Source organism: Micromonospora tulbaghiae (genome assembly GCF_900091605.1).
GTDB lineage: Bacteria > Actinomycetota > Actinomycetes > Mycobacteriales > Micromonosporaceae > Micromonospora > Micromonospora tulbaghiae.
The window spans coordinates 166212-276685 of record NZ_FMCQ01000010.1 but is presented as its reverse complement, the minus strand read 5'-3'; the positions used below and the strand labels follow the sequence as shown (position 1 = coordinate 276685).

General features: G+C 73.0%; 112 protein-coding genes (2 of these 112 cut by a window edge). 60 read left to right on the top strand and 52 right to left on the bottom strand.

The window, feature by feature from the left end:
* Window positions 1-901, bottom strand: partial view of a cellulose binding domain-containing protein gene (locus tag GA0070562_RS26590; RefSeq protein WP_091427069.1) — the 5' portion only. It extends 1157 nt beyond the left edge of the window; the window shows 901 of its 2058 coding nt (coding positions 1-901); it begins with the start codon at window positions 899-901; its stop codon lies off the left edge, out of view.
* 246 nt (window positions 902-1147) lie between these two features.
* Between GA0070562_RS26590 and GA0070562_RS26585 the strand changes: the two genes are divergently transcribed.
* From GA0070562_RS26585 to GA0070562_RS26565, 5 genes are all read left to right on the top strand, one after another.
* Window positions 1148-1909, top strand: a complete 762-nt coding sequence (locus GA0070562_RS26585; protein WP_091427068.1) for a lytic polysaccharide monooxygenase — start codon at window positions 1148-1150, stop codon at window positions 1907-1909.
* Entirely contained in the window at window positions 1894-2541 is a 648-nt protein-coding gene (locus tag GA0070562_RS26580) for a DUF305 domain-containing protein (RefSeq protein ID WP_091427067.1), read from the top strand. The genes GA0070562_RS26585 and GA0070562_RS26580 overlap by 16 nt, the downstream gene beginning before the upstream one ends.
* A 321-nt stretch (window positions 2542-2862) precedes the next feature.
* Window positions 2863-4452, top strand: coding sequence for a DHA2 family efflux MFS transporter permease subunit (locus GA0070562_RS26575; RefSeq protein ID WP_091427066.1), 1590 nt, complete (start codon window positions 2863-2865; stop codon window positions 4450-4452).
* Window positions 4453-4580: 128 nt separating this feature from the next.
* Window positions 4581-4805 carry a hypothetical protein gene (locus GA0070562_RS26570; protein ID WP_091427065.1) on the top strand — a complete coding sequence of 75 codons (225 nt, stop codon included), beginning with the start codon at window positions 4581-4583 and terminating at the stop codon, window positions 4803-4805.
* A 35-nt stretch (window positions 4806-4840) separates the two neighbouring features.
* A complete protein-coding gene (locus GA0070562_RS26565; protein ID WP_091427064.1) occupies window positions 4841-5911 on the top strand; it encodes a PIN domain-containing protein in 1071 nt (356 codons plus the stop codon).
* Window positions 5912-6061: 150 nt separating this feature from the next.
* Here the strand turns inward: GA0070562_RS26565 and GA0070562_RS26560 are convergent, their stop codons facing one another.
* Window positions 6062-7303, bottom strand: a complete 1242-nt coding sequence (locus GA0070562_RS26560; protein ID WP_225853178.1) for a hypothetical protein — start codon at window positions 7301-7303, stop codon at window positions 6062-6064.
* A 90-nt stretch (window positions 7304-7393) separates the two neighbouring features.
* Here GA0070562_RS26560 and GA0070562_RS26555 point away from each other — a divergent pair, with 90 nt between their 5' ends.
* Window positions 7394-7867, top strand: coding sequence for a molybdenum cofactor biosysynthesis protein (locus GA0070562_RS26555; protein ID WP_091427063.1), 474 nt, complete (start codon window positions 7394-7396; stop codon window positions 7865-7867).
* 151 nt (window positions 7868-8018) lie between these two features.
* Window positions 8019-8585: a sigma-70 family RNA polymerase sigma factor gene (locus tag GA0070562_RS26550; protein WP_091427062.1), complete on the top strand. Its 567-nt coding sequence runs from the start codon at window positions 8019-8021 to the stop codon at window positions 8583-8585.
* Window positions 8586-8698: 113 nt separating this feature from the next.
* Here GA0070562_RS26550 and GA0070562_RS26545 read toward each other — a convergent pair whose 3' ends face one another.
* Entirely contained in the window at window positions 8699-9436 is a 738-nt protein-coding gene (locus tag GA0070562_RS26545; RefSeq protein WP_091427061.1) for a zf-HC2 domain-containing protein, read from the bottom strand.
* 49 nt (window positions 9437-9485) lie between these two features.
* Complete coding sequence (locus GA0070562_RS26540; RefSeq protein ID WP_175438881.1) at window positions 9486-11312, bottom strand: glycoside hydrolase family 15 protein; 1827 nt, start codon at window positions 11310-11312, stop codon at window positions 9486-9488.
* A 51-nt stretch (window positions 11313-11363) separates the two neighbouring features.
* On the opposite strand from GA0070562_RS26540, the gene GA0070562_RS26535 reads away from it, so the two are divergent.
* Genes GA0070562_RS26535 through GA0070562_RS26525 form a run of 3 tightly spaced genes read left to right on the top strand, consistent with a single transcriptional unit; the run spans window position 11364 to window position 14074 of the window.
* The gene (locus GA0070562_RS26535) at window positions 11364-12566 is read left to right on the top strand and encodes a D-arabinono-1,4-lactone oxidase (protein WP_091427060.1); all 1203 of its coding nucleotides are present in this window, start codon (window positions 11364-11366) and stop codon (window positions 12564-12566) included.
* Window positions 12563-12940 carry a sensory rhodopsin transducer gene (locus GA0070562_RS26530; protein WP_091427059.1) on the top strand — a complete coding sequence of 126 codons (378 nt, stop codon included), beginning with the start codon at window positions 12563-12565 and terminating at the stop codon, window positions 12938-12940. Before GA0070562_RS26535 ends, GA0070562_RS26530 begins: the two co-directional genes overlap by 4 nt.
* Before the next feature lie 33 nt (window positions 12941-12973).
* Complete coding sequence (locus GA0070562_RS26525; protein WP_091427058.1) at window positions 12974-14074, top strand: FUSC family protein; 1101 nt, start codon at window positions 12974-12976, stop codon at window positions 14072-14074.
* A gap of 9 nt (window positions 14075-14083) precedes the next feature.
* Here GA0070562_RS26525 and GA0070562_RS26520 read toward each other — a convergent pair whose 3' ends face one another.
* A complete protein-coding gene (locus GA0070562_RS26520) occupies window positions 14084-15484 on the bottom strand; it encodes an acyl-CoA synthetase (protein ID WP_091427057.1) in 1401 nt (466 codons plus the stop codon).
* Window positions 15485-15616: 132 nt separating this feature from the next.
* Here GA0070562_RS26520 and GA0070562_RS26515 point away from each other — a divergent pair, with 132 nt between their 5' ends.
* On the top strand, window positions 15617-16744 hold the full coding sequence (locus GA0070562_RS26515) for a CaiB/BaiF CoA transferase family protein (protein WP_091427102.1): 1128 nt from the start codon (window positions 15617-15619) through the stop codon (window positions 16742-16744).
* A 25-nt stretch (window positions 16745-16769) separates the two neighbouring features.
* Here the strand turns inward: GA0070562_RS26515 and GA0070562_RS26510 are convergent, their stop codons facing one another.
* Window positions 16770-17186 (bottom strand): ASCH domain-containing protein, encoded by a 417-nt coding sequence (locus GA0070562_RS26510; RefSeq protein ID WP_091427056.1) that lies wholly within the window; start codon window positions 17184-17186, stop codon window positions 16770-16772.
* Between the two features lie 74 nt (window positions 17187-17260).
* The gene (locus GA0070562_RS26505; RefSeq protein ID WP_091427055.1) at window positions 17261-18139 is read right to left on the bottom strand and encodes an alpha/beta hydrolase family protein; all 879 of its coding nucleotides are present in this window, start codon (window positions 18137-18139) and stop codon (window positions 17261-17263) included.
* A 108-nt stretch (window positions 18140-18247) separates the two neighbouring features.
* Between GA0070562_RS26505 and GA0070562_RS26500 the strand changes: the two genes are divergently transcribed.
* The gene (locus GA0070562_RS26500) at window positions 18248-18784 is read left to right on the top strand and encodes a GNAT family N-acetyltransferase (protein ID WP_091427054.1); all 537 of its coding nucleotides are present in this window, start codon (window positions 18248-18250) and stop codon (window positions 18782-18784) included.
* Between the two features lies 1 nt (window position 18785).
* On the opposite strand, the gene GA0070562_RS26495 is transcribed toward GA0070562_RS26500, so the two are convergent.
* On the bottom strand, window positions 18786-19196 hold the full coding sequence (locus GA0070562_RS26495; RefSeq protein WP_091427053.1) for an MmcQ/YjbR family DNA-binding protein: 411 nt from the start codon (window positions 19194-19196) through the stop codon (window positions 18786-18788).
* Between the two features lie 165 nt (window positions 19197-19361).
* On the opposite strand from GA0070562_RS26495, the gene GA0070562_RS26490 reads away from it, so the two are divergent.
* The 3 genes from GA0070562_RS26490 (at window position 19362) to GA0070562_RS26480 (ending at window position 22789) form a co-directional block, all read left to right on the top strand.
* Window positions 19362-20477: a WD40/YVTN/BNR-like repeat-containing protein gene (locus GA0070562_RS26490; RefSeq protein WP_091427052.1), complete on the top strand. Its 1116-nt coding sequence runs from the start codon at window positions 19362-19364 to the stop codon at window positions 20475-20477.
* Complete coding sequence (locus GA0070562_RS26485) at window positions 20474-20770, top strand: MoaD/ThiS family protein (protein ID WP_018784437.1); 297 nt, start codon at window positions 20474-20476, stop codon at window positions 20768-20770. Before GA0070562_RS26490 ends, GA0070562_RS26485 begins: the two co-directional genes overlap by 4 nt.
* 66 nt (window positions 20771-20836) lie before the next feature.
* Entirely contained in the window at window positions 20837-22789 is a 1953-nt protein-coding gene (locus GA0070562_RS26480; protein ID WP_254663875.1) for a beta-propeller domain-containing protein, read from the top strand.
* A gap of 51 nt (window positions 22790-22840) precedes the next feature.
* Here the strand turns inward: GA0070562_RS26480 and GA0070562_RS26475 are convergent, their stop codons facing one another.
* From GA0070562_RS26475 to GA0070562_RS26435, 9 genes are all read right to left on the bottom strand, one after another.
* A complete protein-coding gene (locus tag GA0070562_RS26475; protein ID WP_091427051.1) occupies window positions 22841-23455 on the bottom strand; it encodes a hypothetical protein in 615 nt (204 codons plus the stop codon).
* Window positions 23452-24801 (bottom strand): hypothetical protein, encoded by a 1350-nt coding sequence (locus GA0070562_RS26470; protein WP_091427050.1) that lies wholly within the window; start codon window positions 24799-24801, stop codon window positions 23452-23454. Before GA0070562_RS26470 ends, GA0070562_RS26475 begins: the two co-directional genes overlap by 4 nt.
* Complete coding sequence (locus GA0070562_RS26465; protein ID WP_091427049.1) at window positions 24801-25595, bottom strand: ABC transporter ATP-binding protein; 795 nt, start codon at window positions 25593-25595, stop codon at window positions 24801-24803. Before GA0070562_RS26465 ends, GA0070562_RS26470 begins: the two co-directional genes overlap by 1 nt.
* Window positions 25596-25669: 74 nt before the next feature.
* Window positions 25670-26482 (bottom strand): cupin domain-containing protein, encoded by an 813-nt coding sequence (locus GA0070562_RS26460; RefSeq protein WP_091427048.1) that lies wholly within the window; start codon window positions 26480-26482, stop codon window positions 25670-25672.
* Window positions 26479-27063, bottom strand: a complete 585-nt coding sequence (locus GA0070562_RS26455; protein ID WP_208577260.1) for an RNA polymerase sigma factor — start codon at window positions 27061-27063, stop codon at window positions 26479-26481. The genes GA0070562_RS26460 and GA0070562_RS26455 overlap by 4 nt, the downstream gene beginning before the upstream one ends.
* Window positions 27064-27127: 64 nt before the next feature.
* Window positions 27128-28294 (bottom strand): SGNH/GDSL hydrolase family protein, encoded by a 1167-nt coding sequence (locus GA0070562_RS26450; RefSeq protein WP_091427046.1) that lies wholly within the window; start codon window positions 28292-28294, stop codon window positions 27128-27130.
* Between the two features lie 74 nt (window positions 28295-28368).
* Complete coding sequence (locus GA0070562_RS26445) at window positions 28369-29208, bottom strand: sugar phosphate isomerase/epimerase family protein (RefSeq protein ID WP_091427045.1); 840 nt, start codon at window positions 29206-29208, stop codon at window positions 28369-28371.
* Window positions 29205-30368: a dihydrodipicolinate synthase family protein gene (locus tag GA0070562_RS26440; RefSeq protein ID WP_091427044.1), complete on the bottom strand. Its 1164-nt coding sequence runs from the start codon at window positions 30366-30368 to the stop codon at window positions 29205-29207. Before GA0070562_RS26440 ends, GA0070562_RS26445 begins: the two co-directional genes overlap by 4 nt.
* Window positions 30365-31516 (bottom strand): Gfo/Idh/MocA family protein, encoded by a 1152-nt coding sequence (locus tag GA0070562_RS26435; RefSeq protein ID WP_091427043.1) that lies wholly within the window; start codon window positions 31514-31516, stop codon window positions 30365-30367. The genes GA0070562_RS26440 and GA0070562_RS26435 overlap by 4 nt, the downstream gene beginning before the upstream one ends.
* 102 nt (window positions 31517-31618) lie before the next feature.
* On the opposite strand from GA0070562_RS26435, the gene GA0070562_RS26430 reads away from it, so the two are divergent.
* Together GA0070562_RS26430 and GA0070562_RS26425 are read left to right on the top strand one after the other, a co-directional pair.
* On the top strand, window positions 31619-32638 hold the full coding sequence (locus tag GA0070562_RS26430; RefSeq protein ID WP_091427042.1) for a LacI family DNA-binding transcriptional regulator: 1020 nt from the start codon (window positions 31619-31621) through the stop codon (window positions 32636-32638).
* Between the two features lie 39 nt (window positions 32639-32677).
* Window positions 32678-33187, top strand: a complete 510-nt coding sequence (locus GA0070562_RS26425; protein ID WP_091427041.1) for a pyridoxamine 5'-phosphate oxidase family protein — start codon at window positions 32678-32680, stop codon at window positions 33185-33187.
* Window positions 33188-33221: 34 nt separating this feature from the next.
* Here GA0070562_RS26425 and GA0070562_RS26420 read toward each other — a convergent pair whose 3' ends face one another.
* A complete protein-coding gene (locus GA0070562_RS26420) occupies window positions 33222-33842 on the bottom strand; it encodes a class I SAM-dependent methyltransferase (protein ID WP_091427040.1) in 621 nt (206 codons plus the stop codon).
* A gap of 73 nt (window positions 33843-33915) precedes the next feature.
* Window positions 33916-34860: a sugar phosphate isomerase/epimerase family protein gene (locus GA0070562_RS26415; RefSeq protein ID WP_091427039.1), complete on the bottom strand. Its 945-nt coding sequence runs from the start codon at window positions 34858-34860 to the stop codon at window positions 33916-33918.
* A gap of 147 nt (window positions 34861-35007) precedes the next feature.
* Here GA0070562_RS26415 and GA0070562_RS26410 point away from each other — a divergent pair, with 147 nt between their 5' ends.
* Complete coding sequence (locus GA0070562_RS26410; RefSeq protein ID WP_091427038.1) at window positions 35008-35421, top strand: NUDIX hydrolase; 414 nt, start codon at window positions 35008-35010, stop codon at window positions 35419-35421.
* Here the strand turns inward: GA0070562_RS26410 and GA0070562_RS26405 are convergent.
* Window positions 35418-36308 carry an arginase family protein gene (locus GA0070562_RS26405; protein ID WP_091427037.1) on the bottom strand — a complete coding sequence of 297 codons (891 nt, stop codon included), beginning with the start codon at window positions 36306-36308 and terminating at the stop codon, window positions 35418-35420. The two genes, GA0070562_RS26410 and GA0070562_RS26405, sit on opposite strands and share 4 nt — an antisense overlap.
* Window positions 36309-36346: 38 nt before the next feature.
* A complete protein-coding gene (locus GA0070562_RS26400) occupies window positions 36347-37078 on the bottom strand; it encodes a class I SAM-dependent methyltransferase (protein ID WP_091427036.1) in 732 nt (243 codons plus the stop codon).
* A gap of 80 nt (window positions 37079-37158) precedes the next feature.
* On the opposite strand from GA0070562_RS26400, the gene GA0070562_RS26395 reads away from it, so the two are divergent.
* Window positions 37159-37626 carry a hypothetical protein gene (locus GA0070562_RS26395; protein ID WP_091427035.1) on the top strand — a complete coding sequence of 156 codons (468 nt, stop codon included), beginning with the start codon at window positions 37159-37161 and terminating at the stop codon, window positions 37624-37626.
* Window positions 37627-37644: 18 nt separating this feature from the next.
* Here the strand turns inward: GA0070562_RS26395 and GA0070562_RS26390 are convergent, their stop codons facing one another.
* The 3 genes from GA0070562_RS26390 to GA0070562_RS26380 form a co-directional block, all read right to left on the bottom strand.
* Window positions 37645-38463 carry a ribonuclease HI gene (locus tag GA0070562_RS26390; RefSeq protein ID WP_091427034.1) on the bottom strand — a complete coding sequence of 273 codons (819 nt, stop codon included), beginning with the start codon at window positions 38461-38463 and terminating at the stop codon, window positions 37645-37647.
* A gap of 33 nt (window positions 38464-38496) precedes the next feature.
* The gene (locus tag GA0070562_RS26385; protein ID WP_091427033.1) at window positions 38497-39342 is read right to left on the bottom strand and encodes a hypothetical protein; all 846 of its coding nucleotides are present in this window, start codon (window positions 39340-39342) and stop codon (window positions 38497-38499) included.
* Between the two features lie 63 nt (window positions 39343-39405).
* Window positions 39406-39978 (bottom strand): DUF4352 domain-containing protein, encoded by a 573-nt coding sequence (locus tag GA0070562_RS26380; protein WP_091427032.1) that lies wholly within the window; start codon window positions 39976-39978, stop codon window positions 39406-39408.
* 99 nt (window positions 39979-40077) lie between these two features.
* Between GA0070562_RS26380 and GA0070562_RS26375 the strand changes: the two genes are divergently transcribed.
* From GA0070562_RS26375 to GA0070562_RS26340, 8 genes are all read left to right on the top strand, one after another.
* Window positions 40078-41979, top strand: a complete 1902-nt coding sequence (locus GA0070562_RS26375) for an N-6 DNA methylase (RefSeq protein WP_175438880.1) — start codon at window positions 40078-40080, stop codon at window positions 41977-41979.
* Between the two features lie 159 nt (window positions 41980-42138).
* Entirely contained in the window at window positions 42139-44163 is a 2025-nt protein-coding gene (locus tag GA0070562_RS26370) for a type I restriction-modification system subunit M (RefSeq protein WP_217493444.1), read from the top strand.
* 580 nt (window positions 44164-44743) lie between these two features.
* Window positions 44744-45424: a restriction endonuclease subunit S gene (locus tag GA0070562_RS26365; RefSeq protein WP_175438879.1), complete on the top strand. Its 681-nt coding sequence runs from the start codon at window positions 44744-44746 to the stop codon at window positions 45422-45424.
* 56 nt (window positions 45425-45480) lie between these two features.
* Window positions 45481-48468, top strand: coding sequence for a type I restriction endonuclease subunit R (locus GA0070562_RS26360; RefSeq protein ID WP_254663874.1), 2988 nt, complete (start codon window positions 45481-45483; stop codon window positions 48466-48468).
* A gap of 29 nt (window positions 48469-48497) precedes the next feature.
* On the top strand, window positions 48498-49280 hold the full coding sequence (locus tag GA0070562_RS26355) for a hypothetical protein (protein ID WP_091427029.1): 783 nt from the start codon (window positions 48498-48500) through the stop codon (window positions 49278-49280).
* A 47-nt stretch (window positions 49281-49327) separates the two neighbouring features.
* Window positions 49328-50950, top strand: a complete 1623-nt coding sequence (locus tag GA0070562_RS26350) for a serine/threonine-protein kinase (protein ID WP_091427028.1) — start codon at window positions 49328-49330, stop codon at window positions 50948-50950.
* A 5-nt stretch (window positions 50951-50955) separates the two neighbouring features.
* Window positions 50956-52107 (top strand): restriction system modified-DNA reader domain-containing protein, encoded by a 1152-nt coding sequence (locus GA0070562_RS26345; protein WP_091427098.1) that lies wholly within the window; start codon window positions 50956-50958, stop codon window positions 52105-52107.
* On the top strand, window positions 52104-52796 hold the full coding sequence (locus GA0070562_RS26340; protein ID WP_091427027.1) for a DUF6308 family protein: 693 nt from the start codon (window positions 52104-52106) through the stop codon (window positions 52794-52796). The genes GA0070562_RS26345 and GA0070562_RS26340 overlap by 4 nt, the downstream gene beginning before the upstream one ends.
* A 45-nt stretch (window positions 52797-52841) precedes the next feature.
* Here GA0070562_RS26340 and GA0070562_RS26335 read toward each other — a convergent pair whose 3' ends face one another.
* Window positions 52842-53042, bottom strand: a complete 201-nt coding sequence (locus GA0070562_RS26335; protein ID WP_091427026.1) for a DUF397 domain-containing protein — start codon at window positions 53040-53042, stop codon at window positions 52842-52844.
* Between the two features lie 26 nt (window positions 53043-53068).
* Between GA0070562_RS26335 and GA0070562_RS30960 the strand changes: the two genes are divergently transcribed.
* The 5 genes from GA0070562_RS30960 to GA0070562_RS26315 all read left to right on the top strand — a co-directional run bounded on the left by GA0070562_RS30960 (window position 53069) and on the right by GA0070562_RS26315 (window position 58658).
* Complete coding sequence (locus GA0070562_RS30960; RefSeq protein WP_276526485.1) at window positions 53069-53194, top strand: hypothetical protein; 126 nt, start codon at window positions 53069-53071, stop codon at window positions 53192-53194.
* 117 nt (window positions 53195-53311) lie between these two features.
* Window positions 53312-53845: a hypothetical protein gene (locus GA0070562_RS26330; RefSeq protein ID WP_254663873.1), complete on the top strand. Its 534-nt coding sequence runs from the start codon at window positions 53312-53314 to the stop codon at window positions 53843-53845.
* A 141-nt stretch (window positions 53846-53986) separates the two neighbouring features.
* Entirely contained in the window at window positions 53987-54577 is a 591-nt protein-coding gene (locus GA0070562_RS26325) for a DUF7019 family protein (protein WP_091427024.1), read from the top strand.
* A 9-nt stretch (window positions 54578-54586) separates the two neighbouring features.
* Complete coding sequence (locus tag GA0070562_RS26320) at window positions 54587-58042, top strand: serine/threonine-protein kinase (RefSeq protein ID WP_091427023.1); 3456 nt, start codon at window positions 54587-54589, stop codon at window positions 58040-58042.
* Window positions 58043-58046: 4 nt separating this feature from the next.
* Complete coding sequence (locus tag GA0070562_RS26315; protein ID WP_091427022.1) at window positions 58047-58658, top strand: hypothetical protein; 612 nt, start codon at window positions 58047-58049, stop codon at window positions 58656-58658.
* Window positions 58659-58728: 70 nt separating this feature from the next.
* On the opposite strand, the gene GA0070562_RS26310 is transcribed toward GA0070562_RS26315, so the two are convergent.
* From GA0070562_RS26310 to GA0070562_RS26300, 3 genes are read right to left on the bottom strand one after another with little or no spacing between them, the layout of a single operon-like run.
* Window positions 58729-59388, bottom strand: a complete 660-nt coding sequence (locus GA0070562_RS26310) for a response regulator (RefSeq protein WP_091427021.1) — start codon at window positions 59386-59388, stop codon at window positions 58729-58731.
* Complete coding sequence (locus GA0070562_RS26305) at window positions 59385-60539, bottom strand: sensor histidine kinase (RefSeq protein ID WP_091427020.1); 1155 nt, start codon at window positions 60537-60539, stop codon at window positions 59385-59387. The genes GA0070562_RS26310 and GA0070562_RS26305 overlap by 4 nt, the downstream gene beginning before the upstream one ends.
* Window positions 60539-61375, bottom strand: a complete 837-nt coding sequence (locus GA0070562_RS26300) for a CPBP family intramembrane glutamic endopeptidase (RefSeq protein ID WP_091427019.1) — start codon at window positions 61373-61375, stop codon at window positions 60539-60541. Before GA0070562_RS26300 ends, GA0070562_RS26305 begins: the two co-directional genes overlap by 1 nt.
* A gap of 203 nt (window positions 61376-61578) precedes the next feature.
* Here GA0070562_RS26300 and GA0070562_RS26295 point away from each other — a divergent pair, with 203 nt between their 5' ends.
* Entirely contained in the window at window positions 61579-62406 is an 828-nt protein-coding gene (locus GA0070562_RS26295; RefSeq protein WP_091427018.1) for a class I SAM-dependent methyltransferase, read from the top strand.
* Here the strand turns inward: GA0070562_RS26295 and GA0070562_RS26290 are convergent.
* Genes GA0070562_RS26290 through GA0070562_RS26265 form a run of 6 tightly spaced genes read right to left on the bottom strand, consistent with a single transcriptional unit; the run spans window position 62388 to window position 65165 of the window.
* Window positions 62388-62672 (bottom strand): hypothetical protein, encoded by a 285-nt coding sequence (locus GA0070562_RS26290; protein WP_091427017.1) that lies wholly within the window; start codon window positions 62670-62672, stop codon window positions 62388-62390. The genes GA0070562_RS26295 and GA0070562_RS26290 overlap by 19 nt on opposite strands.
* 53 nt (window positions 62673-62725) lie before the next feature.
* Window positions 62726-62941 (bottom strand): DUF4926 domain-containing protein, encoded by a 216-nt coding sequence (locus tag GA0070562_RS26285; RefSeq protein WP_091427016.1) that lies wholly within the window; start codon window positions 62939-62941, stop codon window positions 62726-62728.
* Between the two features lie 2 nt (window positions 62942-62943).
* Window positions 62944-63264 (bottom strand): hypothetical protein, encoded by a 321-nt coding sequence (locus GA0070562_RS26280; protein WP_091427015.1) that lies wholly within the window; start codon window positions 63262-63264, stop codon window positions 62944-62946.
* Window positions 63264-64460, bottom strand: coding sequence for a hypothetical protein (locus tag GA0070562_RS26275; RefSeq protein ID WP_091427014.1), 1197 nt, complete (start codon window positions 64458-64460; stop codon window positions 63264-63266). The genes GA0070562_RS26280 and GA0070562_RS26275 overlap by 1 nt, the downstream gene beginning before the upstream one ends.
* On the bottom strand, window positions 64457-64777 hold the full coding sequence (locus GA0070562_RS26270; protein ID WP_091427013.1) for a type VII secretion target: 321 nt from the start codon (window positions 64775-64777) through the stop codon (window positions 64457-64459). Before GA0070562_RS26270 ends, GA0070562_RS26275 begins: the two co-directional genes overlap by 4 nt.
* Window positions 64764-65165: a YbaB/EbfC family nucleoid-associated protein gene (locus GA0070562_RS26265; protein ID WP_091427012.1), complete on the bottom strand. Its 402-nt coding sequence runs from the start codon at window positions 65163-65165 to the stop codon at window positions 64764-64766. The genes GA0070562_RS26270 and GA0070562_RS26265 overlap by 14 nt, the downstream gene beginning before the upstream one ends.
* A 164-nt stretch (window positions 65166-65329) precedes the next feature.
* Here GA0070562_RS26265 and GA0070562_RS26260 point away from each other — a divergent pair, with 164 nt between their 5' ends.
* From GA0070562_RS26260 to GA0070562_RS26240, 5 genes are read left to right on the top strand one after another with little or no spacing between them, the layout of a single operon-like run.
* Window positions 65330-66157: a hypothetical protein gene (locus tag GA0070562_RS26260; protein ID WP_091427011.1), complete on the top strand. Its 828-nt coding sequence runs from the start codon at window positions 65330-65332 to the stop codon at window positions 66155-66157.
* A gap of 19 nt (window positions 66158-66176) precedes the next feature.
* Window positions 66177-66503: a hypothetical protein gene (locus GA0070562_RS26255; protein ID WP_091427010.1), complete on the top strand. Its 327-nt coding sequence runs from the start codon at window positions 66177-66179 to the stop codon at window positions 66501-66503.
* 1 nt (window position 66504) lies between these two features.
* The gene (locus GA0070562_RS26250) at window positions 66505-66999 is read left to right on the top strand and encodes a WXG100-like domain-containing protein (protein ID WP_091427009.1); all 495 of its coding nucleotides are present in this window, start codon (window positions 66505-66507) and stop codon (window positions 66997-66999) included.
* On the top strand, window positions 66992-67477 hold the full coding sequence (locus GA0070562_RS26245; protein WP_194802462.1) for an EndoU domain-containing protein: 486 nt from the start codon (window positions 66992-66994) through the stop codon (window positions 67475-67477). Before GA0070562_RS26250 ends, GA0070562_RS26245 begins: the two co-directional genes overlap by 8 nt.
* 2 nt (window positions 67478-67479) lie before the next feature.
* Window positions 67480-67893 (top strand): hypothetical protein, encoded by a 414-nt coding sequence (locus tag GA0070562_RS26240; protein WP_091427008.1) that lies wholly within the window; start codon window positions 67480-67482, stop codon window positions 67891-67893.
* A 6-nt stretch (window positions 67894-67899) separates the two neighbouring features.
* Here GA0070562_RS26240 and GA0070562_RS26235 read toward each other — a convergent pair whose 3' ends face one another.
* Together GA0070562_RS26235 and GA0070562_RS26230 are read right to left on the bottom strand one after the other, a co-directional pair.
* Window positions 67900-69267 carry a pyridoxal phosphate-dependent decarboxylase family protein gene (locus GA0070562_RS26235; protein ID WP_091427007.1) on the bottom strand — a complete coding sequence of 456 codons (1368 nt, stop codon included), beginning with the start codon at window positions 69265-69267 and terminating at the stop codon, window positions 67900-67902.
* Between the two features lie 41 nt (window positions 69268-69308).
* Window positions 69309-71276, bottom strand: coding sequence for an AfsR/SARP family transcriptional regulator (locus GA0070562_RS26230; protein WP_091427006.1), 1968 nt, complete (start codon window positions 71274-71276; stop codon window positions 69309-69311).
* Between the two features lie 98 nt (window positions 71277-71374).
* Here GA0070562_RS26230 and GA0070562_RS26225 point away from each other — a divergent pair, with 98 nt between their 5' ends.
* The gene (locus tag GA0070562_RS26225) at window positions 71375-72253 is read left to right on the top strand and encodes an alpha/beta fold hydrolase (RefSeq protein ID WP_091427005.1); all 879 of its coding nucleotides are present in this window, start codon (window positions 71375-71377) and stop codon (window positions 72251-72253) included.
* Window positions 72254-72303: 50 nt separating this feature from the next.
* Here the strand turns inward: GA0070562_RS26225 and GA0070562_RS26220 are convergent, their stop codons facing one another.
* Window positions 72304-73275 carry an ABC transporter permease subunit gene (locus GA0070562_RS26220; protein WP_091427004.1) on the bottom strand — a complete coding sequence of 324 codons (972 nt, stop codon included), beginning with the start codon at window positions 73273-73275 and terminating at the stop codon, window positions 72304-72306.
* A complete protein-coding gene (locus GA0070562_RS26215; RefSeq protein WP_091427003.1) occupies window positions 73272-74105 on the bottom strand; it encodes an ABC transporter ATP-binding protein in 834 nt (277 codons plus the stop codon). The genes GA0070562_RS26220 and GA0070562_RS26215 overlap by 4 nt, the downstream gene beginning before the upstream one ends.
* A gap of 118 nt (window positions 74106-74223) precedes the next feature.
* On the opposite strand from GA0070562_RS26215, the gene GA0070562_RS26210 reads away from it, so the two are divergent.
* The 4 genes from GA0070562_RS26210 to GA0070562_RS26195 all read left to right on the top strand — a co-directional run bounded on the left by GA0070562_RS26210 (window position 74224) and on the right by GA0070562_RS26195 (window position 77833).
* Window positions 74224-75345: a sensor histidine kinase gene (locus GA0070562_RS26210; RefSeq protein WP_091427097.1), complete on the top strand. Its 1122-nt coding sequence runs from the start codon at window positions 74224-74226 to the stop codon at window positions 75343-75345.
* Window positions 75345-75992 (top strand): response regulator, encoded by a 648-nt coding sequence (locus GA0070562_RS26205; protein ID WP_091427096.1) that lies wholly within the window; start codon window positions 75345-75347, stop codon window positions 75990-75992. The genes GA0070562_RS26210 and GA0070562_RS26205 overlap by 1 nt, the downstream gene beginning before the upstream one ends.
* 66 nt (window positions 75993-76058) lie before the next feature.
* The gene (locus GA0070562_RS26200) at window positions 76059-77027 is read left to right on the top strand and encodes an ATP-binding cassette domain-containing protein (RefSeq protein WP_091427002.1); all 969 of its coding nucleotides are present in this window, start codon (window positions 76059-76061) and stop codon (window positions 77025-77027) included.
* A complete protein-coding gene (locus GA0070562_RS26195; protein ID WP_091427001.1) occupies window positions 77024-77833 on the top strand; it encodes an ABC transporter permease in 810 nt (269 codons plus the stop codon). The genes GA0070562_RS26200 and GA0070562_RS26195 overlap by 4 nt, the downstream gene beginning before the upstream one ends.
* A gap of 45 nt (window positions 77834-77878) precedes the next feature.
* Here GA0070562_RS26195 and helR read toward each other — a convergent pair whose 3' ends face one another.
* Window positions 77879-80050, bottom strand: a complete 2172-nt coding sequence (gene helR, locus GA0070562_RS26190) for an RNA polymerase recycling motor ATPase HelR (RefSeq protein WP_091427000.1) — start codon at window positions 80048-80050, stop codon at window positions 77879-77881.
* Between the two features lie 224 nt (window positions 80051-80274).
* On the opposite strand from helR, the gene GA0070562_RS26185 reads away from it, so the two are divergent.
* From GA0070562_RS26185 to GA0070562_RS26170, 5 genes are all read left to right on the top strand, one after another.
* On the top strand, window positions 80275-81066 hold the full coding sequence (locus GA0070562_RS26185; protein ID WP_091426999.1) for a TetR/AcrR family transcriptional regulator: 792 nt from the start codon (window positions 80275-80277) through the stop codon (window positions 81064-81066).
* A 107-nt stretch (window positions 81067-81173) separates the two neighbouring features.
* Entirely contained in the window at window positions 81174-81320 is a 147-nt protein-coding gene (locus tag GA0070562_RS30395; protein ID WP_162959099.1) for a hypothetical protein, read from the top strand.
* Window positions 81320-82540 (top strand): YeiH family protein, encoded by a 1221-nt coding sequence (locus tag GA0070562_RS26180; RefSeq protein ID WP_091426998.1) that lies wholly within the window; start codon window positions 81320-81322, stop codon window positions 82538-82540. The genes GA0070562_RS30395 and GA0070562_RS26180 overlap by 1 nt, the downstream gene beginning before the upstream one ends.
* 32 nt (window positions 82541-82572) lie before the next feature.
* Complete coding sequence (locus tag GA0070562_RS26175; RefSeq protein ID WP_091426997.1) at window positions 82573-83106, top strand: flavin reductase family protein; 534 nt, start codon at window positions 82573-82575, stop codon at window positions 83104-83106.
* A gap of 34 nt (window positions 83107-83140) precedes the next feature.
* Window positions 83141-83452: an NIPSNAP family protein gene (locus GA0070562_RS26170; RefSeq protein ID WP_091426996.1), complete on the top strand. Its 312-nt coding sequence runs from the start codon at window positions 83141-83143 to the stop codon at window positions 83450-83452.
* Between the two features lie 32 nt (window positions 83453-83484).
* Here GA0070562_RS26170 and GA0070562_RS26165 read toward each other — a convergent pair whose 3' ends face one another.
* Window positions 83485-84495 carry a helix-turn-helix transcriptional regulator gene (locus GA0070562_RS26165; RefSeq protein WP_091426995.1) on the bottom strand — a complete coding sequence of 337 codons (1011 nt, stop codon included), beginning with the start codon at window positions 84493-84495 and terminating at the stop codon, window positions 83485-83487.
* Between the two features lie 85 nt (window positions 84496-84580).
* Here GA0070562_RS26165 and GA0070562_RS26160 point away from each other — a divergent pair, with 85 nt between their 5' ends.
* Both GA0070562_RS26160 and GA0070562_RS30810 read left to right on the top strand, forming a co-directional pair.
* Window positions 84581-85159, top strand: a complete 579-nt coding sequence (locus GA0070562_RS26160) for a DinB family protein (protein ID WP_091427095.1) — start codon at window positions 84581-84583, stop codon at window positions 85157-85159.
* Between the two features lie 21 nt (window positions 85160-85180).
* On the top strand, window positions 85181-85537 hold the full coding sequence (locus GA0070562_RS30810) for a DNA glycosylase AlkZ-like family protein (RefSeq protein WP_244254788.1): 357 nt from the start codon (window positions 85181-85183) through the stop codon (window positions 85535-85537).
* Here GA0070562_RS30810 and GA0070562_RS26150 read toward each other — a convergent pair.
* Complete coding sequence (locus GA0070562_RS26150) at window positions 85504-86502, bottom strand: quinone oxidoreductase family protein (protein WP_217493443.1); 999 nt, start codon at window positions 86500-86502, stop codon at window positions 85504-85506. The genes GA0070562_RS30810 and GA0070562_RS26150 overlap by 34 nt on opposite strands.
* 86 nt (window positions 86503-86588) lie before the next feature.
* Here GA0070562_RS26150 and GA0070562_RS26145 point away from each other — a divergent pair, with 86 nt between their 5' ends.
* The gene (locus GA0070562_RS26145; protein ID WP_091426993.1) at window positions 86589-87011 is read left to right on the top strand and encodes a MarR family winged helix-turn-helix transcriptional regulator; all 423 of its coding nucleotides are present in this window, start codon (window positions 86589-86591) and stop codon (window positions 87009-87011) included.
* 7 nt (window positions 87012-87018) lie between these two features.
* Here the strand turns inward: GA0070562_RS26145 and GA0070562_RS26140 are convergent, their stop codons facing one another.
* Window positions 87019-88227, bottom strand: a complete 1209-nt coding sequence (locus tag GA0070562_RS26140; RefSeq protein WP_091427094.1) for a MalY/PatB family protein — start codon at window positions 88225-88227, stop codon at window positions 87019-87021.
* A gap of 34 nt (window positions 88228-88261) precedes the next feature.
* Between GA0070562_RS26140 and GA0070562_RS26135 the strand changes: the two genes are divergently transcribed.
* Window positions 88262-88822 (top strand): GNAT family N-acetyltransferase, encoded by a 561-nt coding sequence (locus GA0070562_RS26135; protein ID WP_091427093.1) that lies wholly within the window; start codon window positions 88262-88264, stop codon window positions 88820-88822.
* Between the two features lie 10 nt (window positions 88823-88832).
* Here GA0070562_RS26135 and GA0070562_RS26130 read toward each other — a convergent pair whose 3' ends face one another.
* Together GA0070562_RS26130 and GA0070562_RS26125 are read right to left on the bottom strand one after the other, a co-directional pair.
* On the bottom strand, window positions 88833-89660 hold the full coding sequence (locus tag GA0070562_RS26130) for an MOSC domain-containing protein (protein ID WP_091426992.1): 828 nt from the start codon (window positions 89658-89660) through the stop codon (window positions 88833-88835).
* Between the two features lie 4 nt (window positions 89661-89664).
* Window positions 89665-91293, bottom strand: a complete 1629-nt coding sequence (locus tag GA0070562_RS26125) for an isovaleryl-CoA dehydrogenase (RefSeq protein WP_091426991.1) — start codon at window positions 91291-91293, stop codon at window positions 89665-89667.
* Between the two features lie 179 nt (window positions 91294-91472).
* Between GA0070562_RS26125 and GA0070562_RS26120 the strand changes: the two genes are divergently transcribed.
* From GA0070562_RS26120 to GA0070562_RS26095, 6 genes are read left to right on the top strand one after another with little or no spacing between them, the layout of a single operon-like run.
* Window positions 91473-93011 (top strand): ABC transporter substrate-binding protein, encoded by a 1539-nt coding sequence (locus GA0070562_RS26120; RefSeq protein ID WP_091426990.1) that lies wholly within the window; start codon window positions 91473-91475, stop codon window positions 93009-93011.
* Window positions 93011-93955, top strand: a complete 945-nt coding sequence (locus GA0070562_RS26115; RefSeq protein ID WP_091426989.1) for an ABC transporter permease — start codon at window positions 93011-93013, stop codon at window positions 93953-93955. The genes GA0070562_RS26120 and GA0070562_RS26115 overlap by 1 nt, the downstream gene beginning before the upstream one ends.
* Window positions 93952-94833: an ABC transporter permease gene (locus tag GA0070562_RS26110; protein WP_091426988.1), complete on the top strand. Its 882-nt coding sequence runs from the start codon at window positions 93952-93954 to the stop codon at window positions 94831-94833. The genes GA0070562_RS26115 and GA0070562_RS26110 overlap by 4 nt, the downstream gene beginning before the upstream one ends.
* Window positions 94830-95807: an ABC transporter ATP-binding protein gene (locus GA0070562_RS26105; protein ID WP_091426987.1), complete on the top strand. Its 978-nt coding sequence runs from the start codon at window positions 94830-94832 to the stop codon at window positions 95805-95807. Before GA0070562_RS26110 ends, GA0070562_RS26105 begins: the two co-directional genes overlap by 4 nt.
* A complete protein-coding gene (locus GA0070562_RS26100) occupies window positions 95804-96838 on the top strand; it encodes an ABC transporter ATP-binding protein (RefSeq protein WP_091426986.1) in 1035 nt (344 codons plus the stop codon). The genes GA0070562_RS26105 and GA0070562_RS26100 overlap by 4 nt, the downstream gene beginning before the upstream one ends.
* 11 nt (window positions 96839-96849) lie before the next feature.
* Window positions 96850-98637, top strand: coding sequence for a gamma-glutamyltransferase family protein (locus tag GA0070562_RS26095; protein WP_091426985.1), 1788 nt, complete (start codon window positions 96850-96852; stop codon window positions 98635-98637).
* A 119-nt stretch (window positions 98638-98756) separates the two neighbouring features.
* Here the strand turns inward: GA0070562_RS26095 and sthA are convergent, their stop codons facing one another.
* Complete coding sequence (gene sthA / locus GA0070562_RS26090; protein ID WP_091426984.1) at window positions 98757-100160, bottom strand: Si-specific NAD(P)(+) transhydrogenase; 1404 nt, start codon at window positions 100158-100160, stop codon at window positions 98757-98759.
* Window positions 100161-100242: 82 nt separating this feature from the next.
* Between sthA and GA0070562_RS26085 the strand changes: the two genes are divergently transcribed.
* Window positions 100243-101721, top strand: coding sequence for a M1 family metallopeptidase (locus tag GA0070562_RS26085; protein WP_091426983.1), 1479 nt, complete (start codon window positions 100243-100245; stop codon window positions 101719-101721).
* 45 nt (window positions 101722-101766) lie between these two features.
* Here the strand turns inward: GA0070562_RS26085 and GA0070562_RS26080 are convergent, their stop codons facing one another.
* Entirely contained in the window at window positions 101767-103164 is a 1398-nt protein-coding gene (locus tag GA0070562_RS26080; RefSeq protein ID WP_091426982.1) for a glycosyl hydrolase family 18 protein, read from the bottom strand.
* Window positions 103165-103306: 142 nt separating this feature from the next.
* Here GA0070562_RS26080 and GA0070562_RS26075 point away from each other — a divergent pair, with 142 nt between their 5' ends.
* Window positions 103307-104551 carry an ROK family transcriptional regulator gene (locus tag GA0070562_RS26075; protein WP_091426981.1) on the top strand — a complete coding sequence of 415 codons (1245 nt, stop codon included), beginning with the start codon at window positions 103307-103309 and terminating at the stop codon, window positions 104549-104551.
* Between the two features lie 32 nt (window positions 104552-104583).
* Here the strand turns inward: GA0070562_RS26075 and GA0070562_RS26070 are convergent, their stop codons facing one another.
* The 6 genes from GA0070562_RS26070 to GA0070562_RS26045 form a co-directional block, all read right to left on the bottom strand.
* Window positions 104584-105996: a GH1 family beta-glucosidase gene (locus GA0070562_RS26070; RefSeq protein ID WP_091426980.1), complete on the bottom strand. Its 1413-nt coding sequence runs from the start codon at window positions 105994-105996 to the stop codon at window positions 104584-104586.
* Between the two features lie 39 nt (window positions 105997-106035).
* Window positions 106036-107043, bottom strand: a complete 1008-nt coding sequence (locus tag GA0070562_RS26065; RefSeq protein ID WP_091426979.1) for an ABC transporter ATP-binding protein — start codon at window positions 107041-107043, stop codon at window positions 106036-106038.
* Window positions 107040-108086, bottom strand: coding sequence for an ABC transporter permease (locus GA0070562_RS26060; protein WP_175438878.1), 1047 nt, complete (start codon window positions 108084-108086; stop codon window positions 107040-107042). The genes GA0070562_RS26065 and GA0070562_RS26060 overlap by 4 nt, the downstream gene beginning before the upstream one ends.
* Before the next feature lie 3 nt (window positions 108087-108089).
* Window positions 108090-109067 carry an ABC transporter permease gene (locus tag GA0070562_RS26055; RefSeq protein ID WP_013476848.1) on the bottom strand — a complete coding sequence of 326 codons (978 nt, stop codon included), beginning with the start codon at window positions 109065-109067 and terminating at the stop codon, window positions 108090-108092.
* The gene (locus tag GA0070562_RS26050; RefSeq protein WP_091426978.1) at window positions 109064-110167 is read right to left on the bottom strand and encodes an ABC transporter ATP-binding protein; all 1104 of its coding nucleotides are present in this window, start codon (window positions 110165-110167) and stop codon (window positions 109064-109066) included. The genes GA0070562_RS26055 and GA0070562_RS26050 overlap by 4 nt, the downstream gene beginning before the upstream one ends.
* A gap of 86 nt (window positions 110168-110253) precedes the next feature.
* On the bottom strand, window positions 110254-110474 hold the final stretch of the coding sequence (locus tag GA0070562_RS26045; RefSeq protein WP_091426977.1) for an ABC transporter substrate-binding protein. Its footprint extends 1456 nt past the window's final position; only the last 221 of its 1677 coding nucleotides appear in the window; the start codon falls outside the window, past its right edge — the gene reads right to left on this strand; it ends in the stop codon at window positions 110254-110256.

The following is a 110474-nucleotide window of genomic DNA, read 5'->3' as shown; positions in this document are numbered from 1 at the left end:
GTGCGGTGGTACGGCCGGCGTCGACGTTCAGCTCGGTGAAGCTGATCCCGATCCGGTCCGCGCCGGGGCCGGCGTAGCGGGCGATCTGCTGGCGCAGCAGCCAGGCCGCGTCCGGCAGGTGGCTGGTGCGGGCCAGCGAGTCGGCGGCGCCGCCGCCCGGGTACCAGTGCACGTCCACGAAGTCGATCTTCGGGCCGGCGAGGGAGAGCACGGTCTGGTTCCACGGACCCGGGTCGGACCCGGCGGTGATGCCGTCCGGCCAGTTGCCGGGCATGGTGAGCACCGCGCCGACCTTGATGCTCGGGTCGACCGCCTTCATCGCGTCGGCGTACTCGATCACCAGCCGCGCGTACTGGGCGGCGCTCTTGTCCGGGTGGTCGTCGGCCTCCCAGGCCGAGCCGTAGTGGCCGTTGCCGTAGTTCTCGTTGCCGACTGTCCACCACTTCGCGCCGTAGCGCTTGGTGACGTTGGCGTAGCGGACCCAGGCCGCCGCCTCGGCGGGCGTGCCGGTGCCGTAGTTCGCGATGATCATCGGCTCGGCGCCGACGCGGCGGGCGCCGGCCATGAACGTGTCGAAGTCGGTGTTCGGTGCGACGTAGCCGCCGGGCGCGGTGTGCGTCTCCCAGTGGTAGATGTCGGCGTACGAGCCGCCGGGGTAGCGCAGCATCTTCACGCCCGCGGCCTTGAGCAGGTCGGACGTCTCGGCGCTCCCGAGCTGCGAGTCCCAGATGGCGTGGTTGACGCCGAGCGCGGTGGCCGGGACGGTGGCCAGCCCGGCTCTGGTGTTCACGGTCACGGTGACTGGGTCCGTGGGGTCGGCGGCGGCGACCGGCCCGCCGGCGGTGCCGAGCGCGGTGGCGAGCAGCAGCAGGCCGGCCGCGAACGCAGTGGGTCTTCTCATCCGGGGATGTCCTTCGGGGGGAGTGGGACGACGGGGAGATGCCCGGTTCTGCGTCGTCCTCCCGGACGCCTGGCGGCGGCGGGATGCCCACGAACGACGATCGGCTCCGCGCGGCGAGCCATCGATCAGGATCATACGCCCGGCGCTGGGCGTGCAGGGCTTAATTTATAGACAGGAGTCTTTACTGTTAACAATGTTTAATTTATGTTCGTGACACCTTCCGTTCCCCCCGAAGGAGTTGCCACCATGCGCCGAAGAATCACCCTCCCGCTGCTCACCGCCGGTGCCGTCACCGGCACGCTGGCACTCGCCGCGCCCGCGCAGGCCCACGGCTACGTCTCCTCGCCGCCCAGCCGCCAGGCGCTCTGCGCACAGAACCGGGTGCCCGACTGCGGCCAGATCAAGTACGAGCCGCAGAGCGTCGAGGGCCCCAAGGGCCTGCGGAGCTGCCACGCCGGCATCGCGCAGTTCGCGGTGCTCAACGACGACAGCCGCAACTGGCCGGCCACCTCGGTCGGCAGCACCGTCACGTTCACCTGGGTCAACACCGCCCGGCACGCCACCGCCAACTGGGAGTACTGGATCGGCGGCACCCGGGTCGCGGTCGTCGACGGCGGGGGCCGCCAGCCCGGCGCGACCGTGTCGCACACCGTCAACCTCGGCAGCTTCTCCGGCCGGCAGAAGCTGCTCGCGATCTGGAACATCTCCGACACCGCCAACGCGTTCTACTCCTGCGTCGACCTCCAGATCGGCGGCGGAGGCGGCAACCCGACGCCGACCCCCACCCCGACGGCTGCGCCCACCCCGACCGCGGCGCCCACCACGCCCGCGCCCACGCCGACCCGGACCAGCACCCCGGCGCCGGGCGGCACGTGGACCGCCGGGCGGTCGTACCAGGTCGGTGACACCGTCACCTACGACGGCCGCAGCTACCGCTGCCGCCAGGCGCACACCGCGATCGCCGGCTGGGAGCCGCCGAACGTACCGGCGCTGTGGCAGCAGATCTGAGCCGGCGTACCCGCGCGGCGGAGCCGGCCGGTCCCCGGCTCCGCCGCGCGTCCGCCTCCGCCCGGCCGGTCGCGGCGCTGCTCGGGGTGGTGCTGGCCCTGACCGGGTGCGGCGGGCCGCCCGCCGCCGATCCTTCCCCGCCGGTCCCGTCCGCCACGGCCGCGGTCCCGTCCGGCGCGGACGCCACGACCAGCGGGATCGACGCGCTGTTCCTGGCCATGATGGTGGCGCACACCGAGCAGACGCTGGAGATCGTCGCGCTCGGCCTCGACCGCGCCACCGACCCGCGGATCCGCACGCTGATCGCCGCCGTCCGGGCCACCGAGACCGACGAACTGGCCACCATGCGCCGATGGCTGCGCGAGGCCGGCCCGTCGGCCGCCGCGGCGGCCGCCCGGCACGACCACTCCGGGCACAGCGACGCCGCCGCCGCACTGGCCCGGCTGCGCGCCGCCGCGCCCGCCGACGCCGACCGGGTGCTGCTCGACGTGCTCAGCCGGCACCAGCGCACCGCGGCCGACCTGGCCCGCGCCCAGGTCGCCGCCGGAACGAGCGAGCGGGTACGCGACCTCGCCCGGCGCATCGACCGCTCGCGTACGGCCGAGGTCGACCTGATGGCCGGCCTGGGCTGAGCGGCGGGCCCGCTAGGTGACTGTGTGGGGCATGACCTTCGTCACGGTCGCGCCCGCCGGCCACGCTCCCGGCAAGGCCGGCGAATCGGCGCGTACCAGCCCTTTCCGCGAGCCGCCGGACCACTTGCGAACCCGTGGCGGGGCCCTCTGCCGCGCCGCCGCGGTTCTCCCGTCGGCAAAACCGGCCGCGTCCCGTCCCAGGTCATGGCTACGCTGTCGCCCGGACGCCGCCCCGCCGCGCGTTCCGCCCGCGCTCCGCAGACGGCGCGCGCGGCGCCGCCACCGCCTCCCAAGTGCCGGACCGGATCCAGGAGACCGTCAGTGACCCAGCAACCCGTAGCGACGTCGACGAAACTCGACGCCGCCGTACTCAAGGTGGCCGGCGTCGTCGTGCTCGGTGCGATCATGTCGATCCTCGACGTGACAGTCGTCAGCGTGGCGCTGCCGACGTTCCAGAGCGAGTTCGACGCCACGTACGCCCGCGTCGCGTGGACCATGACCGGCTACACGCTTGCGCTCGCCACGGTGATCCCGCTCAGCGGCTGGGCCGCCGACCGGTTCGGCACGAAACGCCTCTACATGGTGGCGCTGGCGCTGTTCACCATCGGCTCCGGACTGTGCGCCACGGCCGACTCGATCGGCGAGCTGATCGCCTGGCGGGTGATCCAGGGCCTCGGCGGCGGCATGCTCATGCCGCTCGGCATGACGATCATGACCCGGGCCGCCGGCCCGCACCGTATCGGCCGCCTGATGGCCGTGCTCGGCATCCCGATGCTGCTCGGCCCGATCACCGGCCCGATCCTCGGCGGCTGGCTGATCGACGTCGCGAGCTGGCACTGGATCTTCCTGATCAACCTGCCGATCGGCGTGGTCGCCCTGGTCTACGCCCAGCTGGCGCTGCCCAAGGACAACGCCGAGCCGTCCGAGTCGTTCGACTTCCTCGGCATGCTCATGCTCTCGCCGGGTCTCGCGCTGTTCCTCTACGGCATCTCCACGCTGCCCGAGACCGGCACCGTCGCCGACACCAAGGTCTGGCTGCCGATGCTCGTCGGCGGCGCGCTCGTGATCGCCTTCGTGCTCTACTCGTTCCGGCCCCGGCACCCGCTGCTGGACCTGCGGCTGTTCCGCAACCGCAACCTGACCATCGCCACCGTGACCATGTTCGTGTTCATCATCGCGTTCATGGGCGCGGGCCTGCTGTTCCCGAGCTACTTCCTCCAGGTGCGCGGCGAGTCGACGCTCACCGCGGGCCTGCTGATCGCGCCGCAGGGCATCGGCGCGATGCTGACCATGCCGATCGCCGGCATGCTCGCCGACCGCGTGCCGGTCGGCCGGACGGTGCCGTTCGCGCTGGTGCTCATCGCGGCCGGGTTCTTCACCTTCACCCAGCTCGGCACCGACACGTCGTACTGGCTGCTCTGCGGCTCGCTGTTCGTGATGGGCCTCGGCATGGGCGGCACGATGATGCCGATCATGACCTCGGCGCTGAAGACGCTCAGCTCGGCGGAGGTGGCGCGCGGTTCCACGCTCGTCAACATCCTCCAGCAGATCGGCGGTTCGGTCGGCGCCGCGGTCATGTCGGTCATCCTCACCAGCGAGCTGAACGGCTCGCGGCCGATCCCCGGCGTCACCGACCCGGCCACCGGCGCGCCGCTGACCGAGGCCCAGCTCGCCATCGCCTCGCAACAGCAGCCCGAGCTGATCCAGCAGTTCCCGGTGCCGCCGTCGCTGATCGAGCGCGGGCTCGACTTCGCGGCGGACTCCTTCTCCACCACGTTCTGGGTCGCCTTCGGTCTGGTGCTGCTGACCTTCATCCCCGCGGCGTTCCTGCCCCGCCGCCGGGAGCCCTCGCACCTGCTCGACGGCGACACGGGCGACGACAAGCGTCCGGTGCCGGTCCCGATCCACTGACCGCCGCCGAGACCCGGGGCCGGACGCATATGCGTCCGGCCCCGGGCCGTTTATGGCGCCGCGATCCGCCACCCCGGCGACGGCCGGCGCCTAGGATCGGAGACGGAACCGGAGGAAGGCGGGCCAGCGTGAGCGCAGACGACACGCAGCGGTCGGCGCGACGGCGCAACCGGCTGCTGCTGGCGGGCCTGCTCGCCGTCGTCGGTCTGATCCTGCTGCTGCTCGGTCTCACCGTCGCCACCGGCACCGTCGCCGGCGTCGAGGTGGTGCTCGCGCTGTTGCTGCTGGTGACCAGCTACGCGATCCAGCGCGTGGCCCGCCGCGAGACCGTCTACCGCGACGAGCGGCGCTGACCGGTCCGGCGCTCCGGCCGGGCTAGGCTGCCAGTGTGGATCACGAAGACCGGATTGCGCTGTTCCTCGACTACGAGAACCTGGCCCTGGGCGTACGGGACCATCACGGCGGCCGGCCGTTCGACTTCCGGCCGATCGCCGACGCGCTCGCCGAGCGGGGACGCGTGGTGGTGCGCCGGGCGTACGCGGACTGGTCGTACTTCGACGAGGACCGGCGGATGCTCACCCGCTCACATGTCGAGCTGATCGAGATACCGCAGCGGATGGGCGCCTCGCGCAAGAACGCGGCCGACATCAAGATGGCGGTGGACGCGGTCGAGCTGGCGTTCGAGCGCGGCTACATCTCCACGTTCGTGATCTGCACCGGAGACAGCGACTTCACCCCGCTCGTGCACAAGCTGCGCGAACTCAACAAGCGGGTGATCGGCGTGGGGGTGGAGAAGTCCACCTCCGCGCTGCTGCCGCCGGCCTGCGACGAGTTCCTCTACTACGACCGCCTCGAAGGCGTCGACGTACCGCCCCCGGCCGCCCGCCGGTCGCGCCCGGCCCGGCCCTCACCGGCGGAGCCGGCGCCCGAGCCCGTGGTCGAGACGGCGGCCGAGGACGAGTCGGCGCGGGACGTCGACACGCTCGCCGTGCAGCTCGTGCAGACGGTCGCCGGCATGCAGGGCAGCTCCAGCGGTGACGTGACCGCCTCCGCGCTCAAGCGCGCGCTGCTCCGCAAGGACCCCACGTTCAGCGAGTCCGACTACGGCTTCCGTACCTTCGGGGAGCTGCTGCGCCACCTCGCGGCGCACAACGTGGTGGAGCTGGCCGCCGGGCCTGCCAAGGGCGACCCGGAGGTGTCACTTCCCGAACAGGGCGACCGGGAGGTCGCGTTCGGGCTGCTCCGGGCCGTGGTGGTGGACCTGGCCGCGGACGGTGGCGCGGTGGCGCTGTCCGGCCTGAAGGATCAGCTCCGGCGCGCCCGGCCGGACTTCAGCGAGAAGAAGCTCGGCTACCGCAGCTTCCTCCAGTTCTGCAAGGCCGCGGCGACCGACGGCGCGGTGGAGCTGCGCTGGAGCCCCGACGACGGCGACTACCTCCTCACCCCCAAGACCCCCTGACCCACCCACCGCCCGCCCCGGCCCGCCCCCGACCTCGTCGATCTTGCACTTGCGAGCCCCTGAATGCGGGACGAATCCGGCATCGGTGGGGCGGCAAGTGCAAGATCGACGGCGTGAGGGCCGGGCCTCGGAGAGCATCCCGAGGATGGGTCAGGGGAGATCCGCGTTCACCTGGACCGTCGTGCCGGAGCCGAGGGACAGGCCGATTCGTCGTCCCACCAGGTCCAGGAGGGGCGGCTCGGATGAGGTGGTGGGGCTCGGCTCGCCGGTGGGGCCGGGCTCTCCGGTCGGAGCCGGGTCGCCCGTCGGGCTCGCGGTCGGCGCCGGGGTCACCTCGTCGGCAGGAGGGCTGGACGGTTCGGCGGGTGCCGGCGGACGGTCACCGGTGTGCGTCGGCGACGGCCGGGCGGCAGGTAGCGCGGTGGTGAGGACCCGTTCGCCCGACCACGCCGTCGTATTCGAGGGACGCTCCGGTCGCGGCGCGGGCCGGGTCGGCCGGGGCGCCGGGGGAGACGACGGATCGGCCGGAGTCACGACGGGCGCCGCCGAAGGAGCAGTCGTCGTGGCGGGAGTTGCGGCCGGCCGGCGCGGCGGACCGGTCTGCCCGGCCGTGGCCGTCCAGGTGCCGGCGGAGGTGACGCCCAGCAGCACGGCCATCGCTGCGACGCCGGCCGCGGCCAGCCGCTGGGGGAGCGCCCGCTCGGCCGGGGCGTCCCACGGGCCGAGCGGCCGGGGTGGCCGGGGCCGGGCGGCCCGGTGGGCGGACCGCAGCGCCTCGACGTCCTCGACGACCGCCCGCCGCGTACAGGCCGCGTCGGCGTGGGCCAGGGTGAGGTAGAAGCGGGCGTTCGCCGCGCCCGGCGCCGGCACGCGCAGGCCCGCCGGTATGCCGCCGTCGACGTCGTGCAGCAGGGTCACCGGACGGTCCGGGTGATGTCCCAGGCCGCGCAGATCACGCAGTGGCCAGTCCCGCCGGACGTCGTGCCCGGCAAAGGCCACCCGCCGGTCGGTCACCACGGCGGCGCCGCTGTCGACCACGCGCAGTCCCGCCGGTAGCGGGCCGTCGGCCGGATCGAGGCAGCCGGAGAGCGTACGGGCCGGAACCGGCAGTCCGGGCAGGTGCCGGGCCGTGGCCTCGACGAGGTCGACAGTGGGCAGGATGCGGTAGACGACCTCGCCGTCGTCCAGCGGTACCGGAAGCGTGGTGCCGGGCAGCGCACAGCCACGGAAGCCCGCTGCCTCCGTCGCCAGTCGATCGAGGTGCTCGGCGCGACGCCGCCAGATCCGGGCCGCCGCCTCGTACCTCTGACGCCCGCGCTCGTTCTCGCGCCGCGCCCAGGCCAGCCGCCGCCGCGGATGAACTCCGATCGCATCGGGTCGCCTCGCCGTCACACCAGGTACAACGCCCTGCGGAGAGCGCAGATACGTGAGCGCGGCTATCGTCCGGTTTGGCAATGGTATGCCCGTGATTAGACTTCGAGCATGCCGCGGATCGTCCAGTTGCTGGCCTCGCCCGTGCACCGGTACGTGGGCCGCCCCGCGGACGGACCCGCCCCCGCGCCACCGGGCGAGCTGGTCGACCGGGTGGAGCTTCGGGCCGGACTGGGCGTCGTCGGTGACCGCTACTTCGGCCGTCCCGCGCACCGGCAGGCGAGCGTCACGCTGATCGCGCGGGAGTCGCTGCCGCCCGGCGCGGACCTCACCCAGCTGCGACGCAACGTGCTGACCGACGGCATCCCGGTGGACGAGCTGGTCGGCCGCGTCCTCACGCTCGACTCCGGCGACGGCCCGGTCCGGCTGCGCGTGCACCGGGCCGCGCCGCCCTGCGCCTGGCTCGACGTGGTGGTCGGCCCCGGTACGTGGAAGGCGATGCGCCGCCGCGGCGGCGTGCGGTGCGCCCCGCTCACCGACGGTGTCCTGCGCGTCGGGCCGGTCACCGTGTCCGTGGACGATTGACCCGGTTCGGGAACTTTTCCCACCCGAGGGCCGACCAACCGGGGGCGACCGGCACTCCGGCGCCGGCAGGAGGGACGCCAGGAATGAACCGAGCGGGGCGCGCATCCGTACCGTCCGGCATGAGCACGCCGGACCGGCGGGCCGGCCGCGGATGAGCCCGGACGCCGACGACGAGCAGGTGACCGGGTGGGCGCGCCGCGCCGCCCGGGGAGACCAGCTGGCCGCGGCCGCGTTCGTCCGGGCCCTCCAGGCGCCGGTGTGGCGTTTCCTCGCCCACCTCGCCGGGCCCGGCGAGGCCGACGACCTCGCCCAGGAGACGTTCCTGCGCGCGCTGCGCAGCCTGCCCGGCTTCGCGGGCCGGTCGTCGGCGCGTACCTGGATCTTCACGATCGCCCGCCGGGTCGCGGTGGACCACGTGCGGGCGGCGACCGCCCGGCCCCGGGTCGCCGCGCTGCCGGACTGGCAGGCCGCCGCCGAGACGGCCGGCGCGGTGACCGGCGGCGGGGAGGACGGCGTCGTGCTGCGCGGTCTCATCGCCACGCTGGCGCCGGACCGGCGGGAGGCGTTCGTGGCCACCCAGGTGCTCGGCCTGTCCTATGCCGAGGCGGCCGAGGTGTGCGGCTGCCCGGTGGGCACCATCCGCTCCCGCGTGGCCCGGGCCCGGGAGGACCTGGTCGCCGCCTGGTCCGGCGACGCCCGCCACCGCCGGGCCCGCTGAGACCGCGACCGCCGGGACTCGGCGGGGCCGCGACCGCCGGGGCCTGGCGGCGGGACCACGACCGCCGGGGCCGGGCGGGACTACCGGGACGCAGAGGCCCGCGCGGCGGACCGTCAGGCGGCGCGCCGGTCGTCGCGGGCCTGTGCGGGGTACGGGCCGGGCGGCACCAGCCGCAGCGACGGCGCGGCCGGTTCCTCGGTCCGCAGCGCCCACCGGGATCCCTCCGACCGGCGCTGACCGGGCGGGGTGTCGCCGGGGCGCCGGCCGAGGCGGGACAGCACCAGCATCACGGCCCAGCCGACCAGCAGGAAGCCGTGGCTGACCAGCCGGGTCATCGCCACCTGCCCGGTGATCAGGTCGTTCACCGACAGCAGCACGAGCGTGGCGACGAACGCGCTGAGCATCGGCAGCAGGCCGGACGGGGCGGACCGGCGCGCCGCCACGTAGAGGAACCCGGCGCCGACTGCCACGTTCCACGCCGCCGACTCGTGCCACAGGTGCTGGCCGGAGGCGTGCGCGTGCTCGACGACCGCCTCCCGGCCGATCTGGGCCAGGCCGAGTACGAGCTGCACCGCGCCGAGCAGGCCGAGTGCCCCGCGCAGCCCGAGCGTGATCCGGTGGCGGCGGCTGGGCCGGGGCGGGGGAGCGGCTGCGAGGACCGCGTCGACCAGGTCGGGCACCCGCGGGGCGAGCTGCGTACGGGCCCGCCGGGTCACCGACGCGGCCGAGTCGAACCAGCCGCGGCAGCCGGCGCAGCCGGTCAGATGGGTCTCGGCCGCCTCGATCTCCGACTCGGACGCCTCACCGTCCAGCTGTGCCGACAGGATCTCCCGCCACTGCTCACACACCATGTAGGGATAGTCGTCGGGACACCCCGCCTGGTTCCCGGCGGGGTGCGGGTCACGTCCGCGTGGCCGGTGACCGTTCCGCCCACGCGTGCAGCGCGTCCCGGTCGCCGGCCGAGTCCAGGTTCAGCGCCGCCTCGATGAGGGCGAGATGGGTGAACGCCTGCGGGAAGTTGCCCAGGGCGGTGCCGTCGGGCGCGCGTTCCTCCGGGTGCAGGCCGAGCGGCCCGGCCCGGCGGGCGAGCCGGTCGAAGATCTCGCGCGCCTCGCCGTGCCGGCCGGCCAGCACCAGCGCGGAGACCAGCTCGAAGGAGCAGAGCAGGAACGCGCCTTCGGTGCCGGGCAGCCCGTCGTCGACCCGGTAGCGCCGGATCAGGTCGGGCGCGACGGCGAGGTCGGCGCGGATCCGCTCGACGGTGGCGACCATCCGCGGGTCGTCGCCGGGCAGGAACCCGACCAGCGGCATCCGCAGCAGCGACGCGTCCGGCTCGGTGCCGCCGTACGCCATGACGAAGCTGCTGGCGCGCTCGTCGTACCCGCGGTCGAGCACCTCGGCGTGCAGCGCCTCACGTTCCCGGCGCCACCGGTCCACCGGGGCGGTGCGGTCGCCGAGCAGCCCGGCGAGGCGGATGCCCCGGTCCAGGCAGACCCAGGTCATCACCTTCGAGTTGACGTAGTGCCGGCAAGGGCCGCGGATCTCCCACACCCCGTGGTCCGGTTCCCGCCAGCGCTGCGCCATGGTCTCGACGTGGCGCCGCAGCAGCGCCCACTGCGGGCCGGTCAGCTCGCCGGTGAGCAGCTGGTAGGCCAGCGCCGCGTCGAGGATGTGCCCGTACGTGTCGAACTGGATCTGGTGGGCCGCCTCGTTGCCGACCCGCACCGGCGCCGAGCCGGCGTAGCCGGACAGGTGTGGCAGCTCGCGCTCCTCGGTGGGGTGGCCGTGGATGCCGACGAGCGGCGCGAGCGGATGCTGCCGGGCGCAGACGCCGAGCAGGAAACGCAGGTAGCGGCGGCCCTCCTCGGCGTGGCCCAGGCGGAACAGCGCGAGCAGCAGCAGCGCCGCATCCCGGTGCCAGGTGAAGCGGTAGTCCCAGTTGCGAATCCCGCCGATCTCCTCGGGCAACGACGTGGTCGGGGCGGCCAGCAGCGCGCCGGTCTCGTCGTAGGACAGGCCGCGCAGCACCAGGGCGCTGTGCCGGACCGCGCCGGCTGCGAAGCCGTCGTAGTGGCCGCGCGCCGACCAGGCCCGCCAGGTGGCGGCGGTCCGCTCGGTCAGCTCGCCGGCGTCGGCGAGCGGGGGCACCGGGTCGGCGTACCCGAGCAGCAGCGTGGCGTCCTGCCCGGCGCGCAGCTCCGCCTCGGCGACGAGCGTGCCGCCCTCGACGCTGACCGGCAGGTCGGTGTACAGCCGCAGCGGCGTGCCGTCGGCGTGCCAGCCGGTACCGTCGCGCCGCCAGCGCACCGGACGTGTCCCGTACCCGGGTCGGGGAGTCAGCTCGGCGCGGACCCGCAGCAGGCCGTCGGTGACCCGCAGCCGGCGCACCAGCACCCGTTCGGCGTGGATCGGCCGGTCGGCGGCGCCGGGCCGGACCGCGAGCAGGTCCTCGCCGGTCGCCGTGCCGGACGGGCCGGCCCAGGCGTTCTCCAGCACCAGCGTGTCCGGCCGGTAGCGGCGTCGCGGCTCCGGGCAGCCGGCGACGGTGAGCGTGAACCGGCCGCCCGCGTCCCGGTCGAGCAGCCGGGCCGCCACCGCGTCGCCCGCCGCGTCCGGTACGCAGAACCACTCGACCGCCCCGTCCGGCGCGACGAGCGCCGTGGTGTGCGTGTCGGACAGGAACGCGTACGCGTCGATCGGCGGGAACGACGGCGGCGACTCGGGCACGGCGGTGACTACCCGGGGCGGGCACGGGTAAGCGGGCCCGGGAGGGCCGCTGTGACACGCGAGTTCGTGAACTGGTCCGGCAGCCTCCGCTTCACGCCGGCGGAGCGGGCCGAGCCCGCCGACGAGGCCGAGGTGTGCGCGCTGGTACGCCGTGCCCGGGAGAGCGGCGCGACCGTCCGGCCGGTCGGCTCCGGGCACTCGTCCAGCCCGCTGGTGCGTACCGACGGGATCCTGCTGAGCCTGGACCGGCTGTCCGGCGTGATCTCCGACGACGGGCGCCTCGCGACCGCGTGGGCCGGCACCAAGCTCAGGGCGCTGGGCGAAGGGCTCTACGACGCCGGGCTGGCCATGGACAACCTGGGTGACGTCGACTACCAGTCGATCGCCGGGGCGACCGCCACCGGCACCCACGGCACCGGCATCGGCTTCGGAAACCTGAGCACCCAGGTCACCGGCGTACGCCTTATCACCGGCACCGGCGACGTGCTGGACGTCGACGCGCGCCGCAACCCGGACCTGCTGCCCGCCGTCCGTCTCTCCCTCGGCGCGCTCGGCGTGGTCACCCGGATCACGCTCGACGTGCAGCCGACCTACCAGCTGCACCGCCGCTCCTGGTGCGCGCACCTGGACTGGACCCTCGACCACCTCGCCGAGCTGCAGCACACCAACCGCAACATGGACTTCTACTGGTACCCGCGCAGCGACCGTACGCAGGTCCGGGTGATCAACCGCATCGACACGGACGCCGCGCCGGAGCGGGCGGAGGTCCGGTTGCCGGACGGCGAGCCCCGGCAGAGCCAGGTCGGGCCGACCCACCGCACCATTCCCCGCGACCGGGAGCTGCGCTTCGAGGAGATCGAGTACATGCTGCCGTCGGAGGCGTTCCCGGCCTGCTTCGCCGAGGTCCGCCGCCGGGTACGCGACCGGCACCGCCGGGTGGCCGCCTGGCGGGTGCTCGTGCGCACCATAGCGGCCGACGACATCTGGCTCAGCAACGCCTACGGCCGCCCCACCACCACGATCGCCTGCCTGCAGAACACCTCGCTGCCGTACGAGGAGTACTTCCGGGACGTGGAGGCGGTGTTCCGGCACTACGGCGGACGCCCGCACTGGGGCAAGAAGCACTGGCTCGGCGCGCGGGACCTGCGTCCCCTCTTTCCCCGCTGGGACGACTTCCAGGCGGTGCGCCGCCGGCTCGACCCGGACGGGGTGTTCCTCACCCCGGACCTGGCCCGCCTGCTGGAGGAGTCGTGAGCGGGCCGGTCGGCGCCCGGATCTGGGTGGTGCCCGGCGGGCACGTGCCTTTCCCCGCGCACGGCCCGGAACCGGCGTTCACCGCGTTCGACCAGCTCTGCGTGCTCAACGCCGCCGACGAGGACGCCGAGCTGGAGCTGGACTTCTACTACCAGGACGCCGAACCGGTCGGGCCGTACCGGATCCGGGTCGGCGCCCGACGCATCCGGCACGTACGGGTGAACGACCTGATCGACCCGGAGGCGGTACGGCTGGACCGCCCGTACGGCTGCGTGCTGCGCTCCCCGGTCCCGGTGGTGGTGCAGTTCCTGCGCCAGGACACCCGGCTGCCCGGCGTGGTGGCGCTGACCGGCACGATGGCGTACCCCGGGTGAGGTTCGAGCGGGCGACCGCGGGTACCCCGGCGCATGCGGGATGCCGTCGACCGGGTACGCGACGCCGGGCGGTCGAGCCGCCGGAGGCTGCGCACGTACTTCCTCGTGGCGGTCCAGGCGGGCCTGGCCGCGACGTTGGCCTGGACGGTGGCCCGTGAGCTGCTCGGCAACCCCGACCCGACGTTCGCGCCCGCCGCGGCGGTGAGCGTCATCGCCGCCTCGCTCGGCAACCGCACCCGGCGGACCGTGGAGCTGGTGGTCGGGGTGGTCCTCGGCATCGTCGTCGGCGACCTGCTGGTGCGTCTCTTCGGCACCGGCCCGTGGCAGACCGGCGTGATCGTGTTCCTGGCGGTCTCCGCGGCGGTGCTCGTCCGCGGCACCGGCGCGCTCGTCACCCAGGCCGGCGGTACGGCGGTCCTGGTCGCCACGCTGACCCCGGTCTCGCCCGACCTGGAGCTGCCCCGGACCGTCAACGCGCTCGTCGGCGGCGTCGTCGGCCTGCTCGTGGTGCTGGTGATCGCGCCGCTGAACCCGCTGCGCGCGGTCCGCCGCGTCGCCGACCCGGCGCTCGACACGTTCGCCAGCCAGATGACCGCCTCGGCGGAGGCGCTGGCCCACGCCGACGTGCGCGCGGCCGACGAGGTGCTGGCCCGGATGCGCGCCGCCGAGACGGAACTGGACCGCATCGACGAGATGGTCGGCGCCGCCGACGAGGTGGTCCGCTTCTCCCCGGTGCGCTGGCGGCGACGGCGGGCCCTGGCCGCGTACCGGCGCGGCGCCGAGCACCTGGACCGGGCGTTCCGCAACAGCCGGGGCATGGTCCGCCGGATCGGCACCGCGTTGCGGGACCGGGAGCCGGTGCCGCCGGAGCTGCCCGCCGCGCTGGAACACTTCAGCGAGGCGATCCGGCTGCTGCACCGGGCGTTCCTGGCCGCCGACGAGCCGGTCGCCGCCCGGGAACGGGTGCTGCGCGCGGTCCGCGCCGCGGGCGAGGCGTGCCGGCAGGACATCGGCTTCTCCGGCACCATCGTGGTGTCGCAGCTGCGGACCGTCGCCAACGACCTGCTGCGCGCCACGGGCGTGCCTCCGGACGAGGCCCGCCGCCAGGTCCGCCGCGCGGCGGCGGCCCGCTGAACGGGCCGCTCACACCTCGGTCAGGCGGGACTTCTGCACCTTGCCCATCGCGTTGCGGGGCAGGGCGCCGACCAGCCGCACCTGCCGGGGGCGCTTGTGCGCGGACAGGTGCCGCGCCACGAAGTCGATCAGCTCCGCCTCGGCCACGCCGTCGCCGACCACGTACGCGGTCACCTGCTGCCCCAGGTCGGGATGGGGCGTGCCGACCACCGCCGCCTCCCGCACCCCCGGGTGGGCCAGCAGCGCGTCCTCCACCTCGCCGGCCCCGATCCGGTACCCGCCGCTGGAGATCAGGTCGGTGGCGGCCCGGCCGACGATCCGGTGGGCGCCGTCCGGGCCGACCGTCGCGACGTCGCCGGTGCGGAACCAGCCGTCCGCCGTGCGGGTGGCCGCGTCGGCGTCCGGCCGGTTCAGGTAGCCGTCGAACAACGTGCCGCCGCGTACCTGGAGCTCACCCATCGCGCCGGCGGGCAGCGGGCCGCCGTGCTCGTCCACCACCCGCGTACGCACGCCGGGCAGCGGCACGCCCACCGTGCCGGGCCGCCGGGGACCGTCCGCGCGGGCGCTCACCGTCACGAGCGTCTCGGTCATCCCGTACCGCTCCAGCGGCCGGTGCCCGGTCAGCCCGGCCAGTGCCGCGAAGACCGGCTCCGGTAGCGCCGCGCTGCCGGACACCAGCAGCCGGGCGCCGCGCAGCGCCCGCGCCGCCGCCGGTTGCGCCGCGATCCGCGACCAGATCGTGGGTACGCCGAAGTACATCGAGGCGCCCGCCGCCGCGTACCGCTCGGGGTGGGGCCGTCCGACGTGGCGCAGGCGGCTGCCGACGCGCAACGGGCCGAGCACGCCGAGCACCAGTCCGTGCACGTGGAACAGCGGCAGGCCGTGTGCCAGCACGTCGTCCGGCGTCCACGCCCACGCGTCGGCGAGCCCGTCCAGGCAGGCGGCGATCGCCCGGCGGGACAGCACCGCGCCCTTCGGCGCGCCGGTGGTGCCGGAGGTGTAGAGGATCAGCGCGGTGGCCGCCGGGTCGGGCTCGGGGTGCCGGGTGTCCGAGCGCCGGGCCAGGTCCAGCGGCACGACCGGCGGAGAGGCGGCGTCGGCGTCCGGTGCGCCCGGCGCCGCCAGCAGCAGTTCCGCGCCGGAGTCGCGCAGGATGTGGTCGCGTTCCATCGGGCCGGCGTCGGGCGGCACGGGCACCACCGCCGCGCCTGCCAGCAGCCCGCCGACCACGCCGACCACCGTCTCCAGGCTCGCGGTGGCGGGCACGGCCACCCGGGCCGCGCCGCGCAGGTCGTCGGCGACCGCCGTCGCCGCCCGGCGCAGCTCCACCCAGGACAGCGACCGGTCTCCCACCCGCACCGCGCCCGGGCGGTCGTCGGTGGTCTCGGCGAGCCGGCTCAGCAGCGACACGGGCACCCCTTTCACCGGTACGTCCGCCCGGTGTGTCGGCGGATCCACCGTGACCGTAGCCGGGGCGGACACCCCGGCCCGGCGCGCCGTCAGGAATGTGTCATCGTGGTCGGCGGCGAGGGAGGGATGGGCATGTCGGGTCCGTTGCGCGGGGTGCTGGTCGCCGACTTCTCCCGGATCCTCGCCGGGCCGTACGCCACGATGCTCCTGGCCGACCTCGGCGCGGACGTGGTCAAGGTGGAGGCGCCCGGCGGCGACGACACCCGTGGCTGGCGGCCCCCGGTGCGCGACGACGTCTCCACCTACTACCTGGCGGTCAACCGCAACAAGCGCTCGCTGGTCCTCGACCTGACCGAACCCGGTGACCTGACGCTGGCGCACCGGCTGGCCGACCGGGCCGACGTGCTGATCCAGAACTTCCGTCCGGGCGCGCTGCGCCGCTTCGGCCTCGACCACGACACGGTCACCGCCCGCAACGCCCGCCTGGTCTACGCCTCGATCAGCGGCTTCGGCGCCGCCGGGGGCGCCGACCTGCCCGGGTACGACCTCATGGTGCAGGCCGCGGCCGGGCTGATGAGCCTCACCGGCGACGCGGACGGCCCGCCCTACAAGGCCGGGGTGGCCGTGTTCGACGTGATCGCCGGGCTGCACGCGGCGGTCGGGATCCTGGCCGCCCTGCGGCACCGGGAGGAGACCGGGCGCGGGCAGCACGTCACAGTGGACCTGCTGTCCTCGGCGTTGTCCGGGCTGGTCAACCACACCAGCGCGTACGTCGCGGGGGGAGCGGCGCCGCACCGGATGGGCAACGCGCACCCGAGCATCGTGCCGTACGAGCCGCTGCCCACGGCCGACGGCGAGCTGGTGGTGATCGCCGGGAACGACGGGCAGTTCCGTACCCTCTGCCGGGTGCTCGGAGTGCCGGAGCTGGCCGACGACGCGCGGTTCCGCCGCAACGCCGACCGCACCGCGCACCGCGACGAGCTGCGGCCGCTGCTGGTGGCGGCGCTGTCCCGGCGCGGCAGCGCCGAGTGGTTCGCCTTGCTGCGTGCGGTGGGCGTGCCGTGCAGCCCGATCAACTCGGTGGCCGAGGGGGTCGCGCTGGCGCAGGGGCTCGGCCTGGAGCCGGTGGTGGCGGCCGGCGGGGTGCCGGGCATCCGCAACCCGATCGGCCTGTCCGAGGCGCCGCCCCGCTACGACCTGCCGCCGCCGGGCCTCGACGAGCACGGCGCGGAACTGCGCGCCTGGCTCGCCGCCGAGTGAGCCCGGCCGCCCGCCGGGCGGCTCGTCAGAGCGTCTCGACCAGGCGGAAGCGTTCCAGCACGGCCGGGGTGTCGTCGTCCACCGTGAAACCGGGGTCGCCGAGCCAGCCGCGGTAGTCGTCGCCGTGCCAGAACCGCTCGTGGCCGGCCCGCCAGGCGGCGACCGTCTCGAACCCCTCGCCCTCGTCGCGAGCGTGGTCGAGGTCGACGTCGCCGAGGCGGGCGACGCGCACCTCGACCAGCTCGATCACCGCCACCGGCCGGCCGTCGGAGTCGATGACCGCCGAGCGGGTGCCGACTGCGGGCAGCGGCTCGCCGTCGATCTCGTAGTCCTGGACCAGACCCGTGGTGGTGGTCTTGCTCCCGTCGAGCACGGCGGCGACGAGCTGGTCGCGCAGCGGGCCGGGAAACGCGAACTCGAAGGTGGGCAGGTCGGCGTCCATGCCGCGCAGCGTAGCCGGGTCACGCGGGGCGGGCGAGCGCCTTGCGCGGCGCCCGGCCAGTCAGCCCCGGCCGCTCAGCCCGGCGGCGGCAGCGTCCGGTCGAGCCAGTCGAGCAGCACCCGCTCGTACTGCGGGCTGACGCCGTCCAGGTCCTCGCGCTCCCCGAGCGTGGGGGCGTGGTCGCAACCGGCCAGCCGGGCCACCGTCAGCTCGGCGTCGCGGGCCGCCCGCCGCCACACGGCGAGGCTGTCCTCGATCGGGATCCACGCGTCCGTCTCGCCGTAGCAGAGCAGCACCGGGCCGGTCAGCCGCGCCAGCACCGGCGCCGGGTCGTAGTCCATGTCGGTCCAGGCGCCGGGCGTGGCGGGCAGCTCGTCGGGCAGGAACGCCAGCGGGAACCAGGGGCGGCGCACGGCGACGTCCAGCTCTGCCTGCGCCACCGCGCGGGGCACGTCGCCGCGCAGGAAGTCCTCGGCGAGTGCGCGCAGCCGGGCCAGCTCAGCCACGTCGGCGGGGCCGTACCCGTTGCGGCGCAACTGCTCGGCTGTGCCGTAGCGCATCTGCCTCGCGGGGCTCACCCCACTGCACCCGACCAGGACCAGGAAGTCGACCGGGCAGCGGGTGGCGGTCAGCGCCGCCGCCCACGTGCCCTGGCTGAAACCCCAGAGCCCCACCGGGGCCGCCCCGACGTGCCGGCGCAGCTCGGCGAGCGCGGCCGACGCGTCCTCCGCCTGGTCGGCCAGCGGCACGTCGTGCCCGCCCGGCCGGGGGCGGCGGTCGTAGCGCAGCACCGCGATCCCGGCCGGAGGCAGCAGCCGGGCCAGGTGCGCGTACAGGAAGTAGGAGCGCCGCTCGGCGTGCGAGCCGTGCAACACCACGAGGCCACCGCGTACCGGCCCGGGCGGCAGGTCGAGGACCGCCGGCAGGCTCGCCGCGCCGACTGTCGTCTCCATGCCGGGCAGTGAACCACGAACCGTCCCGGCCGGTGGTCCCGGCCGTTGTCCGGAACACCCGCGTGCGTACGCTGACCAGGTACGTCGCCGCGACCGTGGAGAACCGCCATGACCAGCCCCGCACCCCGTACCGTCCGGGTCGCCCGCCCCGAGGACGTGGCAGCCCTCGTGGACCTGATCGAGTCGGCGTACCGGGGCGAGCGCAGCCGGCAGGGCTGGACCCACGAGGCGGACCTGCTGGCCGGGCAGCGCACCGACCCGGAGATGGTGGCCGCGGCGGTCACCGGCCCAGGCGGCGTGGTGCTGGTCGCCGAGCAGGGCGGCGACCTGGTGGCCTGCTGCCAGCTGGAGCGCCGCGACGACCACGTGTACTTCGGGATGTTCGCGGTGGCCCCCGGCCGGCAGGGCGGCGGCCTGGGCCGGGAGCTGCTGGCCGAGGCCGAGCGCTACGCGGCCGAGCAGTGGCACGCCGGCGAGATGCGGATGACAGTCATCGTCCAGCGCGACGACCTGATCGCCTGGTACGAGCGGCGCGGCTACGTGCGCACCGGTGAACTGAGCCCGTTCCCGTACGGCGACGAGCGCTTCGGCGTGCCGCTGCGGGCGGACCTGGCATTCGAGACGCTGCGCAAGAAGCTCGGCTGACTCAGCCCGGCCGGTCGACGAGCGCCACCAGCTTCTTCGGGGCCAGCACGCAGTAGCTCTCGGTGAGCAGCTCGGCGACCTCGGTCCAGTCCGTGTCCGCGTCCAGCCGCAGCCCGACCACGTCGGCGGCCCAGTCCGGCTTGAAGAAGTGCGGCCCGGCCGCGAGCAGCCCGGCGATCTCGTCGCCGGGGGAGCGGAACGTCATCACGCAGACCGGCTCGTCGGTCGCCGCGGACCGCGCGTACGCCGCCTGGTGGCCCGGGTCGACGGTGAGCACGTGGGCGAACGTCCGGCCACGGACGCGCCATCGCACGCCCACCCAGGCCGCTTCCTCGTAGGTCTCCGGCAGGCCGAGGCAGACCGGCCGCAGGCGGTCGAGGTGCTCGGGTGGGACGTCTCCGGGGCCGGTCATGCGCGCAGACTAGCCGCAGCCTCCGACAATCCGGCCGCACCGGCGTGGCGGCCCGCCGCCGCGCGTCCGGGACGGAAATGTCGTAGCCGGGGAGTACGACAGCGATGAGTTTCGGTGAGCCGCACGGTCATTGCGGGGAGAACCCCTCGGACGAGAGGACGAGACATGAGCGGCGTACGAGTACTTGTCGGCACGCGCAAGGGCGCGTTCATCCTGACCTCGGACGGCAAACGCGACGACTGGACCGTCGACGGGCCGCACTTCGGCGGCTGGGAGATCTACCACCTGACAGGTTCACCTGTCGAACCGGACCGGCTGTACGCGTCCCAGTCCGGCGGCTGGTTCGGGCAGCTGATCCAGCGCTCGGACGACGGCGGCCGGACCTGGGCCACTGTCGGCAACGACTTCGCCTACAGCGGCGAGGTGGGGCAGCACCTCTGGTACGACGGCACCCCGCGCCCGTGGGAGTTCAAGCGGATCTGGCACCTGGAGCCGTCCCGCCACGACCCCGACATCGTGTACGCGGGCGGCGAGGACGCCGCCCTCTACCTGTCCACCGACGGCGGTCAGAAGTGGTCCGAGCTGACCGCGCTGCGGCAGCACCCGACCGGCCCGTCCTGGCAGCCCGGCGCGGGCGGGATGTGCCTGCACACGATCATCCTCGACGCGGCCGACCGGGACCGGATCTACGTCGCGATCTCGGCGGCCGGCGCGTTCCGCAGCGACGACGGCGGCGCGAGCTGGCTGCCGATCAACAAGGGTCTGCGTTCCGGCGAGATCCCCGACGAGGACTCTGAAGTCGGGCACTGCGTGCACCGGCTCGCCCAGCACCCCTCCCGGCCGGACACGCTGTTCATGCAGAAGCACTGGGACGTCATGCGCACCGACGACGCGGGCGCCAACTGGCGGGAGGTCAGCGGCGACCTGCCGACCGACTTCGGCTTCCCGATCGCGGTGCACGCGCACGAGCCGGAGACGGTCTACGTGGTGCCGATCACCAGCGACTCGCTGCACTACCCGCCGGAGGGCAAGCTGCGCGTCTACCGCAGCCGTACCGGCGGCGAGCACTGGGAGCCGCTGACCGAAGGGCTGCCGCAGTCGCACTGCTACGTCAACGTGCTGCGCGACGCGATGGCCGTCGACACGCTCGACCCGTGCGGCATCTATTTCGGCACCACCGGCGGTCAGGTCTACCACTCGGCCGACGGCGGCGACACCTGGGCGCCGATCGTGCGGGACCTGCCGGGCGTGCTCTCGGTCGAGGTCCAGGTGCTGCCGTGATCCGGGTGGTGCTGCCGGCACACCTGAAGAACCTGGCGCACGTCACCGGCGAGGTACGCGTCGAGGTGGCCGGGCCGCCCACCCAGCGGGAGGTGCTCGACGCGCTGGAGGCCGCGTACCCGATGCTGCTCGGCACGATCCGCGACCGGCACAGCGGGAAGCGCCGGCCGTTCGTCCGCTTCTACGCCTGCGAGCTGGACCTCTCCAACGAGTCCCCGGACGACCCGTTGCCGGAGGAGGTGGTCGCCGGCAAGGAGCCGTTCATCGTGCTCGGCGCCATGGCGGGCGGTTGAGCGCCACGACCGGCGGTTGAGCGGCACGGCCGGGAACCGCGCTCGTCACCGCCACGTCTGACCGGCATGACCCGTCACGGATACCGGACGCTCGGATGCACGCTGACCGTCGCGCTGGCTCTCGCCGGCTGCACCGCGTCACCGCCGGCCGCCGACCCGCCACCCACCGGGCGGGTCGTACCGGCCGGCGGGCTGCGGCTGGTGGCGTTCGACGGCTGCGACGAGGCGCTGCGGCAGCTCCGCACAGCCGCGAAGGCGGCGGTCGGCCCGTGGGGATTCGGCGCGGACGACCTCCGGCAGTTCAGCGCGGAACGGGCGACGGCGCTCGGCGGCGTCGCCAAGGACGCGAGCGGGGCGTCCGCGGCGGGCTACTCCGGCACCAACGTGCACGAGGCCGGCGTGGACGAACCGGACCTGGTCAAGACCGACGGGAAGCGGATCGTCACGGTCACCCGGGGCGTGCTGTCAGTGGTCGACCCGGCGAGCCGCCGCGTGACCGGCCGGCTGGCGCTCGATCCCGACGCCGAGCGGTTCTCCGGCGGCGAGGCGAGCCTGCTGCTGCACGGCGACCGGGCGCTCGTGCTGCTGCGCGCCGGCCGGACCGTCAAGGGCCCCGTACCGGGCAGGCAGACCCGCCCGGGCACCACCCCGCAGGCCCGGCTGGTCCTGCTGGACCTCGCCGGACCGCCGCGCGTGGTCGGGGAGTACCGGATCGACGGCCTCCTGGTCGACGCCCGGCAGTCCGGCGCGACCGCCCGCGTGGTGATCCGGTCCGCGCCCCGGCTCGACTTCCCCTACCGGCCCGATCGCAAGACGGACGCCCAGCGGATCGCCGCCAACCGCGCGGTCATCGACAAGGCCACGCTCGACGACTGGCTGCCCCGCTACGAGATCCGCGACGACGTGCGGACCGTCGGCACCGGACGGATCGGCTGCGACCGGGTCAGCCGGCCGGCGGGCTTCTCCGGCGCGTCGATGGTGACCGTGCTCAGCTTCGACCTGGGCGCGTCCGCGCTCGGCGCCGGTGACCCGGTCACCGTGGCCGCCGACGGCGACACCGTCTACAGCAACGGCGCACGCCTCTACGTCGCCAACGACCAGCGCTGGCGGACGTGGCGTGGCGGGCCGTCCGCGGCACGCGACACCAACACCGAGATCTACCAGTTCGACACCGCGGCGGGCACGCCCCGCTTCGTCGCCGCCGGGTCCGTGCCGGGCTGGCTGATCGACCAGTACGCGCTGTCCGAGTGGGACGGTCACCTGCGCGTGGCGACCACGACGGGCGACACCTGGGGCCGGCGGACCACCTCGCAGTCCGGCGTCTACGTGCTGCGCACCGACGGCGCCACGCTGACGCGGGTCGGCGCGGTCACCGGCCTGGGCAAGGGCGAGCGGATCTTCGCGGTGCGGTTCATCGGCGGCACCGGATACGTGGTTACGTTCCGGCAGACCGACCCGCTGTACGGCGTGGACCTGCGTGACCCGGCCGCGCCCCGGGTCACCGGCGAGCTGAAGATCAACGGGTATTCGTCGTACCTGCACCCGGCCGGCGACGGCCGCCTGATCGGGGTCGGCCAGGACGCGACCGAGCAGGGACGGGTGACGGGCACGCAGGTGTCGCTGTTCGACGTGGCCGACCCGGCCCGGCCGGCACGGATCGCCCAGCACCACGTCGCGGGCGGCTGGTCCGAGGCGGAGAACGACCCGCACGCGTTCCTGTACTGGGCGCCGGAGCGCCTGGTGGTGATCCCGGTGCAGCGGCCGGGCGTGGTGACCGACCGGGCCGACAGCGTCAAGGGCACCCCGTCCCGCGGCGTGCTGGCGCTGCGTATCGGCGACAAGGGCTTCACGGTCGCCGGTGCCGTCGACCATCCGGGCGCGCTCACCGACGGCGGCGAGTGGACCCCGATCCGCCGCTCGCTGATGATCGACGGCGTGCTCTGGACGGTCTCCGACGCCGGTCTCAAGGCGACCGCCCTGTCCGGCATGACCACCCTGGCCTGGGTGCCGCTGACCTGACGCGACGGCCGGACCTCGCCGCGCCACGGGCGCGCGACGAGGTCCGGCACGTCACTGTTCCAGCGCCGCCTCGGCCGCCGCGACCTGCGGGCCGACCCGCAGCGCGTACGCGACGACGCCGCCGAGGAGGAACATCGCGGCGGTGACCGCGGCGATCCGGTTGCCCGGCTCCTGCGCCATCCACAGCGCCACCTGCCGCCAGGCCGGCCCGCCCGGCGCGGCCAGGAACGCCCCCAGGGCGGCCCAGGCGGTCGGCACCTGCCAGGCGGCCCGCGCGCCGGCCAGCGCGGCGCCGAGCCCGACCAGCCCGATCAGCCCGGCCGTGTTGCGGGCCAGCACGGCCGGCGGCCCGAAGTCGGCGCCGAGAAGCCGGGCGGCGGCCAGCATCCCGACCACCGCCGCGCCGTACGCGAGCAGGTGCCCGGCCCGGCGCGGCGGCCAGGACCACGCGGCGGTCCGCTCCAGCGCCGCGTCGGTGCCGGCGAGCGTCGGCCCGAGCGGCGCCACCGCCAGCGCGGTGGTGAGCACGGCGAGGCCGGCGGGCACCTCGGGGCGGTCGGTGAAGGCGGACCAGGCGACGGCCATCACGGCCACGGCGACCGCGGATCCGGCCAGGGCGGCGGGTAGCCGGCGGGACCGCACGTACAGCGGCAGCCAGCGGCTCACGGCGCGGCCCGCCCGGTGAGCGCCGGCATCAGGTCCGGCTCGCAGCGCGTGGCCGCGTCCCGCAGCGCGGTGACCCGCCGCAGCTGCTCCGGTGCGGGCAGCGCACGCAGTTGCCGCACCCCGGCCCGGATCTCTTCCTGCTGCTGGTCGGCGTACCGGTATCCGGTCCAGGAGTCCCACAGCCGCACCGTCTCGGTGTCCAGCAGCCAGGCCGCGACGATCGCCGGGGCGATGTCGTCGCCGCTGCGCCCGCAGCCGGACCACATGGTGCCGCCGCCCAGGGCGATGCGCTCGGCCACGTCCGCGGCCCGGCCGGTGTCCGGGTCGACCTCGAGGAGGAACTGGACGGTGCCGGGCGCGGGCCTGGGCCGGTGCCACTGCTCGCTGTCGTTGCTGCCGATGGTGTCCAGCCGCAGTTCCACCGCGCGGGTCGGCGCGCCGGGCAGCTTCGCCAGCGCGTTCAGCCCTCGGCGGGCCTCGGTGGTGACCTCGGGCAGCAGGTGCGCGTTGACTGCCGTGACGCACACCTGTGGCGCGCCGTCGGCGCAGACGTAGCGGCGCGCTCCCGCGTCGAGCTGCCAGATCCCGGCCGGGCCGGGCACGCCGATCAGCACGAGACCCGCAACGCCGCCGGCCAGCCCCGCGAGCGCGCCGGCCCGGGTCAGCCACGACCCGCCCGCCGCCAGTAGCAGGCCGGCGAGGACCAGGCCGGCCCCCAGCGCCAGCCGGCTCAGCAGCAGCCGGTCCGACAGCGTCTCCCACGGCGTGTCCGGCGGCCAGTTGATCATGAGAGACACGTTCGACACCTTGCTGTCCCCACCGACGAGCATGGACGTGCCCTCCTGCGCGACCAGCGCGGCGGCGGCCAGCAGCGGGGGCAGCAGCGGTGAGGACCACAGGCGGCCGACGGCCGTGCCGCACCAGGCCGCGCCGACGAGCACCAGCACGTCGACCAGGGGCCCGGCGAGCCCGCGTACGCCGAGGTAGGCGCCGCCGGTGGCGATCAGTGCCGCGCCGCCGGCGAGCACGAGCAGGTGCGCGGCCCCGACGGCGACGCCGAGCGCGGTCATCGCCGGCAGCGCGCGCTGCCAGCGGGGCCGGCCGGTGCTGTTCATCAGCTCGTCGGCGCGGGTGCGCCGGTCCCGACGGCCGAGCACCGCGCCGCCGGCCAGCGCGAGGGGCATCAGGAAGAACACGGCGGAGGAGTGCACGTAGCCCAGCCGCAGCCACTGTCCCTGCCAGAAGCTGTACATACTGGCGACGCCGAGGATCCCGATGGCGAGGAGCAGCGCCGCCACGGCCGGGGCGTTGGAGCGGCGCAGTTCGACGCGTACCTGTCGGATCATCACGCGCCCCGGTGCTGCTTGAGGAGGTACGAGTAGCCGCGCTCGGCGGCGCTGTCGCCGACGCCGCCGGTCTCGCCGTGGCGGACCAGGTCGGCGGGCAGGCCCTGGAACACACGGGCGCCGTTGTCCATCAGGATCACGTCGGAGCAGGCCGCCACCACGTCCTCCACCAGGTGGGTGGAGACCAGCACGCAGGCGTCCGCGCCGAGTTCGCGGATCAGCTCGCGGAACTCGACGCGCTGTTCCGGGTCCAGGCCGACGGTCGGCTCGTCGAGCAGCAGCAGCTCCGGTTCGTTCACGATCGCCTGGGCGATGCCGGCCCGGCGCAGCATGCCGCCGGACAGCGACTTGAGCTTGGCGTCGGCCCGGTCGGTGAGGCGTACCCGGTCGATGGCCCGCTGGGCGGCGGCCGGCACCGCGGAGGCGGGCATCTCCCGCAGCCAGGCCACGTACTCGACGTACTCCCGCACGGTGAACCGGGGGTAGTAGCCGAACTGCTGGGGCAGGTAGCCGAGGCGGCGGCGCACCGGGCGCAGCTCACGGGTGGTGGCGGCGTCCGCGCCGAGCAGCCGCAGCACACCGGCGTGCGGCTTGACCACAGTGGCGAGGGCGCGCATCAGCGTGCTCTTGCCGGCGCCGTTCGGGCCGAGCAGCCCGTGCACGCCGCTGCCGAGCGTCAGGCCGAGGTTGTCGACGGCCAGGTGGCGGCCGGCCTTCACCGACAGTCCCACCGCCTCGATCCGCCAGGCGTGCCGGGTCGGCGCCACCTCGTCGGCGCTCACTGCGCGTACCAATGTCGTCTCCTTCTCGGGGCAGGGTGGTCCGCGGCGCCGGCGGGGCGCCGTGGCGTGGTTCCGGGGGGCCGGCGTCAGCCGGCGGGCCGCCGCAGGTGTTCGGCGCGCAGCGCGGTCAGCACTGTGAGCACGACGGCGGCCGTCGCCCAGGCGGGCATGGTGGCGGGCCGGAGCAGGGCCTCGGTCGCGGCGGCGGCGCGTGCCGATTCGGCGCCGCCGGTGAACGACACGGCCGCGACCGCCGCGAGCCAGCCGCCGCCGAGGACGGCGGCCGCGAGCGGCACGCCGACGCGGCTGCCGAGCAGCAGCGTCGCCGCGGTGAACGTCAGGCAGGGCAGCAGCCACAGCGCGGGGTTGCGGCCGACCGCCAGGCCGGCCACCGCGAGCACCGGCGCGACCAGGAGCAGAACCGCGAGGGTACGGCGCAGCAGCAGTTCCAGCCCGGCGCGGGCGGTGCCGGCGACCACCTCCCAGTTCGGGTTGGCGCGTCGCGACCAGGCCACCGCGAGCCCGGCCAGCGGCGCCACCGGCGCGAGCAGCAGCACCGCCGACGGCTGGTCCGGGTAGTTGCGGTCCAGCAGCACCGCGGCGAGGATCGCCGTGCAGGTCATGGCCGCCCAGGCCAGCAGCGACCAGTCGGTCCAGCGCAGCCACCACCGCCGCAGCGGGCGCCTGCGCACCGGTCGTGGCCCGGTGCGGGCCTGTTCCAGGATCGCCTCCCGGGCGTCGCCGAGCAGGGCGCGCAGCGGCGGGGTGGCCAGCTCGCCGAGCCGGTCGCGGCACTCCGCGCAGCCCTCCAGGTGCACCTCGATCGTCCAGGCGGCGGCGTCGTCGGGGCTGCCCGAGGCGTACGCGGCCAGGGCCGACGGGGGAACGTGAGCGGTCATGCCAGTGCCTCCCGTAGCGCGTTGCGGGCACGCCGCGCCCGGCTCTTCACGGTGCCTTCGGGCACCCCCAACAGGACGGAGGTCTCGCGGACGGTCAGGCCGTCCAGGACCATGGCGGCCAGCACCGCCCGCAGCTCCGGTGCGAGGGCGTCCAGCGCGGTGCCCACCTCCGAGCCGAACGACCCGGCGAGCGCCTCGTCCTCGGCGGCCGGCGCGCTGCGTACCGGCAGCACGTCGGTCGGCACCTCCTGCACGCGGGCGCGGCGGCGCAGCGCGTCGACCAGGCGCCGGGCCGCGATGGTCCAGATCCAGCCGGCGGCCGAGCCACCGGGCGCGTCCGCGCCACCGGAGGGCCGGATCCCGCTGAACGAGCCGGCGGCCCGCCACACCGTCAGGTACGTGTCCTGGAGGACCTCGGCGACGATGCCGTCGTCGGCGCAGCGCCGCCGAAGCCGGATCGCGAGCCACGGCGACGTACGCCGGTACAGCTCGTCGAACGCGTCCAGGTCGGCGCGTGCGACCCGCCGCAGCAGCCGCTCCTCGTCCTGTTGGCTTCCTCCCACGCCTAGATGGTCGTTCACGGCGCCTCCGACGGATCACGGCGCGGCGTGACCTGGGTCACACCGTGCCGTGGGTGGGTGTCCGTCACTCCGGTGCGGCGAACGGTCCCTTCGGTCCGAACGCCAGCGCGGCGAACCGCTCGCCGATGCGGCGGTCGGCGGCCGGGTCGGGGTGCAGCTCGTCGGGCAGCGGCAGTTCGGCGTAGTCGGCCTCGCCGTACAGCTCCAGCCCGTCGAGGTAGTGCAGGTTCGGGTCCGCGGCGGCCCGGGACGCCACGATCCGCGCCAGCTCGGCGCGGATGACGCGCAGCGTGAGCCGACCGGCGGTCACCTGGGCCGGGTCGCCGGTGGCCCGGAACCGCATCCGCCCGTCGACGAACTCGACCGCGCCCGGGCCGGGCGTGTCCTCCTGGATCGGGCACAGGATCGACGACACGACCAGCAGCGGGGTCTGCGTATGCCCCTCCCGGATGGTGTCCAGGAAGCCGTGCACGGCGGGGCCGAACGCGCGCAACCGCATCAGGTCGCTGTTCACCACGTTGATGCCGATCTTGACGCTGATCAGGTCGGCCGGGGTGTCGCGCATCGCGCGGGCGGTGAACGGGTCGAGCAGCGCGCTGCCGCTGAACCCGAGGTTGACCAGCTCCACGCCGGCGAGCGTGGCGGCGATCGCGGGCCAGGTGCCGGTGGGGCTCTCCGCGTCCGAGCCGTGGCTGATCGAGCTGCCGTGGTGCAGCCACACCCGGCGTCCGTCCGTGTCGGCCGGCTCGACCGGCGCGTCCGTGCGCAGCGCCACCAGTTCGGTAATCTCCCGGTGCGGCAGCCAGATCACCACCTCCTTGTCGGTGGCGGGCAGGTCGGTGAAGCGCACCGTGGCGACCGGGCCCGCCTCGACGCCGGACGTGCCGGTGGCGAGGTCGATGGTGAGCACCCTGCCGCCGTCGGCGGTGGCCTGGCCGGCGAGGCGGCCGTCGACGACCAGGTCGTAGCGGCCGTCGGGACGCGGCCCGGTGCCCCGGTAGACCATCTTCGTGGGCAGCACGTCCAGCTCGACTGTGGTGGCGCGGGTACGGAACACCAGCCGTACGCCCGAGGGCATCGCCTCCGCCGTCATCAGCTGCGGGTCGACGTTCTGCGCCCGGGCCCACGCGGGCAGCCGGTGCGGCAGCACCCCGTCCGCTGTGTGTTCCAGGTCGAGCGCGCCGCGAAGCAGGTCGGTGGTGATCGGGGTGGTGATGTGCCGGGATGCCATGATCCCGATCCTGCCCCCGGAGCCGGGGGAGCGGCCACCTGATTTATCCGACAGGCCGGACTCGTCACGCCGGTTCAGCCGGTCAGCACCCGCTCCACGTACCGGGCGGTCATGGTGGCGAGCACCTGGTCCGGGTCGGTGGCCCACACCTCGGCGTTGAAGATCTCCACCTCGACGTCGCCTGAGTACCCGGCGGCCTCCACGGCGCGGCGCAGCGGCGGGAAGTCGATGTGCCCGTCGCCCATCATGCCGCGGCCGAGCAGCACGTCGGCCGGCAGCGGGGTGAGGAAGTCGCACACCTGGAAGCTCGCGATCCGCGTTCCGGCGCGGGCGATCTGCCGCCACACGTCCGGATCCCACCAGACGTGGAACGTGTCCACCACGACGCCCACCTGCTCGGCCGGAAACGCCTCGGCCAGGTCGAGCGCCTGCCCGAGCGTGGACAGCACCGCCCGGTCGGCGCAGTACATCGGGTGCAGCGGCTCCAGCGCGAGGCGTACCCCGCGCTCGGCGGCGTACGGCGCCAGCTCGGCCAGCGCGTCCGCGACCCGCCGCCGGGCACCCGCCAGGTCGCGGGAACCGGGCGGCAGGCCGCCGACGACCAGCACCAGGCAGGCGGCGCGCAGCGCGGCGGCCTCGTCGATGGCGCGCCGGTTGTCAGCGAGGGCCTCGATTCGTCCGGCCTCGTCGGCGGCGGTGAGGAACCCGCCCCGGCACAGCGACGACACCCGCAGCCCGGCGTCCGCGACGAGCCGCGCCGCGGCCGGTACGCCGATCTCGGCCACCGGTTCGCGCCACAGCCCGATCGCCGGGATGCCGGCGCGCACACACCCGTCGACCGCCTCCGCCACGGACCAGCGCCGCGTGGTGCGCTGGTTGAGCGACAGCCGGGCCAGCCGGGTGTCGGCGGTCATCCGGCCACGCCCGCGACGTCGAGGTACGCGCGCATCCGCCGCGCCGCCAGTTCCGGGTCGCACAGCAGCCCGGCCGCCTCGGCCAGCCGGAACGCCTCGACCAGGTGCGGTACGCCGCGCCCGCCGTGCAGGCCGCCGACCATGGTGAAGCCGGGCTGCCGCCCGTTCAGCCAGGACAGGAACGCGATGCCGGTCTTGTAGTACGGCGTGGGCGGGGCGAACAGGTGCCGGGACAGCGGCACCGTCGGGTCCAGGATCGCGCGGAACCCGGCCCTGTCGTCCGCGTCGAGGCGTCCCAGCGCTGCCGACGCGGCCGGGGCGATCGCCGCGAACGCGCCGAGCAGCGCATGGCTGAACCGCTTCCCGTCGCCCTCGATCAGCTCCGGGTAGTGGTAGTCGTCGCCGGTGTAGACCTTCACGGCCGGCGGCAGCAGCTCCCGCAGCCGCACCTCCCGGCCCGCGTCGAGCAGCGACACCTTCACCCCGTCGACCAGGCCGGCGTGGGCGTGCACCAGCGCGGCGAACGTCGCGGTGGCCTCGTCCAGGTCGGTCGAGCCCCAGTAGCCGGACAGCGCCGGGTCGAACATGTCGCCGAGCCAGTGCAGCACCACCGGCGCGCCTGCCTCCCGCAGCACCCGTTCGTAGACGCGCAGGTAGTCACCGGGGCCGGTGGCGAGCGCGGCGAGGTGCCGGCTGGCCATCAGCACCGGCGTGGCGCCGCACTCCTGGACGACGGTGATCTGCTCGGCGTACGCGGCGACGACCTCGTCGAGCGTGCCCGGCGTGCCGGTGAGCTGGTCGGTGCCGGCCCCGGCGACGATGCGACCGCCGCAGGCGGCGGCCTCGGCGGCGCTGCGCCGGATCAGCTCGCGGGTGGCCGCCCAGTCCAGCCCCATCCCGCGCTGCGCGGTGTCCATCGCCTCGGCCACACCGAGGCCCCACGACCACAGGTCGCGCCGCACCGCGAGCGTCGCGTCCCAGTCCAGGCGCGCCGGGCGGCCGGGGGAGTTGTCGGCGTACGGGTCGGCGACGACGTGCGCCGCCGCGTACGCGATCCGGCCGGCCGGCGGCCCGGACGGCCTTTGCCACGCGGGCGGTTCGCGCAGCGTCAGCTTCTCGGTGCCGCCGCCCGACGCCGGCAGCGTGATGCGCGTGCTCACCGGGGGATCTCCTCGATCTGCACCCGCCGTCCCTCCCGCGCCGAGCGCAGCCCGGCCTCGGCCAGTTGCACGCCCCGGGCTCCGGCCAGGAAGTCCCACGGGAACGGCTCGTCGTCGACGACGTGGCGCAGGAACGCCTCCCACTGCACCTTGAACGCGTTGTCGTGCTCGCCGTTGTCCGGCACTGTCTGCCACTGCGCGCGGAACGGCTCGGTGACCGGCAGGTCGGGGTTCCACACCGGCATCGGGGTGGCGCCCCGGTGCTGGATGCGGCAGTCGCGCAGCCCGGCCACAGCGCTGCCGTGCGTGCCGTCGACCTGGAACTCGACCAGCTCGTCCCGGTGCACGCGGACCGCCCAGGAGGAGTTGATCTGCGCGACGATGCCGCCGGCCAGCTCGAAGATGCCGTACGCGGCGTCGTCGGCGGTGGCCCGGTAGCCGGCGCCGGTCTCGTCCACGCGCTCGGGGACGTGCGTGGCGGTGACGGCGGTGACGGCGGTGACCGGGGCGATGATCTGCTCCAGCACATAGTGCCAGTGCGGGAACATGTCCAGCGTGATGCCGCCGCCGTCCTCGGCGCGGTAGTTCCAGCTCGGGCGCTGCGCGGCCTGCCAGTCGCCCTCGAACACCCAGTAGCCGAACTCGCCGCGCACGGACAGGATCCGGCCGAAGAAGCCGCCGTCCACGAGCCGCTTGAGTTTGCGCAGGCCGGGCAGGAACAGCTTGTCCTGCACGACGCCGTTGCGGACGCCCTTGGCGGCGGCGAGCCGGGCCAGCTCCAGCGAGGCGAGGAACCCCTCGGCGAGCGGCTTCTCGGTGTAGACATGCTTGCCGGCCTCGATCGCCGCCCGGATCGCCTTCTCCCGCGCGGTGGTCACCTGCGCGTCGAAGTAGATCTGGTGGGCGTCGTCGGCGAGCGCCGCGTCCAGGTCGGTCGTGTACGCCGGCAGCCCGTGCCGCTCGGCGATCTCGGCGAGCCGGTTCTGGTCGCGGCCGACCAGGGTCAGCTCGGGCCAGATGCGGCTGCCGTCGCGGGCCGGCACGCCGCCCTGTTCGCGGATGGCGAGCAGGGACCGGACCAGGTGCTGCCGGTAGCCCATCCGGCCGGTGACGCCGTTGAGAATGATGCCGACGGACGTGCGTTCCACTGTGCCTCCCGGCCGTGAATGCGCTTTCAGTAAGCGCTTTCAGGGTGCTACCGTAGCCACGCCGGAACACCGGGTCAAGACGTTCCGCAGGGAGACGCATCGATGTCGCACGTGACGCTGGAAGACGTGGCCCGGGCGGCCGACGTATCCCTGGCCACCGCCTCCCGGGCACTCAACGGGCGGCGCGTCACCCCGCACCTGCACGACCGCGTCCTGGCCGCCGCCGCGCGGCTCGCGTACACCCCGAACGCCCACGCCCGCGCGCTGGCCGGCGCGTCGCGCCGCAGCGTCGGCGTCGTCTGCCACGACGTCACCGACCCCTACTTCGCCGCCGTCGCCGGCGGCGTCATGCGCGTCGCCGCCGACAACGACCTGCTGGTCATGCTGGCCAGCACGTTCCGCGACCCGGAACGCGAGATCGCGTACGTCTCGATGCTGCGCGCCGAACGCGCACCGGCGATCCTGCTCATCGGCTCCGGATTCGAGGACCCCCGTTGGGAACGGGCCATGGCCGCCGAGTTGGCGCCCTACCTCGACGGCGGCGGCCGGGTCGCGGTGGTCAGCCGGCACCGCACCCTGAAGGTCGACAGCGTCCTGCCGGAGAACCGGGCCGGCGCCGCCGAGCTGGCCCGCGCGCTGCTCGGCCTGGGGCACCGCCGCTTCGCGGTGCTCTCCGGCCCGCCCGAGCTGACCACAGTCGCCGACCGGCTCGGCGGCTTCCGCGACGAGCTGACCGCCGCCGGTGTGGCGCTCGGCCCGGGCGCGGTGGCCGAGGCGGCCTTCACCCGCGACGGCGGCTACCGGGCGATGACCGAGCTGCTCGACCGCGGGCTCGACGCCACCTGCGTGTTCGCGTGCACCGACGTGATGGCCGTCGGCGCGTACGCGGCGCTGCGCGACCGCGGGCTGTCGGTGCCCGGCGACGTCTCGGTCGCCGGCTTCGACGACATCCCGGTCGTACGCGACCTCACCCCGCCGCTGACCACAGTGGCGCTGCCGCTGCACCGGCTCGGCGAGGAGGCGATGAACCTGGCCCTGACCGAGAACACCGGCCGCCGCCGCCGGATCGTGCGCCTGCCCGGCGAGGTCGTGATGCGGGCCAGCACGGCGCCCGTCGCCTGAACCCGGCCGGTAGGGTGCCGTCATGACCGTGGACGCCACGTGCCGCTGACGAACCCCTGGCTGACCGGGCCGACGCCGACGCGGAAGCTGGACCGGGACCGCCTCGCCGAACGCATCCTCAACCTGCTGTCGTCGCAGAACATGTGTGTGCTCGCCACCGCCGGACCGGACGGGCCGCTGGCCACGCCGGTGCGCTACTACCCGCTCGACTTCACGCTGATGTTCACCGCCGCGCCGCGCTCGCCGAAGATGCGCAACATCGCCGCCGACCCGCGCGTGTCGGTCGGCGTCTTCGCGCCGCTGGTCGGCCTGGCCAGCAGCCGCGGCGCGCAGGTGTTCGGCACCGCCCGGGTGCTCGGCCCGGAGCACCCCGACCGGGCCCGCCACTGGGCCGCGTTCCGCTGGGAGAACGAGCACGCCGAGCGGGGCCGGTCGCTGTCCGAGCCACCCGAGGACCCGCTCGTCGTGATCGAGGCCGACCGGATCGTCTACACCGAACACTGGCTGCGCCGCGAGGGCTACGCCCCGCGCCAGCACTGGCGTCGCTGACGCCGCTCGCCTTGTTCGTGCTGCGGCTGGAACGCTACGGGCCGTCGGGGGAGCGGGTGGCGCGCAGCAGGTTGCCGGCCAGGCGCAGGTCCGCGCCGCCGACCCGGGCGAGCACGTCGATCGGCTCGACAGTGACGTGCGTCCAGAGCGGGTCGGGGAAGGCCGCGCCCAGCGTGTCCGCGTCCAGGCCCCAGCCCTGGCCCGCCTCCGGCGACACCGCCAGGACGAACACCGCACCGCCGGGCGCGGTCAGCCGTGGCAGCAGAGCCAGGTAGTCGCCTACGGCGGCGCCCCGCCGGTCCAGCGAGTGCAGCAGCCCGGAGTCGAACACCGAGTCGTACGGCACCGGCGGCACCGGGATCGCCGTCGCGTCGCACACCTCGAAGCGCGCCGGCAGGCCCGCCGCAGCGGCCTTGGCCCGGGCCTGGTCGATCGCCACCGGCGAGATGTCGACGCCCGTCACGTCGTGGCCGCGGCGGGCCAGCGCGAGCGCCAGCTCACCGGTGCCGCAGCCGACGTCGAGCACGCGCGGGCCGCGTACCCCGGTGTCGAGGACCTCGGCGAGCGCCGGCTGCGGCCCGCCGATCTCCCACGGCGGCCGGTCGGCGTCGCGGTAGAGGCGGTCGTAGTGGACGTCGTCCGGCTCGTCGGTCATCGCGTACCCCCTCGGTCGGCGCGGCCACCCCCGAACGTGTCACGTCCGGCGGCGGTCAGTGCCCCGCCGGAGGTCAGAACCGCAGGCGGCGCAGGTAGCGGTAGCCGACGGCGGCGGTCTGCTGCGGCGTCACATCCGGGGTGTCGTTCTCCACGATGTACTCCATCACCTGGTGCCCCCGGAAGATCCGCGCGAAGTCGATCATCCCGGTGCCCAGGTCGGCCATGTCGCCGGTGGCCGGGTCGCGGTCCTTGACGTGGTACTGCAACACCCGCTGCGGTGCCGAGCGGATCACGTCGAGCGTGAAGCCCTCCGGGTCGTCGACACCCTCGCCGGAGTTGATGCCGCCGGTGACCGCCCAGTAGATGTCGATCTCCAGGTGCACCAGGCGCGGGTCGAGTTCCTCGGTCAGCACGTCCCACGGTCGCCGGCCGTTGCCGAAGTCGATGGTGAACTCGTGCGCGTGGTTGTGGTAGCCGTACCGCAGGCCCGCCTTGCGCGCGGCGGCGGCCTCGACGTTCATCTGCTCCGCCCAGCGCTTCCAGTCGTCCTCGCGGTCGGAGTTCAGGTACGGCACCACCATGAACCGCTGGCCCAGCGTACGGGCGTTCGCGATCTTCTCCTCCAAGGCGGCGGCGTCGGCGGCGATGCCGTCGTGGCTGGAACTGGCCTTGATCCCGATGCGGTCCAGGAACCGGCGCAGCTCCCGCGCGGTACGGCCGAAGTAGCCGAGCGCCAGCTCGACCCGCGGGTAGCCGATCCGGGCCAGGTGCGCCAGCGTCGCGTCGTAGCCGGGAGAGCCGTTCAGCGCGTCGCGGACGGTCCAGAGCTGGAGGCTGATCAGCTCCTTCGGCACCGGGCGCCGGCCGTGGTGGTGACCGCCGCCGGCCTGGGCGGCCGTCCCGCCGAGCCCGGTGGCGAGCCCGATCCCGGCCAGCGCGGCCAGGGAGCCGCGCAGCAGGTCGCGCCGGTCCAGCGACTGCCGCAGCGCGGCCTGTCCGTCGAATCCGTAGCACATGAGCGCACTCCTTCGTCGGCTGCGACCGACGCTACAAAAGACATGTCGATGTGTCTATGGCTTTCGGTGCTCTGAGTCGGACTTTCGATCGGCGCGGCGGAAAGTCGAGGACTGCGCGTTGCCGGTGCCGCGTGGCAGGCTCGGGACGTGGCCGCATACGACGTCGCTCTCGTCCTGCTCGTCGACCCGACCGGCGCGATCCTCATGCAGCACCGCGACGGCAACGCGCCCGTTTCGCCGTACCAGTGGAGCCTGCCCGGCGGCAGCATCGAGCCCGGCGAGACACCGGAGCAGGCCGCCCGCCGCGAGCTGCGCGAGGAGACCGGACTGACCGCCGGTGCGCTGCACCTGCTGTGGAGCGGCCCCCGCCCGCACGAGGAGGGCTTCGCCCACGCCGTCACCGTGTACGTCTTTCGTGGCACCACCGACGCCCGGCAGGAGGACGTGGTGCTGGGCGAAGGGCAGGCCATGGTCTTCGTGCCACGCGACCAGGTGCTCGACCGCGAGCTGGCGGTGAGCGCGGCCAAGGTGCTGCCGCTGCACCTCGCGGAAACCGCCTAGCGCCCGGTCAACGCCCCGGCCAGCACGCCGGCGAACCGGGGGAGCAGCTCGTCGTCGGGCAGATGATCCGGGTTGATCTCGGTGACCGACAGCCCGGCGAACCTCGGGCTCGCCACCAGCTCCGCCAGCGTCGCCGCCGCCTCGCCGAGGCTGAGCCCGAACGGCTCCGGCACGTCCGCCAGCGGCGCGTCCACGAAACTGAGCACGTCCACGTCGAAGTGCGCCACGAACCGGTCGGCCGCGCCCTCGGCCACCGACCGGGCCCGGCGCGCCGCCGCCCGCGCGTCGGCGTGCACCTCGTCCGCCGGCACGTACGCCAGCCCCAGCTCCGCCACCAGCTCCCGCTCGTGGTCACCCCGGGGCAGCGAGTCCCCGTACACCACCACGCGCTCCGGCGACAGCAGCGGCACCGCCGGCCCGACACCCGCCACCTCGGGCAGCGTCCCCGGCAACCCGAGCATGTGCGCCAGCCCCATGGCGTCCAGGTTGCCGTTCGCGCGGGTCTCCGGCGTGTAGAGGTCGGGGCCGCCGTCCACGTACACCAGCGCGGGCGACAGCCCGGCCCGCGCGCAACCGGCGACCAGGCCGACGGTCACCGTGCAGTCGCCGCCGAGCACCAGCGGCGCCCGCCCCCGGCCCAGCGCCGCCGCGACCCGGTCGGCCACCGCCGAGGCGACGGCGGCCACCGCGCCCGCGTTCTGACCCCTGGGGTACGCCGGATCCGGTCGCCACCGGAAGCCCGGCACGTCACCGGCGTCCTCGACGTCGGCGCCCAGCAGGCCGAGCAGGCCGGCGGCGCGCAGGGCAGCGGGTGCCCGCTCGATGCCCGGGGTGTGGGCACCGGCGCTCGACGGCGCCCCGACGACCGTCCACTGACGATGATCCATCGCCCCACCCTAACCTCGGGTGGGGCCCGACACCGGGATCAGCGCAGCACCAGCAGGTCCAGTGCGTCGATCACCGGGCCGCTGTGCACATGCGCTGCCTCGCGCAGCCGCTGGACGCCGGCGGCGTACTCCGCGTCGGTGATGAGCTGAAGCGGCGTGTGCGCCTCCCGTCGCAGGCCGGCCGCCGCCTCCCGCAGCGAGGATGCGGTGACCTGCGGAACCTGCTCGACCGCCGCGGTGGCGAAGCCGGCGGCCGCGAAGGCGGCCTCGACGTCGGCGATGCCCGGGTACGTGTCCAGCACGCGGATCGCCTCGGGGAAGTAGTCGAACAGCGTGATCGCCTCGTGCCGTCCGGCGAACGCGGACCGGATGAGCACCGGTGCGCCGGGACGCAGCACCCGGCGCAGCTCGCGCGCCGCGGCGGCCAGGTCGGGTACATGGTGGATGACTGTGGACAGCCAGGCGCCGTCGACGCTCCCGTCGGCCAGGGGGATGTGCCCGGCGTCGCCGGCCACGAGCGGCGCGAACGCGCACCGGACGCGCATCGCCGCCGACGGCTCGACCGCGACCACCTCGACGCCGGGGAACCAGTCGGTGAAGGTGCGGGCCCAGCTGCCCGTGCCGGCGCCCAGGTCGAGCAGTCGCATCCCGGGGCGCGGGGCGAGGTGCCGGGCGACGGCGGCCCGCCAGGCCGTGAGACCGTCGTCGGTGAGGTGCCGGGTAGCGGCGAACGCCTCGGCGTCGGCGTCGTGGTACGCGATGCGGGCCATACGCCACAGCCAACTCCCCGGCGGGCTGCCGGGGCAAGCACTGTGACGCGTTACCTGTGAACCTTGGAGAGGGGCAGAGGGTGCGGTATCGGATCCACTTCGACGCCGAGCTACCGGCGGATGCCCTGCGCGCGTTCCTGCTGACGGAGTACGGCGTCGCGCCGGAGACGGTGTACGTCGGGCGGATCGAGGACCGGGCCGTGGACGATCCGCGCCCGGTGGCGATGCTCACGCCGCCCGACGAGGACGAGGGCTTCGGGTGGATCCTCACCGGTGACACCGAGCTGGCCGACGCCACCGGTCTGCGTGAACACGACCTCGCGGTCACCCTCGCCCGCGCGTTCGGCGTACGGGCGCTCATCGACGACGGCGGCATCCACCCCGACCGGTGGGTGCTGGTGAGCGCCGACGGCAGCAGCGGCCGGGTGCTGACCGACTCCGACGCCGCCGCCGACGGGGACCTGCGGATCGTGCACGCGCTCGAACCGATCAGCGGGGAGCCGCAGCTCGCCGTCGTACCGCCGCCGGACTGGGCCCGCGACTGGTGACCCGGCCGGGGCGAGAGATCAGTGGACGAGGCTTGCGTGCCAGTCCCGTAGGAACGCCTCGGCCAGTTCGCGCGCCCGAGGACGGACGTCGAAGCTCTCCTCGACCCGGCGCCGGGCCATGTGTGACAGACCGTCGGCAGCCTCGTTGAGCGCGTGCCCGCTGTGCGCCTTGACGTGCCGGAAGGACAGATCTGGGCGACGGTTCACCTGGTCGGCGAGGCGCACCAGCGTCGGCCGGTCGGCCCAGCGGCGCCGGCGCAGGCTGTACCCGGCCGGCATGTCCGCCACCCCGCCGGACTGCCAGCGGTGCAGCCAGCGCAACGCGGAGAGGCTGTCCACCAGCACCGTCATCGCCGGTGGCGGATCCTTGTAGGCGGTGAGCAGGAAGTCCACCGCCCGCAACTCGTTGATCAGGACACGGGACGCGCCGGTCGGGTCCAGGCGGCCCGTGCCCCGGCTGCGCAGGCCGTACCGGCCGTCGCTCACCACGTACCCGATGCCGCCGGCACGGCCCTTCCAGCTCGCGTCGGTCGCGGCGACGACCGGTGCGGACGCCGTCGCCCACCGCTGGACCTGCCCACGTCCCCGTTCCGGCTCGGGCCGTGGCCGGCAGTCGGTGCCGTGCTCCTCGGCCAGCCGGGTGGCGTTGTCCAGGAGCTGCCCGGCCGAGGCGAGCTGGTCGTAGTGCGCCGCGGTCAAGGCGAGGGTGATCGCGTCGCCGATGCGCTGGCACTGCGGGCAGGCGGTACGGAAGACGTAGCGGCGCAGCGGCAGCGCGCGGCCGTACAGGGGTGCGGGGAGCAGGCTCAGGGCGTGGCGGAACTCGTCGGGTCGCATGGTGCCTCCTGACGGGCGGGGGAGGGCGGACGGTCAGGCCGGTGCGACGGTCCAGTTGCCGTCGGCGGTGATCTGCACGAGCGCGGGCGTGGTGAGCGGTCGCACCCCGGAGTAGGCGCCGATCTCGTTGACGAGCAGGCCGCCCTCGCCGTCGTCCAGCGAGTACGCGTGGACGACGAAGTTGGACGAGCCTCGCCGGTGGGTGATCCGCACGGCGGTGGTGTCGCCGCCGAGCAGCAGCACGTCGTCACCCTTGCCGGATGCCTTTCCGGTCTCCGACGTGGTGGCCAGCTGCGCGACGGTGCCGATGGTCAGCGTCCACGAGCCGCTGGCCTCGATCTCGAACTGCGTGGTCAGCGAGCCGTCCTCCAGGTTGATCCACCGCTTGCCGGTGTAGGAGCCGATCTCGTTGACGAGCAACCCGTCCCCGTCGCTGGTGAGGACGGTGTTGCTGCTGCACCGGCAGGTGAACTTGACGACCGCGAGGTCGGTCAGGTCGGGGATGCGTACCACGTCGTCGCCGCGTCCCTTGACGACCTTCGGCTTCGGGGTGGGCGACGGCGCGGGCGCCTCGGTGGTGGCCGGCGCGGCTGGGGTGGGTGCGGCGGTGGTCGGGGCCGCCGTGGTCGGCGCGGCGGACGGGGACGCCGAGGTGGGGGCGGTGCTGCGCTGAGCCGCCGTGACCGCGGTGACCGGCTGCGGCTCGTCGTCCTCGGTGAGCGCGCCGGCCAGGACGACGCCGCTGATCGCGAGCGCGAGCACGACGCCGCCGGCGACGAGGGGACGCGCGCCTGCGGGGCGGTTCGCTGCGGCGGGCGGGTTCGGCATCGTCGCGTGGCCGGTCGGCTCGAGCGGCGCGGGCTGGGTCGGGTCGGACATTGCGGTTCCTCTCGGTTGGGGGTGCGGGACGGGGGGTGGGACCCGTCCCGCCGCGGTGTCCGGTCAGCTCAGCGAGACGGTCACGCCGCCGGAGAACGGCGAGTCGTGCAGCTCCAGGCGGGCGAGCTTGACGTCCTTCGGGATGTCGAAGGCGACCACGCCGGTGACCTGGTTGCCGGGGTTGATGTCGTTGAGGAACGTCTCGGCGTTCTTGTTGGCGTAGATGGCGGCCGAACCGTCGGCGGAGTACTCGGTGCCGTTGGCGGCGTACGCCTTCTGGCTGCTGCCGTCGAACATCTGCGACTCCTTGCCGATGTTCTTCACGTTGACGGTGACCAGGCAGAACTGGCCCTGCGCCTTGGCGCCGAACGTCGACGTGCCGACCTTGCTGACGCCGCACTTGGCGGACTTGACGGTGAACTCGAACTTGCCGTCGCGGGCCGGCTGGCCGATCTTCGCGGTCTTCGGCTTGTCGTCGCTCTTGCCGGCGTCCGCCTTGCCGCTGTCGGTGTCACTGGCGGCCGCCTCGGCGCCGGACTCCGTCCTGCTGCTGGTGGCGTCGTCGGTGGTGCCGGCACCGCAGCCCAGGGCGACAAGGGCGCCGGCGATCAGGGCGAGCGTGGTGGTCTTGCGCATCGTTTTCCTCCTGCTGTGAACGTGGCGGCGTCAATAAGAGCATCATCCGTGAACACTGTCAACATGCATGATGCTTGACAGATGTGACACACTCCGAACGTGCAGGAGACACCGACAATCACCGCAGCGGACATCGCCCGGCTCGCCGGTGTCGGCCGGGCCGCCGTCAGCAACTGGCGCAAACGGCACGGGGACTTTCCCGAGCCGGTCGGCGGCAGCGCCACCAGCCCCGAGTTCGACCTCGCCCAGGTCGAGCGCTGGCTGCACGCCCAGGGCAAACTCCCGGAACTCGCCACCGCCGACCGGCTCTGGCGCCACCTCGCCTCGGCCGGCACCTCACCGGCCGCCGGGCTCGCCGCCGTCGGCGCCCGGTTGCTGGCCCGGCAACGCGGCCAACGACCCACCCGCCCGGCGGACCCGCAGCTCAAGGTGCTGGCGCCGGACATCGACGCGTTCGCCGACGAACTCGGCCCGCAGGGCGCCTTCGACGCGCTCTGGCAACGCTTCTCCGCACCCGGACCGGCTCGCCCGCACGCCACCCCCGACGACATCGCCGACCTGATGGCCGGGCTCGCCGCCGTAGCGGGAGGCTCCGTCCTCGACCCCGCCGCCGGCACCGGCGCCACACTGCGCGCCGCCGTCCGCGCCGGCTGCACCTCCGCGTACGGGCAGGAACTCGACCCCGACCTCGCCCGGCTGGCTGGACTGTGGCTGGCCCTGCGCGACGTACCAGGCGAGGTGACCACCGGCGACTCGCTGCGCGCCGACGACTACTCCGGACGCACGTTCGATGCGGTCGTCTGCCACCCGCCCTTCGGCGCAAGCAACTGGGGCGACGAGGAACTCGTCCACGACCCCCGCTGGATCGTCGGCACCACCCCACGTACCGAACCGGAACTCGCCTGGGTCCAGCACGCGCTGGCCCACCTGCGCCCCGGCGGCCACGCCGTACTCTTGATGCCGCCCGCCGTGGCCGGCCGCCGCCCCGGCCGCCGTATCCGCGCCGAACTGCTGCGCCGCGGCGTGCTACGCGCCGTCATCGCGTTGCCGGCGGGGGCGGCCGCGCCGCACGGCGTACCCCTGCACCTGTGGGTGCTGTGCCGCCCACCGGCCGACGCGCCGCCACCGGCGCGGACGCTGCTCGTGGACGCCGCCACCGGCGACCACACCCGGATCCTCGACACCTGGCGGTTCTTCGCCAACGACGGCGACATCGACGAGCCCGGCTACGCCCGCGCCGTCCCGGTCATCGAACTGCTCGACGAGGAGATCGATCTCACCCCCGCGCGTCGCCAGCCCGCCGTCGCGGGCGAGGCGACAGGCGCACATCTGGTACGCACACGCGAGCGCCTCGCCGCCGTCGTCGCCGACCTTCCCACGCTGATGCCGCAGGTCGCGCCCGCAGCCGACGAGGCCCGGGGGGAGTTCCTCACGGTCGGCGAACTGGTCCGGGCCGGCGCGTTGCAGCTTCTCGGGCCGATCCGGGGTGCTTCCGGCGACGACGGTGAGCCGGCCGGTGACGGGAGGCCGGTGCTGACCGTGCCGGACGTGCTCGGCGGCGGCGAACCCTCGGGTCGCGACGACGGGCGGCTCGGGCAGGAGATCGCCCTGGCCACCGGGGACGTGGTCGTGCCGATGATCGCGCGGCAGCTCACCGCGCGGGTGGTGACGGCGGAGGGTGCGATGTTGGGGCGCAACCTGTATCTGCTGCGGCCGAATCCCGCCGCCTTGGATTCGTGGTTCCTCGCCGGGCAGTTGCGGACGTCGACGAACGAGCGGCAGGCGTCGAGCTTGTCGGGGACGCTGCGGTTCGACGTGCGGCGGGCGCAGGTGCGGCGGGTGTCGCGGGAGGAGCAGGAGCGGTACGGGGAGGCGTTCCGCCGGCTGCACGCGTTCGAGTCGGCGCTGCGGCAGGCGGCGACGCTCGGGGCGGAACTGGTGCAGCTCACCGCCGACGGGCTGGCGCGCGGGGCGGTATGCCCGACGGAGGGGCAAGCATGATTCCCCGCGGAAATTCCTTCCGTCAGATATCCGACGCCCGAGCGGCGCTCACGTGACAGATGCGGAAGCCTGCGGGCCGGTGGCCCGCCGTGCATCCTCCGCCTGAGACGACACGCTGACGCTCGGTTGATCGTTTCGGCCGAGTGGGCGACTACAACGATGCAGGACTGCAGTGATACTGCTTGTCTTAAGGCAATCGAAAGGAAACTGGTGAGCACCAAGCACCAAGAGTTGGCCAACTTCATCTGGTCCGTGGCCGACCTGCTCCGCGGCGACTACAAGCAGTCCGAGTACGGACGAGTGATCCTGCCGTTGACAGTGTTGCGACGGCTGGACTGCGTGCTGGAGCCGACGAAGGACGCGGTGCTCGCCCGGCACCAGCAGCTCAAGGACGCCGGCGTGCAGAACATGGACCCGGTGCTGCGGAGGGTAGCCGGGCTGCCGTTCTACAACACCAGCAAGCTGTCCTTCAAGACGTCGTTCGGCGACCAGGACCATGCGGCGCTCAACCTGCGTGCCTATATCGGCGGGTTTTCGCCAGGTGCGGTCGACGTGTTAGACAAGTACGGCTTCGATACCCAGATCAGCCGCCTCGCCGAAGCCGGGTTGCTCTACCAGGTGCTCACGAAGTTTGCAGAAGTGGATCTGCACCCGGACGTGGTGTCCAACCACCAGATGGGCTATGTCTTCGAGGACTTGATCCGTCGCTTTTCGGAAATCAGCAACGAGACCGCCGGTGAGCACTTCACGCCGCGCGAGGTCATTCGGCTGATGGTCAACCTGCTGCTGGCTCCCGACGAGGACGACCTCGTGACCCCCGGCATCGTCCGGAAGATCTACGACCCGGCCTGCGGCACCGGCGGCATGCTCACGGAGGCGCAGGAGCACATCCAGGCCCACAACCCGCACGCCACCGTCGAGGTGTACGGGCAGGAGCTCAACGGCGAGACGTACGCGATCTGCCGCTCCGACATGATGCTCAAGGGCGGCGACCCGACGAAGATCGCCTTCGGGAACTCGTTCAACCAGGACGGCCACGAGGGCGAGCGGTTCGACTACATGCTCGCCAACCCGCCGTTCGGTGTGGAGTGGAAGAAGGTCGAGAAGTTCGTCAAGGACGAGGCGGCCCGCGGTCACGCCGGCCGATTCGGTGCCGGGCTGCCCCGGATCAACGACGGCTCGCTGCTCTTCCTCCAGCACATGATCTCGAAGATGAAGCGACCCGAGGACGGCGGCAGCCGTCTGGCGATTGTCTTCAACGGTTCGCCGCTGTTCACCGGCGCGGCCGGGTCGGGGGAGTCGGAGATCCGCCGCTGGATCCTGGAGAACGACCTCCTGGAGGGCATCGTCGCTCTGCCCGACCAGCTCTTCTACAACACCGGCATCTCCACCTACTTCTGGATCCTCACCAACCGCAAGGAGCCGGCCCGGGCGCGCAAGGTCGTGCTGCTCGATGGCCGCGACTACTGGACGAAGATGCGCAAGAGCCTCGGCGACAAGCGCAAGATGCTCACCGACGAGCACATCGACGACCTGACCCGGGCGTACGTGAACGCGCTGGCCATCGCGGACGACCCGGAGCACCCGCAGCACGCCAAAGTGAAGGTCTTCAAGACCACCGACTTCGGCTACCAGCGGATCACCGTCGAGCGGCCGCTGCGGCTGCGGTTCGAGGTGACCGAGGAGACGGTGGCGCTGCTCGCGGACGCGAAGGCGGTCCTCAAGTACGCGGAGCGGGAGTCACTCCTGGCGGCGGCAAAGTCCCTGATCGGTACGTCGTCAGCGACGCGGGCCGAGTTTGCGATGGAGCTGAACGGGCTGGGAAAGCTGCCGGCGGCGGTGGAGAAGGCGGTGTGGGAGGCGTTCTCGGTCAGCGACCCGGAGGGCGAGGTGCAGACCGACCGCAAGGGCAACTCGCTGCCGGACCCCGACCTGCGCGACAACGAGAGCGCCCCGCTCGACGAGCACATCGACGGCTACGTGAAGCGCGAGGTGCTTCCGCACGTTCCCGACGCTTGGGTTGACGACACGAAAACCAAGATCGGTTACGAGATTCCGTTCACCCGTCACTTCTACGTCTCCACGGCACCGCGGCCCCTCGCCGAGATTGACTCCGAGATTACGGCGCTAGAGGCGGAGATTCAGACTTTGCTTGGCGAGGTGACGTATGACGCCTCGTGCTAGCTGGCCTCGGCAGCGACTTGGTCGGGTTGCTCGCACCGTTGGCGGATCTGGGTTCCCTCCCGAATATCAGGGCTCATCTGAGGGGGACCTTCCGTTTGCTAAGGTATCCGATATTCGCCGTAAAGGAAACGAGTTCGGCATTACGACTGCCGCCAACTATATTTCACGGACACAGGCCCGTCTGCTTGGAGCGCGCATCGTTCCGGCAGGTTCCGTGGTCTTTCCGAAGGTCGGTGCGGCGCTGCTAGGTAATGCGAGGGCGCTGACTCTTCGGGATTGCCTCATCGATAACAACATGATGGGTGTAGTCCCCCGGGCCGGCGATCCTCGCTACTGGCTCTATTTGCTTTCGGTGATAGATCTCGCGGAGCTATCTCCCAGTGGCCCGCTACCCTATGTGAGTGAATCCTAGATTCGAGACATTCGGGTCTCGCTGCCGCCTCTCGAGGAGCAGCGGCGAATCGCCAAGTTTCTCGATATGCAATGTGCGAAGATCGACCGCATTCTCAAAGTGCGACGCCAGCAGTTGAATCTGCTTGGCGAACGTGAGACTTCGCGGGTCTTCGCTGCCATTAGCGGGATGAACGAGCAGGGTGAGCGGAAGTTCAGCGGGTTGGGATGGCTGGGTGTCGTGCCGAGGGAGTGGGCCATTCTCTCAGTCTCGAGTCAATTCGAGGTTCTTCTCGGTAAGATGCTCAACCAGGAGCGGACGCGGGGCGACCATCTCAGGCCCTATTTGCGCAACATCAATGTTCAGTGGGATCAGATCAACACCGACGACCTCCTAGAGATGGATTTCCCGCCGCACGAACGCAGCCGATATGAGGTGCAGGCCGGTGACTTACTGATCTGTGAGGGTGGTCAGCCTGGACGCAGCGCGATCTGGGATGGCAGAATCGAAGAAATCTATTACCAGAAGGCGCTCCATCGGGCCAGGTCGCGCGGTCGCAGCTCTGTGCGTTGGCTCTTTTATTGCCTTCGCGCCGCGACGGCGCTGGACGTCTTCGCGGTGGAGGGAAACACGACCACCATCGGCCATCTAACCGGGGAGCAGTTGAGAGCACATCGCTTCCCTTTCCCTGACCGTAACGTCCAGGACCGTCTCGTGGGCGAACTGGACGCAGCAGCAGTGGCGGCTCGGCATGCCCAAGTCGCCATCAAGAAGCAGTTCGAGCTTCTGACCGAGAGGCGGCAGGCGCTGATCACTGCTGCAGTGACAGGGAAGATAGATGTGGCGACGGCGGGGGAGGTGGACGTATGAGGTCGGTTCACCAAGAGTTGTCGTTTGAGTCGGCAATTGAAGCCTCTCTGTGTGACGTGGGCTGGTTGCGCGGCGAGCCCGGGAACTACGACAAGCAATTGGTGCTCGAAACCGCCGAACTGTTCGCGTTCATCGGCTCGACTCAGCCCGACGAGTGGGCCAAGCTCCTTGCGTACCACGGGAACGACCCGGACGTGGCGCAGCGGAGCTTCGCCCAGCATCTCGCCAAGCAGATCGACGAGCGCGGCCCACTCGATGTCCTCCGACGAGGCGTCAAGGACAAGGGCGTTCTGATCCGGCTCGCCTACTTCAAGCCAGCGCACGCCATCACTGACGACGCGCTCACGCTCTACCGCGCCAACCGCCTCACCGTCACCCGACAGCTCGCGTACTCGACCAGCAACAACAACACCCTCGACCTGGTTCTGTTCGTCAACGGCATCCCCCTCGCCACGGCCGAGCTGAAGAACCCGCTCACCGGCCAGACCGTCGAGGACGCCAAGGAGCAGTACCGCAAGACGCGTGACCCGAAGGAACTGATCTTCGCCCGGCGTACCCTCGTGCACTTCGCCGTCGACCCCGACCTGGTCTTCGTCACGACGAAGCTCGCGGGGGAGAAGACCCGGTTCCTGCCGTTCAACACCGGGTCGAACGGACCCGGCGTGTCCGGTGGGGCGGGTAACCCGCCGGCCACGGACAAGGGTTACCGCAGCTCCTACCTCTGGGAGCAGATCTGGCACCCCGACGTGTTCCTGGATCTGGTCCGGCGGTTCCTGCACTACGACAAGGAATCCAAGGCGCTGATCTTCCCGCGTTACCACCAGTGGCACGCGGTCACCCAGCTCACCGACCATGCGGCCCGGCACGGGTCGGGCCACAACTACCTGGTCATGCACTCGGCCGGGTCGGGCAAGTCGAACACCATCGCGTGGCTGGCGCACCGGCTGTCCAGCCTGCACACCGCGCCGAACGTCGCCAAGGACGGGCTGCGCCCCAACGAGCCGGTCTTCGACAAGGTCATCATCATCACCGACCGGGTCGTCCTCGACCGGCAGTTGCAGGACACCGTCTTCCAGTTCGAGCACGTGCCCGGCGTGGTGCAGCGGATCGACAAGGACTCCGCGCAGCTCGCCGCCGCGCTTCAAGGCGAGACGGCCAAGGTCGTCATCACCACGATGCAGAAGTTCCCCTACGTGCTCAACCAGGTGCAGGGCCTGAAGGGGAAGCGCTTCGCGGTCATCGTCGACGAGGCGCACTCGTCGCAGTCCGGCGACTCGGCCGCCGCGCTGAAGAAGGTGCTGCTCAAACTCGGCAGCGACGACGTGGACGAGTCGGGTGACCTGCTCACGGCGTCGGCGCTGGCCCGAGGCCGGCACGACACGCTGTCGTACTTCGCGTTCACCGCCACCCCGAAGCCGAAGACGCTCGAACTGTTCGGCACGCCGCACCCGGTCACCGGCAACCCGCAGCCGTTCCACACGTACTCGATGCGGCAGGCCATCGACGAGGGGTTCATCCTCGACGTGCTGCGCAACTATCTGACCTACAAGTCGTACTGGAAGCTGGCCAACGCCAACCCCGACGATCCGGAGGTCGACCCGAAGAAGGCCGGCGCCCAGCTCGCCCGCTTCGCCAGCCTGCACCCCACCATGCAGGCGCAGAAGGCGGAGATCATCGTCGAGCACTTCCGCAAGCACACCGCGCCGCGCCTCGGCGGGCGGGCCAAGGCCATGGTGGTCACCGGCTCCCGCGAGGCCGCCGTCCGTCTGCACACCGCCATCAAGAAGTACGTCGAGATGCAGGGCTACGTCGGCTGCGACTCCCTCGTGGCGTTCTCCGGCGACCTGGAGGTCGACGGCGTCGAGCACACCGAGGCGCGGATCAACGGGTTCCGCGAGGGTGAGCTACCCGGCAAGTTCGGCTACACCGCCGCCGACGACAAGTACGCCGGCACGCCGAAGGCCAAGCAGGACACCGAGTACAAGATCCTGGTCGTTGCCGAGAAGTACCAGACCGGCTTCGACCAGCCGCTGCTCACCACGATGTACGTCGACAAGCTGCTCAAGAACGTCGCCGCGGTGCAGACCCTGTCCCGGCTCAACCGCACCCATCCGCTCAAGGGCCAGGGCGACGTGTTCGTCCTGGACTTCGTCAACGAGGCCGGCGACATCGCCGAGCAGTTCAAGCCGTACTTCGAGACCGCCGCCACCACGCCCACCGACCCGAATCTGCTCTACACCGCGCAGAACACGGTCACGGGCTACCCGGTCCTCGTCGACTCGGAGATGCAGGCGTACGCCGAAGCGCTGCTGGAGGCAGAGCGGAAGGCGACCACGGAGACCGGTCTCCAGCGGGCTCATGCCGCCCTCTACCGCTTCACCGAGCCGGCCGTCCAGCGCTTCAACGCCCTGGCCGCCGATGACCCGGAGGCCGCGGACGGCTTCCGGTCCGCGCTGCGCGACTACACCCGGATGTACGCGTTCCTCAGCCAGGTGGTGCCCTACCACGACGAGGAACTGGAGCGGCTCTACCTGTACGGACGGGCGCTGCTCAACCGGCTCCCGCGACGGCAGGACCCGTCCGTCGACATCGGCGAGGTGCAGTTGACCCACCTGCGGGTTAGCAAGACCGGTGAGCACGACGCCTCGCTGACCCCCGAGGGGGAACAGATGCTGCCCGGCTTCGTCGGCGGTGGTGTCGGCTCGCAACACGACCCGGAGAAGGTCGCGCTCTCGGAACTGATCGACGTGTTCAACGACCGGTTCGGCATCGGCCTGGGGGAGGCGGACAAGGTCTGGGTCGAGCAGCAGATCGTCGCGCTGGCCGAGGACGGCACGCTGGAAGCTGCCGCGCTCGTCAACGACGAGAGCAACTTCGGCGTCGTCTGCGACAAGCGGATCGAGGACGTGATCCTGTCCCGCCACGACGACAACGGCAAGCTGATGCAGCGCTACCTCGACGACGAGAGCCTGCGTTCGCAGCTCAACCAGTTCGCACGCCGGCAGGCGTACCAGATGATCCGCCGCCGCAAGGGCATCGCCTGAGCCTTCGCACCTCGCCGAGAGGAGGACGGTTGTCCCCGTCCGAGCCCACCTTCCACCTCTGGATCGCGGTGGACGAGTCCCGGGTCATGACCGCGCTCACCCCGCTGAAAGTGACCCGCTCGCCACGTCGGCACGAGTGGGGCAGCATCACCGACCTGCGGGCGGTCGCGACCGCCCCGGAGCCGTCCAAGCTTCCTGGCGTCGTCGTGCTCGGCACCGTCGCGGTGCTCATCTCCGTCGTGCTCTGCTCCGCGGGTGCGCCACTGCTTGTCATTCTGTTTCTGGTCGCACTCCTGCTGTGCCTCGGGCTCGCCGGCATCACGGCGACGAAGCCGCCACCTCAGATCGAGGCGCCCGACCAGGCGGCCTTTCCTGCCCTGCACCACACCCTGACCGATGCCGAGGACCGGGAAGACTTCCTCGACCTGGTGGAGTTGGCGGAGCGAGCCGGACGGGCGCTGCCCGAGGTGGACCGTGTGATGGACGCCGCGGAGGGCGGGCAGATCCTGGCCCAGGCGCTCTGGGAGGCGAGCGACGTGCTCAGCCGCCGGCAGCAGTTGCGTACTCAGATCGGGCGCCGGCAGCCCGGCCCGGCGGGGGATTCGACGAGCAGCGTGGGGAAGGCGCTGACCGAACAGCGGCAGCGCGTGACAACGCTGTGGGACGAGACGGAGTCGGAACTGACCCGGGTGCGTAACGCGCTCGAACTCGCTGCCGTGGCAGCCGAGAACGCGGCACACGATCCCGGTGCGGACGATGCGGTCCGGGAGGCTTATCAGGAGCTGCTCGACATCTATGGCGAGCGGTACTAGCCGACGACTCGTCGGTGTCATCCGACAGGGCTGCCGGGGGGAGACGGATGCACGCGCAGGAACGAGTAGCGGATCGATACGAGCTGACGTATCCGATCGGTCACGGCGGCATGGGGGAGGTGTGGGCGGGCTTCGACGAGAAGCTGGACCGGCCCGTCGCCATCAAGTTCCTGCGCAAGCTCGCCGTGCCCGACAGCGACCGCGACACCGCCGTCGACCGGTTCATCCGCGAGGCCCGGGTGACTGCACGCCTGGACCACCCCGGGGTGCCGAGCGTGCACGACGTCGGGCACCACGGCGACGACCTCTACATCGTCATGCAGCTCGTTCCGGGTGTGCTCCTGTCCGACCTGATCGCCGAGCGCGGTTGGCTCGCCGTTCCGTGGGCGGCCGCCATCGGCACACAGATCTGCTCGGTACTGGCGGTGGCGCATGCCGCCTCACTCGTGCACCGTGACCTGAAGCCGCAGAACGTCATGGTGACCCCCAGCGGCGCCGTCAAGGTCCTGGACTTCGGGGTGGCCGCTCTGCTCGGACCGGACGTACCCCGGCTGACCGCCACCGGGCACACGCTGGGCACGCCCACATACATGGCTCCCGAGCAGGCGCTGAACAGTGCCGTGGGCCCGCGCACCGATCTATACGCACTCGGCTGCGTGTTGTTCGAGCTGCTCACCGGCAAGCCGCCGTACCGGGCCGACAACCCGCTCGGCATGCTGCACCGACACTTGAACGACCCTGTCCCGTCGGTGCAGGAGCACCGCGCGGGCGTGCCGGACGTCCTGGTGCACCTCCTCGTACGGCTGCTCGCCAAGGACCCGCAGCACCGGCCCGAGTCGGCGGCCGAGGTCTACGAGACGCTGGCGCCGTTCGGAGCGGTCGATGCCGAGAAGGCAGCCGACGCGGCCCCGACGGTGGCGGACGGGCAGCGGGTCGACCCGACAATGCCGTACCGGTATCCGTTCGGGCCGCTGCCGCCCCGCTCCCCGCTGCCGCCGACGCGCGTCGACATCGTCCGTCCACGAGCAGCGGCAGAGATCGTCGAGCCGCCGTCGCTCGACCAGCTCGCCGAGGTGGAGGACCGGGCCTGGGAGCTTGCTGAGGAAGAGCGGTTCACCCAGGCCGCCGAGCTGCTCGAATCGGTGCTGCAGCCGATCAGCGGCGGGCACGCGGCCAGGCAACCGCGGATTCTGGAGCTGAGGCTCAACCTGGCCAACCTGTACGTCCTGGCCGGGGCGTTCCGGCAGGCGCTTCCGGAGTTTCAGCGGCTCGTCGTCGATCTCGCCAAGCGTCCCGTGCCGGATGAGGAATTGATCTGGCAGTGTCGGCAGCAGGCGGCGAGCTGCCAGGCGGAGCTGGGCGAGGCGACCGAGGCGTTGAGAGAACTGCGGGCGCTTCTCGCCGAGGAACAGCAGGTGATGCGGCCGGACTCGCCGGAACTCTTTCCCTTGCGGCAGCAGATCGCCATGCTTATCGCTGGCCTGGGTGACGTTCCCGAGGCGCGGCATCAACTGGAGGGACTGCGGCGTGACATCGGCGCGCTCCACGGGTCAGGGTCTGCGCCGGCAGTTGAGATTCAAGCGCTATTGAACCACCTGCATCGGCTGGGGGAAGAGACGCCCGGATCGACGGGCCGGACTTCGTCCGGGGCAACACAGCGTGAAAGATGAGGAGCATGTTCGAACTGGAAGACGCCGTCAAGCAATGCCTTGACCGGTTGGTGCGCTTCCGGCGCCAACACCAGCGCATCGGTGAGCAGAACACCAAGGCCGGACTCATCGAGCCGATCATCGGAGCACTGGGCTGGGATCTCTTCGACGTCGACGAGGTGCACCGCGAGTACCGGCGCCGCGGTGCCGACAACCCCGTGGACTACGCCCTCCTGCTGCTGCGCACCCCACGCTTGTTCATCGAGGCCAAAGGGCTCGGCGAGAACCTCGACGATCCGCGCTGGGCCAACCAGACCATCAGTTATGCCGCTGTCGCGGGCGTGGAGTGGGTCGCCCTGACGGACGGGGCGGAATGGCGCATCTACAACGCCCACGCTCCGGTCCCCATCGAGCACAAGCTCTTTCGCGCAGTGCGGCTCGAGGAGGACTTCGAGGGCGCTGTTGAGCTGCTCTCCTTGCTCAGCAAAGAGAACATGCGCGACAACCGCATCGAAGAGTTGTGGAAAAGCTACTTCGTCGATCGGCAGGTACATGCGGAGCTGCGTAAACTGTTCGAGGCAGGAGAGCCTGCACCCGAGATGGTCGCGATGCTCGCTCGCCGGCTCGGCCGGCTGACGCGGGACGAGGTGCGATCCAGCCTCGTCAGAGTGCGCGCTAGCTTTGATTTCCCTTCGTCCGCCGCGTCTGCCACCGGCAGTGGCACCGGTCCGGCGGTGGTGGTCCGTGCGGCAATGCCGCCAGCAGCCGCGCCGCCTGTATTGCCGACCCCGCGGCCTCCTCGATCGCAACCACCTGGGTCCGCGACCCGTCGCACCGCCAAGCGACCGGTTTCGGATGCGGAGCGCGCAATCAAGCTTGTCGACCTGATCGGGGCTGGCCGACTGCGTCCCGGTACCAAACTGTATGCGAAATACCTCGGCAAACAGTATGTTGCCGAGCTGCTCGCCGATGGCACCATCCGGTACGGCAACCGTACTCATGCGTCCCCCAGCGCCGCCGGTGAGGCGGTGAAGATCGATGTGTATGGACCAGAGATCAGTGCCACACGTAGGGCAACCGACGGGCTGGATTTCTGGTCCGCCGAGGACGCACGAGCCGGTGATGTGGTGGCGCTCAAGGAGATTCGGCGGCGCGTGGCGATCGGAAGTGGGGCATGAGACGTCCACTGTCTCTCGTCGAAGTCCTTGCGGCCTTGGACAGTCCTCGCTCGGTACCCGAGCTTCAAGCGTACTTCGGGCTCGGAGGTGCGACGCCTCGTACCGGTAGCCAGTTCGAGCGGCTCGGTGGCGGTGGGGACCGTCCGGATTCCTGTAACGTCATCACCGCCGACGACCTGATTGCGATCGAGTTGCTCAGCGTGCGGGTGCCCCCTCAGACGGCCCTCGACCTGCTGCAGGGGCGGCTTGGCCGGGAGTTGTCGGCTCACCTGGCCGAGATCCCGACCGACGTCGACCTGAGCGGTGAGGGTGCCCTTGCCTTCGTTGACGATGGAAGCCACGCCGACCGAGCATGGCGTCTTGTCAAAAAGGCCGACGGTATCGGCTGGGTGATTGCAGGAAAGCTGCTGGCGCGAAAGCGCCCGGCGCTGGTGCCCGTTTACGACGAAATCGTCTCCTGCGCGTTCGGGACCCGCAGGGGGTTCTGGCGCTGGCTGCACGGCCGTCTTCGCGAGGACAGCGGCATGCTCGTTGGGCGCCTCGCGGAACTGCAGGCTCAGGCGAGGTTGCCGCAGGAGGTATCGCGCCTGCGCACCCTCGACGTGGTGTTCTGGATGCGGCACCGAAGCGAGCACACGGCATACCGATGCCCTGGTCTGCGGCCGCAAGGTGTCGGCCAGAGCCGGTAGCGTGCGCGTGTGCCCGGATCTGATGACTACACCCTGACGCCCGCCTCAGGCCGTCCTGTCGCTTCTCATCGTGGCCACGAACGCGGCCCAGGCAGCCGGCTCGAAGCTCAATAGCGGGCCGCCGGGGTCTTTGGAATCCCGTACCGCGATCATGCCGGGGAGGTTGGTGGCGACCTCCACGCAGTTGCCGCCGTTGTCGCCGCTGCGGGTGCTCTTGCGCCAGGCGGCGCCGGTCAGGTCAGTCATGGCGTATCTCTCCGGGTGAGACGACCGTGTCGGCCGAGGACGACCAGAACGTACGCCATCGGGTCTTCTGCGACCTGCTCATGCCCGGCGGCCGGCGGTGCCTGCTCCGCGCCGACCACGACGGCCCCTGCTCCCGCCGCGTCCATCGCTGACACCCCTCTTCCCGGATGTCGCTGCTCGGCCTCGGCGTAGCAGGTCCGGCATCCCGCAGGCAGTTGCGTCAGATGCCGCAGAGATCACTGGCTCGGCTAACGTGCTCAGCGGGGGAGGTGGCCGCGTTGGTGCAAGGGGACGCCCGGTTCAAGAAGGAACGCCACAAGGTGCCGAAACGGGCGCCGCGACATGTCGGCGGCAAGGGCGCTCCGCCGCCCAATGCCACGGTGAAGCGTGAATACACGGTCCGACGCGGCCCCTGGGAGATCCCGGCGATGCGGGCCGGCGACGGCAGGAGGCCCGTATGGCTGTGGCTGCAGGATGAGGAGGTCCACGCCTCCCTCGTCCCGGTGGACGACACGCCGCCCAGTCGGCTGAGCCCCGCGGACGTCGCCCGGCTCCTGCTCGCCGACCCGTCTCGGGCGATGCCGGCCATCTGTGCGCTGACCGGGGTTGCCGACCACGAGAAGGCGTTGGCGTGCCTCCGGAGCTGGCGTCAGTCCGCCCGGATCGCGGCCAACCTCGACGCCTCGGACCTGTCGGGCCGGCGGGTCGTGGAGGCGATGCGGAAACCCGACCGGAGCGACCCGGACGGCAGTATAGGCGCGGTGTCGGGCGGCCTTCCAAGCATCAACAAACGCCGCCGGTGACACGTGGGGCAGCTCATCTCCACTACCGCCCCCAATTCCGCGGCCCACGCGGACACCGATCGTCGTCGATCGAGGGTCAGCATCGCGAGCGTGCGCCACGTAGGGTGGGCTTCGGACGTCTCCCCGTAACCGGAGTGCATCTTGAGCCTCAAGTACTACCTCTACCTGTCGCAGCTCAAGATCGGGCTCCTTGCGGCACAGGTCGCCTCCTCCGCCCAGCACGAGACCGAGCTCGCCGTGGACCTCAAGGTCGTCCGCTACAGCCGCAAGGCGGTCCTGCCCGAGCGCCACGACCTCGACAAGCTGGAGAAGGTGATCCGGCACCTGCAGGACGCCGACCAGATCGGCGCTGCGGACGAGGAGCGCCCCTACGTCCAGGCCTGCCTGGAGATGCGCTGGCAGGTGTTCCCGACCGCCGGCATCGTGGTCTTCGCGGGGACGCTCGACGACCAGGTCATTGTCCTCGGCGGGTCGGCGTCGCACGTGGTCGGTGGCGGTGACGCCGAACCGGTCGGATCGGTCCCGCCGTACCTGTTCCGCAAGCTCCGGGAACTGCGAGCCGACCCGGGCGAGTTTGACGACGAGCGCTTCCACGAGTCGCTGGCGCAGGTCGGGGCCGCGCTCCCGGGTCCGGCGCAGCGGGTCGAGTTCGTCGCGAAGCGGCTGGCCGAGAAGCCGGGCCCGAACGGCACGCTGCTGGGCAGTCCGATCTACGTGGCGCTCGTCGACTAGGGCCTCGGCGTGGACGCGGGGCAGGTCATCCGGTGGCGGCCGGGGGAGACCGTCCTCGACACGTTCCGCATCGAGGAGGTCGTCGAAACCGGCGGCACGGGGTTCGTCTACCGCGCCCATCACCTCGCCTGGGGCGTCGACCTGGCGGTGAAGACGCCGCGCCCCGACCTGGCCTCGGCGCCCGGGATCCTCGACCTGCTCGCGCAGGAGGCGCAGGCCTGGACCGATCTCGATCCGCACCCGAACGTCGTCGGCTGCAACTACGTGCAGCGCGTCGGGGCGTACCCGGTGGTCTTCGCCGAATGGGTCGCGGGCGGCGACCTGACGGCGGCGGTGCGGGACGGGCGGTGCCGCGATCTCCCGCGGGCCCTGGACGTCGCGATCCAGATGCTGCGCGGCATCGGCCACGCGCACGCGGCAGGTCTAGTGCATCAGGACATCAAGCCCTCCAACGTCATGTACGACGGTGAGACCGCAAGGGTGACGGACTTCGGAACGGCCAAGGCGAAAGCGTCCGTGTCGCACAGCGCAGCGGGTGGCGTCGAGACCTCGTACGCGACGCTCGGCGGATTCACCCCGCAGTACTGCTCCCCGGAGCAGGTCGACCCGGACGGAAGGATCGGCCGGACCAGCGACATGTGGTCCTGGGCGCTGACGGTGATCGAGCTGCTGCACGGGCGCCGGCTCTGGAAGTGGGGACACGACGGTGCGGATGCGCTGGCGTCGCTGCGCGGCGATCTCCCGCGGCCGTTGCGCAACCTCCTGTCCGGCTGCCTGGTGCGCGACCCCCGGTCGAGGATCGGCGACACCGCCGAGGCGGAGGCCGTCCTGCTGAGCGTCTACGCGGACTGCGCATCTGGTCCCTACCCGCACCCCGACGGGGCGTCGCCGTCTCTCAAGGCCGACGGCTTGTCGAACAAGGCGCTGTCCATGTGGGACCTCGGCGACCAACGCCGGGCGATCGAGATGTTCGAGCGGGCCAAGGCGATCGACCCGCACAACGTCCGCGCGGTCTACAACCACGGGCTCCTCAGATGGGCCGACGGCATGGTCACCGACGAGACCCTCCTGTCGGAACTGCGCGCCACAGGCGACTCCTGGGAGGCGGACTACCTGGCCGCGATGGTGCACATGGAACGCGGTGACGGCGTCCTCGCGGCCCGGCACCTGGCTGAGGCGGACCGCAAGCATCCGTGTTCGCCGGAGATCGCGGCCGCGCGGGAGCGCTGCGCCCGGCTGGAGCCGAGGGGCACGCTCGAGGTGTTCGGGCAGCTGTCCGGCCAGGTCGTCGCGATGGCCTGCGATCACGACGCGACACACGTGGTGGTGGCCGAGAAATCAGGGCGGGTGCGGGTCTGGGACGCCTTCGCGGGCCGGGTGGTCGCGGAACTCGCCGCCTCCGGCCCGGCTCCCGTCGACGTCGCGATCGACCACGCCGGAACGCGGATCCTCGTCTGCTACCAGGATTCCCGCGTCGAGCGGTGGCGGCTCGCCGACGGCACGGCCCACCTCGAAGGCCGGCTGGACGGAGGAACAGCCGTGGCGCTCAGCCCCGAGGGTGGCTTCGCGGCTGTGGGTACGGCCGACGGCCGCGTCCTCGTCTTCCGCACCGGCGCGTGGGAGTCGGTCGCCGGCATCCGGCCCCACGACGGCACTGTCACCCGGGTGATCCTCGGCCCGGACGCCGAGGTGTGCGTCTCAGCCTCACTGGGCCGTCCCGGCTCCGCCGTCGACCACCGGGTGGAGCAGTGGTGGCCCCTGCGGGACACGAGGATGCGGGGCCTGCACATACCCGCCGACGAGATGGACGGCGACGGCCAGAAGGTCGCCCTGGCTGCGGACGGGTCGACCGTCCTGAGGATCGGCTACCAGACCCTGACGGTGGTGGACATGCGGGTCTGGGACGAACCGCGACGGTGGGAGGTCCCCTGGCTGACCGGATACCGCCTGCTCGGCGTCTCCGGCCGGGCCGGTTGGGCGCTGCTCGACCCCGGGACCGGCGACCTTCAAGTCCTCGAACTCGCCATCCGCCGATGCGTCCGCACCTTCCCGAAGGACTGGGCGCGGGGTTCGCGTCGCGACGCGACGGCGTTCAGCGGGGACTGCGGCTACGCCGTCATCGCCGAATCGCACGGCTACAGTGGCCAGGCCTCGCTCTCCCGACTCCCCATGCCGCTCAGCGGACACCTCGCTCCCTGGTCGTACGCGCCGCCCCGCCCGGTCGGTGCCCTCGCGCGCGACGAGCGGGCGTTCGACCAGGTCATGGAACGCGTCGAGGCGATGATCAGGGCCGGAGAGGATCGGCGCGCGGCAGACGCGATCCGCGAGGCGCGTGCCGTTCCCGGCCACGAACGTCACCCGCGGCTACGCCGGGCCTCCGGGGCCCTGAGCCGGAACCTGCGGCGCACCGGACTGACCGGCATCTGGCTGGAGCAGGAGCTGTCCGATGTCATGCTCGCCCGTGGCACCTTCGACGTCGGCGCCTCCGGCCGGTTGTTCGCCTTCCCGGCCAACGTCGACGAGGTCGAGATCTTCGACCTGGAGACGCTGGAGAAGGCAGGCGGGGTCACCGAGCGGCGGAACCCCGCCACCAGCCTGTCCTTCGCCAGGGGCGGCCGGGACGTGATCATCGGCTACTCGGACGGATCTGTGGCCTGCCACGACACCAGGACGTTCCAGCCCCGGTTCAAGGTGGCCGGCGCCCTGCCACGCGACGACGGGAACACCACGCTCGACATCACGGGCGACCTGTTGGCGGTCGGCTTCGGCCATGGACTGGCGACGGTGTGGTCGCTGGAGGCGGCCGCCTGCGTCGCGACGGTCCGCACCGGACCCGGCACGATCGTCGGCGTCACGGCCGACGAGGCGTCCTTCTCGATCGCCGTGCAGCTGCGAACCCACGACGCGGCCGCCGTGGAGGTCCGGTCGATGAACACCGGAAAGCCGGTGAAGACCTTTGCGGACGTCGACCCGCACACGGAGATCCGGTTCGCCTCCGGGATGCTGCTGCTGGCCGAGATGACCCGCCTGACCGCGTGGCGACCGGGTGACAGGCGCCCGTCGTACCGGCTCGACCGGGTCAAGCACAGCTCGTCGGCGGCGTTGGCCTTCACGGACTCCCGCCGGCTCGCCGTCATCGCCGGGCTGACCGGCTTCGTCGTGTGGGACGCCGCGAGCGGGAAGCTGGTGTTCGACGGGAGGGCTCTCGACGGCCCGGCCGGAAGCCTCTCCGGGGTCGAGGAGGTGGTGGTGTCGCCCGACGGGAGGTTCGCGGTGGCCGGAGACCCGGGAGAGCAGACCGTCGACGTGTGGGATCTGCGCGCCGGACGCCGGATCCGCTCCCTGCACGGTCACCACGTCCGGGTCAACGCGATACGCGCCGACGACGCGTTCGGCACCGTCGTCACCGGCGACCACCAGGGCAATGTCCGCATCTGGGGCCTCGATTGGGACTACGGAGAGTGATCCGATGACCGAACGCCGCCGGCACGAGGAACTGCGAGCCGCGTTCCTGGCCAACCGGGAGCGCGTCAGAACCTGGCTCGATGCCTGGGAGATCCCCGAAGTGGTGTGGACCGACGAGTTCAACGAGATCCCTCTGCCCTGGATCGTGCGGGAGCGGGAAAGGGAGAGCTGGCTCAAGCGCCACGCACCCTTCCTGGACGCGTACGACTGGTTGTTCGTCGGACGGCCGCTGACCCCGGGGGTCCGCGAGGTGCGAGCACTGTGGCACTTCGGGGCGGCACACCGGTTCGCGGAACTCGATCTGACGATCACCAGCGTCTGTGACCCCGAGTACCTGGCCGAGAAGCTGACCCTGGCGGTTCACCACGCCGGCTTGAAGGGCTGGCGTGACGCAGACGCGCAGCCGCTCTATCAATGGCTCGTCGAGGGTGTGCACACCATGCCCCTCGACAACGGTGTGCGGGGCAGCAAACGTTCGGGGTTCGTCCTGTTGCGTTTCACCCGCTTTCCGACCTCCGACGGCGACGTGATCGTGCGTCTGACCGCAGCGGAGACCGATCGCGCCCTGGACGGCTCACCTCTCGACGACGACGGGGTGTCGGTTCCTGACGGCTAGACCAGCGGCACTGTGCGGCATGGCCGCGACCGGCAACTGAGCTTGGCTGACCGCGTCCGCGACCCGCGAATCAGGTGACCAGGCCGGTGCGGTACGCGTACACCACCGCCTGCACCCGGTCCCGCAGGTCCAGCTTCGTCAGGATGCGCGACACGTACGTCTTGACCGTCTCCTGGCTGATCACCAGCCGCGCCGCGATCTCGCTGTTCGACAGCCCGTCGGCGATCAGCCGCAGCACCTCCAGCTCACGCGGCGTCAGCCCCACGTCCGCCGGCGCGCCCTCGGCCGGGCGGATCCGCGCGGCGTACCGGCCGACGAGCTGCCGCGTCACCTCGGGCGCGAGCAGCGCGGCGCCGGAGGCGACGGTGCGGATGCCGTGCAGCAGCTGCGCCGGTGGGGCGTCCTTGAGCAGGAACCCGCTCGCGCCGGCGCGCAGCGCCTCGTAGACGTACTCGTCGAGGTTGAACGTGGTCACCACCAGCACCTTGACCGGGTGGGCGACGCCGGCGCCGGCCAGCAGGCGGGTCGCCTCGATGCCGTCGAGCACCGGCATGCGTACGTCCATCACCACCACGTCGGGCCGTAGGCGGCCGGCGAGGTCGACAGCGGCGCGGCCGTCGCCGCACTCACCCACCGCCTCCATGTCCGGCTGCGCGCCGATGATGGTCGCGAATCCGGTACGGATCAGGGCCTGGTCGTCGCAGACGAGCACCCGGATCGGCGCGGTCACGACGCGCTCCCGGTGGGGATGCGCGCCCGGACGACGAAGCCGCCGCCGGCCCGGCGCCCGGCGTCGAACTCGCCGCCGAGCAACGTGACACGCTCGCGCAGCCCGGCGAGGCCGCGTCCGCTTCCGCCCGGACCGGCGGCGCGCGCGCCGGGGCCGTCCGTGCTGATCTCCACAGTGATCTCCCTGTCGCCATGGTGTACGTGGACGGCGGTGGGGCGGCCGTGGGCGTACTTGAGCGCGTTCGTCAGCGCCTCCTGCACCACCCGGTACGCGGCCATCTCCGCGCCGCCGGTCACCTCCGCCGGGCTGCCCTCCTGCGTGAACTCCACCGGCTGCCCGGCCTGCCGGGTCTGCTCCACGAGGGCGTGCAACTCGCCGACGGACGGGGTGCGTGCCTCCGTACCGTGGTCGGGGTTGAGCACGTCGAGCAGCACCCGCAGGTCGCCGATGGCGCGGCGGCCGGTGTCGGTGATGGCGGTCAGTGTGGTGTCGAGGCGGTCGGGCGCGGCGCTCAGGTAGCGGGCCGCCTCGGCCTGCACCACCATCGCCGTCACGTGGTGGGTCACGACGTCGTGCAGCTCCCCGGCGATGCGCGAGCGTTCGGCGGCGCGGGCGGTCTCGGCCACGTGGCGGCGGCGCTCGGCCTCGGCGGCGCGGCTCTGCCGCAGCCACGACCCGGTCCCCCAGGCGAGGGCCAGCAGCAGGTAGAACGTGGTGAAGCCGACCACCCCTTCGGTCGACCCCTGCCGGTCCAGGGCGACGGCCAGCCCGACGTACGCGAGAGAGCCGGCGAGTACCGTGATACGGCGGCCCCGGCCCAGGTGGGCGCCCGCGCTCAGCAGCGCGACGGCGAGCGCGGCGCCCGCGAAGGTGTGGTACGCACGCACCTGGTCGATGGCGAAGCCGAGCGACACGAGGGCGAGGGACAGCGCCGGACGGCTGCGGCGCAGCGCCAGCGGAAGGCACTCCAGCGCGATCACCACCACCGTGAGCGCGTCGAACGGCCGCGCGGGCAGGTCGCCGAGCTGCGTACCGATGCCACGCAGCGGTGGGGTCACTGATGCGAGCGCGATCACCAGGGCGAGCGGGAGATCCCGGACCGTGACGGGCCAGTGCCGCCACGAGTCCGGGAGCATCCGTCGGGTGATCATCAGGAGACCGTAACGCTCTCCGCCGGGGCCTCGACCGTGCGGCGGCGGCGCCGGACGATGTGGCCGCGGCGGTGGGCCAGCCAGAGGAAGACCACAGTCAGCGCCGCCCCGGCGGCCACCGTGTAGAGGCTGCCCTCCGGCCCGAAGTCGCCGCCGCTGAGCAGCGTCGAACCCGACGTGGTGGCGTCCAGCAGCCCCGCCGACTCGCCGTTGCCGGAGACGACGACGCCGAAGACGCCGCCGGCGGCGAAGTTCCAGCCGAAGTGCAGGCCGATCGGCACCCACAGGTTGCGGGTGGCGGCGTAGGCGGCGGCCAGCATGAACCCCGCCTCGATCGCGATGGCGGTGGCGCCCCACAGGCTGGCGTCCGGGTTGAGCAGGTGCATCAGGCCGAACAGTACGCCGGTCAGCAGCAGCGACAGCCACGTACCGAGCCGTTCCTCGACCAGGCGGAACAGCAGGCCGCGGAACATCAGCTCCTCGGTCACCGCCGCGGCGGCCATGAGCCCGAAGATGCCCACCGCGCCGGACACCGACCCGATGCCGTGTACGTGGTAGCCGCCCATGAGGGCGATGTTGACGATGACCGCCGCGAACATGGCGAAGCCGATCAGCACCCCGCGATGGAGCCGGGCCGCCGCGCCGTCCCGGGCCAGCTCCGTGACCTCGCGGCCTTCGGTACGGCGCACCACCCACCCGTACACCATGATCGCCGCCGCGGCGGTCGCGACGCCGAGGATCAGGCTGAGCCAGGCGTTGTCCTGTGCCGCGACGACCGCCCAGCTGCCGACGAGACTGACCGCGACGACGGCCAGGAGCTGCTTCACCACACGCATGACGATTCCTTCGAGAGGTCCGCGGCCGGAGCGCCGCGGTTCACCTGGAACGCTATGGATTCGCAGGCCGGGAATCGTCACCGTGCGGTGGACACTTGCGGGTAGCTCGCACGGGGGACGAGCGCGGCGTTCGGGGCGGTTCGGGGCGTGCCCTGAGCAGAACGGCTGGCCTCGGGACGGTCGCGGCGGGCAGTCTGCCGGACATGGCGACGGGATTCGGCGGTGAGGTGGCGACCTACTACGCACGGCATCGGCGCGGCTATCCGCCCGAGGTGCTCGACGCGCTGGCGGCAGCCTTCCGTCTCGGCGGCGACGACACGGTGGTCGACCTCGGCTGCGGCACCGGTCAGTTGAGCCTCCCGCTCGCGGATCGGGCGGCCGCGGTCATCGGCGTGGATCCGGAACCGGACATGCTGGCGATCGCCCGGCGTACCGCCCTCGACCAGGGCATCGGCAACGCCACGTGGATGCTCGGCAGCGATGACGATGTGCCCGCGTTGTCCCGGCTGGTCGGCGAGCGGACGGTCGGTGCGCTGACCGTTGCCGTCGCCATTCACTTCATGGACCGCGACACGCTGTTCGAGGCGGCCCGGCCGTTGCTGCGCCCCGGCGGAGGCATCGCCGTCGTCACCAACGGCGAACCCCTGTGGACGCAGGACGCCGACTGGTCGCTCACGCTGCGCGGATGCCTGGAACGGATGCTCGGCCACCCGGTCACCGCGAGATGCCAGACCGACGAGGACGGACGTCGGCGCAACCGGGAGGCGCTCGTGCGTGCCGGTTATCGGTACGAGGAGACGTCGGTGCGGTACGACGCGCCGCTCACCGTCGACGACATGGTCGGCGGCGTCTTCTCCGCCATGTCCGCCGAACATCTGCCGTCCTCGCGGCGGCGCGCGGCGTTCGCCGTCGACGTACACGACGCCCTCGGTGGGTTGGACATGGTGACCGAGCGGGTCGACGTCCGGCTGCAGTACGGGATCGCCCGCAATCGCGCGAGTTCAGGCGACAGCTACGTCACCAGGCGGTAGTTGGGGATGCCTCTCGTGCGTTCCTCGATCGGCGCGGCAGCGGACAGGGCCGTCACTCCGGCGGGAACCGGGGCCCGTGAGACGTGGATGCCCTCCAGGCAGGTGTCGCACCAGAACGAGACGTAGCCGTACCCGGCACCGGGTGGCGTGGTGAACACCATGCGCAGGGTTCGGTGACCGCAGTTGGGGCACCGGTGGTCGGACCCGGCCGGCAGGGTCCGGTAGACGACTTCGTACGCGTCCAGCCACTCGTCGAATGAAGCCACCTACTCCTCCGGTCTGGTCGATGCTCCCGATGATCGTTCTCGTGAGCACCGGATTACCCTTGGAGGTCGGAGGTGGGGAGCTCGATGAGCTTGTCCGCGGTGAGTACGACGCTGCTGACCGTGCGACCGTCCTCGTCGGCGAACTCCACTTCGTAGGCGCGGTCGTGTCGGTGGTACACGTGCACGACGGTGCCGACCGCGCCGGCTGGGAGGTTCTCCTCGGGCAGGGCCTCCTTGATCTCGACCACGTCGTGCAGACTCAAGGCCACCGCTACTCCATCGGTAGCCTGTAGGTCGCCGCGACGAGTTCTCGAAGGTGTGCCAGCACGTCGGGTTTTTGGTCCGTCTCCGGCAGATCTCGTTCGCCCTCCGCGACCAGAGCGGCACGCCAGTGGCTGACGACTTCGCGCTGGGACTCCGGCGACAGGTCCTCCAGCCAGAACGAGCCGAGGTTGTTGTCGACGATCTCCTGAAGATGCTCGGCGGCGCGTCTGTCCGACAGCCGGGACACGAGAAAATCCAGTGTCCAGTCGAACAGGCCCCCGGTCGCTGTCCAGTCGATCCCGGGCCGGAGGACGATGAGACCGGCCATTACTTCCCCACGATGAAGACGCGCGGGCCGAGCCCGCGATCGGCTATGAACTGTTCGACCATGGATGTCTGCTGCGCCGAGAACCTGGAGACGTCGACCGGAACGAGATCGGCTTTCTCCAGGTGTCTTTCGATCTGGTACTGGAGTTGCGGCCACTGCCGGTCGAAATACTGGCCGGGGAAGTTGCCCACCGCATCATAGGTGCGTCCCGCGCCGTCCACCCAGTCCGCCGAGGAGTCCGACGGTGCCCGTCTCAGCCGCACCCCGAGGTGCTCCTCGACCCGGACCGCCGTCTCGGCCTCGGCTGGCCGGAACCTGCCGGTCGCAGGATCCATGCCCAGATCACGAACCCGCTGTTCCTCATCCACTTTCGGGATACGGGAAGGGTCCCTATCTCCGCTGGGTTTCGACGGACCGGGCGGCGACTCCGGTGAACGGTGTGTCAGTCGGCTCAGCGCCTCCTTCAGCTTTCCGATCAGGTCGCCGAGGCGCCGCATCTCCGGCATCAGCCGCCGCAGGCTCGCCAGCAACCCCCGTAACAACCGCCCGATCCGCGCCGCCCACGACGCCACTGTCGTCGTCACCTGCTCCACCACCAGCGGCGTAGCCAACCCGGCTGTGGCGACCAGTTCGGCCGCGTACACGATCAGGCGGGACACGCAGGCGGCGACGGCGTCGCGGACCAGCAGCCGCACGGCCGCGACCAGGCCGGCGGCGCCCTCGGTGATCGCGGCCATCGCCTCGGCGCCCTGCGCCAGCCCGGTGACGGCCTGTTGCTGCTCGGCAGCCCAGCGGCGGTAGCTGGTGGCGGCGGTGCCGGTCCAGCCGGTGACCTCGGTGCGGACGGCGTGGGCCAGCTCGGCGTCGTCGTCGTGCAGCGACGCGGCGACGGTGCGCCAGGTCTGCGCGTGCGCGGTGATCTCGGCGGGGTCACCGGCGAGCCAGTCGAGGGCCTCGCTGAGCGGCTTGACGTGTTCGATGAGCCAGGCGATGCCGTACTGGAGGAGGACACCGGCCGGGTCGGACACGAGGGCGAGCGCGTCGAGGCCGGCGCTCACGACGCCGAGGCTGCCGTCGATCCAGCTGCCGTTGCGTACGCCCTGAGTGATGAGTTCGATGTCCTCGCAGATCCACACGCCCGCCCAGGCGCTCGGCGCGGTTTCCGCCGCGGTGGCGACCAGCGGGTTCGTGGTCACCGACGGTGCCGTACCCGGTCGAGCAGGTCTGCGGCGTGCGCGTCGGAGGCACGGTAGTGCTCGGCGCTGGACCGCAGCTTCCCGGCGGTGTCCCGGACCGAGGCGGCGGCGGTGCCGATGCCGTCGGCGAGCGTCCGCTGGAGGCCGCCGAGCAGGACGGGCATGACCGCGCATAGCTGTCCGTACGCGTCGGCGCCGAGCCGGACGTGTTGTCCGGCCTGCCGGGCGGTGTCGATGCTGTCGGCGCAGCGGCCGAGGTGGGCGGCGTGCGCGGTCAGGTCGTCCGGGTCGACCCGGAGGCCGTCACCGGGCGGCATCCGGCGTGCCCGGGTCGGGGCCGAGACGCCGCTGGTGGGTCTCGACGATCGCCCGCGCGGCCGGGTCGTCCGCGCCGAGCGTCTCGGTGGTGACCTCGGTGAGCTGTCGCAGCAGGTCGGCGCGGGCGTCCCGGGTGACCGCCAGGATCTGCCGGCCGGTGTGTGCGGCGGAGTGCTGCCGGACGCGTTCGTCCAGGCGCAGATCCGCCAGCAGACCGTTCGCGTCGACGGTGACCTCGATCAACCCGTCGGTGCTGCGGGCGGTGCCGGTCAGTGCCTGTGTGCGGGCGGACAGGTCCCGGGCGCGCGTCGCCCGGGCGGCCAGCGACGACTCCCACTCGTCGAGCCGTCGTGCCGCCGCGTCCAGCGCGGCTTCGTCCGCCCACATGACGACCCTCCCCAGAGGACAGCGGTGACCGACACGGTAGCAACCGGTCGCGCTGCGTGTGGTCCCCGTGACGGTGCGGTGGTGAGCGCACTCCCCTGTGGAGGGACATCCGGGCGTGCCGGGCGTTGCTAGGGTCTGGTTGACCGTGACGGGGAGGCAACGGGATGACACAGGACGCCGCGGCCGACGACTACGCGCTGCGTGTCTCCGGCTACCGCGAGGAGCTGGCGGCCCTGCGTACCGGCGGGCATCCCGCCGGCGGCGTGACGGCCGAGGCGCACGGCCGGGCCGCCGACGGCCAGGTCGAGGTGACGGCGGAGGACGGGCGGCTGCGCTGCGTCGAACTGGCCGCGCCGTTGATGCGGCTGTCCGAAGACGAGCTGGGCCCCCTGGTCGAGCAGGCGGTGAACGACGCGCTGGCCGCGTCCCGGGGCAGCCTGGCGAGCAGCGAACCGGTGGCCGACCTGTCCGCGCTGACCGGAAGCCTCGGGGCCGTCCTCGCCGAGAGCGAGGCGGCGATGCGCCGACTCCACGGCGCGATCGCCGATGCCGTCGCCACAGCCGGTCCGGCGACCGGGCTCGGCGGGGACGTCCCGGCGAACGGCCCGGCGGACCTCCTGCACCAGGTCATGGACGTGCTCGGAACGGCGACCGGCGGCACGCCGCCCGACGGCGGCGGGGACGAGCGGTGGAGTGGATCCGATGACGCCGGGACCGTGCGCGCGGAGGTCGACGGCGCGGCTCGGCTGACCCGGCTGGAGGTCACCCGACCGCCCCGCCGGCTGTCCTCGGCGGAGCTCGGCGAGTCGGTGGTGGTCGCGGTCAACCGCGCGCTGGAGCAGATTCCTCAGGCGGCGGCGCCGCAGGGGGTCGGCTCGGCCGCGCTCGACGTGCGGCTGCGCGAGCTTCAGGAGGCGAGCGTCCGCCAGATGTCCGCACTCACCGGCGCGCTGACCGGCGTGATGCAGACCATCCGGGAACCGGGACGATGACCGACGGAGGGGAGCGCTGATGGCCCGCGAGATCGAGATCGATCCCGAATCGATCATCGGTGCGGGTGACGACATCGTCGCCTCGGCGCAGCGTATGCGTGCCGCACTGTCCGCGTTCGACGCCGAGCTGGCGGCCTTCGGCACGCCGTGGGGCAACGACGACCTCGGCTCGCTCATCGGGATGGTGTACGAGACGATCCGCGACCTGGCGCTGGAGAGCTACGACGCGAACCTCGTCGAGATCGAGGACATCGGGAAGCTGAGCCGGGTGATGGGCCTCAACTACCAGGAGACCGAACGCATGATCACCGAGAGTCTCGGCCGTTTCCGTGAGGTGCTCGGCTGACATGGGAATGACCCTGCCCGGAGAGCTGGTGTCCCTTCTCGGCATGCTCGGCTACACCTGGCCCGAGGCCGACGAGACGAAGCTGCTGGAGATGGGCCAGGCGTGGCTCGCCTTCCCGGACCGGCTCCGGACTCCGGTGGCCGACGCCGACCGGTCGGCGCAGCAGATGTGGACCCAGAACCGCGACGACGCCATCGAACGTTTCCAGACGAGCTGGCAGGCGGCCGACTCGGCGAAGACCAACCTGGACGACGGGGCCTCCGCGGCGGCGCTCATCGGGACCGGGCTCATGGTGTGCGCCGGGATCGTCCTCGCGTTGAAGATCAACGTGATCGTGCAGCTGACGCTCCTGGCGATTCAGATCGCGCAAGCAGTCGCCACTGCCGCTGTCACGTTCGGCGCCTCACTGCTGGAGATCCCGATCTTCAAGCTCATCACCGGTGTCCTCATCGACCAGTTGCTCAACATGGCCACCGAAGCGGTGCTCGGTGGGTAAGCGGGGAAAGGCCGGTCTCTTCACGCCGGTGGAGAAATGGCTCCGGGCCCGGATGCGGCACCGCCGCTACGCGCACATCTTCCGCGGCCACGTGAACACCAACGCCACTCCGCCCCGGGGCACCGGCTTCCACCACCGGTTCATGGGGGAGAACCCGCCGGGTGCCCGGGTCCGGGTCGACGCGGACGGCCGCGAGATGATCCTCGAACGGCACGCCGACGGCACGTACCGCGCCCGCGTCGACGTGCAGGACGACGGCGGTGTCTGGCGCCAGAAGCGCGGTTCGAGCACCTTCTTCCCGGACAACTGGACGCCGCAGCGGGTCGACGAGACGATCGAGGGCGCGTTCCGGTCCGGCGGCCCGCACCCGGACGACCCGAACAAATGGCAGGGGAGGGCGAACGGGTTGCTCGTCGAGGGCTTCTACAATCCCGGTGGCACGACGTGGTACTCGGCTTGGCCGGTGGGGGGACGCTAGCTGTGGGTGACATCCAGTTCGGGCGCAATCAGAACGGCGCGCCCACCATGACCAGCGGTGACGCGCGTTTCCGCCCCTTCGCCTCCCAGCTCGTCAGCGACATCCAGACGTACGCCCCGGACTGCCTCGAGCTGCTGCAGTGCATCGACGACGTGATGTCCGGGCGCTCGGACTACGAGGAGTACGAGGGCAACTCCGCCGTCGTGCGCTGCACGCCGACCGGCGTCCGCGTGGACAGCCTCGGACCGGTGCCGTCGGGAGCGTCGTACACGGTCGACGAGGCCCGCACGGTGATCCTCGCCTACTTCGGCTTCCTCGCCCCCTCGCCCGAGGAGAAGAAGCGCCACCTCGCCACCTGGGAACGGGAGCACGGCGGCCCGTTCCCCGGGCGGCACCTGCTGCGTCTGCCCGGCTGACGCCGCTCAGCGGGCCAGCCGGGCGATCGCCGCCACCGACCGGTCCACGTCCGCCTCCGTCGTGGTCGCGTTCGACACCGAGATGCGCATCAGCCGCCGCCCCCGCCACGTCGTCCCGCCTGCCCAGCACGTCCCGTCGGCCTGCACCGCGGCGACCACCCGGTCGGTGCGCGCGTCGTCGCCGAACCCGACGAGCACCTGGTTGAGCACGACGTCGTTCACCACCTCGAACCCGGCCGCCGTGAGCCCGTCGGCGAACCGACGGGCCAGCGCGCAACACCGCTCGACCAGAGCGGCGACGCCGTCGCGACCCAGCTCCCGCAGGCCGGCCCAGACCGCGAAGCCACGGGCGCGGCGGGAGGACTCCGCGGTCAGGTCCGCGCCCGCGGGCACCCCGCCGGAGCCCACGAGGTACGCGGCCGCGTACGACATGGCCGCCGCGTGCACGTCGGGCCGGGCGCAGAACGCGAACGCGGTGTCGTACGGCAGGTTCAGCCACTTGTGGCCGTCGCAGGCCCACGAGTCGGCCGCCTCCAGCCCGTCCACCAGGTGCCGGGTCGACGGGCTGGCGGCCGCCCACAGCCCGAACGCGCCGTCCACGTGCGCCCAGCCGCCGTACCGGTGGACCAGGTCGCAGGCGCGGCGCAGGTCGTCGCACGCGCCGGTGTTCACGTTTCCGGCCTGCAGGCAGACGATCGTCGGGCCGGGACCGGCGTCGCGCAGCGCCGCCGCCAGCGCGTGCGGGTCGATGGCGCCCTGCGGGCCGGTCGGCACCGGGCGCAGCGCGTCGGTGCCGAGGCCGAGCAGCCGTAGCGACCTGTCGATGGTGGCGTGCCGTTCGGCGCCGGCGAACACGCGGATCACTGGCGCGCCGGGCAGGCCGCGTCGTTCCACGTCCCAGCCGACGTCGGCGAGGACTTGGTGGCGGGCGGCGGCGAGCCCGGCGGTGTTCGCCGCCTGCCCGCCGGTGACGAAACCGACGGACGCGGTCGCCGGGATGCCGAGCAGTTCCTTGAGCCAGGTACCGGCGGCCGTCTCGGCGGCCACCGCGGCGGGGGAGGCGACCGCGTTGAACGCGTTCTGATCCCACCCGGCGGCCAGCATGTCCGCGGCGGTGGCGGCCGGCAAGGCGCCGCCGATGACGAAGCCGAAGTAGCGCGGCCCGGCGGTGGCCACGAGTCCCGGTTCGGCGGCGGCCACCAGCTCCGCGAGCACATGTTCGGGCGGGGTGGGCGCGTTCGGCAGCGGGACGGCGAACGCCTTGTTCAGCGCGGCCTGGTCCACGGGTACGCCGACCGGCCGGTCCGGCAGCGACAGCCGGTAGTCGGCCGCGTGGTCGGCGGCGCGCCGGAGCAGGTGCCTCAGCTCGTCCATCGCCGCACCCTAGCCGAGGACGCACTCCATCCGAGCTGCCCTCATGAACGGTCCTGAGCGCCGGTCACCGCGAGTGCGGCGTCGAGGCGGTCCAGGTGCGCGGCGACCGGCCCGGCGGTGAGCAGGCCGCTACCGGCCCCGGCCAGCTCGTGCGCCGCCGGGGCGAGCGCGCTCCGTGCCCGGAGCATCGCGTCCCGGTCGCCGAGCGCCACAGCGGCCCGGCCGGTGAGGCACCACAGCGCCTCCATGAGCAGGTCACGCGGCGGCGGCGGGGTGCGGCGCAACGCCCTCGCGGCCTCGTCCCGGCGGCCGTCGGCGAGCAGGAGCAGCGGGCGGGCCCAGGGCGCGTACGGGCCCCAGTCGGTGCCACCGGGGAAGGCGGCGGGCCGGTCGTGCCACACCCGCAGGCAGAGCAGCGCCAGCGGCAGCAGTCCGCGTTCCACGCCGGGCATCCCGCAGCCGGCCAGCGCGGTCGCCCACGACCGGTACGCCGCCTCCGCCTCCGGGTACGACGCGCCGGTGGCGGCGGTCCGCATGGCCCGGTAGCCGCCGGTGAACACGCCGACGAGCGGGCTCTCGTGCCGCGCGGCGAGCCGGTCCGCCGCGTCGGCGTGCGCGTCGGCGGCGGTGAAGTCGGCGAGCGCGCTGCGCGCCTGCACCCGGATCAGGTGCCCGAGGATCTCGGCGGTGGCCAGGCCGTGCCGGGCGGCGAGCGCGACCAGCTCCGCGCCGATCGCGTCCCGCTGCGCGGCCAGCCCGGCCCGGTGGAACGTCTGCATGTACACGCCGTTGAGCGCCTGCGCCAGCAGCGCCGGGTCGGCCACCCGCCGCGCGATCGCCTCCGCCTCACGCGCCGCCTCGGCGGGGCCCGGCGACGCCGTACCTCGGGACTCGATCGCGACGGTGGCCAGCAGCCGGGCGCGGGTCGCCTCCGGCGCGTCCGGGCCCAGCCCGGCCAGCGCCCGCTGCGCCGCGGCGACCACCCGGGCCGCCTGCGCCGGGTCGTCCGAGCGGGTCCAGATCGCCGGTACGTCGTACCCGCCGATCACCCGCGCCGTGAACTCCGGGTCGCCCAGGTGCTCGGCCGCGGTGATGGCCGCCTCACGCTGGTCCCGGGCGGCCTCCAGTCCGCCCGGCCCGGTCACCGCGAGGCTGCGCAGCATTCCGACGGTCGACTCCAGCCGGGCTCGCGCGCCGGGCACCACACTGCGCTCGTACGCCGCGGCGGTCTCCGCCCAGACCCGCGCCGGACCGGTCGGTTCGGGTTCGGCCTGGCGCAGCAGGTCGGTCTCCAGCCGTCGCAGCCGCGGCCCCGGGTCGAGGCCGAGCTGGTCGCGCAGCAGTTCCCGGGCGCGGCGCAGCACGGCGAGCGCGTCGGCCTGCCGTCCGGCGCGGTAGAGCGCCGACGCCAGCAGCGCCCACCCCTCTTCCCGCCACGGGTACCCGGCGACGTGGGCGTCGAGATCGGGCACGGCGTCGGCGGCCCGGTCCAGCGCCAGCAGCGCCTCGGCCCGCCGCTCGACGGCGGTGAGCCGGATCTGGTCGAGCCGGGACCGTTCGGCGTGCGCCCACGGCTGGTCGAAGTCGGCGTACGCGGGTCCGCGCCACCAGCCCAGCGCCTCGTCGAGCCGGTCGAGCGCGGCCCGGGGCAGCGCCTCGGCAGTCGCGGTGACGGTGTCCTCGAACCGCCAGGCGTCGACGGTGTCCGGAGCGGCGCGCAGCGCGTACCCCGGTCCGTCGGTGACCAGCAGCCGGGCCGGCTCGCGTGGCCGACGGTGCGGTTCGAGGCGGCGGCGCAGCGCCGCGACGAACGTGCGGACCGCGCCCACCGCGCCGGCCGGCGGGTCGTCCCACAGGTCGTCGACGATCTGCCCGACCGGCACGGTCCGCCCTCGGGCGGCGACCAGCCGCGCCAGCACGGCCCGGTGCCGGGGCCCCTTGAGGTCGACCGGCTCGCCCGCGTCGTCCCAGGCCGTCACCGGACCCAGCACACCGAAACCGACAGGCACCGACCCCTCCTCGCCAGGGGTCACCGTATCGCGCTCATCGGTTGCTCATCCGGCGCCGCCACGCTGGACCGGTACGACGAGACGAAAGAGGGATCGAGATGAGCACCGCCATCGCGGGATTCGACTACCAGCGCGTTCCGGTCGCCGAGGGTGTGACGCTGAACGTGGCGGTGGGCGGCACCGGCAGCCCGGTCGTGCTGCTGCACGGCTTCCCACAGACCCACCTGATGTGGCGGCACGTCGCCGCCGACCTGGCAGGCGAGCACACGGTGATCTGCCCCGACCTGCGCGGCTACGGCGCGAGTGACAAACCGGCCGCCGACAGCGAGGACACGTACAGCAAGCGGACCATGGCCGCCGACGTGGTGGCGCTGGCCCGCGCGCTCGGGCACGAGCGGTTCGCGCTCGCCGGGCACGACCGGGGCGCCCTGGTGGCGGTCCGGGCCGGTCTGGACCACCCGGACGCGGTCACCCACCTGGCGTCGCTGGACGTGCTGCCCACCCTCGACATGTGGGACGTGCTGCACGGCGTGTCCGCTTCGGTGGCGTTCCACCTCTACCTGATGGCCCAGCCGCCCGGCCTGCCGGAGAAGATGATCGCGGGCAGCGCCGACGCGTTCTTCGGGCACTTCCTCGACGCCTGGGCCGGTGAACCGGCGGCCATGCCGGCCGAGGTGCGCGCCGAGTACCTGCGGGCCTCCCGGGAGGCGGTCGACTCGATCGTCGCCGACTACCGGGCGTCGGCCGGGATCGACGTGGCGCACGACCGGGCGGACCGGGACGCAGGGCGGCGGCTGGCCATGCCGGTCACCGTCATCCAGCAGGACTGGGGCGCCGCGCTCGGCTACGACGCGGCGGCGGTGTGGCGGGCCTGGGCCCCGGACCTGGAGCACCGCACCACCACGGCCGGGCACTTCATGGCCGAGGAGGCCCCCGGCGAGGTCGCCGAGGCGCTGCGCGCGCTGCTGAAGCGATAGGTACGGCGGTCCGGGCGCGGCTTGCGCCCGGACCGTCCGCCCCCGTCCGCTCAGCCGGCCCGTCTCCGGACGTGCCACAGGCCGAACGCCGCCAGCAGACCGGCCGCGCCGAGGTGGAGCGCCAGCTCGATCCACTGGAACGCCCAGAACCGGCGGTTCGGCTGGTACGCCAGGTCCACGTGCAGGTCGAGCCCGCCGAGGCAGACCGCTGTGTCACCGAACGTGCCGGTGGCGCCGGTGCGCGGCGGGTCACGGAAACAGGTGCCGAACGCGGCGTCGGAGAGCTGCCGCCCGTCGGCGGTCCGCAGCGGGCTGATGTCGGTGACCCAGGCGCCCGGCACGTCCAGCCCGCCGACGACCGGCGAGCCGGTGATGCTGCCCAGGTTGCGGGCCCGGTTGACCGTCTCGGCGGTCATCGGCACGGTGACCCGCTCCGGCGGCAGGTAGTGCGGGCGCAGCAGGTTCGGCACCGCGAGCTGCACCACGACCACGGCCAGGAACACCACGGCCATCGCCGGCAGGGTGCGGCGCAGCACCAGCCCGGCGACCACGCCGAGGACGAGGGCGAACACGGCGTACCCGGCCGGCGCGACGCCGCGCGCGCCGAACAGCACGGTGCTGAACCGGTCGCCGGCGACCCGGTCGACGGGCGCGGCCGCCCAGGTCAGCAGCGCGCCGAGCACACCGGCGACGAGCGCGGCGGCGGCCGACAGCACCGCGAGCTTGACCGCCAGCCAGCGGCGGCGCGGCACGCTCTGGTTCCACGCCAGCCGGTGCGTGCCCTGCTCCAGCTCCCGGGCCACCAGCGGCGCGCCCCAGAACGCGCCGATCAGCGCGGGCACCAGCGCGAACCCACCGGCGAGGAACAGCATCGTCTGCGCGTACCGGTCGGGCAGCCGGGCCGGGTCGGGCTCGGCCCGGATGTCCGCGCCGAGGCGCAGCAGGTAGGCGCCGGCCAGCACCAGTGCGACGGCGCCGGCGAGCGCCGGAAGGCGGAACTGCCGCACCGTCATCCGGATCATCGGATCACCGCCGGGCGGGCGGCGGCCCGGGACAGGTACGCCAGCACCAGCTCCTCCAGCGTGACCGGCGCGTCGTCGCGTACCGCCGGGCCCCGGACCACGACGCGGCCGGGCTCGGCCCAGACCACCTCGGCCCCGGCGGGCGCGGCGGCGGCCCGGCGGTGCGTGGCGAGCAGGTCAGTGACCGGGCCGGCCACCTGGACCCGGGCGGCGCAGAGCACGACCAGGTGGTCGCAGACCTGCGCCACGTCGCCGAGCAGGTGCGAGGAGAGCACCGCGCCGGCGCCGAGTTCCCGCACGAATCCGGCCAGCCCGTGCATGAACTCGCGGCGGGCCAGCGGGTCCAGCGCGGCGGCCGGCTCGTCGAGGATCAGCAGCTCGGGGCGCTTCGCGGCGGCCAGCGCGAGGGCCAGTTGCGCGCGCTGGCCGCCGGAGAGCCGGCCCGCCTTCTGCGCCGGGTCCAGGCCGACCTCGGCGACGCGCCGCCGGGCCAGCGCCGCGTCCCAGGACGGGTTGAGCCAGGCGCCCATCCGCAGGTGCTCGGCCACGGTGAGGGAGGCGTACACCGGCGTGTCCTGGGCGACGAAACCGACCCGGGCCAGGTGCGCGGCGTCGGCGGCCGGCGGCGAGCCGAGCACCGTCAACGATCCCGAGGTCGGCGCGGTCAGCCCGCAGGCCAGTTGCAGCAGCGTGGACTTTCCGGCCCCGTTGGGGCCGACCAGGCCGACCACGTGCCCGCGCGGGACGCTCAGGTCGCAGTCGGCAAGCGCGGTGCGGCGGCCGTACCGTTTGGTCAGCCGCTCGGCGTGCAGGGCGAGTGGTGGATGCATGCGGCCCATCCTGGGCACGCCGCGACCGGCGGGCATCGGTCCGGAGCAGGGTCCGGCGCGCGACGGACCCTACTTTCGGCCGGTTCGGCCCGGCCCGCGATCTCCTAGCGTGCTGGGCATGGCTACCGAACGGCTCACCCGGGTGGCGGCGACGGCGGGGCTCGCCGTGGTGCTGCTCGCCGCGATCGGCGTCCAGGCGGTGGCGATCGCCGCGAGCTGGGGACTGCGGTACTGGCTCGTCGGCGGGGCGGCCGCCGTCGTGGTCGGCGCGCTGGCTCTGCTACGCCACCGGCAGCGCGTCGTCACGGCCGTTGCCGGACTCGTCGTCGCGGCGTCGGCCGTCGTCGCCGCCCGGCTGTTCGACCTGCCCACCGAGCCGGGGCCCGCGCTGGCGCTGGCGTCGGCCGTCCTGGTCGGATCGGCGGTACGCGCGCTGCCGCCGCTGCCCGCCGGCCTGATCGCCGCCGGTGGGCTCGTGGTGGCGGTCGGGGCGTGGTCGTCCGCCCGGCCTGGGGCGGGCGGGTCCGGGGTGGTGGCGCTCAACAGCCTGTGCTGGCTCGGCGGGGTCGCCGCCGGGCTCACGTTGCGGCTGCTCGACGAGCGGGCGAAGGTCACCGCCGAGCGGGTACGCCGCGACGAGCGGCTGGAGCTGGCCCGGGAACTGCACGACGTGGTGGCCCACCACGTCACCGGCATGGTGGTGCAGGCGCAGGCCGCCCACCTGGTCGGACGCCGGGATCCGGCGCGCGCCACGGAGTCGCTGGCCGGCATCGAGGCGGCCGGCGGCGAGGCGATGCGGGCCATGCGCCGCCTGGTCGGGGTGCTGCGCGACACCGCCGACGCGCCCCCGGCCTCGGCCGGTCCGGAGCAGGTCGAGGAGCTGGTCGAGCGGTTCCGCCGGCAGGGCCCGCCGGTGCGGCTGCGGCTACCGGAACAGACGGCCTGGCCGCCGGAGGTCACCAGCACCGTGCACCGGATCGTCCGGGAGGCGCTGACGAACGTGGCCCGCCACGCCCCGCACGCCGCCCAGGTCACTGTGGACGTGGCGCGGGAGCCGGACGCCGTGGTGGTCGAGGTGACCGACGACGCGTCCGGCGCGCCCGCCGGGTCCCGGGACGGATACGGCCTGATCGGCCTGCGGGAGCGGGTCGAGGCCCTCGGCGGCACGTTGCGCGCCGGTCCCCGCCCGGACGGTGCCGGGTGGTCGGTGCGGGCGGTAGTGCCGAACGGGAGGGCGTGATGACGATCCGGGTGCTGCTCGCCGACGACCAGGCGATGGTGCGCGGCGGGCTGCGGCTGATCCTGGAGGACCAGCCGGACATCACCGTGGTGGCCGAGGCGTCCGACGGCGTCGACGCGGTCGCCCAGGCGCGCCGGCTGCGCCCCGACGTCTGCCTGGTGGACATCCGGATGCCGCGGCTCGACGGGCTCCAGGTGACGCGGGCGCTCGCCGGGCCCGAGGTGGCCGACCCGCTGCGGGTCGTCGTGGTCACCACGTTCGACCTGGACGAGTACGTCTACGGTGCGCTGCGCGGGGGAGCGGCGGGGTTCCTGCTCAAGGACGCCGGACCGGCCCTGCTGGTGGAGGCGGTGCGGGCGGCGCACCAGGGCGACGCGCTCGTGTCCCCGTCGGTGACGGTCCGGTTGCTGCGTCACCTGACCCCGCCCGCGCCGCCGCGTGACGAGCGCCGCCCGGCGCTGTCGGAGCGGGAGGTCGAGGTGGTACGCGAGATCGCCCGGGGCCGGACGAACCTGGAGATCGGCGCGGAGCTGTTCATCTCGCTGAGCACCGTCAAGAGCCACGTCTCCGCGGTGCAGACCAAGCTCGGCCTGCGCAACCGCACCGAGGTCGCGGTCTGGGCGTGGGAGCACCGCGTGGTCGACTGAAAACGTTGGCGGACGCCATACCGTACGTTGTACGTTAGTGCCCTCGTCAACGGAGGGGACACAGACGTGGAACACGCGATCCTCGCGGAGGGCCTGCGCAAGCGGTACGGGGACACGGACGCGCTGGACGGCTTCGACCTGCGGGTGCCACCGGGCACCGTGTGCGGGCTGCTCGGCCCGAACGGCGCCGGCAAGACCACAGCCGTACGCATCCTGGCCACACTGCTGCGCTTCGACGCCGGGCGGGCCGAGGTCGCCGGCTCCGACGTGGCGGGGCAGGCCGACCAGGTGCGCCACCGCATCGGCCTGGTCGGGCAGCACCCGGCGGTGGACGAGGCACTGAGCGGGCGGGAGAACCTGGTCATCTTCGGCCGGCTGTTCCACCTGGACCGGGTCACTGCGAGACGGCGCGCCGGCGAACTGCTCGACCGGTTCGGGCTCGCCGACGCCGGTGGGCGGCCGGTACGCACGTACTCCGGTGGCATGCGCCGCCGCCTCGACCTGGCCGCCGGCATGATCCTCGCGCCCGCGGTGCTGTTCCTGGACGAGCCGACCACCGCGCTCGACCCGCGCGGGCGCAACGAGGTGTGGGAGGCGGTACGCGACCTGGTGCGCGCCGGCACAACGGTGCTGCTCACCACGCAGTACCTGGACGAGGCCGACCAGCTCGCCGATCGCGTCTGCGTGCTCGACGCCGGCCGGGTGATCGCCGAGGGCACCCCTGACGCGCTCAAGTCCCGGCTCGGCGGCGACCGGATCGAACTGGTCGTACGCGACGCCGCCGACCTTGCCACCGCCGCCGGGCGGCTGCGTACGGTCGCCCGCGCCGAACCGGCGGTCGATCCGGACCGGCGGGCGGTCAGCGCCCAGGTCGGCGACCGGGCCGGCGCGCTCACCGAGGTGCTGCGCGCGCTCGACGCCGACGGCGTGACGGTGGCCGACGTGGCGCTGCGGCGACCCACACTGGACGAGGTGTTCCTCCAGCTCACCGGCGGGCCGTCCGCCGACCGGACCGGCGTGGAGGTGACCGCGTGACCGCGACGGTGACCCCGGCCCGGCGCCCGTCCCTGGCCGGTGACGGCCTGACGCTCACCGGGCGCGCGCTGGCGCACTGGCGGCGCGAGCCCGGCCCGCTGATCGGCTCGCTGGGCTTCGACATCCTGATGGTGCTGATGTTCGCGTACCTGTTCGGCGGCGCGCTCCAGGTACCGGGCGGCGGCAGCTACCGGGAGTTCCTGATGCCCGGCATGTTCGCCATGACCATGGTCTTCGGCATCAGCATGACCACCATGGCGGTGTCGGCGGACCTGGACCGCGGTGTCACCGACCGGCTGCGGTCCATGCCGGTGTCCCGGCTGGCCCCGCTGCTCGGCCGCGCGGCCGCCGACCTGATGTTCGCGGTGGTGACGCTCGCCGTCATGCTGCTCGTCGGCCTGGCCGTCGGGTGGCGGGCGCGCGGCGACCTCGGCGACACGCTCGCCGCGCTCGGGCTGATCCTGCTGCTGCGGTTCGCGCTGGTCTGGGTGGGCATCTTCCTCGGCCTGACGGTGAAGGGGCAGAGCGCGGTGACCGCCGTGCAGACGCTGGAGTTCCCGCTCGGCTTCCTGTCCAGCGCGTTCGTGGCGCCGTCCACAATGCCCGCGTGGCTGGGCGCGGTAGCCGAGTGGAATCCGCTGTCCGCGACCGTCGGGGCCACCCGGGAGCTGTTCGGCAACCCCGGCTGGGGCGGCGACTCGTGGGTGGCCACCCACCACCCGCTGCTGGCGGTGCTCTGGCCGCTGGTGCTGGTCGCGGTGTTCCTGCCGCTGTCGCTGCGCCGCTACCGGGCGCTGAGCCGCTGAGCCGTACCCCCGGGGGCGGTCCACACTCCGCCCCCGGGGGTGCGGTCACGGCCCGGTGAGCACGACCAGCTCGCCGGTGGCCCGGGTCATCGCGACATACCGGTCCACCGCGCCGGCGACCCCGTCGCCGAACGCCTCCGGGTCGACCAGCACCACCAGGTCGAACTCCAGCCCCTTGGCCAGCACCGGGCTCAGCGAGCGGACCCGGTCCGTCGCCGGGAACGCCGGATCGCCGATGACGCACGCGAGGCCCTCGCTGTGGGCGGCGAGCCAGCCGTCCACCACCGCGCGCAGGTCGGCGCGGTCGCCGTACCGCACCGGGGCGCCGTCGCGGATGGACGTGGGCACGTTGGCGTCCGGGAGGACGGCCCGGATCACCGGCTCGGCCGCCGCCATCACCTGCGCCGGGGTGCGGTAGTTGACAGTCAGCGTCGCCACCTCGACCCGGTCGAACCCGGCCCGCGCCAGCCGCTGCGGCCACGACTCGGTGAACCCGTGCCGCGCCTGCGCCCGGTCACCGACCACCGTGAAGCTGCGCGACGGGCAGCGCGCCAGCAGCATCTGCCACTGCGCGTCGGTCAGCTCCTGCGCCTCGTCCACCACGACGTGCGCGAACGGCCCGGCCAGCAGGTCCGGATCGGCCACGCTCAACGCGCTGGAGTCGACCAGGCTGGTCCGCATGTCCTCGCCGTACAGCATTGTCATCAGACCCTCGCCGTCGTCGTAGGCGTGCGAGGCGATCAGGGCGTCGACCACCGTGTCCATCTCGACGCGCTGCGCGGCCAGCACCGCCTCGTCGCGGCGCCGCCGCAGCGACGCCTCCGGATCGCCGACCCGCCGCCGGGCCGCGTCCAGCCACGGCAGGTCCGCCACCGTCCAGGCCCGGGGGTCGGCCCGCCGCAGCGTACGGATCTCCTCGGCACTCAGCCAGGGGGCGCACCGGCGCAGGTAGGCCGGCACCGACCAGAGGTCGGCCACCACGTCGAGCGGGTCGAGCAGCGGCCACGCCCGGCCGAATGCCGTGACCAGTTCCCGGTCGCGCCCCAGCGCCCGGCGAACCGCCTCCTCCGGCTCGTCGCCCCGGTACTTCTCCACGAGGATCGTGAGCAGTTCCTCCCACACGTCGTCGCGGGCCTCGTTGTGCGGGACGCCCGGCCCGGCCGCCTCGAACGCCGTCGCCCAGTCGTCGGCGGTCAGCCGCAACTCGGCGTCCTCGACGCCGACCGTCAATACGGTCGTGGGCGGCTCCTCGTAGAACCGGACCGCGCCGTCGATCGCCCGCACCAGGTCCGCCGACGCCTTGAGCCGGGCCACCTCCGGGTCGGTCTCGGGCGCCGCCGCCGCGCCCTCGGGCACCAGGTCGGCGAGCGTGCAGATCTGTACGTCCTCCTCGCCCAGGCTGGGCAGCACGTCGGAGACGTAGTTCAGGTACGGCTGGTGCGGGCCCACGACGAGCACGCCGCCCCGGCGCTCGCCCAGCCGCGGGTCGGCGTGCAGCAGGTACGCGGTGCGGTGCAGCGCCACCACCGTCTTGCCGGTGCCGGGGCCGCCGTCGACCACCAGCGCGCCCCGGGAACCGGCCCGGATGATCGCGTCCTGGTCGGCCTGGATGGTGCCGAGCACGTCGCGCATCCGCGCCGACCGGGTCGCGCCCAGGCTGGCGATGAACGCGGACTGGTCGTCCAGCGCGGCGTGCCCGGCCAGTCCGTCGGCGGTGAACACCTCGTCCCAGTAGTCGGTGATCCGGCCTCCGCTCCACCGGTACCGGCGGCGGCTGACCAGGCCCCTCGGGTCGGCGTGGGTCGCGCCGAAGAACGGCTCGGCGGCGGGGGAGCGCCAGTCCAGCAGCAGCCGGCCGCCCTCGCCGTCGGTCAGGCCGAGCCGGCCCACGTACACCGGGGCCGCGCCGTCCGCGCCGACCATCCGGCCCAGGCACAGGTCCAGGCCGTAACGGCGCAGCGTACGCAGGCGCGCGCTCAACCGGCGTACCTCCTGGTCCCGGTCGACCGCCTGCCGGCCCCGGCCGCCCGCGGCCCGGCGCGTCGCGTCGAGCCGGTCGGTCAGTTCGGCGATCGAGCGGCGCAGGCTGTCCGCGATGGCGGCGAAGTGCCGCTCGTCGGCGGCGATCAGGTCCGGGTCGGCCTTCGCCGACAGACGCTCGGGAAGATCGAAAACGCTCGTGGTGGGCAGGTTCAACTCGTCTCCGATCACGGGCACGGCCGAGCCTCCGCTCTTCGCGGCTCTTTCGAATGCCTCGGCAATGGGTTACGGCCGGCAATTGTGCGCCCTTACCCGGGTCTTGCGGCAAGACCGGGGGTGCGCTATATGTTGGTAGTGGCGGGAGAACCCGCCATTCTTTTTGCGCGAACAATTCTCGGGCCGCCCTTTCCGGCGTCCCGCCGACGGCCGGTGACCGGCGTGGCCGGTAGGATGACGGCACCATGTCGAAGGAGCGCCGGCGCAAGGCCGATCCCGCCCGCAGCCTGGCCCTTCTCTGGCGTACCCGGGAGCCGGCCAGCCGTGGCGCCGGTCCCGGCCTCAGCGTCGACCGGATCGTGCGCACCGCGGTCGAGATCGCCGACGCCGAGGGCATCGACGCGCTCACCATGCGCCGGGTCAGCGAGGCGCTCGGCGTCGGGACCATGTCCGTCTACACGTACGTCCCGGGCAAGGCGGAACTGCTCGACGTCATGGTGGACACCGTCCTCGGTGACCTGCCGCGCCCGTCCGGCGTGCCGGGTGGCTGGCGGGGCCGGCTGGAACGCATCGCCCGCGACAACCTCGCGCTCTACCGGGCCCATCCGTGGCTGCTGCGCGCCGAGACGACCCGGCCGGTGCTCGGCCCGAACGTGCTCGCCAAGTACGACTACGAACTGCACGCGGTAGCGGACATCGGGCTCGACGACGTGGAGATGGACGCGGTTCTCACGCTCGTGCTGGGGCACGCCAAGAGCGCGGCCCGGGTCGCGCTGGACGTGGCCGAGCTGGAACGTGAGACCGGGATGACCGACGACCAGTGGTGGCAGACGCACGGCCCCTGGCTGGAGAAGTTCATGACCGCCGGCAGTTTTCCACTCGCCGCGCGGGTCGGCACCGCCGCCGGTATGGCGCACGGCGGGGCGTACGGGCCGGACCACGCCTTCGAGTTCGGTCTCCAGCGGGTGCTCGACGGCATCTCGGTGGTGGTGGCCGCCCGCGCCGCGGGTGAGCCGGAGCCCGGGAAGACCTTGTAATCCTACTAGTTAAGTAGGAAACTCTCTCCATCGATCGGCTCCGGCCGGTCGATCACCCCTCGCCTCCGGCTGCCCTCCGTCGCCCGCGCGTACCCGTAGGAGCCCTCATGAGCAACGCGCCCACGCCACCCGAACCGCCCACCGCAGGCACGTCCCGGCTCGCCTTCAGCGAGGACTGGGCTGCCACCGTCCTCGGCCTCGCGCTGCTGCTCCTGGTGCTGGCCGGCGCGATCCCCGCCGGGCTGGTGCCGTGATGGCCGCCGCCCCGGAACCCGCCGTCCGCAACACCGCCGCCGGGCCGTCCGCGGCCTCCACCGCGGACGCCCCGGCCACCGCGACCCCGGTGGACCGACCCGCCGGTACGCCCGCGGTCGCTCCACCCCGGGCCGACCTGCGTACCGGCGCGTTCTGGGCCTGGACCGGCCTGGGCCTGCTGGTGGTGCTCGGTCTCGCCGCGCTCACCCGGTACCTCGAACAGAACGTGCCGGTCTGGGCCGAGGGCAGCGCGATCGAGGACGTGGCCGGCGCCGTCGAGTACCCGGTCTACGCGATCCTGCTCGGCCTGCTCGGCAACCTGGTCGTCACCGTGACCGGGCTGCGGGACCGGATCTCCGCCGCGTTCCGTACCGAGTTCTTCATCAAGACCGGTCTGGTGCTGCTCGGCGCCTCGATCAACCTCGCCGTCATCGGGAGCGCCGCCGGACCCGCCATCGCCCAGGCGCTGCTGCTGATCAGTGGCGTGTTCCTGTTCACCTGGTGGCTGGCCGGGCGGTTCGGCCTGGACGAGAAGCTGCGGGCGCTGCTCGCCTCGGCGGTGTCGATCTGCGGAGTCAGCGCCGCCATCGCCGCCGCTGGTGCGGTACGGGCACGCCGGGAGCAGCTCGCGTACACGGCCAGCCTGGTCATCGCGTTCGCGCTGCCGTCGATCTTCCTGCTGCCGTGGCTGGCCGACGTGCTCGGCCTCTCCGACGCGGTCGCCGGCGCCTGGATCGGCGGCAACATCGACACCACCGCCGCCGTCACCGCGGCCGGCGCGCTCGCCGGTGAGGACGCGCTCCAGATCGCCAGCATCGTCAAGGTCACCCAGAACGCGCTGATGGGCGTGGTCGCGGTGGCCCTCACCGCGTACTTCGCGCTGCACGTGGAGCGCCGGCCGGACGCCCCGCGCCCCGGGCTCGGCGAGCTGTGGCGCCGGTTCCCGAAGTTCGTGCTCGGGTTCGTCGCCGCCTCGGTGATCGCCACCTGGTACCTCGACGCGGCGGGCGCGGACGGCAAGGCCACCATGGCCGTCGTCACCGACCTGCGGGTCTGGTTCCTGATCCTGGCGTTCGTCAGCATCGGCCTGGAGGTCCGCGTGTCGTCGCTGCGCGAGGCCGGCTGGCGGCCGGTGACCGTGTTCGCCGCCGCCACAGTGTTCAACCTGGTGCTGGCCCTCGGACTGGCGTCGGTGCTGTTCCACGGCTTCACGGTGTGACCCCACGCCCCCGTACACCTTGGAGGAACGCCGTGCCCGAGCCCGCCGACGCCCCGGTCGACGCCGACGCCGACGCGCTGCGGACGCTGCTGCGCCACCAGGCCAGCACCGTCACGGTGGTCACCGCCGCCGGTCCGCCCGCGGCCGGGTTCACCGCCACCTCGTTCACCGCTGTGTCGCTGCGGCCGCCGATCGTCTCGTTCTGCCTGGACCTGGGCTCGTCGAGCTGGCCGGTGGTGTCCCGGGCCCGGCACGTCGGGGTGCACCTGCTCGGGCACGGCCAGCACGAGGTGGCCCGGAGGTTCGCCACCAGCGGGATCGACCGGTTCGCCGAGCCGACCCGCTGGCGGCCCGGCCCCGAGGGGGTGCCGGTCCTCGACGACACGCTGGCCTGGCTGCTGTGCCGGGTGGTGGACCGGGTGGTCGTCGGCGACCACGCGATCGTGCTGGCCGAACCGGAGCTGTTGCGGCACGCCGACGTCGGGTCGCCGCTGCTCTACCACCGGGGGCGGTACGCCGGCCTCGCCGGCACGACCGACCCCGGCGACCGCCGCTCCGCCGCCTGAGCGGCAGGGGACCGGGCGTCGCTATCGTGGCCGGGTGATCACCTGCGTCGTGCACTACACGATCGACCCCGCGAAGACCGAGGCGTTCGAGCGCTTCGCCCGCACCTGGATGCGGCTGGTGGCACGGCACGGCGGCGTGCACCACGGCTACTTCCTGCCCGCCGAGGGCGCCAGCGACCGGGCCGAGGCGCTGTTCAGCTTCGAGAGCCTGGCGGCGTACGAGCAGTACCGGGCCCGGTTCGGGGTGGACCCGGAGTTCGTCGCCGCCGACCGGATCCGCGACGAGTCGGGCTGCGTCCTGCGGTACGAGCGCACGTTCATGCGCCCGCTCCTGCCCACCGACTGACACCGGCGCGACCCGGGCAGTGGGAGGCGCGGTCAGCCGGTGCGCGGCGAGTCCGGGGTCTGTGCGGCGGCGGCGTAGCGGCGGGCCAGGCGGGCGAACGCCTCCCGTAGCTCCGGCGGGCCGACCACCTCGATGTCGGCGTCGTAGCGGCCGAGCACGGCGGCCAGCCCGGGCCACGACCAGGCGCCGAGCACCAGCCGGCAGCGGTCCGGGCCCAGTTCCTCGACGATCCCGTCGCGGGTCCACGCAGAGACCGTCCGGGCGGGCAGGTCGAGGATCACCTCGCCCCGGCAGGGCCAGTCGCCCGGGCCGGTGCCGCCCTTGAACCGGCCGGCGACGTACGCGGCCACGTCCCCGCCAGGCAGCTCACGGGGCGTGAACCGGGGGCCGGTGGGCGTACGCGGGCTGATCCGGTCGACCCGGAACGTGCGCCAGTCGTCGCGGTCGAGGTCCCAGGCGACGAGGTACCAGCGCCCACCCCAGGTGACGAGGTGGTGCGGCTGCACCCGGCGCGGCGGCCGGTTCGGATCCGGCGGCGCGGCGGACACCGACTCGTAGTCGAAGCGCAACTCCTCGCGGGCGTGCACGGCGGCGCTCAACGTCATCAGCAGCGCCGGTTCCACCCGGTGCCGGGCGGGCGTACCGGCGCGTTGCACGTCGACCACCCGCAGCCCGTCCACCCGGTGCCGCAGCCGCGCCGGCATCACCTGCCGCACCGTGGTCAGCGCCCGCGCGGCCGCCTCCTCGATGCCGGTCACGCCGCTGGCGGCGGTCTGCAACGCCACGGTGAGCGCGACGGCCTGCTCGTCGTCGAAGAGCAGCGGCGGCAGCGCGGAACCGGCGCCCAGCCGGTAGCCGCCGTCCGGCCCCTTGGCGCTCTCGATCGGATAGCCCAGCTCGCGCAGCCGGTCGACGTCGCGGCGCACGGTACGCGGGCTGACCCGCAGCCGTTCGGCGAGCAGCGATCCCGGCCAGTCCCGTCGCGCCTGCAACAGGGACAGCAGCGAGAGCAGTCGGGCGGAAGTCTTCGGCACGACACGCATTCTGCCGCGAGAAGAGGACACTTTCTGACCGCTATGCCTGCGAGGGTGGACCCGTACCGATCAGGACCGGAAGGAACCGATGACGATGACCGGCACCACCACGACCCCCACCACCCTCGACGCCGAGCGGGCCGACCTGCTGGCCGAGCTCGCCGACGCCCGGAACATGCTGATCAACGCGGTGCGCGGCCTCACCGACGAGCAGGCCGGGCAGAAGCCGACAGTCAGCGCGCTCTGCCTCGGCGGCCTGATCAAGCACGTCGCGTCCACCGAGGAGGCGTGGCTGCGGTTCGTGGTCGAGGGCCCCTCGGCGATGTCCTTCGCCCTGCCCGAGGGCGTCACCTGGGAGGACTTCATGTCCGGCCAGGCCCGCGAGCTGCCGCAGTGGGCGATCGACCGGGGACGTGACTTCCAGATGCTGCCCGAGGACACGCTGCCGGCGATCCTCGACCGGTACGCCCGCATCGCCGCGCGTACCGAGGAGATCGTCGCCGGCGTCGAGGACCTGTCGGCGACCTGGCCGGTGCCGGACGCGCCGTGGAACGAGCCGGGCTCGGTCCGCAGCGTCCGGCGGGCGCTGATCCACGTCATCGCCGAGACCACGCAGCACGCCGGGCACGCGGACATCCTGCGCGAGAGCATCGACGGGCAGACCACCACCTGAGCCGGCCGGGGGACGGCGGCCATGACAGTGCTCGGCCGGCGCGCGCTCAACCGGGCGACGCTCGCCCGGCAACTGCTGCTCGACCGCGCCGGCCTGCCGGTGGCCGGCGCGGTCGCGCACCTGTGCGGACCGCAGGCCCAGGAGCCGCAGGAACCGTGCGCCGGGCTCTGGTCACGGCTGCGGTCCTTCGACCCGGTGGTGCTGTCGGACCTGCTGGCGCGCCGCCGACTGGTGCGGTGCTCTCGCTGGCGCCGACCCCACGGGCGCCGTGGCGCGGGCTGTGGCGCAGCACGGTCGGCGGCCGGGCCGGCCCTGAGTCACCGAGCTCCACCAGCGGCGGCGCCTCATCCGACCGTGAGTGCCAGCTTCCCGACGTAGTGATCATCCAGGGCGCGGTGTGCATCCTGGACCCGCTCCAACGGGAAGGCCCGGGCGACGTGGACCTCGAAGGAGCCCGCCTCGATGATCGCGTTCAGCCGATCGGTGGCGGCGCGGCTTCGATCGCCGTCGTAGTGGGACACCGGCGCGCCCGGCGACGACGCGAGCGCGGGCAGGACGCCGTTCGGCCAGGCGATCCGCCCCGAGTTCCGGATCGCGTGAAGAGCGCGTTCGGCGGTTCCGCCGCCCACTGTGACCAGAGCCGCGTCCAGTCCGCCCGGTGCGAACTCCAGCGCTGCGGCCGGCACATCGTCCCTGCGGCCGTCGACCGCGTCGTCGGCGCCCAGTCGCCGGGCCAGGGCGACGCCGTCGTCACCGGAGGCTACTGCCAGCACCCGGATGCCACGATGCCGCGCCAGTTGCACGGCCATGTGCCCGATGCCCCCGCTGGCGCCGAAGACCATGAGCGTCTCGTCCGGCCGCAGGCCGAGCAGGTCGAGGCCGCTCAGCGCGGTCAGGGCGTCCCAGGCCATCGCGCCGGCCTGTCCGGTCGGCATCCGGTCGGGCACGCGCGCGACGAACTCCGCCTCGACGACGGCGTACTCGGCGTAGAAGCCGCCGCGCGGCACCGGCATCGTCGCGGCGTAGACACGCTCGCCCACCTCGAACCGGGTGACGTCGCGTCCGACAGCGGCCACCGCGCCCGCGCCGTCCCAGCCGAGGACGTAGGGGAAGCTCGACGCGACACCGAAGACCCCGTCGTATTCCCCCTCCCGCTCGCCCGCGTCCCAGGACCCGACCCCTGCGGACTCCACCCGGATGAGGACGTCGTCGGCGCCGACCTCCGGAAGCGGTATCCGGCGCGACGAGAGCTCGCCGACTCCACCGAACCGATCCAGGACGACCGCGTTCATCCGCGGCCTCGGGACCGCGCCGCCCGCTGTGTGCTCGGCTCTGCCGTCCATCTGACCTCCCCGTTGCTTGAGTTAATCAAGGATCAGTGGAGCACAAGTATTTGAGCGAATCAAGCATCTGCTCTAGGCTGGGTGCCATGGCACTGCCCAGCGGACCCGTGACCGCCTCGTCCGATGCGGAGGCCGCGTTGTTCGACCTGGTCGACGTATACGACCGTGCCTACGAGGCGGCCGCGGCCGAGCTGTCGCTGAGCCCGGCCCAGGCATGTGTGCTCGGACGACTCGACGAGCGACGCGGCATGGGCGCCCTGGCCGAGGAACTGGGCTGTGACGCCTCCAACATCACCCAGATCGTGGTGCGGCTCGAAGCGCTCGGCCTCGTCACCCGTGAACCGAATCCCCGGGACCGCCGCGCGCGGCTCGTGGCGCGAACTCCCCGAGGCGATGAGATCTACCATCGGTTCGCCGCCGCCTTCACCTTCGCCCGCTCGGCGGTCGGGCGACTGACACCCCAGGAACAGGACCAGCTGACGGCGCTGCTGCGCAAAGCTCTGGGCTGACCCCCCCTCAGGAGCGCGTCGCGCGGCCCATCCGGGTGACCGCCTCGGTGAGCACGGCGGGGGAGGTGGCGAAGTTGAGCCGCACGAAGCCGGCGCCACCGGCGCCGAAGACGTGCCCGGAGCTGAGCGCCACCCGGGCCCGGTCGAGGAACATCCGCGCCGGACCGGCCAGGTCGCTCGCCACCCCCGGTCCGTCGCCCGCCTCCGTGGGCACGCCGAGGCGCCGGCAGTCCAGCCAGGCCAGGTACGTGCCCTCGGGCGGCCGCCACGACACGGTGGGCAGGTGCTCGGCCAGCAGCGACCCGAGCAGCGCCCGGTTCGCGTCCAGGCCGTCGAGCAGCCGGTCCAGCCACGGACCGCCGGCCCGGAACGCGGCGGTGTGCGCGAGCACCCCGAGGTGACTGGGACCGTGGCTGACCTCCTCCGGCATCCGGGCCAGGTCGTCCGCCGCGTCCGGCCCGGCAACCGCCAGCGCCGCCTTCAGCCCGGCCAGGTTCCACGCCTTCGACGCCGACACCAGCGCGAACGCGTTCTGGGCGCCCGGCACAGTCAGGTACGGAGTGAACCGCGCGCCGGGCAGCGCCAGCGGCGAGTGGATCTCGTCGGCCACCACCCGTACGCCGTGCCGGGCGGCCAGTGCGGCGACAGTGGCCAGCTCGTCGGGCCGGTGGACCACACCGGTCGGGTTGTGCGGGTTGCAGAGCAGGAACGCCGGCCGGTCGCCGATCGCGCGGGCACGCCGGCACGCCTCCTCCAGCGCGGCCGGGTCGAGCCGCTGGTCCGCGCCGAGCGGCGCCTCGAGGATCTGCCGCCCGGCGTTGGTGACGAACGCGTAGAACGGCGGGTAGACCGGGGGAGTGACCACCACCGCGTCACCAGGGTCGGTGACCAGGCGCAGCACCTCGACCGTACCCATCATCACGTCCGGTACGAGCGTGGTGCGGCCGACCGGGAAGTCGGCCCAGTCCCACCGCTGCGCGGCGAACCCGCCGACCGCCTCGGCGTACGCGGTGCCGTACGAGTAGCCGGTGTCGCCCAGCTCGACGGCCCGGCGCAGCGCCTCGGCCACCGGCGGCGCCAGCGGCACGTCCTGCTCGGCGACCCACAGCGGCAGCACGTCCGGCGGGTACAGCCGCCACTTCACGCTGGTGCGCTGCCGGAGCTGGTCGAGCGTGAGCTGGGTGAGCGGGTTGCCGTCGTCCGCGGAAACGACCATGCGGCCCACCCTAGGCGCGCCCTACCATCGCGCGGTGGCCCACCCGACGTACCCGCTGACCACGCCCCGGCTGCTGCTGCGCCCGGTCACGCCAGGTGACCTGGACGACGTGCACGCCTGGCAGCGCCGCCCGGACGTGGTCCGCTGGATGCGCGGAGCCCGGCCGCGTATGCGGGAGGAGTCGCGGTCGTCGGTCGCGGCGATGGCGGCGGAGGACGCGCTGCGCGCGGAGGGCGACTGCCTGACCCTGGCAGTGGTCGGCGACGCCCGGGTGATCGGCGCGGTGGAGCTGGTCTGGCGCAGCCGGGTCGACAGCACCGCCGAGCTGGGGTATGTCTTCCACCCCGCTCACGGTGGCCGAGGGCTGGCCACGGAGGCGGCCGGCGCGCTGCTGGACTGGGGTTTCGGCGAGTTCGGACTGCACCGGGTGATGGCCCGCTGCCACGCGGACAACGAGCCGTCGGCGCGCCTGATGGCCCGGCTCGGAATGCGGCGGGAGGCGCGGCACGTGCGCAGCTACCGGTTCCGCGGCGAGTGGGCCGACCAGCTCGTCTACGCGATCCTGGCCGACGAGTGGCGGTCCGGCGCGGGCTGAGCGATGCGGCTCAGCCCACGACGACCGGGTTGCCGATCCGGATCTCGCCGGTGGTCAGCGGCACGAGCCGGATGCCGAACCAGGTCTTCCCGTCGTGGCGCCGGTGCCGGGCCAGGGTGCGGATCGGCTCCTTCCCGCTGGCCAGGGTCTCCGGGTCGATGAGCGTCACGGCGCAGCGGTCGCAGCGTTCGGAGACCCGGAAGTCCACGGCGCCGACGCGTACCCGGCTCCAGCCGTCCTCGGCGAACGGCGCGAACGGCCCGTCCAGCACCACCGTCGGCCGGAACCGGGCCATCGCCAGCGGCTCCGGCGCGGGCTCGCCGCGTTCCAGCGCGCCCTCGACGATCCAGTCCCGCAGCCGCCGCAGCGACGGCAGTGTGGCCACCAGCAGCGGTCCGGCGTCGGACAGGTTCAGCGGATCGCCGGGCCCGCCGCCGTGCTCGGCCGACATCGGCCGGCGGCGCGGGTCGTCCAGCCAGGCCAGCCGTACCGGCCGGCCCAGCCGCGCGGAGAGCCAGTCGTGGGCCTCGTCGGCGGCGAGCCGGACCGTGTCCAGCCGGGACACGTCGGTGGCGACCGGCGGCCCGTCGACCGGTTCGGCGACTGTGAGCGACGACCCGTCGCGGGTGGTGAGCGTGATCGACCCGGGACCGGGGGCGGCGGTCAGGCCGAGCAGCGCCGGCAGGGCGGTCGAGCCCAGTTTGCCGCCGTCGGGGCGCAGCACCACCCAGCGGCGGTCGTGACGCAACCCCCACGGCTCGACGTCGGCGCGGTCGACGTCGACGCCGCCCAGGGACTTGACCGGGTACAGGTGGGCCGAGACGAGCCGCGTCACCACACCCTCAGCCGATCTTCGGGGTGGCGCGGTCGATGATCGCGGCGAGGTCCAGCCCGCCCGGCAGCGTCCCGTACGCCTGACCGTGGTCGCCGTCGAGCCGGGACGCGCAGAACGCGTCGGCGACCGCCGGGTGTCCGTGGCGCACCAGCAGCGCGCCCTGGAGCACCAGCGCGAGCCGCTCCACCACCCGCCGGGCGCGCAGCTCCAGGTCGGTGTGGTCGGCCAGTTCGTCGCGCACCCGGCGCACCGCGGCGTCCAGCCGTGCGTCCGCGCCGGCCGCGGCGGCCACCTCCGCCTCGTACGCGGCGAGCACCTGCGGTTCCCGGGTGAGCGCGCGCAGCACGTCGAGCGCGGCGACGTTGCCGGAGCCCTCCCAGATCGAGTTCAGCGGCGACTCGCGGAACAGCCGCGGCATGCCGGACTCCTCGACGTAGCCGTTGCCGCCCAGGCACTCCAGCGCCTCGGCGGCGTGCCCCGGCCAGCGCTTGCACACCCAGTACTTGCCGACTGCGAGGGCGAGGCGCTTGAACGCGGTCTCGCCGTCGTCGCCGCGCGCCGACCGGTCGGTCGCCCCGGCCAGCCGCATCATCAGCACGGTGGCGGCCTCGGACTCGACGGCCAGGTCGGCCAGCACGTTGCGCATCAGCGGCTGGTCGGCCAGGTAGTTGCCGAACGCGCGCCGGTGGGTGGCGTGGTGCACGGCTGTGGTCACGCCGTGGCGCATCCCGGCGGCGGCGCCGATCACGCAGTCCAGCCGGGTCAGGTTGACCATGTCGATGATGGTGCGGACGCCCCGGCCCTCGTCGCCGACGCGCCACGCCACCGCGTGCTCGTACTCGACCTCGGCGGAGGCGTTGGAGCGGTTGCCGAGCTTGTCCTTGAGCCGCATCAGCCGCATCGGGTTGCGTTCACCGTCGGGCAGCACCCGGGGGACCAGGAAGCAGGTGAGGCCGCCGGGCGCCTGGGCGAGCGTCAGGAACAGATCGCACATCGGCGCCGAGGTGAACCACTTGTGCCCGACGAGCCGGTAGCTGCCGTCCGGCTCGGGCCGGGCCGTGGTGGTGTTGGCGCGGACGTCCGAGCCGCCCTGCTTCTCGGTCATCGACATGCCGGCGAGCAGCCCGCGCTTGGTCTGCGGCGGGCGCAGCCCGAAGTCGTACTCGCGGCTGGTGAGCAGCGGCTCGTAGCGGGCGGCCAGGTCCGGGCTGTGCCGCAGCGCGGGCACCGCCGCGTATGTCATCGAGATCGGGCAGCCGTGCCCGGCGTCGGGCCGCCACAGGTAGAAGCCGGCAGCCCGGGCCACGTGCGCGCCCGGCCGGTCGTCGGCCCACGGCGCGGCGTGCAGGCCGTGCCCGACGGCGGTACGCATCAGCTCGTGCCAGGACGGGTGGAACTCCACCTCGTCGATCCGGTGGCCGTACCGGTCGTGGGTGCGCAGCACCGGCGGGTGTTCGTTGGCGAGCCGCCCGTGTTCGGCGGCCTCCTGGCCACCGGCGAGCCGGCCCAGCTCGTGCAACCCGGGCAGCGCCCAGCCGGCGCCCTCGCGGGCCACGCCGTCGCACAGCGCCGGGTCGTCGGCGGTGTCGTGGCCGACCATCGGCGGGACCTGGTTGACGACCTCGTGTGTGGTCACGGCGGCAACTCCCAGCGCAGGTGGCGGATCAGGTCGGGGCCCGGATTGAACCACCGTTCACTCCGCACCGGCAAGCACTCGACGACAAGTCAATTTGGCTGGATTCGTTTGACATGATCCGGCTCGGAGAGAAGACTCGCCGAAACTTTCTTTTGTCCGGGAAGTCGCTAGGGGGGCCTGTGTCCAGGAAGAAGCTCGGCGCGCTCGGCGCCGCACTCACGCTGACCGTCGGCGTCCTGTCCGGATGCACCGGAGGCGAGGCGGTCGACGTCGGTGGCGGGGGGAACGCCGGCGGCGCCGGTGGTGTCCTCAACGCCGCGATCGGCGGCGAGCCGGACCAGCTCGACCCGCACAAGACCTCGGCCTACTACAGCTTCCAGGTGCTGGAGAACGTCTACGACACACTCGTCGAGCCGGACGCCGACCTGAAGATGGTGCCGTCGCTGGCGACCAAGTGGACCACCAGCGCCGACCAGCTCACCTGGACCTTCACGCTGCGCGAGGGCGTCAAGTTCTCCGACGGGTCGCCGCTGACCTCCGAGGACGTCGTCTACTCGTTCGAGCGGATCATCAAGGAGAAGCTGAACAACGCGTACAAGTTCGCCACCGTCAAGTCGGTCACCGGGCCGGACCCGGCCACCGTGGTGGTGACGCTGAGCGCGCCCACCCCGAACCTGCTGGCGAACCTCGGCGGGTTCAAGGGCGTGGCGATCGTCGAGAAGTCCAACGTGGAGTCCGGCACGGTGAAGACCGCACCGGTCGGCAGCGGCCCGTTCAAGGTGGCCGGCTACACCTCCGGCGACAGCGTCAAGCTGGTGCGCAACGACTCCTACTGGGGTGAGAAGCCGAAGCTGGACGGCGTCACGTTCACCTTCGTCAAGGACCCCACTGTGGCGCTGCAGAACCTGCGCAGCGGTCAGGTGCAGTGGACCGACAACCTGCCGCCCCAGCAGGTGAAGTCGTTGCAGGACGGCGACGGCCCGGTGGTGAGGTCGGCGCCGTCGACCGACTACTGGTACGTGGCGCTCAACGAGGCCCGCAAGCCGTTCGACAACCCCGAGGTGCGGCGGGCGATCGGGTACGCGCTCGACCGTGAGGCGATCACCAAGGCGGCGAAGTTCGGGCTGGCCACCGTCAACCAGACCGCCATCCCGAAGGCCAGCGCGTTCTACTACGACTACGCGCCCTACAGCCACGACCCGGGCAAGGCGAAGCAGATGCTCGGCCAGGCCGGCGTCGGCAACCTGACCATGGACCTGATGGTCACCAGCGAGTACCCGGAGACGGTCACCGCCGCGCAGGTCATCGCCGCGCAGCTCAGGGCCGTCGGCATCACCGTCAAGATCCGTACGCTGGACTTCGCCCAGTGGCTCGACGAGCAGGCCAAGGGCAACTTCGACGGGTTCATGCTCGGCTGGCTCGGCAACATCGACCCGGACGAGTTCTACTACGCCCAGCACCACAGCGGCGGCACGTTCAACTTCCACAAGTACAAGAACCCGGCGGTGGACAAGCTGCTGGACGACGCGCGCACCCAGACCGACCAGGGCGCCCGCAAGCAGGCGTACGAGCAGGCCGCGAAGCAGATCGTCGACGACGCCAGCTACCTCTACCTCTACAACCCGGACGTGGTGCAGGGCTGGTCGAAGAAGGTGTCCGGCTACGAGGTGCGCACCGATCGGGCGATCCGGTTCCGGTCGGTCGCCCTGGCCAAGTGATGGCCCGCTTCGTCCTGCGGCGGGTACTCCAGTCGGCGGTCGTACTGGTCGGCGTGACCCTTGTGGTGTTCCTGCTGCTGCAACTGGTGCCGGGCGACCCGGTCCGAGTGGCGCTCGGCACCCGGTTCGACCCGCAGACGTACGAGGCGCTGCGGGAGCGCGCCGGCCTCGACCAGCCGCTGCCCGTGCAGTACGCCAGCTACCTCGGGCACGCGCTCACCGGTGACCTGGGAGTCAGCTTCCGCACCGGCCAGCCGGTGAGCCAGATCGTGCTGGAGCGGCTGCCCGCCACGCTGTCGCTCGCCGTCACCGCTGTGGTGTTCGCGCTGCTCGTCGCGTTCCCGCTGGGCATCGTCGCGGCGGTACGCAGCGGCTCCGCCGTCGACCACGCGGCCCGCGTGTTCAGCCAGTTCGGCGTCTCCGTGCCGGACTTCTGGATGGGCATCATGGGCATCCTGCTGTTCGCCGGGGTGCTCGGCTGGCTACCCCCGTCGGGTTACGTGGCGCTGACCGACGACCCCGGCCGGTGGGCCACCCACGTGGCGCTGCCGGCGGTCACCGTCGGCCTGGTCACCGCGTCGATCCTCACCCGGTTCATCCGCTCCTCGGTGCTGGAGGTGCTCTCCGCCGACTACGTGCGCACCGCCGAGGCGAAAGGGCTGCGCAGCCGGGTGGTGATCCTGCGGCACGTGCTGCGCAACGCGCTGATCCCGGTCGTCACGGTGGTCGCGGTGCAGCTGGCCAGCCTGCTCGGCGGCGTCATCGTGATCGAGGTGCTGTTCGCCTGGCCCGGCATCGGCCGGCTCACCTTCGACGCCGTGCAGGCCCGCGACTATCCCGTCCTGCAGGGCGCGGTGCTGCTCGTCGCGGCGCTGTTCCTGCTGGTCAACCTGCTGGTGGACATCCTCTACGCCCGCCTCGACCCGAGGATCACGGTCAAGTGAGCGCCACGACCGAGAGCACCGGCCGCCGCGTCCTCGACGCGCTGCGCCGCGACCCGCTCGCCGTCGGCGGCACGATCGTGCTCGTGCTGCTGGTCGTGGTGGGCGTGGCCGGCCCGTGGCTGGCCCCGGCCGGCGTCAACGACGTCGACGTGGACCAGATGCTGCGCCCACCCAGCGGCGCGCACCCGTTCGGCACCGACGAGTTGGGCCGCGACGTGCTCAGCCGGGTGCTCGTCGCCGCCCGCGTGTCACTCCAGGTCGGCGCGGTCAGCGTCGGCATCGCGCTGGTCGCCGGGGTGACGCTCGGACTGTTCGCCGGCTACTACCGGGGCTGGTTGGACAGCGTGCTCATGCGCTGCATGGACGTGCTGTTCGCGTTCCCGGTGCTGCTGCTGGCGGTGGCCATCGTGGCGGTGCTCGGCCCCGGCCTGCTCACCGCCATGGTCGCCATCGGCGTGGTCTACACGCCCATCTTCGCCCGGATCACCCGCGCCGGCGTGCTGTCCGTACGCGAGCAGGTGTTTGTTCGGGCCGCCGTCTCCATCGGCGCGTCCGACGTGCGCATCATGCGCCGGCACGTGCTGCCGAACATCGCCGCGCCGCTGATCGTGCAGACGTCGCTGTCGCTGGCGTTCGCGATCCTCTCCGAGGCCGCGCTGTCCTTCCTCGGCCTGGGCATCCAGCCGCCCGCGCCGGCCTGGGGGCGGATGCTGTTCGACGGGCGCGGCTTCGTCACCGACGCGTGGTGGCTGGGTGTGTTCCCGGGCGCGGCGATCTTCCTCACCGTGCTGGCGTTCAACCTGGTCGGCGACGCGTTGCGGGACGTGCTCGACCCGCGGCAGCTCACCCTCGGCGAGGCACGCAGGAGCACCACATGAGCCATACGACAGTGCTGTCCGTGGACGACCTGACCGTCACCGTCGGCACCCGCCGTGGCCCGGTCCGCGCCGTCGCCGGGGTGTCCTGGCAGGTGCGGCCGGGGGAGACGTTCGCCCTCGTCGGCGAGTCCGGCAGCGGCAAGAGCATGACACTGCTCGCCGCCACCGGCCTCGCCCCGCGGGCCGCGACCGTCACCGGCCGGGTGCGGCTGCTCGACACCGAGCTGACCGCGCTGCCCGACGACCGTCGCCGCAAGGTACGCGGCCGGCACGTCGGGTTCGTCTTCCAGGATCCGATGACCTCGCTCAACCCGGTGCTGCCGGTGGGCCGGCAGGTCACCGAGGCGGCCGAGGAGCACCTCGGACTGACCCGCCGGGCCGCCCGCGACCGGGCGGTGGAGCTGCTGGAACTGGTGGGCATTCCGTCCGCGGCGCGGCGCGTCGACGCGTACCCGCACCAGTTCTCCGGCGGCATGCGCCAGCGCGTCGCCATCGCCATGGCGCTCGCCTGCGAGCCGGACCTGCTGATCGCCGACGAGCCGACCACGGCGCTCGACGTCACCACGCAGGCGCAGATCATCGAACTGGTCGCCGACCTCCAGGCCCGGCTCGGCACAGCCGTCGTCTGGGTCACCCACGACCTGGGAGTGGTGGCCGGCATCGCCGACACCGTGGCGGTCATGTACGGAGGGCGGATCGTCGAGCAGGGCCCGGTCGACGCGGTGTTCGACGCGCCCACGCACCCGTACACCCGGGCGCTGCTGGCGGCCCGGCCGGACCCGTCCCGCCGGGGCGAGGACCTCGTGGCCATTCCCGGTTCGCCGCCGAGCCCGCTGGACCTGCCCCCGGGCTGCGCGTTCTGGCCGCGCTGCCCGGTCCGCGCCGATCCCCGCTGCGAGCACGAGCTGCCTCCGCTGACGACGGTCGGCGACGGGCACACGGTCCGCACCTTCTACCGTGGAGAGGCCGGATGAGCGCCGACACCCCGGACGTGGTCGCCGAGCTGGACGACCTGAAGGTGCACTTCCCGACCCCGGCCGGCACGGTCCGCGCGGTGGACGGCGTCAGTCTCGCCGTACGTCGGGGCGAGACGCTCGGGCTGGTCGGTGAGTCGGGCAGCGGCAAGTCCACCGCCGGTCTGGCGTTGCTGCGGCTGGTCGACCCGACCGCCGGGCGGGTCCGGGTGGCGGGCGCGGACGTGACCCTCTGGTCGCGCCGCCGTCTGCGTGCGACGCGCCGCCACGTCGCGATGGTGTTCCAGGATCCGCAGGCGTCGCTCGATCCACGCCGGACGGTCGGCGACAGCATCGCCGAGCCGCTGATCGTGCACCGGCTCGCCGCGTCCACAGCCGCCCGGCGGGCCCGGGTCGCGGAGCTGCTGGACCTGGTCGGCCTGCGCGCCGACACGGCGGGCCGGTATCCGCACGAGCTGTCCGGCGGCCAGCGCCAGCGGGTCGGTGTGGCCCGGGCCCTGGCCGGCGAACCGGACCTGATCGTCCTGGACGAGCCGATCGCCTCGCTCGACCTGAGCGTCCAGGCACAGATCATGAACCTGCTCCGGCACCTGCAACGCGACCTCGGGCTGACCTACCTGTTCATCGCGCACGACCTGGCCGCCGTCGAGCACATGAGCGACCGGATCGCGGTGATGTACCTGGGCCGCATCGTCGAGACCGGCCCACCCGAGCGGATCTACCGGCACCCGGCGCACCCCTACACGGCCGCGCTGCTGTCGGCGGTGCCGGTGGCCGATCCGCGCGTCGAGCGGGAGCGCCGCCGGATCGTGCTCACCGGCGACATCCCCAGCCCGGTGGACCCGCCGAGCGGCTGCCGTTTCCGTACCCGATGCCCCCAGGCCCGCCCCGCGTGCGCCGAGACCGATCCGGCGCTCGCCGAGGTCGGTCCGGGCCACGACGCCGCGTGCCTGTTCCCGCTCGACGGGGAGCGCGACGGCGGCGTGGGGGAGGGCGCGACGACGCGCGCCGACGCGGCCGGCACGGCGTAGGCTCACCGCCGATGACGTTCACCACCCGGCCGACGCTGCGGGGCACGTTCGGCATGGTCTCCTCCACGCACTGGCTCGCCAGCCAGTCCGCGATGGGCGTGCTGGAACGCGGCGGCAACGCGTTCGACGCCGCTGTGGCCGCCGGGTTCGTGCTGCACGTCGTGGAGCCGCACCTCAACGGTCCGGCCGGCGAGGTGCCCGCGATCCTCGCCACCGCGACCGACCCCACGCCGCGGGTGCTGTGCGGTCAGGGCCCGGCCCCGGCCGCCGCCACCGTCGCGCACTTCCGCTCGCTCGGCCTGGGCCTCGTGCCCGGCGCCGGCCCGCTCGCCGCCGTGGTGCCGGGCGCTGTCGACGCCTGGCTGCTGCTGTTGCGCGACCACGGCACCCGCACGCTCGCCGAGGTGCTCGAACCGGCGATCGGCTACGCCGCCGCCGGCCACCCGCTCGTCGGCGCCGCCGGGCAGACGGTCGCGCGGGTCCGGTCGCTGTTCACCGACCACTGGCCGACCTCCGCGCGCCTCTGGCTCCGCCACGGCCGCCCGCCCGCGCCGGGGGAGATGGTCACCAACCCGGCGTACGCGGACACGCTGCGCCGCCTCGTCGACGCCGGACGGGCCGCCGGTACGGACCGGGAGGCGCAGATCGAGGCCGCCCGGCGCGCCTGGCGGGAGGGTTTCGTCGCCGAGGCGATCGACGCGTTCAGCCGGCTGCCGTTGCGCGACTCCAGCGGGCGCGCCCACGCCGGGCTGGTCACCGGCGACGACATGGCCCGCTGGTCGGCCACCTGGGAGGAACCGGTCACGCTGGACTGGCACGGGCACACGGTCGCCAAGACCGGCTTCTGGGGCCAGGGCCCGGTGCTGCTGCAGACGCTCTCGATCCTGGACGCGCTCGACGACCCGGCGGTCTACGATCCGTCCGGTCTGGACGGCGTCCACGCGCAGGCCGAGGCGCTGAAGCTCGCCTTCGCCGACCGGGAGGCCTGGTACGGCGACACCGACGTCCCGGGCTCCGCGCTGCTGTCGGCCGGTTACGCCCGTTCGCGGGCCGCGCTGGTCGGCGACCGCGCCGACACGTCGCTGCGCCCCGGGAGCCCGGCGGGAGCGCCGCCCCGGCTGCCGTCCCACCTGCGTGCCCACGCCGCCGGGCGGGCCGTCCCGCAGGACCCGAGCACCGGCGAACCCACGGTACGGGCCGACGGCGTGACCCGCGGCGACACCTGCCACGTCGACGTGGTGGACCGGTGGGGCAACATCATCTCCGCCACGCCCAGCGGTGGCTGGTTGCAGAGTTCACCCGCCATCCCGGAGCTGGGCTTCCCGCTCGGCAGCCGGCTGCAGATGTGCTGGCTGGAGGAGGGGCTCGCCTCGACGCTGCGGCCGGGCCGGCGTCCGCGTACCACGCTCAGCCCGACGCTGGTGCTGCGCGACGGCGAGCCGGTGATGGCGTGCGGCACGCCGGGCGGGGACCAGCAGGACCAGTGGCAGTTGCTGTTTCTGCTGCGGCACCTGGCCGGCGGGCAGGAGTTGCAGGAGGCGATCGACGCCCCCACGTGGCACACGACGAGCTTTCCGGCGTCGTTCTATCCGCGCGAGGTCGAGCCGGGCGTGCTGGTGCTGGAGGACCGGATCGACGGCGACGTGCTGGCGGGCCTGCGTGCCCGCGGGCACACCGTGCGCCTGTCCGACCCGTGGAGCCTGGGCCGCATGTGCGCGGTGACCCGCGACCCGGCCACCGGAGTCCTCTCCGCCGCGGCGAACCCCCGAGGCGCCCAGGGCTACGCCACCGGCCGCTGACCCACCCGGCCCCCTTCCGCGTTGATCTTGCACTTGTGGCCCCGGCGTAACTGGCATAACGGGCGTTCGTCGGGCCGAAACTGCAAGATCGCCGGGGAGAGGGGCAGGGCGGGGGCGGGTCAGTCGTTGATCCGGGTTATGTTGCGGATCTTGTTGGCGGCGTCGAGGGCGGCCACCTTGTACGCCTCCGCGAGCGTCGGGTAGTTGAAGACCGCGTCCAGCAGGTAGTCGACTGTGCCGCCGCAGCCCATCACGGCCTGCCCGATGTGGACGATCTCGGTGGCGCCGGTGCCGAACACGTGCACGCCGAGCAGCCGGCCGTCCTCGGGCGAGACGAGCAGTTTCAGCATCCCGTACGAGTCGCCGACGATCTGCCCCCGGGCCAGCTCCCGGTAGCGGGCGATGCCCACCTCGAACGGGACGGACGCCTCGGTCAGATCCTCCTCGGTCTTCCCGACGAAGCTGATCTCCGGAATGGTGTAGATGCCGATCGGTTGCAGGTCCGACATGCCGCGTGCCGGTTCCCCGCAGGCGTGCTGGGCGGCCAGCCGGCCCTGTTCCATCGAGGTGGACGCCAGCGCGGGGAAGCCGATCACGTCGCCGACGGCGTAGATGTTGTCGACGGCGGTGCGGTAGTCGGCGTCGACGGTGATCCGGCCCCGGTGGTCGGCGGTGAGCCCGGCCGCCTCCAGCGCGAGGTCGTCGGTCTGCCCCTGCCGGCCGGCCGAGTACATCACCGTGTCCGCGACGATCTTCTTGCCGCTGCGCAGGACGCAGAGCGCGGCGCTGCGGTGCTTCTCCACGGCGGCCACCTCCTCGCCGAAGCGGAAGGTCATCGACAGGTCCCGCAGGTGGTACTTCAGCGATTCGACGATCTCCTCGTCGCAGAAGTCGAGCATCCGGGGGCGGCGCTCGACCACTGTCACCTTGGTGCCGAGCGCGGCGAACAGGGACGCGTACTCCATGCCGATCACCCCGGCGCCGACCACGACCATGCTGCGCGGGACTGCCTGGAGGTTGATCACGCCGTCGGAGTCGACGATCGTCCGGTCGTCGAAGTCGACGCTGTCCGGGCGGGCCGGGCGGGTGCCGGCGGCGACGACCGCCTTGTCGAAGCTGACCCGGGTCTCCCGGCCGGAGCCGGCGTCCACCCAGACGGAGTGGGCGTCGGCGAACCGGCCGGTGCCGGTGATCAGCGAGACCTTGTTGCGGGCCAGCTGGTTGCGGATGACGTCGGTCTGCCGGGTGATCACGTGCTGGGTGCGGGCGGCCAGGTCGGCGACGGTGATGTCCTCCTTGACCCGGTAGCTGCTGCCGTAGAGGTCGCGCTGGCTCAGCCCGGTCAGGTAGAGCACCGCCTCGCGCAGCGTCTTGGAGGGCACGGTGCCGGTGTTTATGCACACGCCGCCGAGCATGTCGCGGCGGTCCACGATCGCGACGCGGCGGCCCAGCTTGGCCGCGGCGATCGCCGCCTTCTGTCCACTCGGTCCGGAGCCCAGCACCAGCAGGTCGTAGTCATACACGAACGCCAGCCTCGCAGGGTCTCGCAACCGGTGCCAGCCGAGACGCCCCCACGAAAGCTGATCACTGCCGTAGGGTGCGCTGATGCGCCGCCCCGTAACCCTGATCATGCTCCTCGGACCGCTGCTCGTCGCCGGGTGCACCACGACCCCCGCCGCCCCGGCCGCGACCCCCTCCGCCTCCACCCCGCCGAGCCCGAGCGCGCCCGCCGTCGACTACGCCGCCTGGCAGGCGGGGCGGTCGACGCCGGTGGCCGACCCGGTCTATCCGGCCCGGGGCACGAACGCGCTGGACGTCCTGCACTACGACCTCGCGTTGGAGTGGGCGCCGTCGACCACCACCCTCACCGGCACCGCCACGCTGCGGGTCCGGCCGGTGAAGGACGCGCCGAGTCTGGTCCTCGACTTCATGCCCTACCAGCTCGACAGCGTCACGCTGGACGGCGCGACGGTTCCCGGCGCGGTGGCGAAGGAGAAGCTGACGGTGTCCGCCCCGGTGGTGGCGGACAAGCCGGTGACCCTGGTGGTCACCTACCACGGCCGGCCGAAGACGACCCCGATGCCGTCGCACCGCAAGGACACCGAGGCCCTGGGCCTCACCGTCACCAAGGAGGGCGGCCTCTGGACCATGCAGGAGCCGTTCGGGGCGTTCACCTGGTACCCGGCGAACGACCAGCCGTCGGACGAGGCCCTCTACGACATCCGGGTGACGGTGCCGGCGGGCTGGTCCGCGATCGCCGGCGGCACGCCCGCCGGTCAGTCCGGCACCACGTTCAGCTACCGCAGCACCGACCCGGTCGCGACCTACCTGACCACGCTCGCGGTGGGGAAGTACCAGAAGCTGACCGCGGCGGGGCCGCGCGGTGTGCCGCTGACCTACTGGTACCGCAAGGGCGCGGACGACAAGCTGCTGCCGTACCTGAAGAAGTCCCCGCAGTACCTGACCTGGCTGGAGAAGAAGTTCGGCCCGTACCCGTTCCCCTCCGGCGGCGTCGTGGTGGTGGACTCGGCGTCTGGCATGGAGACCCAGCAGATGATCACGATGGGCCGGAAGATCGAGAACACCGCGGCCCGCCGGGACCGCTGGGGCAGCGACCTGATGCACGAGTACGCCCACCAGTGGTTCGGCAACTCGGTCACGCCCACCACCTGGCGGGACCTGTGGTTGAACGAGGGTTGGGCGACGTACATCCAGGACCTGTACACCAAGGAGACGCAGAAGCTCAGCGAGGCCAGCCTGGACCGTTACCTCCGCGAGGGTGACGCGGTCCTGCGCAAGAAGCTGGGCCCGCCCGGCCGGCCCGACCCGAAGCGGTTCGCCGAGGGCAACGTCTACCTGTGCCCGGCGGCGATGCTGCGCGAGATTCACCGGACGGTCGGCGACAAGGCGTTCTTCGCGCTGGCCCGCGCCTGGGTCCAGGAGCAGCGCAACACGCCGCAGGACCGGGCCTCGTTCATCGCCTTCGTCAACAAGCAGACCGGCCGGGACTTCACCGCGCTGATCAACGCCTGGCTGGACTCGCCGACCACGCCGAAGAAGATCACCCCGAAGAAGATCGGCTGACCCGGCGCGGGGCCCCGCCCGTCCGGCGGGGCCCCGCGCCGCGTCTCAGCGGCCCTGGAGCGAGCGGACGTTGTCGCCGAACGTCCAGCCCTTCGACCCGTCCCAGTTGACCGACCAGGTCATCAGGCCCTTCAGGCGTCCCTGGTAGGTGTTCCACGCCTGAGCCACCAGTGCCGGGCTCATGTAGCCGCCGCCGGCGCCGACCTGCGCGGGCAGCCCGGGGACCTGCCGGTCGAGCGGTACGCGGACGGTGGTGCCCTGCACGACCAGGCCGGCGTCGAGGCAGTTGGTCTGCGCGACGAAACCGGCCACTGTGCCGGCCGGGTACGAGTCACCGGCGCAGCCGTACATCGAGCCGTTGTAGTACTGCATGTTCAGCCACCACAGTCGCCCGTTGTCGGCGTACTTCTTGACGATCGGCAGGTACGCGCCCCAGATCGAGCCGTAGGTGACGCTGCCGCCGGTGACGTACGCGGTCTCCGGCGCCATGGTGAGCCCGAAGCCGGCCGGCATCTGGGCCAGCACCCCGTCGATGATCCGGATCAGGTTGGCCTGCGACGGGGAGAGCTGGTTGATGTTCCCGCTGCCGGTCAGGCCGGTCTCGATGTCGATGTCGATGCCGTCGAAGTTGTGCCGCTTGAGGATCGGCACCACTGTGGCGACGAACCGGTCGGCGACCGCGCTGGAGCTGAGGTCGATCCCGGCGGTGGCGCCGCCGATGGACAGCAGCACGGTCAGCCCGGCGGCCTTGGCCTGGCACACCTGCGCGGGGGTGGGCACCTTGACGCCGGCGTCCATACCGTCCTCCCAGAGCACTGTGCCGTCGGCGCGGATGACCGGGAACGCGGCGGTCACCACGTTGTAGCCGTGCCCGGTGATCCGGGAGTCGGTGATCGGGATCCAGCCGAGTCCGGGGTGCACGCCGTTCGCGGCGCCGTCCCAGTTCTCCCAGTAGCCCTGGAGCACCTTGCCGGCCGGCCGGGACCGCAGCGCGCAGGTGTCACCGCCCGGCGTGGTCGGGCTCGGCGAGGCGGTCGGCGTCCGGGTGGGCGAGGGCGTGGGCGTCGGCGTCCGCGTGGGGGAAGCCGTCGGGGAGGGGGAGGCGGAGGGAGTGGGGGACGGCGGCCGGGTGGTGGGGCTCGGCGACGGCGTTCCGCCGGTGCAGGCGCCGAGGTCGGTCCAGAGCGCCGGTACGGCGGCCGGGTTCCAGCCCGCGCCGGCGGGCGGGGTGTGCGTGACGAGCGCCTGGTAGAGCCGGCCGGCATAGGTGGCCCGGCTGCCGGCGGTCCAGGTGACGCCCTCGGCCCAGGCCGGCGCGTCGCAGGCGACGAGCGTGCCGACGGCGCCGGTCGGCGTGGCGGCGGTGGCGGGCAGGGCGGCGGCGGTGGCGGCGAGCAGCGCGACGGCACCGAGCAGAGCGGTCATCCCACGTCCGAGTCGCATGACATACCTCCTCATCGATGCGCCGGAGGTTATCAGTTAACTTTGTTAAGTGTAAATGCGGCGTACCCTGTCACCACCCCGTTCAGGGCGTGAAGCAGGAACGAAAGCGGCCCGCGGGCGGCCAGGAAGGACGGCGGCGGACGTGGACGCCAGACGCACCACGGTGCGCGACATGCGCCGGGCCAACCGCTCGGTCCTGCTCACCCGGATCTGGCTGGACGGCCCGCTCAGCCGGCACGAGCTGGGCCAGTCCACCGCGCTGAGCCTGGCCAGCGTCAGCAACCTGGTCGGCGAGATGATCACCGAGGGCCTGGTCGAGGAGGCCGGCTCGGTCGAGTCCGACGGCGGCCGTCCCCGCGTGCTGCTGCGCGTCGCGCCCGGCTACGGCTACCTCGTCGGCGCCGACGTCGGCGAGACCCGCGTCCAGGTGGAGTTGTTCGACCTGAGCATGACCGCGCTGGCCAAGGCGGAGTACCCGATCGCCGCGGCCGATCCCGATCCCGAGCGGGTCGCCGCTCACCTGCGGCACGGCCTCGCCGCCGTCACCGAGCAGGCGGGCGTCGACCCGGCGGCGGTGCTCGGCTTCGGCGTCGCCGTCGCCGGCACCGTCGAGCGCACCGCCGACGCGGTGGTGCACGCCCAGACGCTCGGCTGGGACGGCGTCCCGCTCGGCGCGATGCTGCGCGCCGGCACCGACGTACCGGTGCACGTGGACAACGGCGCGAAGACGCTCGGCCAGGCCGAGATGTGGTTCGGCGCCGGCCGCGGCGTCCGGCACGCGGTGGTCGCCCTGGTCGGCTCCGGCGTCGGCGCGAGCGTGGTCGCCGACGGCGTCGGCTACCGCGGCGCGCACAGCAGCGCCGGGGAGTGGGGCCACACCACAATCGTGTACGGGGGCCGCCGCTGCCGCTGCGGCAACCTCGGCTGCCTGGAGGCGTACGTCGGTGCGGAGGCGGTGCTGGACCGGTTCCGCCAGGCCAACCGGGGCCGCCCGGCGCCGGGCGCGGACGAGGAGACCGCCTTCGGCGAGCTGCTGCGCTCCACCGGCCGCACCGCCGCGAAGGTGATCGACGAGACGGTCGGCTACCTGGGCGCCGGGGTGGCGAACCTGGTGAACCTGTTCAACCCGGAGCGGGTGGTGCTCGGCGGCTGGGCCGGGCTGGCCCTGGGCGAGCGGTACCTGCCCGCGATCCGCGCGGCGACCGCGCGGCATGCGCTGCGCCAGCCGTACGCGCAGACCTCGATCGAGCTGTGCCGGCTCGGACCGGACGCGGTCGCGATGGGCGCGGCCACCCTGCCGATGACCCGGCTGCTGCGCGACGGCGGCGTGCCCCGCGACCCGGCCGCCCGCCCGGGCCCGGCGTGGGGGCCGGGCCGCCGTCACTGACCTGACCGGCTCTGCCCCCACGCCGGACGACGTCAGCGCTGCCCGCGTACCCGCCGCACGGTGTCGCGGTACCACAGCGCGCTGCGCTTGGGGGTGCGGCGCTGCGTGTCGTAGTCCACCCGGACGATGCCGAACCGCTTGTCGTAGCCGTACGCCCACTCGAAGTTGTCCAGAAGCGACCAGGCGAAGTAGCCGCGCACGTCCGCGCCGGCGGCCCGGGCGCGGGCCACCGCCCGCAGGTGCTCGGTGAGGTAGCCGACCCGGTCGTCGTCGTTCACGAACCCGTCGGCGTCCGGCTTGTCGTCGAACGCGGCGCCGTTCTCGGTGATCACCATGGGCGTGCCCGGGTAGTCGCGGTGCAGCCGCACCAGCAGGTCGGTGAAGGACTCCGGCACGATCTCCCAGTCCATGGCGGTACGCGGCAGGTCGCGGCGGACCACCCGGCGCACCGGCTTGCCGTCGTCGTCGCGGTCGCGGCCCTGCTCGTCCACGCCGGAGTGCAGCTGCCCGAAGTAGTAGTTGACCCCGAGCACGTCGATCGGGGTGGCGATGACGTCCAGGTCGCCCTCCTCCACCGGGATCCGTACCCCCTCGGCGGCCAGGTCCGCCACCACGTCCTGCGGGTACTCCCCGCGCAGCACCGGGTCGAGGTAGAGCCGGTTGGCCAGCCCGTCGGCGGCACGCGCCGCGTCCCGGTCCGCCGCGCTGCCGGTCTCCGGGTCGGCGGTGGACAGGTTCAGCGTCAGGCCCAGCTCGATCGGGGAACGGGCGGCCTCGCGCAGCCGCCGCGTCGCCAGCCCGTGCCCGAGCAGCAGGTGGTGCGCCGCGGCGATGCCGTCGCCCAGGTTCCGCCGGCCCGGGGCGTGGTCGCCGTAGGCGTACCCGAGCATCGCCGAGCACCACGGCTCGTTGAGCGTGGTCCAGGTGCGGACGCGGTCGCCGAGCGCGGCAAAGACCAGCTCCGCGTAGTCGGCGAACCGGTACGCGGTGTCCCGGTTCGGCCAGCCGCCCGCGTCCTCCAGTTCCTGCGGCAGGTCCCAGTGGTACAGCGTCACCCACGGCTCGACGTCGCGGCCGAGCAGCTCGTCCACCAGCCGGTCGTAGAACGCCAGCCCGGCCACGTTGGCCGGACCGCGACCGCCCGGCTGCACCCGCGGCCAGGCCACCGAGAACCGGTACGTGTCCAGCCCCAGGTCCGCGATGAGCGCGACGTCCTGCGGCATCCGGTGGTAGTGGTCGCACGCCACGTCGCCGTGGTCACCGTTGTGGACCGCGCCCGGCACCCGGCAGAACGTGTCCCAGATGGACGGTGTGCGGCCGTCCTCGGCCACCGCGCCCTCGATCTGGTACGACGACGTCGCCACCCCCCACCGGAAGCTCGGCGGCAGCGTGTCGATCGGGTCCGCGCCGGCGACTGACGACGGGCGGGTGAGATCGGTGTCCATGGTTCTCCTCGCGGGTAGCGGGTGGTGGTGTCGGGCGGGTCAGCGGGACGGGGGCGCGACGGCCGGGTGCAGCCGGCACGCGACGGCCCGCGCCGGGTCGTCGACGCGCGGCGCGCCGAGCACCGGCACCTGCTCGTCGCACCCGTCGAACGCCTTCGGGCAGCGGGGGTGGAACGCGCAGCCGGACGGCATGGCGCGCAGGTCCGGCGGGGAGCCGGGGATGCCGGTCAGTTCGCGGCGCGGCCCGTGCAGCGCCGGGAACGAGTGCAGCAACCCCTCGGTGTACGGGTGCAGCGGCTCCCGGTACAGCCGGGCGGCGGGCGCCTCCTCGACGATCCGGCCGCCGTACATGATCGCGATCCGGTCGGAGAACTCCACCAGCAGCGACAGGTCGTGCGTGATGAACAGCACCGCGAAGCCGAGGCGTTCGCGCAGCTCGGCGAGCTGGCCGAGGATCTGCCGCTGCATCACCACGTCCAGCGCGGTGGTCGGTTCGTCCATGATGACCACCTGCGGTTCCAGCGCCAGCGCCATGGCGATCATGACGCGTTGCCGCATGCCGCCGGAGAGCTGGTGCGGGTAGCTGTCCAGCCGGTCGGCGGAGATGCCGACCAGGCGCAGCAGATCCTTCGCGCGGGCCAGCCGGCCCGCCGCGGTGCTCTTGGGCTCGTGCGCCCGGATCACGTCGAGCAGCTGGGTGGAGACCTTGTGCACCGGGTTGAGCGAGTTCATCGCGCCCTGGAACACGATCGACGTCTCCGCCCAGCGGAACTCGCGCAGCTTCGCCGGGCTGAGCGTGAGCACGTCGACCGGCGGGCCGTCGGCCGGGTGGTAGATCACCTGGCCGCCGCTGACCACGCCGGGCGGGGGCAGCAGCCGGGTCAGCCCGTAGGCGAGGGTGGACTTGCCGCTGCCGCTCTCCCCGGCCAGCCCGAGCACCTCGCCACGGTGCAGCGTCAGGTCGACGTCGCGGACCGCGCGGACCGCGTCCGCGCCGATGCCGTAGTCGACGCACAGCCCGCGGATCTCCAGCACCTGGTCGCTCATGAGGTCGCGTCCTCTCCGATGGGGTCCGCCGGCCGCTGCATCGGGACCGGTGCCGGGTTCGGCGCGAGGACCGGGGTGAACCCGACGCGCATGGCGACGGTGCGACCGTCGGCGGTACGGATCCGGGTCCGGCCGCCGGTCCGCAGCCGAGGGCTGACGAACTCGTCGATGCCGAAGTTGATCAGCGCCAGCGCGGTGCCGAGCAGCGCGATGGCCAGCCCGGCCGGGACGAACCACCACCAGGCGCCCTGCGCCAGGGCCTGCTGCCCCTGCGCCCAGAACAGGATCGTGCCCCAGTTCCACGACGTCATCGACGAGACGCCGATGAACGCGAGGGTGATCTCCGACATCACCGCGAAGATGACGGTGCCGACGAAGCCGGAGGCGATGATCGCGGTCAGGTTGGGCAGGATCTCGAACCCGATGATCCGCCAGGTCCGCTCGCCGGTGGCGCGCGCGGCCTCGACGTAGTCGCGGCGGCGCAACGACAGCGTCTGGGCGCGCAGCACCCGGGCGCCCCACGCCCACGACGTGAGGCCGATGATGAGCGCCACCAGCGTGTCACTGGCCTGCTCGACCAGGGACGTGACGATGATGATCAGCGGCAGCGCCGGGATCACCAGGAACACGTTCGACACCGCCGACAGGCCCTCGTCGGCCGCACCGCCCAGGTAGCCGGCGGTCACGCCGATCAGGATGGACAGGATGGTGGCGAGCACGCCGGCGATCAGGCCCACCACCATCACGCTGCGCGCGCCGACCAGGATCTGACTAAAGATGTCCTGCCCGAGGTGGGTGGTGCCGAACCAGTGCCGGGCCGAGGGCGCCTGGAGCACGTCGGCGCTGCGGGCGTCCGGGTCGTACGGCGCGATCCACGGTCCGATCACCGCGAGGAGCACGTACACCCCGAGGACGGCCAGGCCGGTCGCGGCCTTGGCGTTGGCGACGAAGCGGAACCGGCGGCGGCGCGCCCGGGCCGACGGCTGCGCCATCGCCCCCTGGCCGGGGATGACCTGCTCGATGCTGGACGGGGAGAGTGTCATCGCTCAGCTCTTTCGGGTCCGCGGGTCGAGGAGCAGGTACGCCACGTCGGCGAGCAGGTTCGCCACCAGCACCGAGATCGTGATGATCAGGAAGATGCCCTGCATCAGCGGATAGTCCTTCGCGCCGACGGCCTGGAAGAGCTGGAACCCCAGACCCGGGTACGAGAAGACGATCTCCACGAGCAGCGTGCCGCCGACGATGAAGCCCAGCGACAGCGCGAACCCGGACACGTTGGGCAGCAGCGCGTTGCGGGCGGCGTAGCTGAGGGCCACCCGGCGCTCGGACAGCCCCTTGGCGTGCGCCACGGTGATGTAGTCCTCGCTGGCGACGGTGACCATCATGTTGCGCATGCTGAGGATCCAGCCGCTCATCGAGGACACCAGGATGGTCGCGGCGGGCAGGATGCTGTGCTGGAGCGCGCTCGGGATGAAGTACGCGTCGAACGCCGGCACCAGACCCGGCTCGTAGCCGCCGGAGGACGGGAAGAAGCTGCCCGGCCCGGCGAACAGCGCGATCGCGACCAGGCCCAGCCAGAAGTACGGGATCGAGGAGAGGAACGTGGTGGCCGGCAGCAGCCCGTCGATCCACGAGCCGCGCCGCCAGCCCGCGCCCACGCCGAGCGCGGTGCCGAGCAGGAAGCTGACGATCGTGGTGACGCCGACCAGTCCGACCGTCCACGGCAGGCTGCTCCCGATCACCTCCGACACCGGGGCGGGGAAGAACGTGAACGACAGCCCCAGGTCGCCGCGCAGGAGCTGCCCCCAGTAGGCGACGTACTGCTCCCACAGCGAGCGGTCGGAGTCCAGCCCGAACAGCACCCGCAGCGACGCGACCGCGTCGGCGCTGATCCGGCCCTGGTTGCGGGAGATCAACGACTGCACCGGGTCGCCCGGCACCATCCGCGGGATGAAGAAGTTGAGCGTGATCGCCGCCCAGGCGGTGAACAGGTAGAAGGCCACCCGTTGCAGCAGGAACCTCACCGGACCGCCTCCGTTCCGGCCTGCTCGGCGACGGCCTTCTCCGCGGCGACGGTGTCCGCGTCGTACAGCCAGCACGCCGCCCAGTGGCCGGGCGCGTCGTCCACCGGGATCGGCGGCGGCAGGTCGGTGGCACAGCGCGGCATCGCCGCCGGGCAGCGCGGGTGGAACCGGCAGCCGGCCGGCGGGCGGATCAGGCTGGGCGGCTCGCCGTGGCCCCGCTCGCCCTCCGCCGCGCCGTCGCCGCCCGCGCCGGTGATCCGCTCCGGGTCCGGCGCCGAGTCGATCAGCAACCGGGTGTACGGGTGGGCCGGGCGCTGGGTGACGGTCTCGCTGTCGCCGCCCTCGACCATCCGCCCGGCGTACATGACGATCGTCTCGTCGGCGAAGTAGCGGGCCGAGGCGATGTCGTGGGTGATGTAGAGGATCGCCAGGTCGAGCCGGTCCTTGAGGTCCTGGAGCAGGTTGAGCACGCCGAGGCGGATCGACACGTCGAGCATGGACACCGGCTCGTCGGCGAGCAGCACCTCGGGGTCGGCGCCGAGCGCCCGCGCGATCGCCACCCGCTGGCGCTGCCCGCCGGACAGCTCGTGCGGGAACGCGTCGAGGTAGCGCTCCGGCGGGGTGAGCGCGACCCGGGTCAACAGGTCGGCGAGCGCCTTGTCCAGCCCGTCCGGCCCGGCCCCGGCGTTGCCGTGGATGCGCAGCGACCGGGTCAGGTGGTAGCGGACCGTGTGCACCGGGTTCAGCGAGGCGAACGGGTCCTGGAGGATCAGCTGCACCCGGCGCACGTACGCGCGGAACCGGCGCCCGCCGCGGACCCGGGTCGAGCGGCCGTGCAGCCGGATGTCGCCGCCGGTGCGCGGGTAGAGCTGGGCCAGCAGCCGGGCCACCGTGGATTTGCCCGAGCCGGACTCGCCGACGAGCGCTGTCACCCGGCCGCGGCGCAACGCGATCGATACGTCGTCGACGGCGTGCACCACCGCCGGGGTGCGGGAGAGGAGGTCACGCAGCCGCCGGCGGACGGGGAAGTGCTTGGTCAGGCCGACGGCCTCCAGCACCACCTCGTCGGCCGGCGCCGGTGCGCTCTCGGTCAACGTCATGCCGAATTCCTGTCTGGGGTTGCCGAAGCGAGGGGCGGGCGCCGCCGGCCCGGCCGGGCGATCGTGGCCGGGCCGGCGGCGCCGGGTCAGCCGTTGGCCGGCTTGAGGTGCAGCACCACGTCCACCGCGTTGGGCTGGGTGGGCTGGAGCGCGCCGTACGGGTTCGAGTCGTCCGGCCAGCCGGTCCAGTTCTTCGTGCTGTACGCGCCGCCGATGTTGTCCGCGCCCACCGGGATCATCGGCATCTGCTCGACGAAGATCTTCTGCAGGGTGGCCAGCGCGGTGGTGCGGGTGGCGTCGTCGGTGG

What these genes read in the sequence shown, in the direction of transcription:
- GA0070562_RS26585 (WP_091427068.1), top strand. Translation starts at nt 1,148, where the DNA reads ATGCGCCGAAGAATCACCCTCCCGCTGCTCACCGCCGGTGCCGTCACC.
- GA0070562_RS26555 (WP_091427063.1), top strand. Translation starts at nt 7,394, where the DNA reads ATGCCGCGGATCGTCCAGTTGCTGGCCTCGCCCGTGCACCGGTACGTG.
- GA0070562_RS26550 (WP_091427062.1), top strand. Translation starts at nt 8,019, where the DNA reads ATGAGCCCGGACGCCGACGACGAGCAGGTGACCGGGTGGGCGCGCCGC.
- GA0070562_RS26545 (WP_091427061.1), bottom strand. Translation starts at nt 9,436, where the DNA reads ATGGTGTGTGAGCAGTGGCGGGAGATCCTGTCGGCACAGCTGGACGGT.
- GA0070562_RS26525 (WP_091427058.1), top strand. Translation starts at nt 12,974, where the DNA reads ATGCGGGATGCCGTCGACCGGGTACGCGACGCCGGGCGGTCGAGCCGC.
- GA0070562_RS26515 (WP_091427102.1), top strand. Translation starts at nt 15,617, where the DNA reads ATGTCGGGTCCGTTGCGCGGGGTGCTGGTCGCCGACTTCTCCCGGATC.
- GA0070562_RS26510 (WP_091427056.1), bottom strand. Translation starts at nt 17,186, where the DNA reads ATGGACGCCGACCTGCCCACCTTCGAGTTCGCGTTTCCCGGCCCGCTG.
- GA0070562_RS26505 (WP_091427055.1), bottom strand. Translation starts at nt 18,139, where the DNA reads ATGGAGACGACAGTCGGCGCGGCGAGCCTGCCGGCGGTCCTCGACCTG.
- GA0070562_RS26500 (WP_091427054.1), top strand. Translation starts at nt 18,248, where the DNA reads ATGACCAGCCCCGCACCCCGTACCGTCCGGGTCGCCCGCCCCGAGGAC.
- GA0070562_RS26495 (WP_091427053.1), bottom strand. Translation starts at nt 19,196, where the DNA reads ATGACCGGCCCCGGAGACGTCCCACCCGAGCACCTCGACCGCCTGCGG.
- GA0070562_RS26490 (WP_091427052.1), top strand. Translation starts at nt 19,362, where the DNA reads ATGAGCGGCGTACGAGTACTTGTCGGCACGCGCAAGGGCGCGTTCATC.
- GA0070562_RS26480 (WP_254663875.1), top strand. Translation starts at nt 20,837, where the DNA reads ATGACCCGTCACGGATACCGGACGCTCGGATGCACGCTGACCGTCGCG.
- GA0070562_RS26470 (WP_091427050.1), bottom strand. Translation starts at nt 24,801, where the DNA reads ATGATCCGACAGGTACGCGTCGAACTGCGCCGCTCCAACGCCCCGGCC.
- GA0070562_RS26460 (WP_091427048.1), bottom strand. Translation starts at nt 26,482, where the DNA reads ATGACCGCTCACGTTCCCCCGTCGGCCCTGGCCGCGTACGCCTCGGGC.
- GA0070562_RS26450 (WP_091427046.1), bottom strand. Translation starts at nt 28,294, where the DNA reads ATGGCATCCCGGCACATCACCACCCCGATCACCACCGACCTGCTTCGC.
- GA0070562_RS26445 (WP_091427045.1), bottom strand. Translation starts at nt 29,208, where the DNA reads ATGACCGCCGACACCCGGCTGGCCCGGCTGTCGCTCAACCAGCGCACC.
- GA0070562_RS26430 (WP_091427042.1), top strand. Translation starts at nt 31,619, where the DNA reads ATGTCGCACGTGACGCTGGAAGACGTGGCCCGGGCGGCCGACGTATCC.
- GA0070562_RS26420 (WP_091427040.1), bottom strand. Translation starts at nt 33,842, where the DNA reads ATGACCGACGAGCCGGACGACGTCCACTACGACCGCCTCTACCGCGAC.
- GA0070562_RS26415 (WP_091427039.1), bottom strand. Translation starts at nt 34,860, where the DNA reads ATGTGCTACGGATTCGACGGACAGGCCGCGCTGCGGCAGTCGCTGGAC.
- GA0070562_RS26405 (WP_091427037.1), bottom strand. Translation starts at nt 36,308, where the DNA reads ATGGATCATCGTCAGTGGACGGTCGTCGGGGCGCCGTCGAGCGCCGGT.
- GA0070562_RS26400 (WP_091427036.1), bottom strand. Translation starts at nt 37,078, where the DNA reads ATGGCCCGCATCGCGTACCACGACGCCGACGCCGAGGCGTTCGCCGCT.
- GA0070562_RS26390 (WP_091427034.1), bottom strand. Translation starts at nt 38,463, where the DNA reads ATGCGACCCGACGAGTTCCGCCACGCCCTGAGCCTGCTCCCCGCACCC.
- GA0070562_RS26385 (WP_091427033.1), bottom strand. Translation starts at nt 39,342, where the DNA reads ATGTCCGACCCGACCCAGCCCGCGCCGCTCGAGCCGACCGGCCACGCG.
- GA0070562_RS26380 (WP_091427032.1), bottom strand. Translation starts at nt 39,978, where the DNA reads ATGCGCAAGACCACCACGCTCGCCCTGATCGCCGGCGCCCTTGTCGCC.
- GA0070562_RS26370 (WP_217493444.1), top strand. Translation starts at nt 42,139, where the DNA reads ATGCAGGACTGCAGTGATACTGCTTGTCTTAAGGCAATCGAAAGGAAA.
- GA0070562_RS26365 (WP_175438879.1), top strand. Translation starts at nt 44,744, where the DNA reads ATGAACGAGCAGGGTGAGCGGAAGTTCAGCGGGTTGGGATGGCTGGGT.
- GA0070562_RS26350 (WP_091427028.1), top strand. Translation starts at nt 49,328, where the DNA reads ATGCACGCGCAGGAACGAGTAGCGGATCGATACGAGCTGACGTATCCG.
- GA0070562_RS26345 (WP_091427098.1), top strand. Translation starts at nt 50,956, where the DNA reads ATGTTCGAACTGGAAGACGCCGTCAAGCAATGCCTTGACCGGTTGGTG.
- GA0070562_RS26340 (WP_091427027.1), top strand. Translation starts at nt 52,104, where the DNA reads ATGAGACGTCCACTGTCTCTCGTCGAAGTCCTTGCGGCCTTGGACAGT.
- GA0070562_RS26335 (WP_091427026.1), bottom strand. Translation starts at nt 53,042, where the DNA reads ATGACTGACCTGACCGGCGCCGCCTGGCGCAAGAGCACCCGCAGCGGC.
- GA0070562_RS26315 (WP_091427022.1), top strand. Translation starts at nt 58,047, where the DNA reads ATGACCGAACGCCGCCGGCACGAGGAACTGCGAGCCGCGTTCCTGGCC.
- GA0070562_RS26305 (WP_091427020.1), bottom strand. Translation starts at nt 60,539, where the DNA reads ATGATCACCCGACGGATGCTCCCGGACTCGTGGCGGCACTGGCCCGTC.
- GA0070562_RS26300 (WP_091427019.1), bottom strand. Translation starts at nt 61,375, where the DNA reads ATGCGTGTGGTGAAGCAGCTCCTGGCCGTCGTCGCGGTCAGTCTCGTC.
- GA0070562_RS26295 (WP_091427018.1), top strand. Translation starts at nt 61,579, where the DNA reads ATGGCGACGGGATTCGGCGGTGAGGTGGCGACCTACTACGCACGGCAT.
- GA0070562_RS26280 (WP_091427015.1), bottom strand. Translation starts at nt 63,264, where the DNA reads ATGGCCGGTCTCATCGTCCTCCGGCCCGGGATCGACTGGACAGCGACC.
- GA0070562_RS26270 (WP_091427013.1), bottom strand. Translation starts at nt 64,777, where the DNA reads ATGCCGCCCGGTGACGGCCTCCGGGTCGACCCGGACGACCTGACCGCG.
- GA0070562_RS26265 (WP_091427012.1), bottom strand. Translation starts at nt 65,165, where the DNA reads ATGTGGGCGGACGAAGCCGCGCTGGACGCGGCGGCACGACGGCTCGAC.
- GA0070562_RS26260 (WP_091427011.1), top strand. Translation starts at nt 65,330, where the DNA reads ATGACACAGGACGCCGCGGCCGACGACTACGCGCTGCGTGTCTCCGGC.
- GA0070562_RS26255 (WP_091427010.1), top strand. Translation starts at nt 66,177, where the DNA reads ATGGCCCGCGAGATCGAGATCGATCCCGAATCGATCATCGGTGCGGGT.
- GA0070562_RS26250 (WP_091427009.1), top strand. Translation starts at nt 66,505, where the DNA reads ATGGGAATGACCCTGCCCGGAGAGCTGGTGTCCCTTCTCGGCATGCTC.
- GA0070562_RS26235 (WP_091427007.1), bottom strand. Translation starts at nt 69,267, where the DNA reads ATGGACGAGCTGAGGCACCTGCTCCGGCGCGCCGCCGACCACGCGGCC.
- GA0070562_RS26225 (WP_091427005.1), top strand. Translation starts at nt 71,375, where the DNA reads ATGAGCACCGCCATCGCGGGATTCGACTACCAGCGCGTTCCGGTCGCC.
- GA0070562_RS26220 (WP_091427004.1), bottom strand. Translation starts at nt 73,275, where the DNA reads ATGATCCGGATGACGGTGCGGCAGTTCCGCCTTCCGGCGCTCGCCGGC.
- GA0070562_RS26215 (WP_091427003.1), bottom strand. Translation starts at nt 74,105, where the DNA reads ATGCATCCACCACTCGCCCTGCACGCCGAGCGGCTGACCAAACGGTAC.
- GA0070562_RS26210 (WP_091427097.1), top strand. Translation starts at nt 74,224, where the DNA reads ATGGCTACCGAACGGCTCACCCGGGTGGCGGCGACGGCGGGGCTCGCC.
- GA0070562_RS26205 (WP_091427096.1), top strand. Translation starts at nt 75,345, where the DNA reads ATGACGATCCGGGTGCTGCTCGCCGACGACCAGGCGATGGTGCGCGGC.
- GA0070562_RS26185 (WP_091426999.1), top strand. Translation starts at nt 80,275, where the DNA reads ATGTCGAAGGAGCGCCGGCGCAAGGCCGATCCCGCCCGCAGCCTGGCC.
- GA0070562_RS30395 (WP_162959099.1), top strand. Translation starts at nt 81,174, where the DNA reads ATGAGCAACGCGCCCACGCCACCCGAACCGCCCACCGCAGGCACGTCC.
- GA0070562_RS26180 (WP_091426998.1), top strand. Translation starts at nt 81,320, where the DNA reads ATGGCCGCCGCCCCGGAACCCGCCGTCCGCAACACCGCCGCCGGGCCG.
- GA0070562_RS26165 (WP_091426995.1), bottom strand. Translation starts at nt 84,495, where the DNA reads ATGCGTGTCGTGCCGAAGACTTCCGCCCGACTGCTCTCGCTGCTGTCC.
- GA0070562_RS26160 (WP_091427095.1), top strand. Translation starts at nt 84,581, where the DNA reads ATGACCGGCACCACCACGACCCCCACCACCCTCGACGCCGAGCGGGCC.
- GA0070562_RS30810 (WP_244254788.1), top strand. Translation starts at nt 85,181, where the DNA reads ATGACAGTGCTCGGCCGGCGCGCGCTCAACCGGGCGACGCTCGCCCGG.
- GA0070562_RS26150 (WP_217493443.1), bottom strand. Translation starts at nt 86,502, where the DNA reads ATGGACGGCAGAGCCGAGCACACAGCGGGCGGCGCGGTCCCGAGGCCG.
- GA0070562_RS26145 (WP_091426993.1), top strand. Translation starts at nt 86,589, where the DNA reads ATGGCACTGCCCAGCGGACCCGTGACCGCCTCGTCCGATGCGGAGGCC.
- GA0070562_RS26140 (WP_091427094.1), bottom strand. Translation starts at nt 88,227, where the DNA reads ATGGTCGTTTCCGCGGACGACGGCAACCCGCTCACCCAGCTCACGCTC.
- GA0070562_RS26115 (WP_091426989.1), top strand. Translation starts at nt 93,011, where the DNA reads ATGGCCCGCTTCGTCCTGCGGCGGGTACTCCAGTCGGCGGTCGTACTG.
- GA0070562_RS26105 (WP_091426987.1), top strand. Translation starts at nt 94,830, where the DNA reads ATGAGCCATACGACAGTGCTGTCCGTGGACGACCTGACCGTCACCGTC.
- GA0070562_RS26100 (WP_091426986.1), top strand. Translation starts at nt 95,804, where the DNA reads ATGAGCGCCGACACCCCGGACGTGGTCGCCGAGCTGGACGACCTGAAG.
- GA0070562_RS26095 (WP_091426985.1), top strand. Translation starts at nt 96,850, where the DNA reads ATGACGTTCACCACCCGGCCGACGCTGCGGGGCACGTTCGGCATGGTC.
- GA0070562_RS26085 (WP_091426983.1), top strand. Translation starts at nt 100,243, where the DNA reads ATGCGCCGCCCCGTAACCCTGATCATGCTCCTCGGACCGCTGCTCGTC.
- GA0070562_RS26080 (WP_091426982.1), bottom strand. Translation starts at nt 103,164, where the DNA reads ATGCGACTCGGACGTGGGATGACCGCTCTGCTCGGTGCCGTCGCGCTG.
- GA0070562_RS26070 (WP_091426980.1), bottom strand. Translation starts at nt 105,996, where the DNA reads ATGGACACCGATCTCACCCGCCCGTCGTCAGTCGCCGGCGCGGACCCG.
- GA0070562_RS26065 (WP_091426979.1), bottom strand. Translation starts at nt 107,043, where the DNA reads ATGAGCGACCAGGTGCTGGAGATCCGCGGGCTGTGCGTCGACTACGGC.
- GA0070562_RS26060 (WP_175438878.1), bottom strand. Translation starts at nt 108,086, where the DNA reads ATGACACTCTCCCCGTCCAGCATCGAGCAGGTCATCCCCGGCCAGGGG.
- GA0070562_RS26050 (WP_091426978.1), bottom strand. Translation starts at nt 110,167, where the DNA reads ATGACGTTGACCGAGAGCGCACCGGCGCCGGCCGACGAGGTGGTGCTG.